This window comes from Nocardiopsis sp. L17-MgMaSL7 (assembly GCF_003182025.1).
Taxonomy (GTDB): domain Bacteria; phylum Actinomycetota; class Actinomycetes; order Streptosporangiales; family Streptosporangiaceae; genus Nocardiopsis; species Nocardiopsis prasina.
Genome location: NZ_QGTF01000009.1, coordinates 171,860 through 285,455 on the forward strand (window position 1 = coordinate 171,860; position 113,596 = coordinate 285,455).

A 113,596-nucleotide genomic window follows, 5' to 3' on the forward strand; every position below is an offset into this window, starting at 1 on the left:
CGAGGAGCAACTCAGGAAGGTGATCCGCACCGCCCGCCTCACGGACCTGGTCGAACGCCTGCCCGACGGACTGGAGAGCCCGATCGGCCACCGGGGCGTCACCATCTCCGGCGGCGAGCGCCAGCGCGTGGCGATCGCCCGTGCCCTGCTGCGCCGCCCCCGACTGCTCCTCATGGACGAGGCCACGTCCCAGCTGGACTCCGCCAACGAGGGCGCCCTCAAGGCGGTGATGCTGGCGGCGGCACGCGACACCAACGTGATCGTCGTCGCGCACCGCTTGTCGACGGTCACCAGCGCGGAGCGGATCGTGGTCCTGGAGACGGGGCGGGTCCGCGCGGTGGGCACCCACGCCGAACTGGTCGAACGCGACGCCCTCTACCGGGACCTGGCCGCGGGGCAGCTCATCGCCCCGGAACCGGAGGAGTACGCGGCCCCTGCCGACGCACCCTCCCCGTTGGCGCCCACCCGTGAACTCACCTGATCACGGAGCCCGTCCCGGAGGTCTCAGCCGCCGAGGGTGAGGAAGGAGGAGGCGAAGCGGTCCACGTTGAGGCGCAGGCGCTGGATGCGCTCCTCACGGGTGATGCTCTCCGCTGGCTGGATCAGCGCGGACTCCCGCTTGCCGCGCACGTAGAGCGGGCAGGCGAGGTCCGCGCACATGTACAGACCGACCGTGTCCCCCTGCCGACCGGCCTTGCCGGGTTTGGGCGCGCTGAACAGCCGAACCCCACCGGCGGGGTGGACGGTCAGGCAGAACGAGCAGGTCATCGACTTGAAGAAGTTGGTCCTGCGGCTCCCGGTCGGCAGTCGCAGGGCGATCCCGAGGGGTTTCTCGCCGGAGTCGACCACCAGGTAGGCCCGGCCCGGTGCCTTGGGATCGGTCCAACCGAGGAAGTCCGTGTCCTCCCAGTCCAGGACCGGCAGGGTCGCGGGAAAGCTCAACCGCTTGGTCTCGCCCTTGGGGCAGTTGACGAACGAGGAACGGATCTCCTCGTGGCTCAGTTCGCGCATGGCTCTCTCCGGTGGGGCTGACGACTGACGGATCATGTCAGCGCGGGCGGATGGACGCGAATGGTTTTCGCACGTGGAGGCTCCTTCCCCCGCGGCCGGTGCGCACACCCGGGCACGGGAAGGGGCCGGGAACCCCCCATGGAGTTCCCGGCCCCGGTGAGCGTCGGGTGTGTCGCTCGGGTCAGAGCAGCGCGTTGGCCTCGCGGTGGCGGCCGGCGGCGTTGTAGGCGCCCGCCAGGTCGCGACGAAGTCTCATGGTCAACCGTCTGACCTCCGGGTCGCCCGAGGAGTTGAGCGCCACCCTGTAGGCCTCGCGCAGCACCTCGACCGCCTCGTCCGCCCGGCCCGCCTGCGTGTAGGCGCGGCCCAGCCGGTGGTGCACCGCGAGGGTGTCCAGGTGGCCCTTGCCCAGGCGACGGCGGCGTCCGGCCAGCACCATGCGCAGCTGCGAGACGGCCTCCTCGTACCGGCCGGCCATGCTCTGTGCCGCGCTCATGCCCAGCCGCAGCTCCTCACGTCGTTCGGTGGAGGCGACGTCCTCGATGGCCCGCGCGTAGTGGGCCACCGCGGCGTCCACCCGGCCGCTGCGTCGGTAACACACGGCCAGGCGCATACGCGCCTCCACCGTGTCCTCGTCGGCCGGGCCGAACTGGCTCTCCCGCTGGCCGAGCAGGATCTCCCACTGCGCGGCGGCGTCGGCGGGGCAGCCCACGTCCTCCAGCGCCCAGGCGAGGTTCTCCCGGATGATCTCGGTCCGGGGGTGGTCCTCGCCGTAGACGGCGACGGCCTCGCCCAGAGCCAGCTCGAACTGCTGCACGGCGGCCTGGCGCCGACCCATCTGGGCGTACTTGGTGGCCAGGTTGTTCCGGGCGGTGATGGTGTCGGGGTGCTCGGTGCCCAGACGCTCCACCAGGGACTGGAGGGTGCGCTCCAGCGAAGCCGCCCGTGTCCCGGCCGTGGGGGCCTTGGCCACCGTCGCGGACGCGGCCGTCCGCTGGGGCAGCGGCCGCTGCCCGGCCACCCCGCCCGCCGAGGCCGGCACCTGCTCGGGTACGGCGGCGGATTCCTCGAACTGATCGTCAGAAGCGGGCATGGCGGCCTCGGTCGACTCGACCTCGGCAGAACGCGTCAACCCCGCCTCGCGTAGCAGCGCACGCCAGAACGACAAGCAGACTCACCACATTTCCCTGATCACACGAGCCGTGAGCCTTGTGAGCCCACGATTCGGTACACACCCGTTGACGAAACGGCCCTGAGTTTTCAGAGCACGTTTCTATAACTTAATCGGACAGCGGGCTATGGAACAGGCGTGAACCACCCTCGTGTTGGGGTGAGTTCAGTCACGTCTGGGTTCAAAGCGGCTGAAGAGGGTACTGATCAGCCTTTTTCAGCACCCAGGAGCGCCGTGGCGAGGGGACCCGCAGTGAGCCCGATCTGCCAGTTCCGGGCGCCGCGCGTGCGCAGGAACTCGCCCACGGAGTCCGGGTCCACGGGCTCCGGCGGAGCCCATGCCAACCTTCGGACGGTGTCCGGCAGCAGAAGGTTCTCGGTGGGCATCACGACGTCCTCCGCGATCCCCGTCACGGTCGCCCGCGCCGCCTCCAGCCTGCGCGCCGCCTCGGGGGCGCGGTCGGCCCAGCGGTTAACCGGGGGCGGGCCGTCACCGGGGGCGTTGGGGCGCGGCAGCTCCGCCTGGGGCATCTCCCGGGCCCGGTTCACCGCCTTCATCCACGTGGTCACGTACCGGCGGGCCAGCTTGATACCGAACTGGCGGATCTTCGTCAGGTCCGTCGCGGCGCGCGGCATCGCCGTCGCCGCCTCGACGATCGCCGCGTCCGGCAGCACCCGACCCGGGGAGATGTCGCGCTCCTGCGCGATGCGGTCGCGTTCGTACCAGAGCTCGCGCACGGCGGCCAGGGCACGCTGGTTGCGGACCTTGTGGATACCGGAGGTGCGCCGCCAGGGATCGGTGCGGGGCTCCTTGGGGGGAGCGGCCAGCACGGAGTCGAACTCCTCGCGGGCCCACTCCAGCTTCCCGGTCTCCTCCAGCTCCGTCTCCAGGGCGTTGCGCAGCTCGATGAGGATCTCCACGTCCAGGGCCGCGTAGCGCAGCCAGTCCTCGGGCAGCGGACGCTGTGACCAGTCCACCGCCGAGTGCTCCTTGGCCAGACGCACGTTGAGCAGTCGCTCCACCATGAACCCGAGCCCGACCCGCTGGTAGCCCAGCAGCCGCCCGGCCAGTTCGGTGTCGAACAGCCGGTTCGGGCGCAGGTTGATCTCGGTCAGGCACGGCAGGTCCTGGTGCGCGGCGTGCAGCACCACCTCGGCGCCGTCCATCGCGGAGTTGAGCTCGCTCAGGTCCGGGCACGCGATGGGGTCGATCAGCGCCGACCCCGAGCCCTCCCGGCGCAGCTGCACCAGGTAGGCGCGCTGCCCGTACCGGTACCCCGAGGCGCGCTCGGCGTCCACGGCGACGGGCCCCGAACCCGAGGTCAGAGCGGCTATGACTCCGGCGAGAGAAGCCGCGTCGGAGGTGACCTCGGGCAGGCCCTCGCGCGGCTCCCGCAGTAGGGGCGCCCTCTCCGCGTCGTCGTCGGGTTCGCGGGGGTCTGTCTTGGAGTTCAACGCGTTCGCCACACCACTACGGTATGCGCTGTCGCCACCGAACGCAGATACGGGCCGTTTCGGGATCGGCGGGCGATACCGGCCCGCCGGGTTCCGCGCCGGGGTCGGGGGCGCGTCCGGGGGCCGCTCAGGGACGGGATCGCTGGCGTGCGATGTCGGTGACGTCCAGCGGCGGGAGACCCGACGCCGACGCCAGCAAAGCCAGCCAGGCGTTCATGTGCCCGGACAGGTCCTCGGACTCCGGGGTCCACGAGGCGCGCATCTCGACCTCCGTGGTGGCACCCTCGTGGGCCTTGGTCCCGAACCCCTCGGTGGTGGCGCGGGTGACCGTACCGCTCAGGGTGTGGTGGGTGGCGCCGTGGGCCTCCAGCGCGTCGGTGAGCCAGCTCCAGGCCACCGGGCCCAGCAGGGGGTCGGTCGCGATCTCCGACTCCAGTTCGGAGTTGGCCTGGCAGACCACCCGGAAGGGACCGGGCCAGTCGCGGGTGCCCTCGGGGTCGTACAGGACGATCAGCCGTCCCCAGGCGATCTCCTCGCCCTGGACCGAGACCTCGGCCGACACGGCGGCGGAGTGTGGCGCCAGCCGTTGGGGCGAGGGGATCTCCCGAACGGCGATCTCGGGGCGGATGAGGGGAGAGCGCAGGGCCTCGACCGCTCGCCGGAACGTCTCTTGAGCGTTCTCGGCGCTACCGACATCGGGCATGGTGGAAACGTCAGCCTTCATTTGGTGGTGATCACGCGTCCTGGCGGGGGTCGTCGGGACGTGCCCCGCCGATGGTGTGATGGTGGGCACGGAGTCGACCGTGGCACGACAGACCCGCGCCGAGTCGCAGTTCCCCCGGCGTGTCGGTCTTTTGTGATGATCTTGGGACCGCCCGGAAGCCCGTCCGACCCGGTTCGCCCCCGCCCGGACCGGATCGTTCCCCCGACGGTGACCACCGACTACACCGATCCGAGTGAGACCACCGGGGCGGGCATGGCACGATTCAAGGGTGACGCTTCAAGAATCTCCCTTCCTCCGCGCCTGCCGGCGCCTCCCGGTGTCCCACACACCGGTGTGGTTCATGCGCCAGGCCGGGCGCTCCCTGCCCGAGTACCGACGGCTCCGCGCCGACGTGCCGATGCTTGAGGCGTGTGCGCGGCCCGACATGATCACCGAGATCACGATGCAGCCGGTCCGCCGCTACGACGTGGACGCCGCGATCTTCTTCAGCGACATCGTGGTTCCGCTCAAGGCCATCGGGATCGACCTGGACATCAAGCCGGGCGTGGGCCCGGTGGTCGACGAGCCGATCCGCGACGCCAGCGGGATCAAGCGCCTGCGCGAGCTCGAACCCGGTGACGTCCCGTACGTCACCGAGGCGGTCGGCCAGCTCCTGGGTGAGCTCGGCGACAAGCCGCTCATCGGGTTCGCCGGTGCCCCGTTCACGCTGGCCTCCTACCTCATCGAGGGCGGGCCGTCGAAGAACCATGAGCGCACCAAGGCACTGATGTACGGCGAGCCCGAGCTGTGGGACGAGCTCATGCGGCGCCTGGCGACCATCACCCTGGCCTTCCTGCGGACCCAGATCGAGGCGGGCGCCAGCGCGGTCCAGCTCTTCGACTCCTGGGTGGGGGCGCTCAGTGCCGAGGACTACCGTGCCTCGGTGCTGCCCTACACCTCGTGGATCTTCGGTCAGCTGAGCGAGTACGAGGTGCCGCGCATCCACTTCGGCGTGGGCACCGGCGAGCTGCTGAGCCTGCTCAGCGAGGCCGGGGCCGACGTGGTGGGCGTGGACTGGCGGGTGCCCCTGGACAAGGCCGTCCAGCGGGTCCAGCCGGGCACGGCGCTCCAGGGCAACCTGGACCCGGCCACCCTGTTCGCTCCCTGGGAGGTCGTCGCGGACCGTACGCGCGACATCCTGGCGCGGGGCCGCGCCGCCGACGGCCACATCTTCAACCTCGGCCACGGCGTGCTGCCCAGCACCGACCCGAGCATGCTCGAACGCCTCACCGCCTTCGTGCACGAGGAGACCGCCAGCTAGGGCGTGTCTTCTGGATCCTCAACGGACGCCCGCGGCGCGGTGTCCCCGCGTTTCCACCAGGCGCCTCTGGCTGCGCCGACGGAGCTCGGACAGCCACCATCGGGCGGGCCCCCGCTGTGCGACTCCGCGGAGCTTGCCCAGCAGGTGCAGAGGTGGGGGCGATGGCGGATCGCCTCGGTGGCGGCTCCGCTGCCACGGGCGAAAGCATCCAAAGAACACGCCCCGGGCGCACCTTCGCGCACACACGTGCCGAGGCCCGGCCCCCGCGAGGGGAGCCGGGCCTCGGCACGTTCCCGGGGGCTTCGTCCGGGTCAGCTGCGGAGCCCGCCGTCGTCCCTCGTGCCGGGACCCGTCTCCGTGTCCCGATCCGGCTCCGGTTCGGCGGCCGACACGTCGTCGTTTCCGCCCGGGGCCCCGGCTCCCAAGCCGGCGGCCTTCTCGGAGTCGCGCTCCCGACGTGCCCGGCGACGCCCGCGCCACGCCCACAGCGGCCAGGCCCCGACCACCGCGACCACCACGGCGAAGGGCAGCAGCCAGCCCACGAGCACGGCCAGCCCCTGGCCCAGGTCCACCAGCGCGCGCCACCCGCGTTCGAGGCCGCCCAGGAACCCGACGGAGTCCCGGACCGGCTCCTCCAGGTAGGTCGTCGGCGGCTGGAGGGTCAGGTGCACCGTGGAGTAGGAGGTCTGGTTGTCCAGCACCTTCAGCCGGGCCTGGAGCGCCTCCAGGTCCTCCTGACGCCGCTGGATCTCGCCCTCCACCCGCAGGAGGTCGTCGACGTCCCGGGCCTCCTCCAAGTAGCCGCGCAGGGTCTCCAGGGCGGTCTCGGAGGACTCGATCCGGCTCTCGACGTCGGCCACCTCCTCGGTGACGTCCTGTACGGACCGCTCCAGCATGGAGCGGTCGCCCAGTTCGGCCAGGTCCTCCAGCACGCCCTCGTAGTCCTCGTCCGGGACGCGGAGGGTCAGGTATCCCGCGGGGTGGTCGTCCCGGGGCGTGGAGAGGCTCTCGGACTCCACGTAGCCGTCGGTGTCCAGGGTGAGCCGCTTGGCCCGTTCGGCCGCCGCCGCCACGTCCTCGACGCGCACGGTCATGTCGGCGGTGTGGACCAGGCGCCGGTCGGCGACCTCTACATCCGTGTCCCCGCCGCTCTCGGCTCCGTCCTCCGCCTCCAAGGCGCCCTCCGCGGAGAACTCCGCTCCGGCCTCGTCCCCGGACCCGGAGTCTGCCTGCCGCTCCGGAGCGGTCAGGTTCGCGGGTTCGGCTGCGCCGCTGTCGGAGGAGGCCCCACAGGAGGCGAGCAGGAGGACGGCCAGGCCTGAGGCGACGGTCAGTCCCGCGGCACGGCCCGCACGGGGCGGCGTCAACGCTGAAGTGTCCATGCCGCTTCGACGCGACCCCGGCGGGCATCGTTTCCCCCGCGCCATAACGGGACGGCAACGGCCGTCTTCGGGGACGTCGGATCACTGTGACCCGCGGCATCTGGGAAGCTGGTGACATGCCTGAAGCACCGCATGTCGTCGTGATCGGCGGCGGGGTCTCCGGACTCACCGCCGCGCACCGCCTGAACGGTCGGGGGGTCGCCACCACGGTGGTCGAGGCCGCCGACGTCCCGGGGGGCAAGCTCCGCGCCTCGCCCGTGGCCGGTGTGTCCGTCGACGCCGGTGCCGAGGCGGTGCTCGCGCGCCGACCCGAGGCCCTCGACCTCTTCGGCGAGCTCGGTCTGGACGACCAGGTGGTGCACCCAGGGTCCGGTGGCGCGGCCATCTACAGCCGCGGCCGCGTCCGCTCCCTGCCCAAGGGCCAGCTCATGGGCGTGCCCGGGGACCTTCGGGCCCTGGCCCGCAGCGGGGTCCTCTCCCCGGCCGGAACCCTGCGCGCCGCCCTCGACCTGGTGTGGCCCCGCACCCCGGTGCGCTCCGACGTGCCCGTGGCCGCCTACGTCGGCGCGCGCATGGGCCGACAGGTGGTGGACCGGCTGGTCGAACCTCTCCTTGGAGGCGTCTACGCCGGGCGGGCCGACGAACTCTCCCTGGAATCCACCCTCCCGCAGATCGCCCCGATGGCCCGCCGGGACCGCTCCCTGATGAGCGCGGTGCACACGAGCCTGAGCGGGCGAGGCGCCGCCCCCACCAAGTCCGGACCGGTCTTCGCCTCCCTGCGCGGCGGCGTCGCCTCACTCGTGGACGCGCTCGCGTCGCGACAGAAGGACCTGCGGACCGGCACCCGGGCCCACTCCCTGGAGCGGGTCCCTGGAGGCTGGAGGGTGCGTCTGGCGGGCGCGGGCGGGGTGACCGGAGGGGAGCACGTCGACTGCGACGCCGTCCTGCTCGCCTGCCCCGCTCCCGAGGCCGCCCGTCTGCTCGCCGACACCGAACCCGAGTCCGCGCGGGAGCTGCGCCGGATCGAGTACGCGAGCATGGCGCTGGTGACCTTCGCCCTGCCCGCCGCAGCCTTCCCGCGCCCGCTCACCGGTACCGGCTTCCTGGTCCCGGCGGGTGAGGGCCTGACCATCAAGGCGGCCACGTTCTCCAGCAACAAGTGGCCCTGGCTGGCCCAGGAGCTGGATAGGGTCAACCCGGGGGAGGACCTGCTGGTCCTGCGCTGCTCCATCGGCCGGTTCGGCGACGGGGGCGCACTGCGCCGTTCCGACGGGGAACTGGCTCGGGCCGCTCTCTCGGACCTCGCGCATGTGACCGGTCTGCGCGGGACCCCGGTGGAGACCCGGGTGACCCGGTGGACGGACGGACTGCCGCAGTACGCCGTCGGCCACGCCGACCGGGTGGAACGCGTCCGGTCCGGCGTGCGACACCACCCGGGACTGGGTGTGTGCGGCGCCGCCTACGGGGGAGTGGGCATCCCCGCCTGTGTCGCCGACGCGAGCCGTGAGGCCGCGCGCCTGGCCGACACCCTCACCGACCACAGCCGCACCAGCGGCGCCGACCAGAGCGCCGCCGGACCGAACCAGCAAGGAGTCAACCCGTGACGGGGCAGCAGAACGAGGCCGTCGCCCAGGACGGCACCGACCTCAACAAACTCATCCGCTACACCATGTGGTCGGTCTTCCGTGTCGACGGCCTGGAGGGCGTGGACCGCGCCGCCGCCGCAGAGGAGCTCCAGGGCCTCCTCGACAAGGCCGCCGAGCAGGGCGTGACCACGCGCGGCAGCTACGACGTCCAGGGCTTCCGCGCCGACGCCGACATCATGTTCTGGTGGATCGCCGACACCCCCGAGCAGCTCCAGGGCGTCTACTCCGAGTTCCGCCGCACCCGGATCGGCCGCGCCGGCACCGCGGTGTGGTCGGTCATGGGCCTGCACCGCCCCGCCGAGTTCAACCGGGGCCACGTTCCCGCCTTCATGGCCGGGGAGGAGCCGCGCGACAACATCTGCGTGTACCCGTTCGTGCGCTCCTACGAGTGGTACCTGCTGCCCGACGACGAGCGCCGCGCCATGCTCGCCGAGCACGGCCGTATGGCCGCCCCGTACCCGGACGTGCGGGCCAACACGGTCTCCTCGTTCGGTCTGAACGACTACGAGTGGCTGCTGGCCTTCGAGGCCGACGAGCTGTACCGCATCGTGGACCTCATGCGCCACCTGCGCGGCGCCAAGGCCCGCCTGCACACCCGCGAGGAGCTGCCCTTCTACACCGGGCGCCGCAAGAGCGTGGCCGAGCTGGTCGACTCCCTGCCGTAACCGGCCCCCGTACGACAAGGACGGCCCCCGCACCGTTGGGCGCGGGGGCCGTCCTTCGTCGTCACGCCGGACCGGCGTCCGTGGACGCTACTCGACGTGCGGGCCGACGTGCGGCGTCGCGCGACGGGTGGCGATCACGTAGAAGGGGAGCGAGACGATCGTGAGCAGCACCAGGGCGCTCATGAGGTAGATCAGCGCCTCACCGGCGGGCAGCCCCAGCCCCCAGGCGGCGATGAAGGCCACGCCCGTGGCGAGCATGCCCAGCACCACGTAGATCCGCTTCCCACGCGGTTTGGGGTACTCCATCCGGCTGACCATCAGCCACGAGACGAGCAGCACCGCCGCGACCCCGGCCAGCAGAGGCGGGTCCAGCAGCACGATCGTCACCACGGCCATCGCCCCGAACGGGCACGGGAGCCCGGTGAAGTAGTTCGCGTCGGGGGCCTGGCAGGAGAACCTGGCCAGTCGGACGATCACCGCGAGCAGCACGGCGCCGCCCGCCAGCACGGGCAGTACTCCGGCGCCACCCGTGATGGTGCCCCACACCACGAAGAAGAACGCCGGGGCGAACCCGAAGCTGATCACGTCGGCGAGGTTGTCCAGCTCCGCGCCCATGCCGCTGCCGCCCAGCTTGCGGGCGACCCGGCCGTCGAGCACGTCGAGGGTGGCGGCGACCATCATCAGACCCACGGCCGTGGCCATCGCCGACTTCGGCAGCGGTCCGGCCGCGCCCCCGGCCAGGTGCGCGGCCTGGGCCGTGGCCAGCGCCCACACCGCGAGGAAACCGCACAGGGCGTTGCCCAGCGTCAGGTAGTCAGCCACGCCCAAGCGGAGCCGGGGCGCCTCCCCGGAGAGGTCGGAGGCGGCCCTTGCTGCGGGGACGGTCTCAGTCGGCGTCAAGACGGGTTTCTCCGGCGCGGACCTTCTGGCCGACCTCCACCGCCGGGGCGACCCCGGTCGGAAGGTAGACGTCGACGCGTGACCCGAACCGGATGAGGCCGATCCTCTCGCCTTGCTCGACCTTCTGCCCCGCAGCGAGATACGGGACGATACGCCGGACCAACGCGCCGGCGATTTGAACGACCGTGATCTCACCGATCTCGGTTTCAAGGGTCCAGATGACGCGCTCATTACGCTCGCTGTCCTTGTCGAAGGCGGGGCGGAAACCCCCGGGGCGGTGCTCGACGCCGGTCACGACTCCGGCGAGGGGCGCACGGTTGACGTGCACGTTGAGGGGATTCATGAACACCGCGACCCTGATCCGCCCGTCGGGCTGGGGGTCGAGGCTCTGTACGACGCCGTCGGCCGCGGACAGGACCCGCCCGGTCGCCGGACCCCTGTTGGGGTCCCGGAAGAACCAGGTCATCCCCGCCGCCAGGGCGATCACCGGGGCGGCGGCCACGGCCCCGGCCCGGGAACGCCGGGCGAGCAGGGCGGCGGCGCCGGCCGCGCCGAGCGCCGGCACCAGCCACGGGGCGGAACCCTGGGCCATGCCGAAGCGCGGTCTGGCCGGGGGGCGCGGGGAGACGGAGGAGGAAGGTGAGTCGTCGGTCATCGAGCGCTTTCGTCGCGGGTCGGTCGGTCGCCCGCACATCGGTTACCGCTGTGAGGGGTGAACCCGGCGGTGGCCGGGTTCGCGTGTGCGCGGTCACCGGGTGGGGTCCCGCCGCGCGCGCCCTCCGGTCGACTTCTGGCCGAACGTCGGTGCGCTGGTGAGATTATCGCCGATCCGGAGGGAGCGGGGATCGGGCTGGCATCCGGGACGGTCCCGTTCGGGTGTCCGGGCGGTCCCCGACCCAGGATGCCATGCCCCCTACTCCGTGGGCTCCAGGGTGAGGGCGACGGAGTTGATGCAGTACCGAAGGTCCGTGGGGGTGTCGTACCCCTCGCCCTCGAAGACGTGACCCAGGTGGGAGCCGCAGGTGGCGCATCGCACCTCGGTGCGCACCGTCCCGAGCGAGGCGTCCCTGTGCAGGGTCACGGCGTCGGTGTCGGCCGGGTCGAAGAAGCTCGGCCATCCGCAGTGGGAGTCGAACTTCTCGCCGGAGCGGAAGAGTTCGCTTCCGCACCCCCGGCAACGGTAGACACCCGTGGTCTTGGTGTCCACGTACTTCCCGGTCCAGGCGCGTTCGGTGCCCGAGAGACGGAGCACGGCGTACTCCTGCTCGTTGAGGCGCTCGCGCCACTCCTGGTCGCTCTTGGGAAGGTCCCTGGGTGCCCCGCCGTTGGTGTCCGGGGCCTGGTCCGCTGCGTCAGCCATGGTGACGACGCTACCCGGAAACGCGCTCCGGTGCCGACAGGGGACACGGTGTGTAGAAAACGGGCTTAAGCCCAGTCTCTAGGTAAATCATCTTTAAAGGCCACATACGCCTAACTTCACCTTCGATGACGTTCGGTGGTCGAACGTGCGGGTAGGGCTCTTGCAGGGGTCAGTGATCGAGGTGCACTGAGGCAGGTGGCATGGCTGTTACAGCTCAACAGGCACTCGGAGTGAGCAAGCGGCCTCTGCGCGTGGGCAGGATCCGGTACGGAGTGTGGTGGTTGGACCAGACCACCGCTGGACCCCGGTCACGGGTGCGGGGCGTCGGGGACGTCGCCGCACGCGTGGGCCGGAGAGTGGGACGGGAGCTGCGCTGGGCCGCTGAGCTCAGCCTGCGTTCCACCGTCGCCGGAATCGAGTACGCGCGGCCGGAGCCCTGGGGGGACCGCAAGCTGTTCGGGCTGGTGACGGCGATCGCCGTCGGAGCCCTGGTGGTGGCGGTCGTGCTGGGGATGGGCATGGCGCAGTGGGCGATGACCTCGTCCAGCGCCATGTTCTTCGCGGCGGCCGGGGCCGTGGCGGTGGGACTCACCCTCCTGCCGCTCTCGTACCTGGTCTTCGTCTCCCGTCGCGGTCGAGCCCCGAGCGCGGAGACGGAGAGCCCGAGCGAGGGGACGCCTCACAGCGAGGTCCCGAGCGAGGTGGTCGCGGTCGTGGTGCGTCCGCGCGTGGGCGACCACCTCACGGGGACCCCGAGCGGGGAGTCCGTGACCGCGGAGAGTCCGAGTGCGAGCGTCACAAGGTAGCGACGGACGGCGGGCCGTGTCCGGTCCGCCACGAGAGAGGGAGGGGCGCCCCAGACGGGGCGCCCCTCCCGTCTTCCCCAAGCGGGGAGGGCGCACGATCAGCGGGCGCGGGGGCGCGTGTGACCCGAGGCGGGGCGGGGACGTCTCCGGGGAGGGTTCAGGCGTCGAAGTCGTACTGCAACACGTACGCCGAGCCGTCCATGGTGATCTCGTTGAACTCCACGGGCCGGTGGTCGGCGGTCAGCGCGGTCCGCGCCACCTCCAGCACGGGGGTGCCCGGGGCCAGGTGCAGCTCCTCCGCCTCTTCGGGGGTGGGCATGCGCACCCGGATCTCCTCGGTGAAGTGCGCGGGGGCGTTCCCGAGTTCCGCGAGCCGCGCGTAGATGCCCCCGGGGCCGCTGTCCTCGGCCCGGACCCGGCGCGCGGCGGGGGCCTCCTCCCGTCCCGCCCACAGGTGCGGGGGCAGGTGCGAGACGGCGCTCTGCACCGGTCGTCCGTCCACCAGGTAGCGCCGGGAGCGGCGCACCACGGTGGATCCCTCGTCCAGTTCCAGGGCCCGCAGGACGTGGTCGTGGGGGACGAGCTCGTCGACGACGAGCCCCGCCACCTCGTACCCGCGTGTGTCACCGTCGGTCTGCCAGATGGCCCGTCCGGCACCCCACAGGTCCTTCGAGAGGCGTCGGGCGCCGTGTCTTCGAAGGGGGCGGAAGGCGCGCACGTAGATACCGGACCCGCGTACCGCCACCGCCAGGCCCTCGTTGATGAGTACGGACAGGGCCTGCCGGGCGGTCGCCCGGGCGACGCCGTGGCGCTCCATGAGGGCGTTCTCCCCGGGGAGGCGGTCGCCGTCGGCGTACCGTCCGGAGCGGATCCGTCCTCGTAGTTCCTCGGCAATCTCCCGGTACACCGGAGGGGACCCGTTCTCGGACGTCGGCACCACGTTCATCCTCTCGCCCAGGGGCCGCACCGGTGAGCCCCGCCGGTGCGGTGTGTCCATTCGGAGTGCCTCCCTAGGGAGGCACACAACGGGTATGTCCGGTTGCGGGATGGTTCATGCGTCGTTGTGGGGTGGCCGAAACCGAGCGGTTATGGGGAGGACCCGCGCGGGCCCCTATTCCCTCAGGTAACGCGTGAACAGGTGGCCCTGCGCCTCCAGCAGGTGCGCCATCCGCACGGGTGTGCTCTTCGCGGAGGTGTGCTCCAGGGTGCCGGGCGTCCCCGGGCCGCCGGTGACGATGCGGGGCGATCCCGCGCCCAGCAGGTGCGGGCTCACCGTCAGGCAGAGCTCGTCCAGCAGCCCCGCCGCCACGAACTCCGCGAGCAGGTGCGGGCCGCCCTCGGTCAGCACCCGGTACAGGCCTCGCTCGGCCAGGGCGTTCACGATGTGCTCGGGTCCCACCGAGACGCCGTCGACCACCACGAGATCGGCGTGCTCGGCCACGAACTCCCGGAGTTCGGCGGGGGCGTCCGCGACGGTGAACACGATCGTGCGGGCGTCGTCGGGTGCCGTGGTGAGCAGCTCCGCGTCGATTTCGAGTGAGCGCGAGACCACCGCGACGCGAGGCGTGGCCGGACGGCCCTCACGCAGCCGGTCCCACACCTCGCGCGGCCGCACCGGCCGGTAGCCCTCCTTGCGCGCGGTGGCGGCGCCGACCAGGACGACGTCGCACAGCCCGCGCAGCAGCCCCATGACCCTGCGGTCGGGGTCCGAGGACAGGTCGCGGCTGCGCCCCGAGGGGCCGATCGCCCCGCCGTCGGCGCTGGCGACCATGTTGGCGCGCAGCCAGGGCCGGTCCAGGGCCAGAGGATAGGCGTAGGCCTGGGCCAGGTCCACGTCGGTGTTGCCGGGGACGGGCAGGAGTTCGCGGAAGCGGGCGGGCTCCGGGGCGGCACCCGCGCTGTGTGTGCTCGACATGGTCACCCAGGTTAGGGGTGTGGGCCGGGTGTACGGCGTAGGGCCGGGTCCCGTCGAGGGACCCGGCCCCTCCGGCCCGGGGAGCCGCTCCGGACGCGCGCCCGGTCAGCCGTGGCGGTGTGAGACGCGCCTCAGCAGTGTCAGGGCGCGGTCGATCACCCGGACGGGTCCCCCCGCCGTGACGAACGGACGCCCCTCCACGTCCGGATCGGCGGTGTCCAGCACGGTCTCCCAGGCCATGCCGTACTCGGTGCCCGGAAGCTTGAACTCCACCGTCTCGGGGCCGCTGTTGAGCAGCAGCACGAAGGAGCTGTCGCGGATGCGGCGCCCGCGCGAGTCGGGTTCGGTGATGGCGTCCCCGTTGAGGAACACCCCCAGCGCCCGCTCGCCGGTGTCCCAGTCGTCGCCCTCCATGGTCGAGCCGTCCGGGCGCAGCCACGAGATGTCCGGCAGCCCGTCCGACCCCGCCCTGGTGCCCTCAACCGGGCTGCCCTGGAAGAACCGGCGGCGCCGGAAGACCGGGTGTTCGCGACGCAGCCGCGCCAGGTCGCGAACGTAGGCCAGGAGGTCGTTGCCGGGGTAGTCGCCGGTCATCCCCGCCCCCTCCCAGTCGATCCAGGCGATCTCGTTGTCCTGGCAGTACGCGTTGTTGTTGCCGCCCTGGGTACGCCCGATCTCGTCACCGTGCGAGATCATCACCACGCCCTGCGACAGGTACAGGGTGGTGAGGTAGTTGCGGACCTGCCTGCGGCGCAGCGTGAGGATCGCGGGATCCTCGGTGGGGCCCTCCACCCCGTGGTTCCAGGAGCGGTTGTCGTCGGTGCCGTCCCGGTTGTTCTCGCCGTTGGCCTCGTTGTGCTTGTCGTTGTAGGAGACGAGGTCGGCCATGGTGAAGCCGTCGTGGCAGGTGATGAAGTTGATCGAGGCCACCGGTCGGCGCCCGTCGTCCTGGTACAGGTCGCTCGATCCGGCGAGGCGCGAGGCCAGTTCGCCCTTGACCGGCTCGCCGCGCCAGAAGTCGCGGACGGTGTCGCGGTACTTGCCGTTCCACTCGGTCCACAGCGGCGGGAAGTTCCCCACCTGGTAGCCGCCCGGTCCCACGTCCCAGGGTTCGGCGATCAGCTTGACCTGGGAGATCACCGGGTCCTGCTGGACGATGTCGAAGAACGTGCTCAGCCGGTCCACGTCGTGGAACTCACGGGCCAGGGCCGAGGCGAGGTCGAAGCGGAACCCGTCCACGTGCATCTCCAGGACCCAGTAGCGGAGCGAGTCCATGATGAGCTGCAACGAGTGCGGGTGGCGCACGTTCAGGCTGTTGCCGCAGCCCGTGTAGTCCAGGTAGTAGCGCTGGTCCTCGTCGCTGACCCGGTAGTAGCCGAGGTTGTCGATGCCCCGCCAGGACAGTGTGGGACCCATGTGGTCGCCCTCGGCGGTGTGGTTGTAGACCACGTCGAGCAGCACTTCGATGCCCGCCTCGTGCAGCGACTTCACCATGGCCTTGAACTCCTGCACCTGCTGGCCGCGCGAACCGCGCGCGGCGTATCCGCTGTGCGGGGCCAGGAAGGCCAGGGTGTTGTAGCCCCAGTAGTTGGTCAGCCCCCGGGCCACCATCGCGTGCTCGGGCACGAAGTGGTGGACGGGCATCAGCTCGACGGCGGTCACCCCCAGCGAGGTGAGGTAGTCGATGACCTCCGGGTGGGCCAGGCCCGAGTAGGTGCCCCTCTGGTGTTCGGGGATGGCCGGATGGCGCATCGTCAGTCCGCGCAGGTGCGCCTCGTAGATCACCGTCTGGTGGTACGGGGTGTTGGGGCGCGTCTCGTTGCCCCAGTCGAAGAACGGACTGACCACCACGCACTTGGGCACGTATCTCGCGCTGTCGGCCGTGTTCTTTCGGTCCGGGTCGGCGAAGTGGTAGCTGAAGAGCGATTCGTGCCAGGTGAGGTCGCCGTTGAGCGCCTTCGCGTAGGGATCGGTGAGCAGCTTGTTCGGGTTGCACCGCAACCCCTGGTCGGGCGCGTAGGGGCCGTGGACGCGGTACCCGTACTGCTGTCCCGGACCGACGCCGGGCAGGTACCCGTGCCAGACGAAGCCGTCGTATTCGGTCAGGGGTATGCGGGTCTCCTCGCCGTCGTCGTCGAACAGGCACAGGTCCACCTGTTCGGCCGCCTCGGAGAAGAGCGAGAAATTGGTGCCGGAACCGTCGTAGGTCGCACCGAGCGGATAGGAACTACCTGGCCACACTTCCACCATAGGCGTCGTCAGTCTCTAGGTTTCAGGGCCCGTAAGGGCGTTTTTGATGGTGACGACTTCTTTCTTCCGCTTCGGCCGCGGAAGTATGCCGAACTGGGCCGATGTTCGTTCTCGGATGCCCGTTCTGTGCTTTCTGTGGCTTATGTGCACGGCGGTGAAAGGGGCGGGAAAGGTGTTCGGGGGAATTCGGCCCGCGAACCGACGGTGCCGACCGCCCCACCAGGGAGCGGTCGGCACACGGGTCACGGTGTCGGCGTACGGGGGCTGAGCCCGACGATCAGCGCCGGGGCCGAGCCCGGTCCAGAATCAGCTCCGTGTCCACGCCCCTGGGCAGCGTCCCGAACACGTGCCCCCACTCGCCGCCCAGGCGGGACACGGTGAACGCCTCGGCCACCGGGGTGGGCGCGTAGCGCAGCAGCACCGACGCCTGGAGGGTCAGCGCCATCAGTTCCACCACCGCGCGGGCCCGGTACTGGACCTCCTCCGGATCGCCCAGGGCCTGGCCCAGCCGCTTCAGGGCGGCGTCGTAGTGGTCGTCCGAGCCCGCGGCGGTGCCGAGTTCGGCCATGAAGGCCTCCACCGCCTCCGGCGCCTTCGCCATCGCCCGCAGCACGTCCAGCGCGGCCACGTTGCCCGAGCCCTCCCAGATGGAGTTGAGCGGCGAGTCCCGGAACAGGCGGGGCATGCCCGACTCCTCCACGTACCCGTTGCCACCCAGGCACTCCAGGGCCTCCGCGGCGTGCACCGGCTGGCGCTTGGTCACCCAGAACTTGCCCACGGCCACGCCCAGACGGCGGAAGGCCGCCTCGCCCTCGTCACCGCGCACCGCGCGGTCCACCGAACCGGCCAGGCGGGTCATGAGCGCGGTGGCTGCCTCCGACTCCAGGGCGAGGTCGGCCAGGACGTTGCGCATGAGCGGCTGGTCCACGAGCGGGGTGCCGAAGGCGCTCCGGGTCTCGGCGTGGTGCAGGGCCTGCACCACAGCGGCGCGCATGCCCGAGGCGGAACCGATCACGCAGTCCAGCCGGGTGCTGTTGACCATCTCGATGATGGTGGGCACGCCCCGGCCCGGTTCGCCGACCGCGTGGGCCACGGCACCGTCGTACTCCAGCTCGGCGGAAGCGTTCGACCTGTTGCCCAGCTTGTCCTTGAGCCGCTGGACGAACATCCGGTTCCGGGAGCCGTCGGGCAGGACCCGCGGCACCAGGAAGCAGGTCAGTCCCTCGGGAGCCTGCGCGAGGGTCAGGAACACGTCGCTCATGGGCGCGGAGGTGAACCACTTGTGACCCGTGAGCAGGTGGTGTCCCTCAGACGTGGGCACGGCCCGCGTGGTGTTGGCGCGCACGTCCGAGCCGCCCTGCTTCTCGGTCATCGACATACCCGCGAGGAGGCCCCGCTTGGTCAGCGGCGACCGCAGCCCGAAGTCGTAGGAGCGCGCGGTGAGCAGCGGCTCGTACCGCGCGGCCAGCTCGGGGGAGTGGCGCAGCGCCGGGACGGAGGCGTAGGTCATGGAGATCGGACAGCCGTGACCGCTCTCCGCCTGCGACCACAGGAAGAACTTGGCCGCGCGGGCCACGTGGGCGCCCTCGCGCCCGTCCGCCCAGGGCGCGGCGTGCAGACCGTGCTCCACGGCCTGGTCCATGAGCACGTGGTAGGCGGGCTGGTAGTCGACCTCGTCCACGCGGTGGCCGTAGCGGTCGTGGGTGCGCAGGACCGGGGGGTAGGCGTTGGCGGACTCTCCCCACGCGCGCACGCGCTCGGATCCCGCCGCGTCGCCGATCTCGCGGACGTCGGCCTCCGCCCAGCCCGCGCCCTCGCGGCGCAGGCCCTCCAGGAGGGCGGGGTCGTCGGCGGCGCTGTAGTCACCGAGCGGAGTGGCCTGGTTGAACACTTCGTGTGTGTCGGGCATTCCGGCTCCGATCCTGGTTCGGGGGTGGACGGGTGCGGGAATCCTATCCCTGCCCGGAACCCCTGTCCGAAGCCGGTTTGGTGACGTCCGCGCGACCCCCTTCCCCGGTCCGCTCCTGCTCAGGCGTACGCGCGCGGGGTGCCCGGTTCAGGGCCACAGGAGTCCGCGCTCCCATGGGGCCGAGACGTCCTCGCGCCGGTACCGCAGACGGGTGTGGCGCCGCTCGGGGTCCGCCTGCCAGAACTCGATCTCGGTGGGTGCGAGCCGGTACAGGCCCCAGTGGTCGGGCACCAGCCCGGGGTCGGCCTCCAACCGGGCGCGGCTCTCCTCGGCGGTCGTGTGGATGGTCTCCAGGCTGTCCAGGGGCTGGCTCTGGCGTCCGTGCAGGCCCGCCACCCGGCCCTCCAGCGAGCGGGCGGTGAAGTCGGCCGCTCGCTCCTCGGGTCCGGCCAGTTCCACGGGGCCGCGCAGCCGTATCTGACGCCCCTGGAGCCCCCAGAAGAAGAGGAGCGCGGCCTTCGGGTTCCGCGCGAGTTCCCGCCCCTTGACGGAGGTCGTGGTGGTCGCGAACGACCACCCCTCGGCGGTGAGGTCCTTCAGGATGAGGACGCGCGCCGAGGGCGCCCCGTCGGCGTCGGCGGTGGCCACCGTCATCGCGTGCGGCTCGGGCACGCCCGCCTCGATGGCCTCGCCCAGCCACTCCACGAACAGGTCCGCCGGGTCGTCCGGGGCGGCGGAGGGGTCGAAGGCCGCCATGGGCCCAGCGAAGACCCGCAGTCCGCGCAGCATGTCCCGGATTTCGTCCCGCCCGGCCATCGCCTACTCCGTCCGCTCGGTTCCAGTACCCCGAACCTACTCAACCGGCGCCGGGAACGGGCGCCGACCGCCCGACCGCCGGCTGCTTCCGACCGGCGCCACCGCCCCGCACACGGCTTCGCACGTGGACCCCCAACCCGCAGCCACCCGGGAGGCGAACCCGGGACCCCCGGCACGCCTCCCTGACCGGCTCCTTCGATACGATGCCCGACGCCGTACGACACCCCGCTCGTGCCATCATCCCGTCACGGGACGAATCCGCGAGGTGTCCACACAGGACACGCCGCGAGGGGGACCATGACGGACTCGGGACCGACGGAACGCTCCCGGTGGCTCTGGGGACTGCTGGGCAGCGTGGTGCTCACCCACACCGCGCTCAACCTCGTCCGCCCCCTCATCTCCTACCGCACCATCGCCGTAGGCGGGGAGGCCGTCGAGGTCGGGCTGGTCACCGCCGCCTACGCCCTGCTTCCCCTGGTGATCGCGGTGTCCCTGGGCCGCTTCACCGACCGCGCGGCGCGCATCGCATGGATCGCGGGCCTGGGCTCGGTCATCCTGGCCGTGGGAAGCCTGTTCCTGGCCGGTTCCGGTGGGCTGCTCGGCCTGGCCCTGGCCAGCACGGTCGTGGGCGTCGGCCACCTGTTGTGCATGGTCTCCGCCCAGGCCCTCATCGCCCGCTACTCGCGCCCCGAACACCTGGACCGCGACTTCGGCTGGTTCACCGCCGCGGCCTCTCTGGGCCAGCTCGCCGGACCACTGATCTCCGGGGCCATCCTCGCCGACGCCTCGGGAGCGGAACTGCTCTCCGCGACCTCCACCGCGCTGGTCGTGGCCGGGGTCGTCGCCGCCCTCGGAGTCCTGCCGCTGATCCCCCTGGCGCGGCTGCGCCCGATGAGGCGCACCGCCGAGCAGAGGGCCGCGCCCCCGGTCCCCACCCGGGACCTCCTGCGCCGCCGCCGCATGCCCTCGGCCCTGTTCACCAGCCTGGCGCTGCTGACCGCCGTGGACATCCTCACGGCCTACCTGCCGCTCATCGCCGAGAGCCGGGGCCTGTCCCCCATGCTCGTCGGCGTCCTGTTGAGCATGCGCGCCGGTGCCTCGCTGCTCTCACGCCTCACACTGCCGTGGATGCGGCGCCGGTGGTCGCGCAAGGCGTTGGTCGTCACCAGCACCGCGGTCGCCGCCGTCTCGCTCACCCTGGTGGCGCTGCCCCTGGGCGGGTTCGCCGTCCTGGCGGCGGTGCTGGTCGTGGGCGGCTTCCTGCTCGGTCTGGGACAGCCCCTGACCATGGCCCAGGTCACCACCCTGGCCCCGGAGGGCGCCCGAGGGGCCGCCCTGGCCCTGCGCATCTGGGGCAACCGCGTGGGCCAGGTCGCCGTACCCGCCGCGGCCGCCGGCGTCGCGGGCGCGGTGGGAGCCCCGGGCGCGCTGCTGTTCTCCGCCGCGATCCTGCTCGCGGCGGCGGTCACCGCCGCTGCCTGACCCGGCCGCCGACGCTCCGCTTGGCGGGCACCCGCCGGTCGGGAACAGGTGAGGGCGGGCGGCACCGTGGGCCGCCCGCCCTCGACCCCTCACGGTCGTGCGGCCGACTCCCGCACGGGGGAGTGCCGGGCCGCGACCGCCGCGTCGTAGCGCTCCAGCGCCACACGGGCGAGCTCGGGCACGTCTCCGAGGGAGTCGGCGACCACCGACGCCCCCGCCGTCGTCGACTGCTCACGCACCCGGTCGGAGAAGAAACCGGGAGCCAGCAGGTAGCCGCTCACCGCCACGCGCCGGTGGCCGCGCTCCAGCAACTCCCGCACCGCCCGGCCCGGGCTCGGCTCGGACGCCGAGGCGTAGGCGGCCACCACCTCGCCCCACGGGCCCCGCTCCGCGAGCTCGTCCGCCATCGCCCGGATCACCGCGTTGGCCCCGGCGTCACTCGACCCGGCCGAGGCCAGCACCAGCGCCGTCTCCGGCTCGGCGCGGGCCCCCGCCTCTGCCAGACGCCGCTCCACCGCGTCCAACAGCAGCGGGTGCGGGCCCAGCGTGTCGGCGTAGTGCAGCCGCAGCCACGGGCCGCGCTCACGCGCCCGGTCGAGCACCGACGGCAGGTCCACCTTGCTGTGGAAGGCCGCCGTCAGCAGGGCGGGCAGGACCACGACCTCACCGGCGCCGCCGGAGGCCAGCTCGTCCAGGGCCTCCTCCGCGCCGGGGGCCACGTGGTCCAGGTACGACAGGCGCACGTCCAGCCCGGGCCGCAGCGCACGCACCCGGTCGAAGACGGCCGAGACCGCCTCGGCCGACCTCGGGTCCCGGCTCCCGTGCGCCACCGCCAGCAGCGGGACCGAGGTGCCCGGTCCGGACCCCGCACCGGCACTCATACGTGGATTCCGCACTCGGTCTTGCCGGTCCCGGCCCAGCGGCCGCTACGGGGGTCCTCGCCCGGCTCCACACGACGGGTGCACGGCTCGCAGCCGATCGAGGGGAACCCGTCGTACTGGAGCGGGTTCACCATGACCCCGTGCTCGGACATGTAGGCGTCCACCTCCTCCTGGGTCCACCGGGCGATCGGGTTGACCTTGGTCATCCGCCGACGCCGGTCCCACTGCACCACCGGGGTGTCCCGGCGGGTTACCGAGTCCTCCCGGCGCAGCCCCGTCAGCCACGCCGAGTACGGTTCCAACGCCCGCTGGAGGGGTTCCACCTTGCGCAGGTGGCAGCAGATGCCGGGGTCGCGCCCGTGCAGCCGGGGGCCCAGGGCCAGGTCCTGCTCGGCCACGGTCCGCAGCGGCTCCACGGTGATCAGGTTGACGTCGTACACGGAGGCCACGGCGTCACGGGTGCCGATGGTCTCGGGGAAGTGGTAGCCGGTGTCCAGGAAGATCACGTCGATCCCCGGAGCGGCCCTGGACGCCAGATCCACCATGAGCGCGTCCGCCATGGAGGAGGTCATGCAGAGTTCGGAGCCGAAGGTCTCGGCCGCCCAGGCGATGATCTCCGGGGCCGAGGCCTCCTCCAGCTCACGGGCGGCCCGCGCGGCCGACTCCGGTCCGCCGGTCTTGGCGATGGTGGCGTTCATTCGTTGCCTTCCGTCGGTCTGGAGGGGGCTCCGCCCGCGGAGAACGAGGCGGAGCGCAGGCCCACGTACTTGACTCGGAACACCCGGGCGCACGACAGGCAGGCCCAGGGGTAGCCCTCACCCTTGACGGCGGCGCCCTCCTCGGGCATCAGGTCCTCGTCGCCGCAGTAGGGGCAGTAGTAAGGCGCGGCCCTTTCGGACACGGCGCACCTCTTCCTTCCGGTGGACCCGGCCCGGGTCAGGGGGTCGGGCGGGCCCGGGCGCTCCGCCCGGGCCTCTGGGTGTCAGGTGGTCACTTCAGGTCCGCGTCGTCGGCGCGGCCCGCCCAGGCGGCGAAGTTCTCGCCGTCCTCGCGCTGCTCCTGGAAGCGCCGGAGCACCCGCTCGACGTAGTCGGGGAGATCGTCGGCGGTCGTCTTCAGCCCGCGGATCTTCTTGCCGAAGGCCTGGGTCAGCCCCATGCCGCCGCCCAGGTGGATCTGGTAGCCCTCCACCTGCTCACCCCGGTCGTTCATGACCAGCTGGCCCTTGAGACCGATGTCGGCGACCTGGATGCGCGCGCAGGAGTTCGGGCAGCCGTTGACGTTGATGGTCACCGGCTCCTCGAAGTCCGGAAGCCGCTTCTCCAGCTCGTCGATGAGGGTGGCCGCGCGGCCCTTGGTCTCCACGATCGCCAGCTTGCAGAACTCGATGCCGGTGCAGGCCATGGTCTGACGGCGGAACACGCTCGGGTTGACCTGGAAGTCCTCGGCCTCCAGCGCGGCCGTGATCGACGGGACCCGCTCCTCCTCGATGTCGAGGATGACCAGCTTCTGGTCGGCGGTGGTGCGGATGCGGTCCGACCCGTGCTCCTCGGCGATCTCGGCGACCCGCAGCAGCGAGGCGCCCGAGACCCGGCCCACCTTGGGCGCGAAGCCCACGTAGAACCGTCCGTCGCGCTGGCGGTGCACGCCCACGTGGTCGCGGCGCACCCCCGGGTCCAGCACGGGACCGGGGCCGTCGGGGAGTGCGTAGCCGAGGTACTCCTGCTCCAGGACCTCCCGGAACCTCTCCGCGCCCCACTCCTTGATGAGGAACTTGATCCGGGCACGGGTGCGCAGACGCCGGAAGCCGTAGTCGCGGAAGATCCCGCAGACCCCGGCCCACACCTCGCTCACCTGGTCCGGGCGCACGAAGGCGCCCAGCCGCTGCGCGAACATCGGGTTGGTGGACAGGCCGCCGCCGACGAACAGGTCGTACCCGGCCTCGCCCGCCTCGTCGCGCACGCCCACGAAGGCGATGTCGTTGATCTCGTGGTTCACGCAGTGCACGGTGCACCCGGACAGAGACGACTTGAACTTGCGGGGCAGGTTCGAGTACAGCGGGCTGCCGATGTGCTCGTCGTAGATCTGCTCGATCTGCGCGGTGGGGTCCAGGACCTCGTCCTCGGCCACTCCGGCCAGCGGGCAGCCCAGGATCACGCGCGGGGTGTCCCCGCAGGCCTCCGTCGTGGACAGCCCCACGGACTCCAGCTTCTCCCAGATCGCGGGGACGTCCTCCACGCGGATCCAGTGGTACTGCACGTTCTGCCGGTCGGTGATGTCGGCGGTGTCGCGCCCGTAGTCACGGGAGACCTCCGCGACCGCGCGCAGCTGGGCCGCCGACAACTGGCCGCCGTCAATGCGCACGCGCAGCATGAAGTAGCGGTCGTCGAGTTCCTCGGGCTCCAGCACGGCCGTCTTGCCGCCGTCGATGCCCGGGGCACGCTGCGTGTAGAGGCCGAACCAGCGAAAGCGCCCACGGAGGTCGGCCGGGTCGATGGAGTCGAACCCGCCCTTCGCGTAGACGTTGATGATCCGATCGCGGACGTTGAGCCCGTCGTCGTTCTTCTTGTTCTCCTCGTTCTTGTTCAGCGGTTCGCGGTAGCCGAGGGCCCACTGGCCCTCACCACGGCGGCGCTTGGGTTTGGCTGCCGTGGGTGGCTTGCCGGGCTGCGCGGAAGAGGGAGGCATCGCGGGTGTCTCCGTTGGGGTCGCGGGGTGCTCACGATCCCGGCGCCCGCACCACTGGCCCGTGGACACCGCACGTCGTCGTGGCTGGTGTCACGGGTGAAGCCCGTGTGGGAGTTGAAGGAAGAGGGGGAGCGCCGGGGCCGCGCGCACCCCTGAGGGTGCGTCAAAAGGCGGCGAGAAGTTATCCGACGCTGCAACAGATGGCGCTGCTGACCCGCAGGAAGTCCACGTGGCGGCGCACGCGGAGCATGGGGTCGAGAACAGCGTTCATGTTTCGAGAATGGCACGGGCGTCCGGCGCTTGTCCAGGCGTGCCGATCGGGCCCGAATGTGAGTCACGTCATGCCGCGATGGTGCCGACCGTCCTGAGGAGCGCTAACGTTCTCCCTGTGGTGGGATTCTGGGAAAGCCTGTGGCGCATGGTCGACGCCTGGCTCAGACGCCATCCCGCCTTCCACAGCGGCACGCTGCTCGTGCTGCGCACCATCCGGGCCTTCTCCCGTGACCGGGTCGTCGGCCTGGCCGCCGAGTCGGCCTTCTTCGCGCTGATCTCCCTCCCCGCGCTGTTGCTCTGTCTCCTGGGCGCCCTGGGGCCACTGGCCATGGTGTTCGGGGAGGACCTCGTGGTGGAGATCCGCGAGTGGATGCTGGACCTGGCGGCGCGCATCCTCACTCCCGCCACCGTCGAGAGCGTGGTGGAGCCGCTTGTCGACGACTTCCTCGGCGGCGTCCCGGGCGGCGTCCTCTCCGTCACCTTCCTGGTGTCCCTGTGGTCGGGTTCGCGGGCGATGAACGTCTTCATCCGCTCCATCACCATCTCCTACGGCCTGGACGAACTGCGCGGCTGGCTGTGGCAGCGGGTGCTCGCCTTCTTCGCCTACCTGGGAGGCTTGTTGTTCGCGGTCCTGGTGCTGCCGGTGCTGGTGGCCGGACCCGACATCGTCCACGATCTGCTGCCGCTCACCGTCGGTCACCTCAACCTCTTCTACTGGCCGCTGGTGGCCCTGCTCGTCACCGCCGCCGTCACGTTGCTCTACGCGCTCAGCGTCCCCGTCCGCACCCCGCTGTGGCGGCACCTGCCCGGGGCGCTCCTGGCCACTCTCGTGCTCCTGGCCGGTTCGGCCGGCCTGCGCGCCTACCTGGACGCCTCCTTCGGACAGGTGAGCATCTACGGCTCGCTGTCCGCCCCCATCGCGATCCTGGCGTGGCTGTACGTCATGGCGATCGCCGTGCTGGTGGGGTCCTCGCTCAACTCCGAGATCGACGCCCTGTGGCCCACGGTGCGCACCGCCTCCGCCCGCGCGGAACTCGCCAACCGCCACTTCGAGCGGGCCGACCGGCTCGCCCAGCGGCGGGAGCAGGCGGTCATCGACACCCTCAACGGGCGCTGACCAGAAACGGCCAAAGGGACCGTTAAGCCAGGAATGTCAGTATTTTGACTGTGTCCGGCGGGAGGCCGCGAACCCGCCGCCCCGAGCCTGGACAGTCCCCTGAAAGGCCCCCAGTGCCCTCCCCTTCCGGGCCCCCGATCCACGCGTCCTCGCGCCTCGGAATCGGTTCGATCATGGCCGCGATTCTCTGCGTCACCCTGTGGTTCACCCTCACCACGGGTCACCCCCTCCACCACGGCTCCACCAGCCTCCTCGCTCTGGCCTTCTCCAGCCTGTGCGTCCTGTACCTGGCGGCTCTGCCCCAGCGCCCCGGAGCTCCCTCGGCGCGACCGGAACAGGCCGTCGCCTTCGTCTGGATGCCGTGGCTGGTGGCGGTGATCCCCCTGTCCCTGGTGTTCTCCGAAACGGGGCTCCTGCCGTGGCTCTGGCCGCTCCTCCTGCTTCCGCTCACGGCTCTGTTCCCGGCCTTCCTCGCCGTCGCTGTCTGGAGCCTGTTCTGGTACCAGACCTGGGACCCGGTCCCGGTGCTGGTGGTCTGCCTCGTCTCCTACGCGCTGTCCTTCGTGCTCCGTGTCCGCGAGAACCGCGCCATCGCCGCCCTGGGGCAGAACGGGCTCCGGGCTTCTGCATCGCTGGGGGAGGGCCGATGAGACTCTCCGCCGTGTTCCTCGTGGGCAGCGTCCTCTCCCTGGCGACAGCCTTCTTCCTGGGCTTCTGGGGCGCTCCGTTCGTCGTCGTGCAGATCGTCGGTTGGGTCCTCGGCGCCATGTGCGTGTTCCTGGTCCGAATGGCGTTCCTGGTCTCGCCCGCCGAGGACGAGCGGGAGCGGCGCGCGGCTGGTGACCTCCACCGACTGCTGTTGGGCATCGGGTCACACCTCCTGTGCGGGCCGCTCCTGCTCGCCACTGTGGCCACCGTCGTCTGGCGCGGCTCCTGGGAGGTGTGCTTCCTCCTGGCGTTCACCGTCCCCCTGTACGCCCTGGCGATCGTCTGCCAGGTGCGGGAGTCCGGGGCGGCGCCCCCGCCCGGGCCGGGGCCGATGATCGTCGGCTGGGGCGCGCACGTGACGCCGACTCCGGGGTGGGCCGTTCTCTACCTGGGCGTTCCCCTCCAGCGCCCGGGGGGACTGAACACGCTGAACCCGCGGTTCCAGGTGGACGGCGAGAACGTCGTCAGTCTGGCGGCGGGCCAGTGGGCGACGGTCGTGGTGGCTCCGGGGCGGCGCCGGGTCCGCGCTCTCCTCGCCCTGCAACGCTCGGCGCCACTGGAGGTCGACCTGCGTCCCGGGGAGGAGGCGCACGTCGAGCTGCGTTACCGGCCCAACCCGGTGACGAGCGGAGGGCGTCGGACACTGGACCTGCACAGGGTCGGCCCACGCGACCCCCGTCCGTCCACGCGACCTGCGTGAGCGGTGGGAGTCCGGTTCAACCGAGGACCCCCTGGCCAGATCCGGCCAATTTCGGCGTGAACCTGATCGCCTTTTGGGGTGTCCTCTCCAGCGTGAGCAAGTCGCGCCGGGCGGGTCCCGTGACCTCCTTCGCAAGTCACAGCAGGTCACCGGTCCCGTGGGGCGAACTCGAACAGGTGAGGCGGGACTGGTGCCCGGTTCCTTCTCGATGAAACGGAGTGAACATCCTCTGAGACGGTCAGTATCATCACGTGCAGCATTGACTACTCGTGTGCCGTTTGACCCCCGCTTGCGGATCCCGTCGCGCCGCGACCGACCGTCATCGCTGATCGTCCCCCTGCTCCCGTACACGAACAGGTTCACGTTCCCCATGCCTTCGGAGGCACCATGAGCCGGGCGTCCCGTCCGGAGCACCCCCGGCCAACCGCGGTCATCGTCATCGCGCCCGACGAACTCAGCGCCGAGATCGTCATCGAGGGACACCGCCAGGTCGTGAGCGGCCTGGCTCCCAAGGAGACGCGGCGCGCGGCGCTGGACGTCGCCACGGGCTACGCCGCCCGGATCGGGCAGCCGGTACTGGTCGACGCGCGTGACGCCAACGGTTACTGGCGTCTGGTCGCGACCCCCTCGGGGGTCGTGCAGGCGGCGGACCAGGCCCTCTCGGACCGTCCGCAGCCGCCTATCCCGGGCACGCCCCAGGGCGGTCAGACGCCTCCGGGACACCCTCCGGCGGCCGGGAAGGAGAGAGGCGGCGGCAGGAAGGTCCTCATCGGGGGAGCGGCGGTGCTCGCTCTGCTGCTCGTCGTCGGTGGCGGAGTGGTCGTCACCCGATTCCTGCCCGGTGTCTCCACGGCGACGGAGGACGACGGGGCCGACGACCCCGCGGTCGCCCTGGAGTTCGAGGCCCCGCCGGGGTACGCGCCCACGGTCGACTTCTCCGAGGAGCTCGCTCCGGAGACCCAGCCCGGGATCAGCCGCGACGGTCTCTTCCTCGCCTACATCGACCCCGGAGAGCAACTCAACCTCCTCGCCGAGGACGGCTCGCGCGAGTGGTCGGTGGAACTGCCCTTCGAAGCGGGTGCCGGGCTCGGCGCACCCCGGTTCGTGGAGTACGGCGGCGAGGACGCCATCGCGATGGAGACCGCCGACACCCTGTGGTTCTGGCCCGTCTCCGGCGCCGGCCCCACCAGCATCACGCTCCCCGAGTCCGGCTCCGCCCGGTACGCGGGTGACTCCGTCCTGGTCCGCACCGACGAGACCTCCTACCTGCCCATCGACGGAGAGCTGGAGGAGTTCGAGTCTCCGGGCAGCTCGGAGCCGATGCTCGCGGCCGACGACCGCGCCCTGACCGCCGTGGTGAACGGCCCCTGGCAGTGGGTCGAGCCCGGCGGCGGGGAGCAGGAGGTCCACGCCGACCGTCCCGACGGCGCCGGTGACATGGAGGGCGTGGTCACCGCCCTGCGCGAGTACGTGATCGTCCGCTGGGAAGCGCAGCGGGGCGAAGGTTCGCTCCTGGCCTTCCACGACCGCGAGGACGGCGCCGTCCTCGGCGCGGCGGAGATCGAGGAGGACGCCCTGGAGGGCGTCAGCCACCTCTCCGCGCCGATCGGAGTCGACCTGGTCGCCTACGGCCCGGTGCTGTTCTCACCGGCCACTGGTGAGACCGCCGTGGTTCCGGGCTTCACACCCGAGGCGACGGTCGGTGCCCAGGTCTTCGGTGAACTGGACGGCGAACGGGTGGCGCTGGACGCCGCCGGTGAGCCCTCCGAGGTTCCCGAGGACACCCAGACTCCGCGCGGCCTTCTCGGCGACCGCGCGGTGGTGGTCCACGAGGGCCACCTGTATGCCATTCCCCCTGAGTAGTTCATTTCGCAAGCGAAAGAAAGGAGTGGGATGTCCCTTAAGAAGCGGGTCTTCACGGTCACTGCGGCCGGCCTTTTCATGGCTGGTTTCTCGGTGACTCCGGCCTTCGCGGCCGAGACCGCGGACGAGACCGTCCCCGATGTCACGCCCGAGGCCGCCCCGGTGACGCTTCAGGAGTCGGCTCCGGCCCCTGCGGCTGACCCCGTGGTCGAGGTCGCTCCCATCGTGGAGCAGGCCTTCGAAGAGGTCACCACGTTCCCGGCGTTCGACCTGCCGCCGCTCTTCCCCGACCCGGGTGACGGCGGGGAGGACCCGGGCAACCCTGACCCGGGCCCGATCGATCCCCCGGACCCGGGTGACGGCGGCGACCCCGGTGACGACGACGGCGACGACGGCGGCGACCCCGGTGACGACGACGGCGACGGTGACGACGGCGGCACTCCGCCCGGCGACGGTGACGACGGTGACGACGGCGGTACCCCGCCCGGCGACGGTGACGACGGCGGCACTCCGCCCGGCGACGGTGACGGCGGCGACGACGGCGGTACCCCGCCCGGCGACGGTGACGGCGGCGACGACGGTGGCACCCCGCCCGGTAACGGGGACGGTGGAATCACCGACCCCGACCTGGGCACCGGCCCCGGTGACAACGGGCAGCCGCCCAACGCCAACGCCCCCGGCGCCAAGTCCCCGAGCGGTCCGGCTCCTGTCACCGGTGACACCACCGGTGGCGAGCTCGCCGCCACGGGCGTCGACATGTCGGGCTTCGTGCTCGGCGGCGCGGTCGTGGCCGGTATCGGTGCTCTGGCCCTGTGGGCCGGCAGCCGCCGTCCGGGCATGGCTGAGTAACACCGCGTCCGTTCCCGCGTCCGCGTGGGTCTGACGCGTGGAAGGGCCCCGTCCGCCGGAGGAATCCGGTGAACGGGGCCCTTTCGTGTCCCTCAGGTCCGCGGACGCAGTGCCGAGGCGAGCAGGAAGGCAGCCACCCCCGCCGCAGCGATGGCCCAGAGCGCGCTGCCGAGTGTGAGCGAGTCGGCGAGGAGGCCCACCATGGGAGGGAAGGCCAGGAACCCGGCCCGGCCCAGCCAACCCACCACGGTCACCCCGTCGCCGGTGCGCACCCCGGGGATGTTCCCGGCGGCGGCCAGCGTCAGCGGGAACAGCGTGGACACGCCCAACCCCATGACACCGAAGCCGATGATGGTGGTCACCGGGTGCGGAAGGAGGAGGGCGATGGCCAGCCCGCCAGCGGCGAGCAGACCGCAGGCGTGCCCCACCGCCGCCGCTCCGAACCGGTCGGTCACCCGGTCGCCGACCAGGCGGCCCACCGTCATCATCGCCTGGCAGGCCACGAACGGCATCGCGGCCAGGAACAGCGGCGCGCCCAGTTCCGTGCTCATGTACACCGCCCCCCACGAGGCCGCGGAGTCCTCAATGCCCCCGGCCATCATCAGCAGCACACCCAGCATCACCAGTAGCAGGATGCCCTGGGCCGGGATGCGGGCCCGGCTCCCGTCGTGGCCGTTCACCCCGTCCTCCCGCTCGCTGTTCTCGGGCCCGGGCAGCAGCATGCGGCTGATGGCGAGGTTCACGACCACGAGCACGACCGTCACCCCGGTCAGGTGCCAGAGGATCGGCACCCCGGAACCGGCCATGGTCGCGCCGAGCAGACCGCCGGCGACCGCCGCCAGGCTCCACACGGCGTGGAAGGTGTTGATGATGCTCCGCCGGTAGCGGCGCTGCACGCGAAGACCGTGGGAGTTCTGCGCCGAGTCGGTCCAGGCGTCGGCGGAGCCCATGACGAAGAGCGCTGCGGCGAGCATCCACCAGTTCTGCGCGAGAGCGATGAATGGAAGCGCTCCCAGCGAGACAAGGCTGGTCCCCACGGCAGTGCGTCCGCTGCCGAACCAGTGGATCAGCGGCCCCGCGAGCATCCCGGTCAGGATCGCCCCGAACGGCATCGCCGCGATCGCCAGCCCCAGCTCGGCGTTGGTCAGACCCAGGTCGTCCTTGATCACCGGCAGCCACGGAACGGCGTTCGTGTACGTGAACCCGTTGACGAAGAACAGGGTGGACACCGCGACCCGAGCGCGCCTGGCCTCGGGAGGGGGTCCGGTGGACTTGTCGGTCTGCGCGTTCAAGGAGGGCTCCAGGGTTCGTTTCGATGCGTGCGGATGTTATCCGGCGAGCAGTTCCGATGGACAGGCTTTTTCACGGGTGGGAGGGCGACCGGGCTTGCCATGCGACCCCGAGCCGTTTTACATAGGGGGTCCGCCCTCGTCAACGTGGAATCCCGGAGGTCACACCAGCCCCCGGCCCCTTCCCTCCCACTTCGGACCAGTTCCGCCCCCGTCCCGACCAGCGGCCCCTGACACCGGCCAGCCCCCGCGGCCCGCTCCCGCGTAGGCGCCCCCTGCCCGCCGACTCCCTCACACCGGGACGCGCCGTGCCCCGACGGTCCCGGTCGGAACCGGAAGATCACATGATCAGAACGAGCGCGCTGCGAGAAACGCCCACGCTGACCGGGAAGAGCGTACGACTGGTCCCCCTGGGCCCCGAACACACGGACGCCTACTTCGCGGCGGGACTCGACGAGGAGGTCCGACGGCTCACCGGAACGCACGGCCACATCACCTACGCGCAGGCGCGCGAGTGGTGCGAGAGCCGCGCGGGCCGCACCGACCGGCTGGACCTGGCCATCATCGCGCCCGGCGACGGCCGCTATCTGGGCGAGCTGTCCGTCTACGCGGTCTCCCCGGAGAACGAGACCGCCGGGTACCGCATCGCCCTGTCGGCGATCGAGTTCACCGGGCAGGGGCTGGGCCGGGAAGCGACCCAGCTGGTCCTGGAGTACGCCTTCGAGCAGATCGGTCTGCACCGGGTCTGGTTGTACGTCTACGCCTTCAACATGCGCGCCATCGCCGTGTACCGGTCCTGCGGCTTCGACGTCGAGGGCCGACTCCGTGACGCCCTGCTCTGGGAGGGGCGCCGCCACGACGCCCTGTTGATGGCGGTGCTGCGCGGCGGATCCCGGGGCCGCTGACCGTTCCCGGGGCACCGGCCCCGGGGCGGTTTTTGCCCCAGTGCGGGGTTGCGACACGTATGAGGCGGGGGATGCCGCTACCACTGTTCCCGCGGCTCACTCCACACTCTGCCGGAAGGAGCGGCGCCGGGCTCCGCGGCCCTGGCGCCGGTGAGGACATGAACCCGGTACCCGTCTCACTGCCCTTCGCCGACCGTTCCGAGGCGGGGCGACGCCTCGCGGAGCGGGTGCGCCCCCACGCCGTCAACGACCCGATCGTGCTCGCCCTGCCCCGTGGCGGTGTTCCCGTCGGAGCGGAACTCGCCGACCGCCTCGACGCCGACTTCGACGTACTGATGGTCCGCAAGATCGGCATGCCCGGGCACCCGGAGACCGGTGTGGGCGCGATCGCCGAGGACGGACAGGTCATCTACGACGACCGCGCCCTGGCCCGGATGCGGGTGCCACGTCAGGCGCTGTCCGACACCGTGGCCTCGGAACGGGACGAACTCGACCGCAGGCGTCGCGTCTACCGAGGGGAACGACCGTCTCCGAGGATCGCCGGTCGCGACTGCGTGGTGGTCGACGACGGCGTCGCCACCGGCGGCACCGCCCGCGCCGCGCTGCGGATGCTGCGCCAGGCGGGTCCCTCGCGCCTGGTCCTGGCCGTGCCCGTGGGCGCCCCGGAGGCACTGGAGACGCTCCGGGAGGAGGCCGACGAACTGGTGGTGTTGACCGCACCGGAGAACTTCCAGGCGGTGGGGGAGTGGTACCGGGACTTCGACCAGCTGTCCGACGGCAGCGTCGTCGCGATCCTCTCCGAACACGAACGCCTCCACCGGTCACCCGACGTCTCCCGGGGGGTGCGGATCCGCGCGGGACAGGTGTACCTGGACGGTGACCTCACGATGCCGACGGCGCTGCGAGGCGCCGTGGTGATGGCCTTCGGCGAAGGTCAGGCCGACCCCCGGTGGCGGGCGAACGCCTCGGCCCTGCGCCGCGCGGGGTACGCGACCCTGTTGCTCGACCTGCTCACCGAGGAGGAACGGGCCTCCCAGGACACGGAGGGCGGGCAGGAGACCGACACCGGTGTGCTGGGAGAGCGGCTCAGCGCGGCGGTGACCTGGCTGCGGCGCGCGACCGACGCGGCCAGCGAACCCCTGGGCCTGCTGGGTTCCGGGCCCGCCGCGCCCGCCGCCCTGGTGACGGCGGCGCAGCGACCGGAGGACGTGGGGGCGGTGGTGGTGCACGGCGGACGCGTCGACCGCGCCGAACCGCACCTGTCGTCGGTGCGGGCACCGACCCTGTTCCTGTTGGAGAGCGGTGACTCGTTCGTGCGCGAGCTGGGCGAGTGGACCCGCGGCAGGTTGGGCGGCCCTTCCGAACTGAAGGTGGTGTCCGGGGCCGAACGGCTGCTGCGGGGCGACCTCGGATGGCGCGAGGTGGCGGTGGAGACGCTGGACTGGTTCGACCGGCACCTGTCACCCGGGCCGGGGTGAGTCCACCCGGCTCGGGGAGGGCGCTCGGCCGGGTCAGGGCCCGGGACCGGGAATCGACCGCGAAAAACGCGGAAACAGGAAAACCCGCGGCGCCCTCGACGAACTACGTCGGGGCGCCGCGGGTTATCGGGGCCGGGGCCAGCGGGAGAGAGATCCGCTCGGCGGGAATCGCTAGGCGGCGTTGGCGCGGCGCATGCGGCGACGGCGCTCGGAGGCGCGCTCGTCCTCGTTCAGTCCGCCCCAGGTGCCGTACTTCTCCGGACGCGAGATCGCATAGTCCAGGCAGTCGGTCCGAACTGGGCAGGCCGCACAGATCTCCTTGGCCTTGCGCTCACGAATCTCCCGCTCCGGCTGGCGTTCGCCATCGGGGCCGAAGAAGAGCACAAGGTCCTCGCCCCGGCACGCGGCGGCATCCTGCCACCCCCAGCTCGGGCGGGGGCGCAGCGCGGCCTGCCGACGTACCTGAGACATGCTTGAACCACCTCTACTGAAATCACTAGTAAGCTGTCTGAAAAAGCTTCAGTCACCAAAAGTTGGTCATGCGGCGTGAGGCACCCCGCACGACGCAAACGTCGAGCGGTGTTGACGTTGTTCCCCGGTGTGGCTGAGACCACGAGAAGCGCCATCACGGAGGCGATGCCTGCCGTTGAAGGGGTGCTCTCACGCGAACGGCCGCGGAGGCGGTGACAGTCTCCGTCTGTGCCGGTACGTAATCATGCCATCCCCGCTCCCGATCCTGCACGGGGGGTGGGGAAATTACTCATCCAACCGTTACCGAAACCTGATGCTTGGCGTCCGGTCTCTGGTTGTCTGTCAGATTTTGTCGCAAATCGCCAGAACTACCGTCTTGCGAAGGACACAGCACATCGTATGGGGCGATGTCCCTCCTGCCTAGGGGGTCCTCCTGATGCGCCCATCACATTGTGGTCCGCCCATGCTCGCGAGATTGGGTGTGACCGTATGTCCTCACGCAGCGCGACGGGGTCCGGAAGCCGATCCGCCTTGCCAGTAGGGTCGTCGTATCGCGTGGCGCCTCGCGGCGCACCGCCCCCCCCACGCCCTCTCCTGAAACCGCGTGCGAGCCCGTGGCGCTCCCCCGGCCGCCGCGCCGCCCCTCCGCGGGCCGATTCCCACCGGTCCACACCGTCCCTTAGGGGAAGGATCAGGGGAACAGGGAGGAACAGGTCATGGTGCGTCCGCGTCCCAGACGATAGAAAACAGGGTGCGCTCGTTCTCCGTCCTTTCCGGAGGGAACGCGCACCACCCGCTCACGGGACCGGACAAGCACGGGACCGAACCAAGGAGACGAACACCGTGGCCCTCTTGAGGCTCATCCTGAACATCATCTGGCTCTTCGTCGCCGGATTCTGGCTGGCGGTCGGCTACGTCATCGCCGGACTCATCTGCTGCCTCCTCATCGTCACGATCCCCTTCGGCATCGCGTCCTTCCGGATGGCCAGCTACGCGATCTGGCCCTTCGGCCGCGACCTCGTGCGCAGGCCCGGCTCCGGTGGCGGCGCCACGTTCATGAACGTCATCTGGCTGATCGTCGCGGGCTGGTGGCTGACCATCGGTCACATCACCACCGCACTGGCCCTGGCCGTCACCATCATCGGCATCCCGATGGCGTGGGCCTCGCTCAAGATGATCCCGGTGGCGCTGGCCCCGTTCGGCAACGAGATCGTGCGCGCCGGCCACCCCCGTGAGCCCTGGCAGTTCTGAGACGACCGGCCCACACCGGAACGGGCGGACCCGTGAGGGCCGCCCCGTTCCGCCGGGCCACCCCACCTTCCTCGTCGTCCGGCGGAACCAGAACCCCCGCCGGCGCATCTCCCTGACATCCCCTCCCACATCCCCCGGAACAGTGTCACCACGTGGCCGTCGCCGCCGGAGCGGCCGCCCCGCAGCAATCCAGAGATCGGAGTCCATGTGCAAGCCCAGCGGCCGGGAGTGTGGGCGCTCCTGAACAAGTGGCTCGTCGCCCGCAGAGCCCGAGCCGAGCGCCTCGCCCAACTCGAGGCGCAGGACAAGGCCGCCAGAGCCGAGCCCGAGGTGGTCGAGGAACCCGCCCCCGAACCCGAGGACGTGGGCGCGGGCGACCTGCTGAGGGTGGTCAGCGACGTCGCCTGGCGGATGCTCCTCATCGGCGTCGTGGCGGGTCTGCTCGTCTACGCCATCATCTACCTTTCCCTCGTCACCCTCCCGGTCATCATCGCGGTGTTCATCACCGCGCTGCTGATGCCGCTGGCCAAATGGCTCCGGACCAAGGGGCTGGGACGCGGTTCCTCCACCGCCGTCGCCGTCCTCACCGGCCTGGTCGTCCTCGGCGGTGTGATCACGATGATTATCCAGCCCGCCATACAGGGCTTCGACGGGATGATCGCCAGCGTCTCCAGCGCGCTCACCGGTCTCCAGGAAATCCAGATCGAACTCCCCTTCGGGCTGGAGGCGGACCCGGCCTTCCTCACCAACGCGTTCACCAACGCGTGGGACCAGGTCCAGGGGATGATCACCGACAACACCCAGGAACTGGTCAACGGAGCCTGGACCGCCGGTGCGGCCGTCCTCCAGATCCTGATCAGCCTGGTGCTGGTCATCGCCCTCACCGTGTACTTCGTGCATTCGGGCGACAAGCTGATCGACTGGTTCGTGACGCTGCTGCCGCCCAAGTCCCGTCCGGGCCTGCGTCACGCGAGCGGCGTCGCCTACGGCGTGATGGGCCGCTACGTGCGGGGTGTGGCGATGGTCGGTGTCATCGACGCCGTCGGTATCGGCATCTTCCTTCTCATCTTCCTCGACGTGAACCTCGCGATCCCGCTGATCGTGCTCACCTTCGTCGGCGCCTTCCTCCCGGTCATCGGGGCCTTCCTCACCGGACTCCTGGCCGCGCTGGTGGCCCTGGTCGCCGAGGGCTGGGTGGTCGCGCTGGTCATCGTCGCGGCGGTCGTGGTGGTCCAGCAGGCGGAGAGCAGCATCTTCGCTCCCCGCATCTACGGCCAGGCCCTGGAGCTCCCCTCGCCCATCGTCCTGATCTCCATCACGGCCGGCGGCATCCTGGGCGGCATCCCGGGCATGTTCCTGGCCACTCCGGTGGCGGCCGTGCTCGCCGCGCTGCTGCGCAACCGGCCGCCCGCTCACCCGGACGACGGCGACGCCACGGAGGGGCCGGGAGGGTCCTCCGCGGCCCTGCCGGAGAAGGACGTGGCTGTCTTGGTCGCCTCCCCGCCCTCCGAGGAGACCTCGGACGGGCCGGAGTCAACGGACACCCCCACCAGGGAGTGACGTCGTCCCGCGAACCCTTGCGGGAATGACTCGCGCCCCCGGCCCCGTTGTGTGGGTCGGGGGCGCACCCGTGTCCGGGTCGCGCCGTGAGGAAAACCCCTCGCCCCGCCCCCGCTCCTTGCCGTTAGGCTGGGTCGGCCGGTCCCGAGGACACGTCCGCCGCCGCCCCGTCGCGGCGCCACCGCCGAACCAGCCCCCACGGGGGCCGGTGCCGCGCGTGTCCCGACCGCCCCGAACCGCCAGACCACCTTTGAGGATGCCCCACCCATGTTGATCGCCACCGACCTCGAACTGCGCGTCGGACCTCGACTCCTGCTGGAGCCGACGACCTTCCGTGTCGCCGCGGGGGACCGGATCGGACTGGTGGGCCGCAACGGTGCGGGCAAGACCACCATGACCAAGGTGCTCGCGGGGGAGGGGCTGCCCACCGGTGGAACGGTCACCAGCTCCGGCAGCATCGGCTACCTGCCGCAGGACCCGCGCACCGGCGACCTCGACGTGATCGCCAAGGACCGGGTCCTGTCCGCGCGCGGGATCGACGAGGCCCTCAACGGTCTGCGCGAGGCCGAGAAGAAGATGGCCAGCGACCACGAGAAGACCCGCAACAAGGGCGTGCGCCAGTACGCCCGCTGGGAGGAGCGCCTCCACGTGTTGGGCGGGTACGCCGCCGAGTCCGAGGCCGCCGCCATCGCCTCCAGCCTGGGCCTGCCGGACAAGGTGCTGTCCCAGCCGCTGCACACGCTCTCCGGTGGTCAGCGCCGCAGGGTGGAGCTGGCCCGCATCCTGTTCAGCGGCGCGGACACGCTGCTGCTGGACGAGCCCACCAACCACCTGGACGCCGACTCCATCGTCTGGCTGCGTGACTTCCTCAAGCACCACCAGGGCGGGCTCATCGTGATCAGCCACGACGTGGAACTGGTCGAGCACGTGGTCAACAAGGTGTTCTACCTGGACGCCAACCGCAGCACCATCGACATCTACAACATGGGCTGGAAGCTGTACCTGTCCCAGCGGGAGGCCGACGAGCGCCGTCGCCGCCGGGAGCTGGCCAACGCGGAGAAGCAGGCCGACACCCTGCGCAAGCAGGCGGACCGGTTCCGCGCGAAGGCCTCCAAGGCGCGCGCGGCGCAGCAGATGCTCAACCGCGCCGACAAGCTGCTGGACGGGGTCGCGGGGGTGCGCCAGTCCGACAAGGTCGCCAAGCTGCGCTTCCCGGACCCGGCGCCCAGCGGCCGCACGCCACTGATGGCCGAGGGGCTGTCCAAGTCCTACGGATCGCTGGAGATCTTCGCGGGTGTGGACCTGGCCATCGACCGGGGCAGCCGCGTGGTCATCCTGGGGCTGAACGGCGCGGGCAAGACGACCCTGCTCCGGCTGCTCGGCGGGGTCGAGCAGCCCGACACCGGTGAGGTCATCCCCGGTCACGGGCTCAAGCTCGGCTACTACGCGCAGGAGCACGAGACCCTGGACGTGGACCGCAGCGTGCTGGAGAACATGATGAGCGCGGCCCCGGACCTGCCCGAGGTCGAGGCGCGCAAGACCCTGGGGTCGTTCCTGTTCACCGGTGACGACGTGAGCAAGCCCGCCGGTGTGCTCTCCGGTGGTGAGAAGACCCGGCTGGCCCTGGCCACCCTGGTCGTCTCCAGCGCCAACGTGCTGCTGCTCGACGAGCCCACGAACAACCTCGACCCGGCCAGCCGCGAGGAGATCCTGGCGGCGCTGCGCAACTACAAGGGCGCGATCGTCCTGGTGACACACGACGAGGGCGCCGTGGGGGCCCTGCAACCCGAGCGCGTCATCATGCTTCCCGACGGTGTCGAGGACGTGTGGAACGCCGACTTCGAGGACCTCATCGCGCTGGCCTGACCGACCGGGCACGCGTACGGAGGACCCCGACCCCACGCGGGCCGGGGTCCTCCGTGTGTCCGGGGAAGCCGTGCTCGCGGGCACGAGCGAGCGCGTGCGGGACGCGGTGGACGCCCAGAGCACCGCGAGGTTCACCCCGTCACATTTCGGGCCCGGTTAGTGGTCTTCCGAAACTCGCCCCCACCGGCGTGGCGCCAGGCGAATGTGGCGGTGTGAGAACGGGATGTCCGATCATGGCAGTGGTTCCGGACGGTGGGAGACCCCACCACCGTGGAAGGGAAGAGATCTGTGAGTGAAGCGTTGAGGAAGGGCACCCGGGTGTCGGGAGCGGACCGTTCCGAGCTGGCCGCACAGCTCAGGCGCCGCTACGACGAGGGTGAGAGCATCCGCAGTCTGGCGGCGGCGACCGGCCGCTCCTACGGTTTCGTCCACCGGCTGCTGAGCGAGGCCGGGGTGGAGCTGCGGGGACGTGGTGGTGCGACACGGAAGGCCTGATCCCGGCGCCCGGGTCTGGGTTACTGGCGAGTAGGGTCGGTGGGTAGCCAACCGACGCGACGGAGGAAGCCATGGCACAGGACCCGCGGGAGTCCGGGAAACAGGATCTGCCCACCGAGGAGGAACTGACCCGGGCCGGACTGGGGCTCGTGGTTGAGGGCGCGGTCGCGCGCATCACCATCAGCCGCCCCGAGCGCCGCAACGCGATGACCGGACGCACCTGGACCACCCTGGCCCACATCGGCCAGGCACTCCCGGGCGATGTCCGAATTGTCGTCATCGCGGGAGAGGGCGACATCTTCTCCGCCGGGATCGACCTCAACATGTTCACCCCGGAGGGGGTCGACGGCGAGCGCTCGATCGTCGCCGGGCTCGCCGACGGCTCCGCCGACGAGGCCGACCTGGACGCCTACATCTCCGAGCTCCAGCAGGGCTTCCTCTGGCTGCGCCGACCGGAGCTCGTCACCATCGCGGCGGTGCGCGGACACGCCATCGGCGCCGGATTCCAGCTGGCGCTCTCCTGCGACCTGCGCATCCTCGCCGACGACGCCCGGTTCTGCATGAAGGAGCCCGCCCTGGGGCTGGTGCCGGACCTCACCGGCACCAAGCCCCTGGTGGACATCGTCGGCGTGCACCGCGCCACCGAGATCTGCCTGACCGCCCGCAAGGTCGGTGCCGAGGAGGCCCGCGAGCTCGGCCTGGCCACCCTGGTCGTCGGCGTCGACGAGCTCGACGGCGCCGTGGACGACGCCGTCGCCGCCCTGCTGGCCACCGACCCCGAGGCGGCCGTCGCCACCAAGGCCCTCCTCCAGGAGGCCGGGGACAACACGCTCGAGGAGCAGTGTGCCGCCGAGCGCCGCGCCCAGGTGGGACGCCTGACCGCCCTGGCCAGGGCCATGGCCCCGGGGGTCTGACCGCACACGGGGACGGGAGGGGGGAGACCGGTATCACCGGTGAAAATCCCCCATCCCGTCCCCGCTTCCAAACGATCTCTAGTACGCTGCTGCAAGCGGTCGATGAATGCCGCGCGCATCCGAGCGCGCCGGGCCGCCCAGACGCGGAGAGCGTGTCGGCGTCGGTCGACATCACTCTTGACCCGAAGAGCACACGAGCCCACACAGCCAGGGCCGCTTCCGCGTGTGATCAGGCGCGTTTGTGTGATTTCTTCGCTGGGTCCGCTGTGGCCGTGTGGAGCCTTCCTCGAAACGCCGCCAAACGATGAGGAAGGTACACGTCACTTGACGACGGACACTGCCGTAATGCCCGCTTTCGACAGCCTGGGGCTTCCCAAGGACATTGTCGACGAGCTGGCCAAGAACGGTGTGACCAACCCGTTCCCGATCCAGGCCGCGACCATTCCCGACGCCATCGAGGGCCGTGACGTCCTCGGGTGCGGGCGCACCGGATCGGGCAAGACCCTGGCCTTCGGCCTGCCGGTCCTGATGCGCTGCGCCGAGCGCCGCGCCGCCGCCAACCGTCCCCGGGCCCTGATCCTGGTCCCCACCCGCGAGCTCGCGCACCAGGTGCGCGACGCCCTGCGTATCTACGCCCGCATCCTGGGCGTCAAGGTCGGCGACGTCGTCGGCGGCAGCTCCTACACCCGCCAGATCAACGAGCTCCGGCGCGGCGTCGACCTGCTGGTCGCCACCCCGGGCCGTCTCACCGACCTCATCGACCAGGGCGCCTGCGACCTGGGCGACGTCGAGATCTCGGTGCTGGACGAGGCCGACCAGATGTGCGACATGGGCTTCATGCCGCAGGTCAGCGAGCTTCTCGACCAGGTGCGCCCCGACGGTCAGACCCTGCTGTTCTCCGCCACCCTCGACGGTGACGTGGACAAGCTGGTCCGCCGCTACATGAACGACCCGCGCACCCACTCCGTGGACCCGCCGGTCTCCCAGGTCACCACCATGGAGCACCACCTGCTCAAGGTGCTGCCCCGCGACAAGAACAAGATCGTCGCGCAGATCGCCGCGCGTGACGGCCGCACCATCCTGTTCGTGCGCAGCAAGTACCGCGCCGACACCATCAGCGAGCAGCTGATCGAGGCCGGGGTGCCCTGCGCCTCTCTGCACGGCGGCAAGACCCAGAGCGTGCGCACGCGCACCCTGGCCAAGTTCCGTGAGGGCAAGATCCAGGCCCTGGTCGCCACCGACGTCGCCGCTCGCGGCATCCACGTCGACGGCATCGACCTGGTCGTCAACATCGACCTGCCCACCGGGCACAAGGACTACCTGCACCGTGGCGGTCGTACCGCGCGGGCCGGTTCCTCGGGCGCCGTGGTCTCCCTGGTCGCTCCGAACCAGCGCCGCATGGCCCGCCGTCTGCTCAGCGACGCCGGCGTCGACGCCAAGCAGCACCTGGTCAACCCCGGGGACGAACTGCTCTCCGAGGTGACCGGAGCCAAGGAGCCCAGCTGGGAGCCGTGGATCGAGCCGCCGGAGCCCGTCCGTGAGCGTCGCGGCCGTGGCGGCCCCCGTCGCGGTGGTTACCGTGGCGGCGGCGGCGGTGGCGGCTACCGCGGCGGCGGTGGCGGTGGTTACCGTGGCGGCGGTGGCGGCGGCTACCGCGGTGGCGACTCGCGCGGCGAGGGCGGCTACCGCGGCGGCGAGGGCCGCAACGACCGCGGCGAGGGCGGCGGCTACCGTGACCGCGACTCCCGCGGCGAGGGCGGCTACCGTGGCGACGGCGGCGGCTACCGCGGCGGCGAACGCCGTGGCGAGGGCGGCGGCTACCGCGGTGGCGGTGGCGGCGGTTACCGTGGCGGAGACTCCCGTGGGGGCTACCGTGGCGGCCCGCGTCGCAACGACCGCTACGACTCCGCTCCGCAGCGCTAGCACCGAGCGGTACTGAAGCACCCGAGGCGGGTCCGACCACAGGTCGGACCCGCCTCGTCATGGTTTACGGTCCTTTACCGCCCCTTCGCGTGTCCCAGGCCGCCGAAACCACCCCCGAAGTGGACAGTTGGCCGGAAAACCCCGAACCGAACGCGGGGCCGCACACCGCTCGAAGGGGAACGAGTGACCGTCCTCAACAACGCTCTGGTCGCCCTCAACGACTTCTTCTGGACCTTCTTCCTCATCCCGCTGCTGGTCATCCTGGCCGTCTACTTCACCGTGCGGTCCGGTTTCGTCCAGATCCGCCTCCTCCCGGAGATGTTCCGGGTCATGCGCAGCAGCCCGGGGACGGCACCCGACGGCGGCCGCGAGATCTCGGCGTTCCAGGCCTTCGCCCTCTCGGCGGCCTCGCGGGTGGGGACCGGCAACATCGTCGGCGTGACGCTGGCGATCATGTTGGGCGGTCCCGGGGCGGTGTTCTGGATGTGGCTGATGGCCGGGGTCCTGGGCGCCGCGTCGTTCGTGGAGTCCACCCTCGCCCAGCTGTACAAGGTGCGGACCAGCACCGGCTTCCGCGGCGGTCCGGCGTACTACATGCTCTACGGGCTCGAACGCCGCTGGATGGGCGTCCTGTTCGCGGTCATCATCACCATCACGTTCAGCCTGGTGTTCAACTCGGTGCAGGCCAACGGCATCACGGGGGCGATCGGCACCTCGGTGGGGGAGTTCGGCGTCCCCACCGGTCTGTGGTTCGACGCGGTGATCGGCATCGGGCTCGCCGCGCTGACCGGTGCGGTGATCTTCGGTGGGGTGCGGCGCATCGCCACGGTCGCCCAGGGGCTGGTTCCCCTGATGGCGATCCTCTACATCCTCCTCGGCGTGGCCGTGGTCATCGTCAACATCGACGAGGTCCCCGGGGTCATCGGGAGCATCTTCGCGCACGCCTTCGGTCTGCGCGAGGCGGCCGCGGGCGGTGTGGGCACGGCGATCCTGTGGGGGATGCGGCGCGGCATGTTCTCCAATGAGGCGGGCCTGGGCTCGGCGCCCAACGCCGGTGCCACCGCTTCGGTCTCCCACCCCGCGAAACAGGGCCTGGTCCAGACCCTGGGCGTCTACTTCGACACCTGGCTGGTCTGCTCGGTGACCGCGTTCATCGTGCTCCTGTTCAGCACCGAGTTCGCCCCCGGGCAGGAGCCGATCGTGGTCGCCCAGATGGCGCTCCAGAGTTCGCTCGGAGGCTGGGCGATCCACGCCCTCACCGTCATCCTGTTCCTCCTGGCCTGGACCTCGCTGCTGGGCAACTACTACTACGGTGAGTCCAACCTCCGGTTCCTGGACGCCAACGACAAGCACCTGAGCTACTTCCGGGCCGCCGTCCTGGCCTCCATCTTCATCGGCTGCGTCGCCCCTCTGACCCTGGTGTGGAACCTGGCGGACATCGCCATGGGGGTCATGGCCACCGTGAACCTGCTGGCCATCGCCCCGCTGTCCACGATCGCCTTCCGACTGCTGGGCGACTACAGCCGTCAGCTGCGCAACGGACTGGACCCGCAGTTCACCCTGGCCAAGATGCCGGACCTGAGGAACGTGCACTGTTGGGGCGACGCCGGCGGACCTCTGCCCGAGGAGGTGGAGCGGTCCGGAGGCGCCGCGCCGAGCGACGCCGCGCCACAGGGGGAGCCGGGCGCCGTCGACGGCGGTGAGGGCATGCACGGCCCCGACTGGGAGCACGACGGCGAGCACGCGGCCGAGGGCGGGCACCCGGACGAGCGCCAGGACCCGGACGGTGGCGAGGCCCCCGGGGACGGCCGCGGTCCGGACCGGGACGACTAGGTCTCCTGGGCTGCGGCGCCGCTCCGGCGCAGGGAACGCGACCCCGAGCACGAGTAGGTGTGGGATCCCCCCATCCCCGAGCCGCCGAGGGCCGACCCGACCACGGGTCGGCCCTCGGCCGTGCGCTGGAGCGGGGGCAGGGGACTCGGACGGTCAGGCGCGCGGTCCGCCCGGCACGGAGGCGAGGTCGGAGCCCCGTGTCTCCCGGGCGAAGACCACCGCGACCACGGTGACGACCCCCACTCCGGCCACGTACGCCGAGATCGGCAGGCTGGTTCCGAAGGTCGCCAGGAGCGCCGTGGCGATGAGCGGGGCCAGCCCGCCCGCCACGATCGACGCCAGCTGGTATCCGATGGAGGCTCCCGAGTAGCGGACCCGGGTGCTGAACAGTTCGGAGAAGAAGGCCGCCTGCGGGCCGTACATGGCGCCGTGCAGGAAGAGTCCCACGGTGGCGGCCAGGGTCACCGACCAGAAGGTACCGACGTCGATGAGCGGGAAGAACGCGAAGCTCCACGCGGAGACCCCCAGAGCGCCGAAGGCGATCACGGGTCGGCGGCCGACGACGTCGGACAGGGCGCCCCACATGGGGATCGTCACGAGGTGGACGGCCGAGGCTATGAGCACGGCGTTCAGGACCGCGTCGTTGCCCAGCCCGGCCTGCTGGGTGGCGTAGACCAGGATGAACGCGGTGACCACGTAGTACGACACGTTCTCGGCCATGCGCACGCCCATGGCCACGAGGGTCTCGCGCCAGTGGTGGCGGAGCACGTCCAGGATGGGTGCGCGCTCGGTGGTCCGGTCGGTGGCGGCCTTGCGGGAGGCCTCCTGGAAGACCTGGGACTCGGTCACCGCCAGCCGGATCCACAGGCCGATGAACACCAGGACCCCCGACAGCAGGAACGGCACGCGCCAGCCCCAGTCGAGGAAGGTCTGGTCGGTCATCACCACGGCGAGGACCGCCAGCACGGCGGTGGCCAGGAGGTTGCCGCAGGGCACCCCGGCCTGGGGCCATGAGGTCCAAAAGCCCCGGTTGCGGGCCCTGCCGTGTTCGGCGACGAGCAGCACGGCCCCGCCCCACTCGCCGCCCAGCGCGAACCCCTGCACCACGCGCAGGAGGGTGAGCAGCAGGGGAGCGGCCACCCCGACGGCGGCGTAGGTGGGCAGCAGGCCGATGGCGAAGGTGGCGCCGCCCATGAGGAGCAGACTCAGGACGAGCAGTTGTTTGCGGCCGACCCGGTCGCCGAAGTGGCCGAAGACCAGCCCGCCCAAGGGCCGGGCGACGAAGCCGACCGCGTAGGTGGTGAAGGCCAGCATGGTGCCGACCAGGGGGTCGGACTCGGGAAAGAAGACGTGGTTGAACACCAGGGCGGCGGCGGCCCCGTAGAGGAAGAAGTCGTACCACTCGATGGTGGTGCCGATGAGGCTGGCCGTGACGACGCGGTGGAAGGGCGTCTTCGGAGCGTCTCCGCCCCCGGGGGACGATGTCGTTCTCGGTTCCATGCCCGCACACGCTAGGGACCTGGGCGACCGCTGCCTATGGGGGTTGTCCGCACACTTGAGCGCCCCGCCATGTGTGGACCCACCCTGGTCGTCCACAGGCCGATCGGCGGATGTACAAACGAAAATCGTTTTCGGTTACCATTCGGGGAGTTCCCAATCGAACCCCACGGAGTGCCCCCGTGTCCGAACGGACCACATCGGAGCGCGACGCCACGCCCGATCCCACCAGCTCACTCGGCGACTCCATCGCCCGCGACTGGAGCGACCACGGCGACGAACTGCCCCCCGCCGACTGGGGGAGGCGCACCGGCTCGCGCCGCACCGGAACGGTCTGGCTGTTCGCCCTCTTCATCACCGCCATGGCGATGGCCCACGCCTGGATCACGGACGAACTGACCAGCCAGGCCTTCCTGGCCTGGGCGACCATCTTCACGGCCATCAGCTTCCAGGCCCTGCCCTTCCTGGTCTTCGGGGTGGCCCTGTCGGCGGCGCTCATCGCCTTCGTGCCCACCTCGGCCTACCAGAGGTTCATCCCGAGCAAGCCTGGGCGGGCGGTCCCCGTGGCCGGAGCCTCCGGTGCGCTCCTGCCCGGGTGCGAGTGCGCCTCCGTGCCCATCGCCGGGAGCCTCATCAAGCGCGGGGTCGCTCCGGCGGCGGCGCTGACCTTCCTGCTCGCGGCGCCGTCCATCAACCCCATCGTCATGATCGCCACCGCCGTGGCCTTCGCCGGGCAACCGGAGATGATCCTGGCCCGCTTCGTGGCCTCGCTGCTGGCCTCGGTGGTCATCGGCTGGATCTGGGTGCGCTTCGGCAAGGCCGACTGGCTGCGCCTGCCCTCGCGGACCCACGCCCCCGGTGCCTCCAAGTGGCAGGTCTTCCGGGAGTCGATGCTGCATGACATGATGCACGCGGGCGGCTACCTGGTGGTCGGCGCGCTCGCGGCCGCCACACTCAACGTCATGGTGCCGCGGGAGTGGCTGCTGGCCGTGGCCGAGGCGCCGATCATCTCGGTGCTGGTGCTCGCCCTGCTGGCCATCCTGCTCTCGATCTGCTCGGAGGCCGACGCCTTCGTGGCGGTCAGCCTCACCGACTTCTCGCCCACCGCAAAGCTCGCGTTCATGGTCATCGGGCCGATCGTGGACCTCAAACTGATCGCGATGCAGGCCGGGGTGTTCGGCTGGCGCTTCGTCGCCCGGTTCGCCCCCATCTGCCTGGTGGTCGGCCTGCTCAGTACCTTCCTGATCGGAGCCATCCTCCTGTGAACCGGATCGCCCAGGGGCTCACGCTCGTCCTGCTCGGTGCCGCCGCGCTGACCAGCACCGTCCCCACCAACCTGTACCTGAACTGGGTCAAGGCGGGTTTCGGCCCGTTCCTGATCGCCGCCGGAGTGGTCATGGTGCTGCTCGGCGTCCTGATCATCGTCGCCGAACTGCGCGGCGAGAGCCACGCTCTGGACGAGGAGGACGCGGTTCCTGAGGACGCCGTGACGACCGCGTCCTCAGACGGCTCCGCGCCCCGCTCGGAACTCGACCACGCCACGGCCGAGTACGGCAACGGCGGCGGGGACGGCCACGGGCACGACCACTCCGTCGCCCCCCGCGTGGCCTGGCTGCTCCTGCTTCCCGTGATCGCGGTGTTCGTCATCGCTCCGCCCGCACTCGGTTCCTACACCGTGGAGAGCACCGGCGGTTCCAGCGGCCCGCCTCCGCGCGACGAGCGCGCCCCCTCCCGGTTCACCGACGAACTGAGCCAGGCCGCCCCCGAGGACGTGGTCCCGCTCGACATCCAGCAGTTCGTCATGCGGGCGTGGATCGACGAGGAGCGCGAGCTGTCCGGCCGCGAGGTCGAGCTCACCGGGTTCGCCGTACCCGCGCAGGACGGTGACGGCTGGTACCTGGCCCGACTCCAGATGGCCTGCTGCGCCGCCGACGCGGTGGTCAACAAGATCCTCATCACCGACCATCCCGCGCCGGAGGCCGACACCTGGTGGACGGTGCGCGGTACCTGGGTGGAACCGGAGGGGGACCTGTACGACGTCTCCGAGCACGAGATCACGACCACCTCGGTCGATGAGGTCACCAACCCGCCGGACCCCTACGAGTAGTCTGCCCGGCCGCCCCGCGAGCGCATCGGCTCGCGGGGCGACGCGCTGTCGGGGACGAAACCGCCCGAATCGGGATCTCGTGCCCGTTCGTGCGTTTCGGTCGCCACACCGGAGATCATTCAAGGGTTTCCTATTGCGCTGAGTCACAATGGGTGGGTGGCAGATCGGTACGAGCGACCCTGGAGGCCCTGGGGCGCACTACGTCCGCGAAGCATCCGAGCCCGGGTCACGCTCGGTGCCGTCGTCATCCTCTCCCTGGTCATCTGCATTCTGCTCAGCGCCTCCATCCTGCTGATCCGGGAAGTCACCCTGAACGAGCTCCGGGACCGGGCCGCCGAGGGCGCCCGTCACGTGGCCGACCACATCATGACGGAGCGTTACGACGGGCCGATTCCGGCGTCCGAACCCATCCTGCGCTTCCAGGTGATCGATTGGGAGACCGACGAGGTCCTGGCCTCCAGCGTGGCCCTGAGCGGGCTACCGCCCCTGAACGAGCACGACCCCGACCCCGGCGACTTCAGGGTGGACGACTACGTCTGTGACGTCATCCCCGAGGACCCGACGGGTGACTGCTTCCAGGTGGTCGCGTACGTGGTCGACGGCTCCGCCTACGGCGACAACGTCATGGCCCTCGCCGCCACCCGCACCCCGCTGATCCTGGGCGACAGGGTCCTGGAACTCGTGCTGCTGGGCGCCTCGGCCCTGCTGATCTTCGGATCGGGCTTTGTCATCTGGTACGGAGTCGGACGGGCCCTGCGCCCGGTCTCGCTGATCAGCGACGAGATGGAACTCATCTCCGTCGGCGACCTGCACCGCAGGCTCCCCCTGCCCAAGAGCGACGACGAGATCGCCCACCTGGCGCGAACCGCCAACTCCAGCCTCGCCCGGTTGGAGGAGGCGGTCACCCGACAGCGCCGGTTCGTCTCCGACGCCTCCCACGAACTGCGCAACCCCATCGCGGGCATGCGCACCAAACTGGAGGTCGAACTCTCCGACCCCGATCCTGACCAACGCGCCCGGGAGCGTCTGCTGACCGGACTGCTCTCCGACACGGAACGGCTGGAGAACATCGTCGGGGACCTCCTGGAGATGGCCCGTCTGGACACCGACCTGGAGATGGCGCACGAGCGGATCGACCTCTCCGAGACGGTGAGACAGGAGTTCTCCGACCAACCCGGCCCGCCCCAGCTGTACGTGCACGCCTCGGAACCCGTGTACGCGCGGGTCAACCGGCTGCGCGTCGTCCGGGTGCTGACCAACCTCGTCGCCAACGCCGCACGCCACGCCAACAGCCGCATCGACGTCATCGTGCAGCACCACGAGGGAGCCGCCGTGGTCGAGGTGCACGACGACGGCTCGGGCATCCCGGTCAAGGACCGCGAGCGCGTCTTCGAACGCTTCGCCCGGCTCTCGGAGTCGAAGGAACGCGATCCGGGCGGCAGCGGCCTGGGGCTGGCCATCTCACGGGAGATCGCGCGCGCCCACGGCGGCACCCTGACCGCGGGCCACAGCGACCTCCTCGGCGGGGCCCTGTTCACCCTGCGTCTCCCCGACCCACCGGAGCGGAGCAAGTGAGATCCAGGAAGCGCGCACCCGAGAAGCGGCCCGAGGCACCGGCGCGGCGACCGGTGGTCGAGGAGACACACCGCCCCAACTACTTCCTGCTCGGCTTCATCGGAGCCCTGGGGGTGCTCAGCGCCTGGTTGCTCGTGCAGGCCCTGACCAGTGCCCGGGCGGTGTTCGTCTACATCCTGGTCGCGCTCTTCCTGGCGATCGGCCTCAACCCCGCCATCGAGTCCCTGCGGCGGCTGCGGATGCCGCGCTGGGCCGCGATCCTCTCGGTGTGCCTGGCGCTGGTGGCCTTCCTCGTCGTGTTCGTCTGGGCGATCGTGCCACCCCTGACCACGCAGGTCAGCGGCTTCGCCACGTCCCTGCCGTCGTCCCTGGACCAGCTCCAGCACTCGGCGTTCTTCCGTGACCTGGACCGGCGCTACGACGTGATCGGCCGGATCGAGGGCGTCGTCACGGCCGGCGACTTCGGCCAGCAGGTCTTCGGTGGACTGGTGGGAGTGGGACAGGTGGTGTTCAACTCGCTGTTCGCCACCTTCACCGTCCTCATCCTCACGCTCTTCTTCATGGCCTCGCTGCCCGGGATCCTGGACGTCTCGTACCGGTTCGTGCCCCGCTCGCGCCGGGCCGGTGTCAAGGAGATCGGTGACGAGATCGTTCAACGTATCGGCGCGTTCATCGCCGGACAGTTGGTGGTCGCGGCCCTCGGCGGGGTGGTGGCCTTCCTGTTCCTGTGGCTGACCGGCTCCGCGTACGCGCTCACCCTGGCCCTGGTGGTCGCGGTGACGGCGCTGATCCCGCTGATCGGGACCACCATCGGCGCGGTGGTGGCGTCGCTGGCCGTAGCCGTCGGCGACCCGTGGATGGGTCTGGTGACGCTGGTGTTCTTCCTCATCTACCAGCAGATCGAGAGCTACGTCATCGCCCCGAGGGTCATGCGGCACGCGGTGGACGTGGTGCCCACGGTCAACATCACGGCCGCGCTGCTCGGCGGCGCCCTGCTCGGACTGGTGGGCGCTCTGTTGGCCATCCCGACGGCGGCGGCGCTCACCCTGGTGCTGAAGAAGGTGGTCTTCCCCCGCCTGGAAGAGCGCTGAGCAGCCCCGAACCAGCGCCTAACCTGGGACGAATGGGGCACAGGTGGGGTCGGGTGTGGCGCGTGGCGCTGCTCGCGGGGTGGGTCGCGCTGCTGGTGTGGGCGGTCCTGCGCGGACCCGACCTCGGGGCGGTGCGGGCGTGGACCGCCGACGCCGGGCTCCGGGGCGCCGTGGTCTACCTGGCCGCCTATGTCCTGGCCGTGCAGGCGCTGGTGCCGCGCCCGGCGCTGAACATCGCCGGGGGACTGCTGTTCGGCCTGGCGGCGGGGGTGGTGTTGGCCCTGGCCGGGGGAGTGCTGGCAGCGGTCATCCAGTTCGCGGTGGCCCGCCACGTGGCCGGGGACGCGCTCTCCCGTCGACTCCCCGAAAGGGTCCGAAACCGGCTGGAGGGCCTGGTCGGGTGGCGGGCGCTCCTGGCCGTCGTGCAGCTACGGCTCATTCCGGTGATCCCGTACCAGATGGTCAACTACGGATTCGGGGTGACCGGGCTGCGGGCCGGCCCCTTCGCCGTGGGGACCGCCCTGGGGTCCCTGCCGGCCACGGCCGCGATGGTGCTGGTCGGCACAGGCGGGACCGACCTCGGGTTCCCGGTGGCGGTGGCCACGGGTGTGGCCGCCGCGCTCCTCGCGCTGGCCTGGTGGTGGCGTTCGCGCCGTCGCCGAGCGCGGGAACCGGAGCGGCGGGCGCGGACGTGATCCGGTGTGTCCGCGCCCGCCGTCCACGGACTCAGCCGAACAGGGGCACCTCGTCCGGTGCGGGACGGTCCAGCTCGAAGGGGAGGATCTCCCCGCCGTCGCTGTCGGTGACCCGTGGTTCCTGGAGGATCTCGGGTTCCTCCCCGGCACGGTTGCGCACCACCATCACCCCCGAGTAGCCGCTGTGGTCGTCCTCGGTGGCGACGAAGGGGACCAGGCCGGGGCCGGTCCACTCCCGTGAGTTGAGGGTCCCCAGCAGCCGCTCGCGGTCCAGGTCCGGGCCGACCTCCATGAGGAGCTGGGCGAACAGGGTCGCCTGCACCATGCCGTACACGGTGGTGTCGGTGAAGGGGGCGCCCTCGTTGTACTCCTCGTGGATCTCGCGGTAGAACGCGGTCCAGGGATCGTCCTCCTGGGCGGCCATCGGAAGGAACGCGGTGATGATGAGGCCGTCGGTGAAGGTCTCGGGCGGGACGTCCTCGGCGGGGGTCCCCTCGGCGTACTCCTCGATGAGCTGGGAGATGGTCTCCACGTCGCCGCCGAAGCTGGGCGCCACCCACTGTGGTTCGTAGCCGATCTCCTGGGCCTCGAGGATGGCCAGGCCGAGGAAGGCGGGGATGCAGTAGCAGACCGCCACCTCGGCGTCGGCCGCCTTGAGTTCGGTGACCTGGCCGTCGAGTTCCGGGACACCCGGGTCGTAGGACTCCCAGGCGACGATGTCGTCGATGAGGTACTGCTCGATCCCCGAGTGGGAGGCGGGCCCGACGTCGTCGTTCTGGTAGAGCAGACCGACGTCGTCACCGGGGAAGTTCTCGGCGAGGTAGGCGCCCTGGACCTTGGCCTCCTTGGAGTAGTCCACCTGGAAGCCGTAGCTGTGCGGGTACTCCTCGGGCTGGTCCCAGGCGAGCGCGCCGGAGGAGACGAAGAGGTCCGGGACGCCCTCGTCGTTCAGCTCCTCGATGACCGACTCGTGGGTGGGGGTGCCCAGTCCGCCGAGCATCGCGAAGATCCCGTCGTCGTCGACCAGGGAGCGCGTGACGTCCATGGTCCGCGCCGGGTCGAAGCCGTCGTCCTCCACCCGGTAGTCGATCTTCCGCCCGTGGATGCCGCCGTTGTCGTTGATGTGGTCGAAGACCGCGCTCGCCCCGGTGGAGACGTGCGCGAACCCCGGCGAGGCCGGTCCGGTCAGCGGCTGGTGGGTCCCGATGACGACGCTGTCGTCGGTGACCCCCGTCGTGGTGGCGTCGGGGGAGGTCTCCTGGTCGGCCGACTCGGGGCCCGCGCAGGAGGCGGCGAGTACCGCGACGGCGAGGGCCGCCGCGGCTGTTCCCAGTGTTCGCATGGTGGTTTCCTGAACTCGGTTGTGCCTTCGCTGCTGGGCCTGGCGGCCCGTGGGGGAAAGCGGCTTCGTGCTCGGGAGAAGGAGAGGAGGCGACGGTGCCTACTCGCCAGTACGTTACCGGCTGGTAAACATCATACGAACGGGCCTCACGCCCGCGGCCACCGGTAGCCCCAAGGGGGTCGGCGCACGGATCGGAACGGATCGCCGCTGGTCACAGTGGGGCGGCGGTGTCCGGTGGAAATGTCGGTGCGCGGGGTGCGTGTGTGCTTCGGTCAGGGGCGGACGGGTCGCGCGGCCGGGCGGCCGCCTTCGGAGGGGGTCCGGTCCAGCAGCTCGCGGGCGAGCCTGGCGACACGGTCCGAGGCCTGGTCCACCGGGCTGTCGCGGCGCCAGACCAGCAGGTGCCGCAGCTGTATCGGAGCGCCCTCCAGTTGGCGCACCACCACGCCGCGCCCGGACTCGAAGTCCGCCTGGCACGGAGCGATCGCCCGGCGGTCGGCGATGAGGTCGCGGATCTCCGACCTCTCGTAGAGCCGGTACGGGACCTGGGGGCTGAACCCCGCCCGCTGGCAGGCCAGGTAGAAGCACTCCGGCCAACCGGTGCCGTCCGGCGGCGTCAGCGCCCAAGGACACTCGGCCAGGTCCTCCAGTCGGATGTACGTCTCCCGCGCCAACGGGTGCTCCGACCACAGCGCCACGTGCAGAGGATCCACCGCGAGCATCGCCCAGGCCAGGGGGCCGTCGGTCGGAAGGTCGCGGTCCACGTAGTCGATGGTGGTCCCCAGGTCCAGTCGCCCGGCCCGCACCAGGTCCGTGACCAGCTTGGGCGAGTACTCGGTGCGCACGTGCACCGGAACATTGGGGAACACCTCCGGCAGCCGCGCCGACAGCTCCACGGTGAGCGGACCGACCCCGCCCACGCGCAACGTGCTCGGCGAGGCGCCGCGCGCCGTGATGTCGTGCAGCAGGTCGTCCATCGACAACAGCACCGCACGCGCCCGGACCAGGACGAACTCGCCGAGTTCGGTCGGCCGTACCCCCGAACGTCCCCGGTGGAACAGGGGGCCGCCCACTTCGCGCTCGATCCTCTGCAACTGGGTCGTCAGCGCGGGCTGCGACGTGGACAGCGCGGCGGCCGCCCGCGTCACGCTGCCGGTGTCGGCCAGGAGGCAGATCGTTCGCAGATGGCGGAGTTCGAGGTCCATGCGTGGAATCTAAGGCGCCGGGGGCCTCCGTGTACAGGCGTCGCGGGCAGAACGGACGAGTCGCACATCCTGTGCGGTGTTCCGGCCCCTTCGGGCCCTTCCGTCCAGGGTCCACCGGTCCGGTGGCACCTCGGTTCCGTCCGGCGTGGTTCGTTGGGATAAGGTGCCCTGCGTCACCATATAGTTGGATGACCTACTACTTCGTGGGGAACCCGCGAAGCCGGTCGGTCCGAGGCGCGCCTGGGGCGCCCAACCGTGGGAGAGTTCATGGCGGTCGAACGCACGCTGCACACACCCGAGGCCGAACAGCTCATGGAGCTGACCGGGGAGATCGTGGACAAGGAGATCGCCCCCCGCGCGGCCGAGGACGAGGAGGGCTCCGTCTTCCCGCGCGACGTCTTCACCACCCTGGGGCGGGCCGGACTGCTCGGGCTCCCGTACCCGGGCGAGTACGGCGGCGGCGACCAGCCCTACGAGGTCTACCTCCAGGTGGTGGAGGAACTCGCCCGGGGCTGGCTCGCGGTCGGTCTCGGAGTCAGCGTCCACACGCTCTCCTGCTACCCGCTCGCCACCTTCGGCACCGCCGAGCAGAAGTCCGCTCACCTGCCCGCCATGGTCGGCGGCGAACTCCTGGGCGCCTACTGCCTGTCGGAGACCTCCTCCGGCTCCGACGCCGCCGCCCTCACCACCCGCGCCGAGCGCGCCCCGGACGGCTACCGGGTCAACGGCGCCAAGGCGTGGATCACCCACGGCGGCCAGGCCGACTACTACGCGCTCTTCGCCCGCACCGGCGCGCCGGACTCGGGCGCGCGGGGGATCAGCTGCTTCCACGTCCCGGCGGACACGCCCGGCCTCGGTTCGGCCACCCCCGAGCACAAGATGGGCATGCGCTCCTCTCCCACCGCCGGGGTGACCTTCGACGGCGTCGAGCTCGGCGCCGACGCGCTGGTGGGGGAGGAGGACCGCGGCTTCGGGATCGCCCTGTCCGCCCTCGACTCCGGCCGTCTGGGCATCGCCGCGTGCGCCGTGGGAGTGGCCCAGGCCGCGCTGGACGCCGCGGTCACCTACTCCCGGGAGCGCCGCCAGTTCGGCGGTGCCATCGGCGACTTCCAGGGGATCGGCTTCATGCTGGCCGACATGGCCACACAGATCGCCGCCTCCCGCGAGCTCTACCTGTCCGCCGCCCGCCTGCGCGACGCCGGACGCCCGTTCGGCAAACAGGCCGCCATGGCCAAGCTCATGGCCACGGACACCGCCATGAGGGTCACCACCGACGCCGTCCAGGTCTTCGGTGGCTACGGCTACACCCGCGACTTCCCGGTCGAGCGCTACATGCGCGAGGCCAAGGTCCTCCAGATCGTGGAGGGCACCAACCAGGTGCAGCGCCTGGTCATCAGCCGCCACCTCGCCAAGGAGGGGTAGGGGCCGCAGGGCCCGGCGGTGTCCGGGCCCCGGTCTACCCGCGCAGGAGTTCGGCGGTGCGCTCGGGAGGGTGCACCGTCAGCCTCACCGCGCGGTCGGTCAGCACGGCCAGCGCCGACCGGTACTCGGGCCCCCGGTCCAGGTCCGAGAGCCAGGCGGACTCGGGGCAGCCGCCGCCCTCCCAGGACAGCAGACGCGCCTCCGCCTCCGGCGGGCTGACCGTCACCCTGCGCAGCCCGCCCGACAGCCCCAGTCCGGTCGCCTTGAGCAGGGCCTCCTTGCGCGCCCAGTAGCCGAAGAACGCCCCCGTCCTGTCCTCCTCCGGCAGCGCGTCCCACGCCAGGCGTTCGCCGTCGGAAAGCGAGTACCCGGCCAGCCCGGCCAGGTCACGGCTCTCGGAGATCCGCTCCACGTCCACGCCGAGCGGCACCTCCCGGGCCAGCGCCAGGGCCACCCACTCACCGGAGTGGCTGACGGAGATCTCCCACCCACGCGCCGCTCCCGAGGGCACGGGCTTGCCGTGCGGGGCCCGCTCACCGTCCCGGCCCTCCTCCGCGCCGGTCCGGGACTTGTCCTCGCAGGAGCGGCAGCGCAGGTCGAAGGTCACCGTCTCCGGCGCGCAGCCCGCCCTGTCCGCCAGCACCAGGCGGGACAGGGCACGACCCAGCAGGTGGCGGTCGCGGTCCGCCTGGAGCCGGAACCGCGCCTGGCGTTCGAGTTCGGATCTGTCCAACAGACGCAGCAGGCGGTCACTCGCGGCGGAGGTGTGGGCCCACCACACCGTGGAGTCGAGGGGCGCGGAGCTGAGGGTCATATCTCCCATTGTCGCTGATCTTCCGGGTGATCTGTGGTGTGAGCCGAACCCAAACGGGGCATTCGGTAAGTGGCAGGTCAGCCCGCCCCCTTGGAGGCTCAGATGTCTGTCGTCATGCTGCTCGGCGCCGGAGCGCTCGTCGGCCTCGTCACGCTCACCGTGCTCTTCATGGTGACCCTGCTGTCCGACAGGCCGGAGAGCGAGGCACACCCCACCAGGGACCGGTCCGTACTCTAGGGAGGCGCGGTCCCCCGCCGTGCGCCACGACCAGCACGGAAGGATGGGCCCGTACCCATGACCGAGGAGAGCCGACCGGCCTTCGCCGCCGAGCGCCGGGAGCGCATCCTGGAACTGGTGCGGGCCAACGGCAGCATGTCCCTGCGCGACATCGCGGCCAAGGTGCGCGCCTCGGAGGTCACGGTCCGCCGTGACGTGCGCGCCATGGAGGCCGAGGGCCTGCTGGACCGCCGCAGGGGCGGCGCCGCGCTGCCCGGCAGGATCGGACATGAACAGAGCTACACCGGTAAGAGCGGCCAGTGCGCGGCCGAGAAGGCCGCCATCGCCACGGTCGCCGCGCGCCTGGTCCGGCCCGGCGACGCCATCACCATCGGCCCCGGCAGTACCGCCGAGGCCTTCGCCCGGGCCCTCCTGGGGCACGGGGACCTCACCGTGGTCACCAACTCCCTCCGGGTCGCCGACGTCCTGGCCGGTGCCGCCGGGGTCGAGGTCGTGATGACCGGGGGCACCCTCCACGCGCCCATGCGGGCCCTGGTCGGGGCGGCGGCCGAGGAGTCCCTGGCGGGACTTCGGGTCAACCGCGCGTTCCTGTCCGGCAACGGGGTCAGCGCCGACCGTGGACTGAGCACCCCCAACCCCGCCGTGGCCAGTGTCGACCGCGCCCTGTCCGCCTGCGCGGAGGAGACCATCGTCCTGGCCGACCACACCAAGGTCGGCGCGGACACCATGGTGACCACCGTCGCCCCCGAGGAGATCGCCCACCTCGTCACCGACAGCAGCGCTGACCCCGAGGTACTGATGACCCTGGAGGAGACCGGCGCCCTGGTCCACGTCACCGTGGTGGCCGACGAACGCGGCCAGTGACCTTCACGGGAGTCTGTGCGCCCCCTTCGGGACGAATGGAGCGCGTACCGTAGCGTCCGCACCTATTGTGTGGTGGACGTCCAGTGCGTGATCCTGGACGCTCCCCGCCCCCGTCAGCAACGACGTCCGCCCTCCCAGGAGCCGCCGCGCATGTCCACCCATCCGTCGCACCCGGAGCCCGTCCCGACCGCGTCGGCGCGGATCACCCCCGAGCCGGTGGCGCTGCCCGAACCCTGGCGCAGCTCCGCCCTGACGGTGGTCGTGCCCACCTACGACGAGGCCGGGAACCTGCCGGTCCTGGTGGCGCAGCTCATGGCGTTGGACCTGCCTCGGCTGCGGGTCGTCGTCGTGGACGACAACTCGCCGGACGGGACCGGAGAGGTCGCCGACAAGCTCGCGCTGGAGCTCGGCGGCCGGCTGTCCGTGGTGCACCGCACCCGCAAGGACGGCCTCGGCCGCGCCTACGTGGAGGGCATGACCCGCGCGCTGGCGGACGGCGCCGACTACGTCGTGCAGATGGACGCCGACCTCAGCCACCCGGTGGGCTACGTCCCCCAACTCCTGGGCACCCTGCACTCCACCAACGCCGGGGTGGTCATCGGCAGCCGCTACGTGCCCGGCGGGAGCCTCTCCGAGGCGTGGGGGCTGCGCCGCCGCCTGCTCAGCGGCTGGGCCAACTCCTACGTCAGGCGGGTGCTGTCCATCCCCGTCCAGGACGTCACCGCCGGTTTCAAGGTCTGGCGGGCCTCCGCCCTGGAGGTCCTGGACCTGGCCAGCATCGAGAGCACCGGCTACGCATTCCAGGTCGAGATGCACTACCGGGCCTTCCGGCGCGGCCAGAAGATCATGGAGATCCCCATCCACTTCGAGGACCGGGTGGTCGGGCAGAGCAAACTCGACGGCGCGGTCGCCCTGGAGGCGGCGCTGCGGCCGTTGAGGCTGCGCCGCGCGGAGAACGCCCGGCGCTGACGCCGGCCGTGTCCCCCTTCACCGATCAGCGCCGAACTGCGATCATGCGGGTGACTGGACGGTGAGCAAGGGGGACCACATGTCCGAACAGCCCTACGACGTGGACGCCGACATGGGGGAGGACCCCCAGGAGAGCGAGATCGCCGAGGCCGAGAGCCGCCAGAACCCGGACGCACCCGTGTACGGGTACACGTTCGAGGACGAGAGCGAGGCCACCGAGCGCGGCATCGACGAGGGTGTCCGGGAGGAACGCGACGACGTCATCCCGAGGGAGGACTTCGACCTCGATGAACCCGGTGCGGAGTCCGAGGCCGTCCGCGAGGTGGACGAGCCCGACGAGGCCTGAACCCGAACGGGGCCCCGGGAAGCCGACGGTGCTTCCCGGGGCCCTCGCGCGTGCTGGAGAGCCGTCCGCAGGGGAAGCGTCGACGTCCGATCTGCGCGACCCGGCCCCGACCGCTGCCCGCCCTCACCAGGGGATCCGGTGTCGTCGCCGCCACGCCGCGAAGGGAGTTGTCCACAGGGTCGCGGGGGACGTGTGATCTTCGAGGTCAATACGGGGAAGAACTTTGGTAAGGAGGCGGACACCGTGACCGAACAGCCCTACGAAGTGGACCTGGACCTGGGAGACGACCCGCAGGCGACCGAGGTCGCCCAACGAGAACGGGTCCTCGATCCCGACTACAACATCCTCAGCTACGACTTCGAGGACGACGACAGCCGAGGCAGCCTCGGGATCACCGAGGGTGTGCGGGCCGAACACCTGGGCGCCATCCCCAGACAGCGCTGGGGCGAGGGCCGCAGCGCCGAGGAAGCGGCGCTGAGCGTGGTCTCGGACCCCAACGCCGTCAACGACCTGCCCCTGGAGGGATACGAGCGCTGACCGCGCTCAGCCGCGCCCGTGCTCGGATCGGTCCCCCGCGGTCGACCCCGGGCAGGAGCGCATCGGAGGACCGGACACACCGCAGAAACGCAGCGGTTGGTCCTCGCCGAGCGCCTCCACCGCGGTGCTCTCCTCGGGGAGCGACCCCCGGTCGGCGGCCTCGGAGGCCTCGGGCATCCGCCCGCGCGGCAGCACCAGGGCGCACAGCGAAGCCAGAACGCACAGGCCGGCCAGGATCAGCATGGCCGTGCCGAACCCCGCCGCGAGCGCCGTCGAGTCCCCGTGCGCCTCCGAACCCTCACCGCCCGAACCGCCGATCCCCGCCAGGACCGGCACCGCCGCCACACCGATCAGCTGCGCGCCCCTCGCGAACGTGTTGTTCACCCCCGACGCCAGCCCCGCGTGCCGTTCCGTCACGGAGGCGAGGACCGTCGCGGTCAGCGGTGCCACGGTCGTGGACAGACCCAGCGCCACCAGCAGGACCCCCGGCAGCACCCCGGTCAGGTAGGGGGCCTCCTCCTGGAGCCGGGACAACACCACGAAACCGGCGGCCAGCAGCAGCGGACCGACCACCAGCTGGATCCGGGGCCCGATCCGGGCGGCGAGCTTGCCCGAGCGCGCCGACAACAACAGCATCAGCACGGTGATCGGCAACGACGCGGCTCCGGCGGCGACCGGGGAGTACCCCGCCACCTCCTGGAGGTAGATCACCATCAGGAAGAGCAGGGGCCCCAGCGAACCGTAGATCAGCACCGTGGCCCCGTTGGTCACGCTGAACGGCAACGACCGGAAGATGCCCAGCGGCAGCATGGGGAAGGACTTGCGCGCCTCCGTGAACAGGAACGCGGCCAACGCCGCCACACCCACGGCCGCACCCGTCCACACCGCCGGGGTGGAGCCCACCGCACCCCACTGGATCAGCGTGTACGTGATCCCGGCCAGCGCCACCACCCCCAGTAGCGCACCGCTGTAGTCCAGACGTCCCGTGGCGGCGGAGTCCCGGGACTCCGGCACGCGGAACCAGGCGATCAGCAGCACCACGGCGGCGATCGGCAGGTTGATGAGGAAGATCAGCCGCCAGTCGCCGATCTGCACCAGCCAGCCGCCCACGAAGGGACCCACGGCCGCGGCCACACCCGTCAGCCCCGACCACGCGCCGATCGCCCGCGCCCGGTCGTTCTCACGGAACCCCGCCTGGAGGATGGCCAGGCTCCCCGGGGTCAGCAGCGCACCGCCCACCCCCTGGATCACGCGCCCGGCGACCAGCCACTCCAGGGACGGCGCGAACGTGCACAGCGCCGAGGCCAGAGCGAAGACCGCCACCCCCACCATGAACAGCCGCACCCGGCCGAACCGGTCCGAGAGCGAGCCGCTGAGCAGGATCAGCGCGGACAGCGTGACCATGTAGCCGTTCACGATCCACTGGAGTCCCGCCAGCCCCGTGTCCAGGTCGCCCTGGATGGCGGGCAGCGCCACCGTCACCACCGTGGAGTCCAGGAACGCCATCCCCGAACCCAGGACCGTGGCGGTCAGCATCCACCGTGCCGCGGGTGTTCCCCACGCGACCCGCCCGGCGACCGGTACCGAGGCCGAACCACTCATACGACACCCCTCCCGAGGACTACCGACACCATAGGAGCGGACCCCCGCCCGTGGGTGGGGGTCCGCGCCGACTTTCCGTCGTCCTGTTCGGTTTTGACCAGTGGCTACTCGCTGGCGAGCGCCCCGGTGATCGAGGTCCCGGCCGCCCGACGGGCGGGCAGCACCGCGGCCAGCAGGCCGGCGAGCACCGCGATCGCGATGAACACCGCGATCTGGGCACCCGGGATGCTGAACACCAGGCCCGGGAGCACCGCCGCACCGGCCGCCCAGCCGAACAGCACGCCCAGGGCGATACCGATCCCCGCGCCGATCAGGCACAGCAGCACGGCCTCGACGCTCAGCATCCGGCGCAGCTGCGCCTTGGCCAGACCCAGCGCCCGCAGCAGAGCGGACTCCCGGGTGCGCTCCAGGACCGACAGCGCCATCGTGTTGGAGATACCGAACACCGCGATGACGATCGCCAGACCCAGCATCGCCGCGATCGTGTAGAACGCGATGTCCATCATCTCGGTGAACTGGTTCTTCATCTCCGCGACCGACATCACCTGGACCATCGGGTATTCGTCGACCGCCGCGTAGACGGCCTCGCGCACTTCGGCGGAGTCGGCGCCGTCAGCGGCACGAAGGTGCAGGTAGCGGCTCTCCGCGATCTCGGGGAAGGCCGCCGAGAAGTCGTCGGGGGTGATGATCGCTCCCCAGAAGGTGGCGTCGTCCTCGACGATCGCGGTCACCTCCAGGTTGAGGTCCCCACTCGGCGCGGGAACGGTGTAGGCGTCACCGACACCCATGCCCTCCGCGAAGTTCTGGGACAGGACCACACCACCCGACTCCAGGTCGGCCAGGTCGCCCTCGACCACCTCGCCCTTGACGTCGGAGCCCACCTCGGCGCCGTAGAACGCGGTCACCGGCAGGGGAATCGACTCAGGGGAGGAGTCGTCCTCCAGGTGCGTGGACCGCTGGGACATGACCCTGTCCAGCATCGGGCTCGCGGCCAGCTTCTCCTGGACCTCGATCGGAACGAGGGGGTCACCGCTCGCCTCGTCGACGGGCGCTTCCCCGTCGGTCACGCCCTCCTCCGAAGCACCCTCAGCGCCCTCCTCAGTGGAGGCTTCCTCGGCACCCTCCTCCGGCTCGGTGGCGCCCTGGATCCCGGGCGGGTGCTGGGCGCTGATCTGGTAGTCGACCGGGAACTGCTCCTCCAGCTGCGCGGTCAGCGTGGTCTCGAACGACGCGCTGATCACCGAGTAGCCGGTGATGAGCGTGGCACCCACCGTGAGCGCGATCATCGCGGTCGCGGCACGGCGCGGGCTCCGGGTGGAGTTGTCCACCGCCAGCATGCTGGGCACACCCAGGCGGCGCAGCGGCACGCCGACGACCCGCACGATCCCGCGCACCAGCAGCGGGCCGAGGACGACCACGCCCACGAAGGCGATCAGGGCCGCGCCGGTCACGACGAACAGGCTGTTCGGGTCCGTGTCCATCGACCGGCTCAGCATCACCAGAGCGGCGGACACGGCGAAGGCCAGCACGCCGAACACCACGCGCACCCAGCCGGTCCCCTTCTCCAGACCGGAGGCGGTGGCGCTGGTACGCAGCGCCGCCAGCGGGGCCACGCGGGTGGCGCGCGCGGCCGGAATCAGAGCGGAGAACACGGTCATGAGCGTGCCGACCAGCAGACCCACGATCACCGCGGTGGGGGTGACGACCAACGAGGCCGTGACGTCGGAGTCCACCAGCTGGCCGCCGAACCGCGCACCGGCCGCGCCCACACCCACACCGGCGAGCACGCCGAGGGCGGAGGCGAACAGACCGACCACGAACGACTCGGCCAGCACGGAGCGGAAGACCTGACCGCGCTTGGCACCCACGCAGCGCAGCAGAGCGAGTTCACGCTGGCGCTGGGCGATGAGGATCGCGAAGGTGTTGTAGATGACGATCCCGGCGACGAACATCGCGATGACACCGAACAGCAGCAGTGCGACACGCATCATCTCGGTCTGCGCGCCCGCGCTCGCGGCCATCTCCTCGCCGTACTCGGCTCCGGTCTGGACGTCGGTACCGGTCACCGTGGCGACGGCCGTGGCAGCGTCCTCGGCCGACGTTCCGTCGGCGGCCCGCACGTTGACCTCGGAGTAGCCGGACGCGCCGGTCATCTCCTGGATGGTGTCCGGGGAGAGGACCACCGCGCCGCCGAAGCTGTAACCGGCGTCGACACCGAAGTTGACCAGCCCGGTGACGGTGAACTCACGCTGTTCCTGGTCGGGGTCGAGCACCGTGACGGTGTCGCCGACCTCGAAACCGGTCTGGTCGGAGGTGGACGTGGCCAGGGCGATCTCGTCGTCCGCGGCGGGCAGCTCGCCCTCGCTGGCGGAGAAGCGGCTCGTCTCACCGAACGCCACGGCGGCGGGCGGAGTGAAACCGAACGCGCGGCCCTCGGCGTCCAGGAGCACGGCCTGGCCCCGGATCAGACCGTCGGCCGCGGCGACCTCCGGCAGGGCGCGGATGCCGTCCAGCACGGCGTCGTCGAAGGGGACCGGCTCCAGACGGTAGCCCTCCTCGTCCACGCCGTCCTCCGCCTCGGGGACGGCGATGGCGTCGACACTGGTCGCCGACCCCATCACGGACTTCTCGTAGCTGGCCTTGAGGGTATCGGCGAAGACCAGGGTCCCCGAGACGAACATGACACCCAGCAGGATGGCCAGCACGGTGGTGACGTACCGGGACTTGTGGAGTCTGAGCCCGGCGAGTGTGGTGCGCAGCATGGAGCTCAGGCCTCCAGCTTCAGCAGTCGGTCGGAGACGACCTCGGCGGTCGGGTCGTGGACCTCGTCCACCAGGCTGCCGTCACGCAGGAACACCACGCGGTCGGCGTAGGAGGCCGCGACGGGGTCGTGCGTCACCATGACGATGGTCTGGTTCAGGTCCTTGGCCGAGTCGCGCAGGAACGCCAGGACCTCGGCCCCCGAGCGGGAGTCCAGGTTACCGGTGGGCTCGTCGGCGTAGACCACCTCGGGGGCGTTGAGCAGGGCGCGGGCCACCGCGACGCGCTGCTGCTGGCCGCCGGAGAGCTTGGTGGGGAGGTGGTTCAGCCGGTCGCGCAGGCCCACCACGTCGACGATGTGGTCGAAGCGGGCCTGGTCCACCTTGCGCTTGGCGATCTGGGAGGGGAGCAGGATGTTCTGCTCCGCGGTCAGCATCGGCAGCAGGTTGAACGACTGGAAGATGAAGCCGATCCGGTCGCGGCGCAGGAGGGTGAGGTCACCGTCGCGCATGCCGGTGATCTGGGTGCGACCCAGGTGCACGGTGCCGGAGGTGGGCACGTCGAGCCCGGCCAGGCAGTGCATCAGGGTCGACTTGCCCGAGCCGGAGGGGCCCATGATGGCGGTGAACGCGCCCCGGCGGAACTCCACGTCCACACCGTCCAGGGCGTGCACCTGGTTGCCGCCGGTGTCGTAGATCTTGGTGAGCCCCCGAGCCACCACCACCGGCGGGGCTTGGACCGGGGACGTGGGCTTCACAGCGGACTCGGTCACGACAGAACAACTCCAGAACTCGGGAAGGGGACGGTGCCGGTTGTACGGGATGCCCCGTGCTCCTCGGCGTGTGTCTCCACGCTAGGTCCGTGACCGCCCCCGCCACCTCGGTCTGGGGGCTGATCCTCACCCCGGCCAAAGGCATGACGCGGAGCGGGTTCGGGACTCCTTTGTCAGGTGCCACCCCCGACTTTCGTAGGGGGTGTGACCAGCGAGCGAACCGGTCATCCGCACATGAAACCGCTTTGACATGCGCAAACGCTCGCAGAACTACTATCGGAGGCCCGGCGCTCCGGGTCGGTCGAACGGACGACCCCCACCTGGGACGCCGCCGTAGACTCTGGCGGATGACAACGTGGTTGCGAGATCGCCTGGGGGACCTCAGCGCGCTGCTGGGTCACAACTGGGACTGGTGGTGGCAGCGCCGACTGCGCTTCGCCGACTGGTTCTACGCCATCTTCACCCTGCCCTTCACCGGCATGGGGATGCTGGTCGGTGTCGGCAGCAACCTGGGACTCCTCACCTTCCTGCTTTCCCTGGGGACCGGCCTCATCTCCAACCAGTGGATGATCCTCGGCTGGGGGGTCCTCATCTTCGTGCTGCCGGGGCTGCTGGCCTCGGCGACGATGCTGTGGCGCCGCACCGCGCCGAAGTGGCTGATGCTGGTCGGTCTGGCACTCCTCTTCCTGTACGGGAATCCGGTTCCGCTGATGGTGGGCCTGTACTCCTACCCGGCGCACTTCAGCGAGCGCCGCCTCCTCACCGCCTGGTTCCTGCTGGGCCTGCTGGGCGTCGCCATCAACCTCGGCCAGTCGGTGCTCGGCTTCGTCATGAGCGCGATCCTCGTCCTGGTCGTCCCCACCATCGCCGGGCTCTGGATCGGGACGAGGCGCCAGCTCATCGACCGCCTCCACGAACGGGCCGAGCGCCTGGAACGCGAACAGCACATGATGGCCGAGCAGGCCATCGGCGCCGAACGCACCCGCATCGCCCGGGAGATGCACGACGTCGTCGCCCACAGGGTCAGCCTCATGGTCCTGCACGCGGGCGGCCTGGAGGTCTCGGCCACGGACGGACGCACCGCCGAGGCCGCCGGACTCATCCGCACCACCGGGCGCGAGGCCCTGTCCGAGCTGCGCGGCATCCTCGGGGTGCTGCGGGACGAGGGCACCGACACCGCGCCCACCGCGCCCCAACCCGTCCTCGACGACCTCGACCGCCTGATCACCGAGTGGCGCGGGGCGGGTATGGAGGTGGGGTGGGAGACCTCCGGCCGGGTGCGCCCCCTCCCCGCGGCGATCCAGCGCACCGCGTTCCGGATCGTCCAGGAGGGGTTGACCAACGCCGCCAAACACGCCACCGGAGCCCGGGTGGAGGTGTGGCTGCACCACGGTGAGAGCCAGCTGGAGGTGGAGGTGGCCAACGACCCGGTCCGGTCACCCGGCCAGGCCCCGCCGCGCAGCGGATTCGGTCTGACGGGTCTGCGTGAGCGCGTGGTCTTGGCCGGGGGAGAGCTGACTTCGGGAGTCTGCCCGGACGGAGGATGGCGATTGCGCGCTATCTTGCCGGTGGGGGAGGAGACCTCCCCCGAACCGAACAGCTCCGAAGTCGAGGAAGAGGCCACCAACGGTGATCCGCACGCTCCTGGTCGATGACGAACTCCTGGTCAGGTCCGGCCTGCGGATGATCCTGGAGGCCGACCCCGGGATCGAGGTGGTCGGAGAGGGGAGCGACGGCGAGGAGGCGGTGCGCCTGGCCGAGGAACTCGGCCCGGACGTCGTGCTGTTGGACATCCGCATGCCCGGCACCGACGGGCTGGCCGCCGCCGCGCGGCTGAGCGCGATGCCCCACCCGCCAAGGGTCGTCCTGCTCACCACCTTCGACCTCGACGAGTACGTGCACGCCGCGCTCCGTGCCGGGGCGGTCGGGTTCCTCCTCAAGGACACCCCGCCCCGCGAGCTCATCAACGCCGTGCACACCGTGCACGAGGGCCACGCGATGCTCGCGCCCAGCGTCACCAAACGCATGCTCGAACGCTTCGCCTCACCCGCCCCCGCCGACTCCGCCGCCGGGCGCACCGAGGCCCTGCGCAGGCTCTCGGTGCTCAGCGAACGCGAACGCCAGGTCCTCGTGGCGGTCGCCGAGGGCAAGTCCAACGCCGAGGTCGGCCGGGCCCTGGACATGCGGGAGACCACGGTCAAGGCGCACGTGAGCCGCATCCTCGCCAAGCTGGACATGTCCAACCGGGTGCAGGCCGCCATCCTCGCCCACGACGCTGGCTGGGCCTGAGCGGACGTGACCGGGTTCACCCCCGGGCCGAAGACCCCCGTCACCGGGCGCTCCGCGCCGGCCACGATCGCCCGGATCGTCCCGAGTGGCCCCCATCCCCGACTCGGTTGCGTCTACCCGCCGGTAGCTCGGTAACCTGCAAGGCGATCCGCACCCGGAACAACACGTCGTGGTCGTTCGACGGCCGCAGAGAAGAGGAACCCCTATGTCGCGCTCGGTACTGGTCACCGGTGGCAACCGAGGGATCGGTCTGGCCATCGCCCGTGAGCTCGCGGCTGGTGGGGACAACGTGGCGGTCACCTACCGTTCCGGCGAGCCCCCGGAGGGCCTGCTCGGCGTCCGCTGCGACATCACCGACTCCGCCCAGGTCGACGCCGCCTTCAAGGAGGTCGAGGACGTCCAGGGCCCCGTGGAGGTGCTCGTCGCCAACGCCGGTGTCACCAAGGACCAGCTCCTCGCCCTCATGAGCGAGGACGACTTCTCCTCCGTCCTGGACACCAACCTCACCGGTTCCTTCCGGGTGGCCAAGCGCGCCGTGCGCGGCATGATGCGCAAGCGCTTCGGCCGCATCGTCCTCATCTCCTCCGTCGTGGGCCTGCTCGGCTCCGGCGGCCAGGCCAACTACGCCGCCTCCAAGGCCGGGCTGGTCGGCTTCGGACGCTCCCTCGCCCGTGAGCTGGGTTCGCGCAACATCACCGTGAACGTGGTCGCCCCCGGCTTCATCGAGACCGACATGACCGCGGCCCTCAGCGACGAGCGCCAGGCCGAGATCAAGAAGAACGTCCCCCTGGGCCGCCTCGGCTCCACTGAGGACATCGCCAAGACCGTCGGTTTCCTCGCCGGGCCCGGCGGCTACATCACCGGCGCCGTGATCCCCGTCGACGGCGGCCTGGGCATGGGGCACTGAGCCGACTCGACCAGACCCACCACACACAGGACGGACCATCATGGGAATCCTCGAAGGCAAGCGCATCCTCGTCACCGGTGTGCTGACCGACTCCTCCATCGGCTTCCACGTCGCCCGGCTCGCCCAGGAACAGGGCGCCACGGTCGTGCTCACCGGCTACGGACGCCTCGGTCTGGTGCAGCGCATCGCCAAGCGCCTGCCCGAGACGCCGCCCGTCCTCGAACTGGACGTCACCGACGACGAGCACCTGTCGAGCCTGGCCGAACGCGTGGGGGAGCACGTCGACGGCCTCGACGGCATCGTGCACTCCATCGGCTTCACCCCGCAGGACGCCCTGGGCGGCAACTTCCTCAACACCGAGTGGAGCGACGTCGCCCAGGCGATGCACACCTCCACCTTCTCCCTGAAGTCGCTCACCACCGCGCTCCTGCCGCTCATGGACAAGGGCGGCTCGGTGGTGGCCCTGGACTTCGACAACAGCGTCTCCTACCCCATCTACGACTGGATGGGCGTGGCCAAGTCCGCGCTGACCTCCACCGCGCGCTACCTGGCCCGCTACGTGGGAGACCGGAACGTCCGGGTCAACCTGGTCTCCGCGGGGCCGCTCAGCACCATGGCGGCCCGCAGCATCCCCGGGTTCGAGGAGCTGGCCAAGCACTGGCCCGAGCGGGCGCCCCTGGGCTGGGACGTCAGCGACCCCGAGCCCGCCGCCAAGGCGGTCGTGGCCCTGCTGTCGGACTGGTTCCCCGCGACCACCGGCGAGATCGTGCACGTCGACGGCGGGTTCCACTCCACCGGAGCCTGATCCCCGTGTGGGCGGCCCCCGACCGGGGCGCCGCCCACACGTGTGTTCGCGGCACCGGTAGCATCTGCCCCGCGGCACGGTGTCGTTTCGGAAGGCGGACGGTATGGATCTGGGACTGTCGGGGGCGCGGGTCGTGGTGACCGGCGCCAGCAGGGGGATCGGCCGCGCCATCGCCCAGGTGTTCGCCGAGGAGGGCGCCGACCTCGCCATCTGCGCCCGCGGGTCCGACGCCCTGGGGCAGACCGCGCGGGAGCTCTCCGACGCGGGCGCGAAGGTCTTCACCCGGGCCCTGGACGTCACCGACCACATCGCGCTGCCGTCCTTCGTGAACGACGCCGCCTCCGAGCTCGGCGGCCTCGACGTCCTGGTCTCCAACGTCTCCGGAGGCAGCGCGCCCACCCCGGACCAGTGGGAGCGCGGGTTCAACGCGGACCTCATGCCGTTCGTGCGCCTCACCGAGGCGGCGCGGCCCTACCTCATCGGCTCCGAGCGCGGCGCCGTCGTCCTGGTCTCCACCACCTCGGCGCTGCACGTCACGACCCCCGCCGGAGCCCGCTCCTACGGAGCCGTCAAGGCGGCCCTGAACCACCACGCGTCCTCGCTGGCCCGCGAGTGGGCGCCCGACGGCGTGCGCATCAACACCGTCTCGCCCGGACCCACCGAGTTCCCCGGCGGCGGCTGGGAGCGCCGCCGCGACAGCGACCCGGACTTCTACGAGAGCGTCCGCGAGCGCGTTCCCTACGGCCGCCTGGGTCGCCCGGAGGAGGTGGCCCGCTCGGTCGCCTTCCTGGCCAGCCCCGCCGCCACCTACGTCACCGGCCAGAACCTGGTCGTCGACGGAGGCTTCCTCGACCAGGTCTGACCCGAGGGGCACCGCGACGGTTGTGCCTAGGCCGCCATATTCGCCGCCCATTCACACAAACATCATATTCCCCCCGATATCACTCGGCTGTGTTTGTGTCCCGGCGAGACACGGGTATTTCCCTCAATGCCAGAATGGCGACCGAACGAACAGGATGGCAACAATGGGTATCCGAACGTGGGACTCAGTCGGCGGCGGCCCTCACAACCGTCTGACGGACCTGGAGGAGCAGGAACTCCAGCAGATCGAACAGACCCAGTCGACTCAGGAAACTGACGCGCACAACTAGTCCACGTCCGGGGCGGCACCATCTTTCGACGGAACGCCCCGGACCCCAGTGCCCGACCCGACCAGAAAGGCACTGCCCCCGGGCCGCTCGATGACCACGACCTCCACCCCGGCACACCGCGCCCATCAAGCCGGAGAGCGCGCCTTCTCCCTGGACCGGGCCCGCAAGCTCGCCGAGCAGACCCTTGCCCAGGCCGGACTGCACGCCCGCCTCCACGACCTGGACGGAGCCTGGCGCTGCCACCTGCACCGCTTGGATGACACCCTCGCCCCGGCCGGTGTCGGGGCGGGCAAGGGCGAGAGCGAGCAAGCCCGCGTGGGCGCGCTCTTCGAAGCCCTGGAACACCACCACAGCGACGCCCACGCCATCACCGCCGAACAACTGGTGCTGCGCTCCTCCCAGGAACTCGCGTCCGAGGAGCTGGCCACCGACCCCGCGATACGCCCCCTGGCGCTGGCCCCGCCCACACCCCTGGCCTGCCGCACCCACACCGCGCTGGACGGCTCCGGCGCCGGTATGGACGTGCCGGTGTACCTGCACACCCCCTCCTACCTCTCCGCGACCCCCCACCAGCGCCGTGCCCTGGGCGACACCTTCGACTACTCGACCGTGGCGCGCTACAGCACCAACAACGGGACCGCCATCGGCGCCACCGACACCGAAGCCTTCGTGCACGCCCTGGCCGAGACCGTCGAACGTGACGCCCTCTCGATGCTGCTCTCCTCCACCTTCCTGGACCCACACCCAGAGCCCCTGCGCGTGGTGGACCCGACGAGCCTGCCCGAGGACCTGCGTCAGCTCCACACCCGAGCCCAGGACCGCTCCGGCACCGCGGTGTGGCTGCTGGAGATGACCACCGACCTCGGCATACCGGCGTTCCACGCCTACGCTCCCGCCCGCCAGGGCCACCACATGGTCGGGTACGGCGCCTCCCTGTGCGCCACGCACGCCGCCCGTCGTGCTCTGGAGGAGTTCGTGCAGGTCCTCGCGATCTTCGAACACGAGGACCACCCGCCCCCCGACCTCGCCGCGCTGTCCCGGCACCCCGCTCTCCTGCGCGCTGGCCGGGCCGATCTCACCCCCCACCTGGCCTCCGCGAGAGTGCTCGCCTTCACCGCCACCACCGCGCCCGTGTCCCCGGCCGGACACCTGGCCGCGTTGGTGCGCGTGCTCACCGCCCACGGGCATCGCCCCTACGGGCGCGTCCTCCACGAGGCCGCCAACGGGGTGAGCACGGTCTCGGTGTGCGTACCCGGTCTGGAACGCTTCTTCGCCGTCACCAGCGGCCAGTGCGTGGTCCCTGGTCCGCGTGGCCGCGCGCACATGACCCGGGCGAACTGAGGCTCGCGCACCCCCGGCCCCGACCCCAACGACATCGTCGCGATCCGCCCCACACTCATGACGTTCACCCGGGGCCCCTGCATGGCAAACGGCCCCACGAGGGGGCGTGGGGCCGCTTGCTGATCGGTCAGCTCACGACACTGCCGTGACGGTCAACTCGATCCCGGTATCCCGGGCAGGAACGATGTCACCCGGGTTCTCGACCACAGAGCCACACGGTGATCACGGGTAGTACCCGGTCACTCGCCAATAGCGTGCCTGACCGCTCGCACCCTGACCGATGCTGTTGTCGAACGCTTCGATCACCCGCGCCTCGACCTCGGCCTGGGCTGCCCGGTTCCCCACGTACTCCTCCAGGTTCCGGTCGATCAGCACGGCGGCCAAGCTGTCGCCTTGGCGCTGGACGTGCAGCCGGACCCCCGGTGGGTTGGTGTTGGGCCCCTGGCGGTCGATGCGGAAGGTGCCACCGGTGACGATGGTCGTGGAACCCCCTGTGCGCCAGAAGTCCGCGTAGCGGCCTTCCAGTTCAGCACACAAGTCCCGAGCTTGGTTGGCCCTGAACTGGGGCCTGCGGAACGGCTCCTTCTCTTCCCACAGGACAACGCGTACAGGCACCGTTGATCCCCTCTGCCGGTGGAGCTCTCACTCGTTCGGGGGCACGGTCCAGGAGGAGGTCATGCCCAGGATGACCGGCCAGTTCGCGGTCGAGGTCAGGGTGAGGGTGGCGCCGTTCTGCTCGACCTTGGCCGAGGTGCTCTCCCCGCTCTCCTCCGTGCCGAAGACCAGCGGCCCGAAGTCGAGCCCGCCCTCGTCACGCCAGGCCGAGTACAGATAGCTGCTGTAGGACTCCCAGGTGGTGAGAGTGACCTTGGGCCGGTAGGCCACGACCATGCCGGTGTAGATCCTGCTCAAAGACCCGCCAGGACCGAAGAAGTAGTTGTTGGCGCCGCTCTTGTACTTGGAGAAACGGGTGTGGATGAACGCGCTCGCGGTCGGCAACCTCGAACACGACGACCACTACAAGAGCCTCCAGGCATCGGCGAACGCAGCCCGACGCAAGTACACGACCGACTACCAGAGCGCCCAGGCGCAATGGAAGAACAACGTCCCCTCAGGATCCCCCGACTTCCACACCTGGCTCAACGACCCCGCGCAGTTCGCGCTGCTCGACCAGATCAACAGCGACAAGGTGGAGGTCCTGAACAAGGACCAGCAGCTCCAGGACTACGTCAAGCAGATCGAAGCGCCCACCAAGGACATCCTGGACGCTTACGACAATCCCCAGTACCAGGGGATGTTCTCCAGCGCGTTCGGCAACGTGCAGGAACGCAAGTGGAACCTGGGCACCAACAGCCCGTAGGTAGGAGTGGTCGAACCCGGAGCTGCCCGCAGCGGCGTTGGTGTTGGTCTGCTCCTGGGGGTTGGAGGGGACCACGTTCAGCTGTGCCCACAGGGAGTACGGCAGGCTTCCGGGCGGAGGCGTCTGCCCGCCCCAGTCCCACGGTTTGCTCGGGGTGGTGACCTGGACCGCCTCTCCTGCCGGAGTGTGGATCATCTCTGAGAGCTTCTGTGCGTAGCGGAGCCACAGGCTCACGCTCTCTTCGGTGGCCACAGCGATCTCCCCTTTCAGGGTCGGTTACGGGTGGTGTAGACGACACCCTGCCCTTTGGAGAGGCCGAGGCTTTCCACCTGGTCACCAGGTTGGCTCTGTCGCGGTGACCTTCGTGCTCTTTTGAAGGGACATATCGATCGACTCGGTAGGGTTATCTCACCCGAAGGTAAGCAGGCGATGCGTGGCCAGGACGCCCTCGGAGTGCCGCCTGACCTCCAGGGGATGGTCGGCGAACGCATGCGCCGTTGCGTGCTCCGTGCGCGCCCAGCAGTTTGGATCGCGAAGCGGCCTTCTCGTCCGGCCCCGCTTGCTGGCCTGCGCGTGCGCCACCATCTCCGGCGCCAAGAGCATCGACGAGCTCGCGGAACGGGGCCAACGCACTCACGAGAGTCTCCTGGCCGCGATCGGGGATGGACAGGGCGCCGACGACGGGAGCTTCTCGTGGGAAGGGGCCAGTACCTATGCCATAGCTATGTCAGCGCTGTCAGGTCGAAGGTGCGCGGAGGGCCCGAGAGGGTTGCCTTCGCTTCGGCTCCGAAGCGGTCAAGGATCTCGACCTCCCCTGCCTCGATTCCGTCCAGTGCCAGTCGAACGAGGTAGTCCGGTTCGATCCTCGGATCCTCAGGGAGAGCGAATCCGGAATCCTTCATGGCTTCTTTCAGGGTTTCGCTGGCCACGAGCCCGGGGACGAAGGCAGCCACCAGAGTTCCCTGGTCCGCCAACTCCACCCGCACACCGTTGGTCAGTCCCCACTGCGCGGATTTGGCGGCGGCGAGGGCGGTGTTGCTCTCGACGGTGGTCCAAGCCACCGCTGACAGGACGTTGAGGATGGCACCGCCACCATTGCTGGCCAGCACGGGGGCAAACGCTCGGATCATGGCAAGTGTGCCGAAGTAGTGCGATTCCATGAGCTGCCGGACCACATTGAGGTCTCCGCTGACAAGGTTTCCAATTCCCATGTAGGCGCCATTGTTGATCAGCAGGTCGACGTCGGTGGCGACCTCCGCGGCGGCTTCGATGGACGTGTGGTCGGTGATGTCGGTGTAGAGCACCTCGGCGCCAGGGATATCGACAAGCTCCGGGCGGCGAGCCGTGGCATAGACCTTCGCTCCGCGACGCAGGAGTTCGATGGCGAAATGGCGACCCAGCCCGCTGTTGGTGCCGGTGACGAGGGCTGTGGATCCTTGTAGCTGCATGGGGTCCTGTCCGATCTGGGCCTGCGGGCTGCCCCCGCGGGGCAGATAATGACCGATGGGTCATCTTAAGCCGACAGTGGATCACAAGATGACCGGCTGGTCAACTTGATAGGATGGTCCGCATGACCCTGTCTGCCCGTTCACTGCGCTCAGACGCGGCGCGAAACCGAGAACTGCTCCTCGCCGCCGCAGAGGAGGAGTTCGCCAAGCGGGGCATGGATGCCTCGATCGCGGACATCGCTCGCCGTGCGGGCGTGGCGAAGGGGACCGTCTTTCGACACTTCGCCACGAAGGAGGAACTGGTCGCCGTGGTCGTCGGCGGTCATTTCGTCTCGCTCAGCGCCGTCGCGGGAGAGCTGCTGGAATCCGCTGATCCCACGGGTGCGTTGCTGGAGTTCCTGACTGTGGCGGCAGAACAGTTGCAGCACCAGGATCTTGTGTTCTTGCAGGAGGTCACGGAAGGAGATTCGACAGTGACCGAGTGCCGGAATCAGCTGCATGCGAGAACCAATGCGTTGGTCGACCGTGCCCAGGAAGCCGGTGGAATCCGTTCTGACGTCACTGGGTCCGATATTCTTCTGATTCTCTGCGCTCTCGTCCACACGGTCGGTCTCCGGACGGAACAAACCCCAGATTCATGGCGGCGTCACCTCATCATCCTCTTCGACGGGTTGCGGCCCCAGGGTGCTTCTCCGTTGCCGGGCCCGGTGCCGGAACGGCTCTGATGATCCGGTGGGAAGCGGCACGGACGCGAGGAGGGCCGACACGGTCTTGAGAATCTCGTGGACCTGACCTGAGTAGCTCACGGTTCTCGCATTCGAGGTCACCACATACGGGCGGTGTTCTCTCGCGTAGTGGTGACCGCTTCACGCCTACTTCCCCGCCACACAGGACCGTGCCCCGGCCAGGGCTCGTTCAAGTTCCCGAGAGGTCGGGTCCGTAGCTGATCGCGAGGACGGCAGAGCGTGTTCGGGTAGGTCCCGGATCGCGCGGGTTGTCTCGGCGATATTGTCCCGATCGGAGCCCGAACGGCCGTTGACGACCTCCGATGGCACCTCGCAGGGTTCTCATTATCGAGGATGCTCCTTGGCCCCGGGCGGCCGGTTCGCCCGAATGCCGGAAAATCCTTCTGCAAGGGGGCGAGAACGTTATGAACGGGATCATTCCGTTGGGTGCCCTCCGCAGCGCACCACGCGTTACGGTGGTGTTGTCCAGGCCCCGGGTTCTGGGCATTCCAGCACTACTCGCCGCGCCCTCCCGCTCGGGTCGCCCTCCTGAGGGAGTCCCTGTCCGTGAACCCCTACCGGGACGACAACCCCCCGTATCGTTTCCAGACCCCGCCAAACTGGCCTCCGGTCCCGCCTGGCTGGACGCCGCCCCCGGGGTGGCACCCGGACCCGGCCTGGGGTCCGGCCCCGCCTGACTGGGCCTTCTGGGTGCCGTCCACCCCGGCGCACAGCCACTCCGGTCGGCCGCCCTCGACCTTTCCAGCGCCGCCGGCCCCGATGACGGCGCATCCGGCCCAGCCGCACGTGGACACCCAGATCGGTGTGTTCGGCGCGCGTGCCAAAGCCCGTGAACTCGCGTCCAAGGTCAACCAGCTCACCGACGAGAACACTCACCTCAGGAGCAGCCTGGAACGGTTGGGGCTCCTGGAGATCAACGAGATCGAGGGTGTCAGGGACCGGCTCCGTGAGGAGACCGTCGCACTGGAAGGAGCGAAGGAACGCAGGCGCGTGGAGATCGAGGAGGAGCTCCGGACATCCGCGGAACAGACCACACAACGGCTGGAGCGATCCCGGAAGACCCTGCAGAAGAAGGTCGACCAGCTCGAAGCCGAGGAGAGGCGCCAACGAGCACGTGCCACTGCCGACACAAGGCGGCACGAACTCCGCTTGGACGAGCTCCGTGAGCAGATCGTCGTGTCCGAGGACATGGCCGCCCTCCAAGAGGCCGGTATCTACGAGTACTCCCACCCTCTGGACGACTCGGTCGCCTACAAGGCCGCGCTGGCCGAGCTCAAGGACCGTACGAGGTCGATGAACCGCAAGGACGGTGGGGCCGTCGAAGCCACCACGTCCTTCACCATGAACGGTTCCGTCACCGAGGGTCGCACGATGGTCAGAGAGTTCTCCAAACTGCTGTTGCGCGCCTACAACAACGAGGCCGACAACCTGGTGCGCGGGATGAAGGCCTACAAGCTTCCCACCTCACGTGACCGGCTCACCAAGAGCAGAGCCACCATCGAGAAGCTGGGCCGGTCGATGGACATTCGCATCTCCGACGCCTACCACCGGCTCCGACTGCGCGAACTCGAACTGACCGCCGACCACCTGAACAAGGTGGCGCAGGAGAAGGAACGCGAACGCGAGGAGAAGGCCCGGCTCCGGGAGGAGCGCCAGGCCCAAGCCGAACTGGACCGGGAGAAGTCCAGGCTGGAGAAGGAACGACGACACTACGAGAACGCCCTTTCCGCGCTGCACGACCAAGGGGATGACGAGGGCGTCAAGCGCTTGCAGGAACAGATCGACGAGGTGGGGCTCGCCATGGAGAACGTCGCCGAACGGGCCGCCAACGTCAGGGCAGGCTACGTGTACGTCATCTCGAACCTGGGTTCCTTCGGGGAGCAGATGGTCAAGGTCGGTATGACCCGCCGACTCGATCCGATGGACCGGGTCCGAGAGTTGAGCGACGCGTCGGTGCCATTCAACTTCGACGTGCACGCCCTGCATTTCTCCGACGACGCGGTGGGTGTGGAGGCCGAGATGCACCGTCGACTCGCCGAGAAACGTGTCAACCGTGTCAATCTCCGCCGTGAGTTCTTCTACACCTCGCCCTCGGAGGTGCGGGACCTGCTGGGAAGTGTCGCGGGCGACCTCATTCAGTACGAGGAGGTCCCCGAAGCGGTCGAGTACCGGCAGAGCACGAGGACGGCCGAAGAAGGAGGGTGAGAGGGCTCGAACAGGCACTCCTGTCCTGTCGGCGACAAGCGGCCGATGGGTGTGGACCGGCTGACGGTGGTCGGATGGAACCACGGCGGCGTCGGGTCGGCGGTTGTGACGTCCCGTGTCGGTTGTGGGGTGAGGTCCCGGGGTGTGCCGGGGCCGCCTCCCGTCACTCGCCCACGCCTCCCGAGCGGTGTCAGCCTCCTGGCCAGCGGTCTGGTCAATACTCGCCAGCAGTTCGGCGCGGCCACGGGTCTGGCGGTCATGACCGGGGTCTCGCTGGGGCGCATCGGCCAGGACGCCGGAGCTCTGTGGGACAGGTGTCGGAAGGCCACTCAGCGGCCCGACCGGGCGGAGAGTCGTGGCGAGAGCACGCGTCCGACCGCGCGGAGCAGGGAGCGCAACTCCGCCCCGTTCGGGCGAACACCCAGGGCGGCGTACATGAGCGCGTTGCCGTACTCGGCCATGAGGACGATCCGGTCGTCCTCGATGTCGAACCGTGTCACATAGGTGTTGCGGTAGGGCTGGCCGGTGCGTGCGACGACCATGTCGCCGACGCCGTGGAAGTAGAGCTCGCTCCCGTCCGGGGAGAGGAGCCACGCGTGGTCGCGCCAGAGCAGCGGGTCGAACTTGTCGAACAGGGCGCCCGTGTAGGCGAGAACCTCGCCCTTGCCCTTCACGTCCGCTACACAGAGACCCCGTCTGCGACCCGCGATGACGTCCGCGACTCCCTCGGGGGTCGTGGCGGTTCGGCCGACGTGCATGAACAGTTGCCGGGCGTCGTCGGCCAGGGTGCGGGCCACGGCCTCGATGTCCTTGGCCTCGACAGCGCGAATGAACTCCTGGGCGACGTCGAACCGGACCCGGGGCGCGGGTGTCGGTTTCTGGTCATTCATGAGGTTTCCCTTCGTTGTGTCCTGCGGGTGGGGTTCCGGTTCAGGCGTCCCACGACAGCAGGGGCTCGCCGACAGCTCGGGGGAGCCCGAAAGAGGAGAAGCGGGGCGTCCACCAGCGCGTGAACTCGGACTCGTGGGCCAGGAGCCGCTCGGGGAAGGTGACCATGTCGACGCCTTCGTCGAGTTCGAGGTAGACGATGAGCCGCGCGCTGCCGTCGACATCGGGCTGAAGCCACATCCGCTCCCGGTGGTAGCCGACCTTCCGGGCCCTGGCGTCGAGGCCGGGGAGGTGGTTCCTGTTCAGGTCGGCGAGGAGGGCTCGGAACTCCTGAACGCGGTTCTGGGGGATGGAGAGGGTCCACGCTGTACTGGTCATACCGACTCCTGGGTCCTGGGTGGTCCGTGTGGCTTCGGGGCGGTCCGGTGAACCGGGGTGTCCTCGATGATCCGGGAGGTTGGGTGGGGGAGGAAGGCCGTGTCGAGGGTGGTATCGGCAGGGCCAGGCTCACCTGATGACAGGGGGAAGCGAGACAATGGGGGTATGTCGAGCAGCGATCGGACCGAGTTCGGGGAGTACCTGAGGCGGCGCAGGGCCGCGATGAGTCCTCCGGAGCGGCGGGGCGGTGTGCGGGCGTCCCACCGGAGGGTTCCGGGGCTTCGCCGCCAGGAGGCCGCCGATATCGCGGGGATCTCCGTGGAGTACTACACACGCCTCGAACAGGGCAGAGCCCCCCGCCCTTCGCGCGAGATCCTCACTTCGCTGGCACAGGCGTTCGGACTCTCGGACGCCGAACGCGACCACCTCTTCCGGCTGGGAGGCGAGTCCCCGCCAGCACCGATCTCTCCCGCCTCCGTCATCCGCCCGGGCCTGCTACGTCTGCTGCGGGGGCTGGACGACACGATGCCGGTCACCGTGCACGACGGGCGGCTCGACCTTCTCGCCCGCAACAAGCCCGCCGAGGAACTGCTCGGGACCTTGACCGGCGACGGCCGGTTCGAGCGCAACATCGCCTACCGGGCCTTCACGACCGACGTGCTGCCGTACCTGCTCGGAGGCGACGATTCCGAGCGGTTCCTGCGGGTCGCGGCAGCCGAACTGCGTATGGCGCTTGGCCGCTATCCCGGCGACGCCTACCTGCGCGAACTGGTCGCCGAGCTCACCGCGACCAGCCACAGCTTCCGCGAACACTGGGAGCAGGGAGAGGTCGGCGCTTCGAGGTCGGCGATCAAACGGATGCGCCACCCGGGCCACGGGTGGGCCCGCTTCGAGATCGAGGTCCTCCACGACCCCGAGCGGGACCACTGGATCATGCTCTACACGCCTCGGGACAACGACGAGTAGTCATCCGCGCGGAACCGGTCGTCGAGGCCCAGCCGTCCGCCTTCGAGGCCCGGTCCGGTCGGCCAGGCGCGAGGACAACCGGAGAAGACCTGGTGGTTCGACATGTTGCGCCCGCCGTCGACAGCGATGGTCTGCCCAGGTACGAAGGCCGCCGCGTCACGGGAGCACAGCGACAGCGAGTCCGTTCGGGAACCCATGCGCACTCTGGGTCAGGCCGTGTGGGGCGGCGGCCCCATGGCCTCCGTGGTACCCGTGCGGAGCGCCGACGCACCGGCCCGCGGCCCGATGCCGGGGTCCACTCCGTCCAGCCAGGACACCGGCCCAGTGGTGACATAGACGGCCAAGCGAGAGGAGAACACGGGTCCCGAGAGCGTCAGGCGGTGGTGATCCGGTGTCCCTCACGCGGTGCTCGGGTTCCAGAGGTCTCCCGAGGTCGGGTCAGTCGTCCGGTGGCGGCGGTCGCCTGTCTGCACTCTCGGGGCCGCTGGTCAGCTTTCCGGGGTCTCCTCCGGCCGTAGCTTCTCGATCGCCTGCCGACCGAGACTGCGGGAGATGTGCTGGCGCATGACGTCCTCAGCCGCCGATGGCTCGCCGTCGATCACGGCGTCGGCGAGCGCCTGGTGCTCGGCTCGCACCCGCTCGATCTCCGGCTCGGTGTCGGTTCGGTACTTCAGTGTGAACTGGCGGTACCGGTCGGCCTTGTCCCACAGGCTGTCGAGGATCTCGATCATGGGCTGGTTGTGTGAGGCCCGGTAGACGGCGCGGTGGAACTCGCGGTGGGCGATGAGGGCCGGAAGTTCGGCGGTGCCGGTCAGCGGGTGCAGAGCGCTGACGGCCGCGCGGATGGCCGCGATGTCGCCCTCGGTGCGTCGTTCGGCGGCCCAACGTGCGGCGAGGGGGTCGATGTTGAGGCGGAGCTCGTACAGGCTCCGGGCCTCGACGAAGGTCAGTTCGGTGACCCGCGCGTCCTTGTGGGTCGCCAGAACCATCAGCCCTTCACTGGCCAGGCGTTTGAACGCCTCCCGCACCGGAGTGGTCGAGATGCCCAGCTCCGCCGCGATGCCCTCCTGGTTCACGGCCGCTCCGGGGCGCAGGTCATCCGCGAGGATGCGCTGCTTGATCTCTCCGTACGCGTACTCGCTCTTACTGAAGACCTGCTTCTGTGCCACGTGTCCCCGTCCTCTCTGAGGGACAGAATACCGGCCGATGCTGAGTACTTACATCGTGTAGCCTATAGGCTAGGAGGTTCGATGTCGATCGATTCACACCGCAGCCGCCGTAGGCTGCGCACCGCTGGAAGCAACCTCGAGTTCTTCCATCTCGAAGCCGTCCCCGGGGTCGAGGACCTGCCCTTCGCGCACAAGGTCATGGTGGAGAACCTGTTGCGCCACGAGGACGGTGACCTCGTCTCGACCGCCGACGTCAAAGCGGTCGTCGAGGGACGGACCGGTTCACACGAGATCGCCTTCCACCCCTCGCGGGTCTTCCTCCACGACACCAACGGCGTACCGGTGCTCACCGATCTCGCCGCGCTGCGGGACGCGGTGGCCGAACGCGGTGAGGACCCGGGTCTGATCGACGGCGTGGTCCCCGCCGAGCTCACGGTCGACCACTCGGTCTCCACCGACTTCTTCGCCCGGCCCGACGCCCCCCGGCTCAACGTCCGGCGTGAGTACGAGCGCAACGGCGAGCGCTACCGGTTCCTCAAGTGGGGTCAGCGGGCGCTGAGCACGTTGAGGGTCGTCCCGCCGGGCGCGGGGATCATGCACCAGATCAACGTCGAACACCTCGCCCGGGTGGTGGAGGTCCGTGACGGTCTGGCCTTTCCCGACACCGTCGCCGGAACCGACTCCCACACCACCATGGTCAACGGGCTGTCGGTCCTGGCCTGGGGCGTCGGCGGTATCGAGGCCGAGGCGGCCGTTCTGGGCCAGCCCGTCTCCCTGCTGATCCCTCCCGTGGTCGGGGTCGAACTGGTGGGTGAGCTGCGGCCGGGGGTGACCGCCACCGACCTGGTGCTCACCGTGACCGAACGCATGCGACGCCTGGGCGTCGTCGGGTCCATCGTGGAGTTCTTCGGTCCCGGTGTGGCGGCGACCAGCCTGGCAACCCGGTGCACCCTGGCCAACATGAGCCCGGAGTTCGGGTCGACCGCCGCGGTCTTCCCTGTGGACCAGCGCACCCTGGACTTCCTGAGGCTCACTGGCCGGGGCGAGGAACGGGTCCTTCTGGTGGAGGCCTATGCCAAGGAACAGGGCCTGTGGCACGACCCGGCCCACCGTCCGCGCTTCGATCGGACGGTGACGGTGGACCTGGGGGAGATCGTGCCCAGCCTGGCCGGTCCCCGCCGCCCGCAGGACCGGGTCAACTTGGGGGACACGGCGCACGCGCTGCACCGTTCCCTGGCCGAGCTGGATCGAGCACCGGTTCCCGGAGACGTTCCCGCCGACCCCGGCTCGAACGCCGCCAGCGGATCACGGGACGGTGCGGTCGCCATCGCGGCGATCACCTCCTGCACCAACACCTCCAACCCGGCGGTGATGGTGGCCGCCGGACTCCTGGCCCGCAACGCGGTGCGGCGCGGACTGCGTCCCCGGCCCTGGGTCAAGACCAGCCTGGCCCCCGGGTCCCGTGTGGTGGTGGACTACCTGGAACGCGCCGACCTGATGGGGGACCTGGAACGGCTGGGGTTCGGGCTGGTCGGGTTCGGTTGTATGACCTGTATCGGCAACTCCGGATCCCTCCTACCCGAGGTGGAGTCCGCGGTCAGGGACCGGGGGCTGGTGGTCGCGTCGGTGACCTCCGGTAACCGCAACTTCGACGGACGCATCAACAACGACGTCGCCCTGAACTTCCTCGCCTCACCGCCCCTGGTGGTGGCCTTCGCCCTGGCGGGCACAGTGGACATCGACCTGACCACGGAACCGCTCGGCACCGGCACGGACGGCGAGCCGGTCATGCTGTCCGACCTGTGGCCGACCGAAGCCGAAGTGGACGCGGTGGCCTCGGCCTCCATCGAGCCCTCCATGTACACCGAGGTGTACCGCACCCTGTTCGACGGAGACGAGAACTGGCGGGGCCTCGCCGTTCCGGAGGGCAGCGTGTTCACCTGGGAGTCCGCATCCACCTACCTCCAGCGCCCCCCGTTCCTGGAGCTGGGCGGAAGGCACTCCGATTCCTCGCACCGTGACATCTCCGGTGCGCGGGTTCTCCAGCTGCTCGGCGATTCCGTGACCACGGACCACATCTGTCCCGCCGGTCGCGTTCCCACCACGAGCGCCGCCGGGACCTTCCTGACCGGTCAGGGCGTGGCGGTGCGGGAGCTCAACACCTACGCCTCCCGCAGGGGCAACTGGAAGGTGATGAAGCTGGGCGGGTTCGCCAACCCCCGGCTGGAGAACCGGATGACGCCGGGGCTGCCGGGTGGAAATGCCGTCGACTTCGGCGCGGACGGGCGGGAGCGCGTGGTCGACGACGTGCACGTGGTCGCGGACCGGCACCGGGACCGGGGACAGGCACTGATCGTGATCGGTGGCAGGGAGTACGGGACGGGCTCCTCCCGCGACTGGGCGGCCAAGGTCACCGCTCTGTTGGGCGTGCGGGCCGTGATCGCGGAGTCCTTCGAGCGCATCCACCGCTCCAACCTGGTGGGGATGGGCGTGCTTCCGCTCCAGTTCGAGGACGGACAGGGCGCCCGGGCCCTGGGGTTGTCCGGCGAGGAGGAGTACACCTTCACGGGTATGGAGGGTCGGGAGGAGGTCCCGGCCCGACTCGGTGTCACCGCCCGTCACCTGGCCACCGGCGATGTCGTGGAGTTCGCCGTGCGGACACGGCTGGACACCTCGCGCGAGCAGCTCTACTACCGCCACGGGGGTCTCCTGCCCTACATCCTGGAGCGAACTCTCAAAGCGGTGGGGGACCGCTGACCTCCCCGGACCCCAAGGTGTCAGGGCCGCCCGGAGAACTCCGGGCGGCCCTGACGCGTGACACAGGGGCGTCCTAGACCCTGCCGCGCTCCTCGACCTCCTCCTCGATCGCGGGCCTGGAGGGACGGGCGGGGCGCAACCGCCGCCAGATCGTCCACACCATTCCGAGCAGCAGCAGGCTGTACAGGGCGATGGTGATGGGGCTGCTGACCAGGGTGAGCGGGTTGTTGCCGGAGTTGGCCATCGCGTCGCGCAGGGAGTACTCCGCCAGAGGGCCCAGGATCACCGCGATGAGGATCGGGGCCAGCGGAACGCCGGTGCGCCGCATGACGAAGGCCAGCGCCCCCAGTACACACATGATGGCCAGGTCGGTCCGGCTGGCCCCGGTGGCGTAGACGCCGAGGCTCGCGAAGACGGTGATGCCCGCGTAGAGGTACGACTGCGGCAACAACAGCAGCTTCGCCCACAGGGGTGCGAAGGGCAGGTTGATGATCAGCAGGACCACCGTGGCCAGCAGGAGGCCGGCCAGCAGCGCCCAGACGATGTCGCCGTTGCGTTCGAACAGCAGCGGTCCCGGCTGCATCCCGTACTGCTGGAAGGCCGCCAGAAGGACCGCGGCGGTCGCCGAAGTCGGTAGCCCCAGCGACAGCAGGGCCCCCATCGCGCTCCCGGCGGTGGCGTTGCCCGCCGCCTCCGGAGCCGCCACACCCTGGATCGCGCCGGTGCCGAACAGCGGCTTTTCGCGGCGCTTGTCCAGTTGGCGCTCGGTGCTGTAGGCAAGGAAGGTGGGGACCTCGGCCCCGCCCGCGGGGATGATTCCGAACGGCACACCGATGCTCGCGCCCCGCAGCCAGGCGGGCAGCGCGGCACGGAACTCTCGACGCGACAGCCAGGGACGCCCCGCCGAGGGTACGAGCTCGTTCGCTCCCCGGTGGCCCACCCGACCGGCCGCGTGGAGCACCTCGCCCACCGCGAGCACGGCCACCGTGATCACCACGATGCTGATCCCGTCGAAGAGCGCCGGGACCTCGAAGGTGAATCGCGCCGTGCCGGTGGACTGGTCCGTGCCCACCAGTGCGAGCCCCAGGCCGATCGCCAGTGCCGCGAGGCCCTTGAGGGGGGATTCGGAGACGATGGCCGAGATGGCGACGAAGGCGAACAGCGCCAGGGCGAAGTACTCACCGGGACCGAACTTGGTCGCCATGTCGGCCATGGTGGGCGCGAAGAACACCACCAGGACCGTGGCCAGGATGCCTCCCAGGAACGCGCCGATCGCCGAGGTGGCCAGCGCCTGCGGAGCCCGCCCGTTCCGGGCCATCGTGTGGCCCTCGAAGGTGGTCGCGATCGCGGTGCTGTTTCCCGGGGTGTTCATCAGGATGCCCGCCGTGGAGTCCCCGAAGAGCCCTCCGAAGTAGACGCCGCTGAACAGGATGAGCGCGGCCAACGGGTCGAGCGTGAAGGTCATCGGCAGCAGCAGGGCCACGGCCATGGCCGACCCCAGGCCCGGCATCACGCCCACGGCAGTGCCCAGGAAGGCGCCGAGGGTGATCCAGACCAGGTTCATCGGTGTGAGAACGTCGCCGAACCCGCCGAGGAGATGCGTCAGCTGGTCCATGTCACCACCCCCCGAGGAGACCGGAGGGCAGGTTGAGGTCGAGCATGCCGCTGAAGACGATCTGGATGACCGAGGCCATGACGAAGCCGACGGTGAGGTTGCGCAACAGGTTGCGGTTGCCCAGCCCCGTGGCCACGGCCGCGAACATCAGGGTGGCCATGATGAGCCAACCCACGGTGTCGATCAGCGCACTGAAGGCGATGATCCCGAGCATCACCAGGCCGACGGCCCGCCAGTTGGTGCGCTCCTGAGCAGCCAGGGACCGGCGGCGTTCGGGGGTGCGCCGGAGCGCCGAGACGACGAGCAGGACGCCGATGACCGCCGCGAGCGCGGCCACGAACCAGCCGAAGCCCTGCGGTCCGAGCAGCCCCCCGTCGCCGATGACGTCCATTCCGAGGTTGCCCAGCGCCAGAGCCGCGGCCATGAGCAGCAGGACCGCGCCGATGACGAGTTCTCCGCGTCCCTCCCAGAAGGAGAGCGGACGTGCGGGTTCGCTCTCGCAGGGAGGGCCGGGGGCGGGGGATTGATCAGTTGTTGTGTCGGACATGTTCTCCTCCGTGGGGTCCTGGGACTCAGGCCTCGTCGATGAGGCCGAGGTCGACCATGAGCGTGCGGATCCGGGTCTCCTCTTCGCTGAGGAACCCGGCGAACTCCTCCGGCCCGGCCCAGCTGGGTTCCCACCGGTTGCGTTCGATCGCGTCCTGCCAGGTCTGTGCCTGGTACATCTCCTCGGTGATCTCCAGCAGCTCCGCCTGTTCCTCGTCGGAGACACCGGGTGCGGCGACGACGCCGCGCCAGTTGACCAGGTCCACTGAGGGGTAGCCGAGCTCGGAGGTGGTCGGGACGTCCACGCCCTCCAGCCGTTCGGGGGCCACCACGGCCAGGGCGCGCAGACGGTCACCTTCGATGAGGTCACGGAAGTCGTTGAAACCGCTGACCCCGATCTGGACCGTGCCGTGGGCGTCGGAAAGCAGGGAGAGGGTGAGTTCGCCCCCGCCGGCGTGCGGTGTGTAGTGCAGTTCGGACGGATCGAGTTCGGCCGCCTCAGCCAGCTGTCCGGCGACCAGGTGGTCCGGTGAGCCCGCCGAGCCTCCGCCGACGGGGATGTCGGGGTTCTCCCGCCAGTCGTCGAGGAAGTCGTCGAGTGTCTCCCAGGGTGAGTGGGCGGGGACCGCGATGACCTCGTAGTCGTCGGTCAGCCGAGCGATGGGGGTGACGTCGCTCAGCCGAGCCGAGGAACCGCCCATCTCCACGCCGCCGACCATCGCTGCGCCGGTGATCATCACGGTGGTGGGATCGGCCTCCAGCTGTTGCAGCTGGCCCAGGCCGATGGTGCCGCCCGCCCCGGGGACGTTCACGACCTGGACACTGTTGACGATCGACTCGGTCCTGGTCGCCTGCTGGAACTCGCGGGCCGCCAGATCCCATCCGCCCCCGGCGGCCGCCGGGGCGATCACGGTCAGAGCCGAGCGTGCGAGCGAACCCTCGTCCCGGCCCACCGCGTCCTGGACCGCGAAGAAGCCGGTCGTCAGGACCAGGACCAGGCCTGCCGCGGGCGCGAAGAGTCCCCTGTTGCCAATCACGAGGAACCCTGCTCCCGTCCTGCCTGTGGGGCCTTCACCGCGAGGACCGGGCACTTCACCTCAAGGATCAGACGCTGTGCCGTGCTGCCCAGGAGCAGCTGGCCGATCGCCGACCGGTGACGCACCCCGATGACGAGGAGGTCCGCGGTCACGCTCTCGACCAGGTCCAGCAGCGCGGCCGCGGCATCGGCGTCGGCCAGGCGCACCACACGTGCGCGGGCCCCCGCCTGCCGGGCACGCTCGGCCAGGTCCCGCAGGGCGGGGTCGCCCACCGCTCGGGAATCGGCTGGGGCGTCGTGCGAGGCCGCGTTGGCGATCACCAGCTCCCACCCCTGGAGGGTGGCTTGTCGCACCGCCACCTCGAATGCGGCCTCGGCGGAATCCACCGGGGCGTGGGCGAGTACAACCGTCATCCTGATCCTCCTCGAACACCGCCGTGACCAGCGTCACAGCCTGTAGTGTATAGGCTGTATCATTCTTCGAGTCCCGTCAACTCCCCGGAAACAGTGAGGAAACGGTCGCCGAACGTCACGGAGTGGGGTGCCTGTCTGTGGAGAGGGGATCTGCGGCGTCCGCGGTTGAAGGATCGTCGGCGGCTTCGCATTCGATCTCACGGGCGGCGCCAGCTGCGCCACACCACGCTCACCCGCCGCGATCCGACGGCACTGTCACCGCGGTCGCCGCCTACCTGGGGGCCAGTTCACGGGCCGCTTCCCAGACCGATTCGAAGAGAGTGCGGAGCGCTGCCAGGACGCCGGGCGACCTGATCAGCACCGAGCCCTTGGCCGTGTCCTCGTCATCCAGCGCGACCAGCGCGGCGGCGCGATCGAAGATGGTCATGCGGGTGGGCAGTGTCGCCGTCGTATGCACCTGCGCGCCCAGGTCGATGAGATCCGGGTCGTTGGTGAGGCCGTCCGGGTGACCTCCGGGTGGTGGTCGGCGATCCGCCTCGCCACTGTCCATTGGTCCTGACCCCGCGTAGGTGGCGGACCCACGTCGCCGTGATCCCGCCGACGGCCGCCGCGGACCCCGCGAGGAGCACCGAGGACAGTATCCATTCGCGTGAGCCGTCCGGACCGTAGACCCGGTTCTCGGCGCCCACGTCGACAGCCGGGATCTCCTCGCCCTCCTGACAGGTCTCGCGCCCGGCGGCGTGAAGGTAGACGCCTCGCGCCTCGCCGTCGGAGTCCGCGGTGTAGGTGCCGTTGCAGGTGCACGACTCGTGCCCGGGGTGTTGGACGCAGGTGAGACTCGACATGGTGAACACCCCCGGGGCGCCTTCCCCACGCGCCGCTCGCAGACTCTGGTCGAGCCCGGCGAAGCCCACGTAGGCCACGCCGGCGACCAGGAGCAGCAGAACGAGGGAGAAGGGGAGCGAGGGGGCTCGATGTGGCTTCCCCTCACTGGGGGAACCCTCCCCGGGGAACGCCGCCGTTCCCTCGAGACGCGTCGGGTCGCCCTTCGCGTCGTGGCCGAAACCGTTCTGGTTCATGGTGCTCACACCCTGGCCTGTTCGTCGTCGTTGTCCGGGTTCGCTGTCCGCGTTCCGGGCGCGGGGTCGTTCTCCGTGCCCGCGTCACCGCGGGCGATCCGTAGGGCGAGCACCGCCGCGATCGCGCACAGCCCGGCGGCCATGAACCACACCGGGCCGTAGCTCCCGGTCACGTCGCGCGTGAATCCGCCGAAGACCGCCATGGCTCCCGCGCCGACCTGGTGGATGGCGTTCACCCACCCGAAGACGATCGCGCCGTCCGCCCCGAACACCCGGCGGCACAGCAGGATGGTCGGGGGCACGGTCGCCACGTCCAGCAGGCCGAAGACGACAACGAAGGCGATGAGCGCGGCGCCGGCGTTCGGGCCGAACAGTGCGGGCAGCACGGCCAGGAGCACGGCCCGGCCGAGGTAGTAGGCGACCAGCAGGCCACGCGGGTCGACGCGGTCGGTGAGCCAGCCGGAGGCGATGGTGCCCACCAGGGAGAAGACACCGATGGCCGAGACCAGCGCCGCCGCGACGGTCACGGCCATTCCGTGGTCCTGCGCGGCCGGGACGAAGTGGGTCCACATGATGCCGTTGGTGGTGGCGCCGCACACTGCGAACGTTCCGGCGAGGAGCCAGAACTGTCGGCTGCGCAGGGAGTCGCGCAGGACCCGGACCGTTCGGCGGGCCGCGCCCTGCTCCGTCCGCGGTTTGCTGACGAAGGACGTGGCTCCGTAGGGCCGCTGGCCCACGTCGGCGGGATGGTCACGCAGGATCAGGGCGACGAGGATCATCATCACGAACGCGGTGAGGGCCAGCGTCACGATGGCCGGACGCCACCCCTGGTGGTCGATGATCCACGCGAGTGCGGGAAGGAACACCAGCTGTCCGAACGCACTGGCTCCGGTCAGTGCGCCGATCACCAGACCTCGGCGCTCAACGAACCAGTTGTTGGCGATGGTGGCAGCGAAGGTCATCGCGAGTGATCCGGTGCCCGCGCCGACGAGGAATCCCCAGTAGAGGGTCAACTGCCAGGAGTCCGTGATCACCGTGGTCAGCCCGGCTCCCGAGATGACGGTCGTCAGGGCGACCAGCGCGATGCGTCGGATGCCGAACCGGTCCATCAGCGCCGCCGCGAAGGGGGCGATGAGGCCGTAGACGATCATGTTGACCGAGGCGGCGACACCGATCGAGCCGCGCGACCAGTCGTACTCGGTGTGCAGAGGGTCCACGAGGAGCCCCGGCATCGCCGCGAAGGCCGCCGCGGCGACGATGGTCGCGCCCGCGACGAGCGCGATCAGCCAGGCTCGGTGGACCAGTGCGGGCGCTCGCCCGTTGTTGACGGCGGTCTCTCCGCTGCTCTTGGAGTGGTCTGTCGAAGTCATGTGTCCAGACTCCTGTGCGGGGCCCGATCCGGACAGTGTCTCGAAAGCCAATGTGTGAAAGAATCCGGCCATGACCGTTTTCGCGGATCCAGATCGCCACCGTGTGGCCGTGCTCGCCCGTCACGGCCTGCTGCCCATCGAGACGGGGATCGTCCACAGGCTTTTCGGGCGGGCGTGTGGGCCCGACGGCCAACCTCTCTACGAGGTCGTGACCTGTGCCGTGGAACCGGGCGTGATCACCACTGACACCGACTTCACCCTGAACGTCCGCCACGGGCCCGAGGCCCTCGACGAGGCGCAGACGGTGATCCTGCCTGCGGCGCAGGAGGATTACCTGGAACGCCCGCACGACCCGATCTCCCCGGCCCTGGCGGCTGTCGTCAACCGCATCCCCGAGCACGCGCGGGTGGCCTCCATCTGCACGGGCGCCTTCGTGCTCGCTGCCCTCGGGCTCTTGGAGGGTTGCCGCGTCACCACGCACTGGAAGTCAGCCGGGTACTTCCGCGCGATGTATCCGCACATCGACCTCGACCCCGATGTGCTGTACACCGACAACGGGCGCGTGCTGACCGCTGCCGGGGTCGCCTCCGGGATCGATCTCAGCCTCCACATGATCCGTACGGACCACGGCGCCTCCATCGCCAACGAGGTGGCCCGGAACACGGTGGTACCGCCGCACCGCGACGGTGGGCAGGCCCAGTACATCCGCAGCCCCGTGCCCGACCCTGAACGGTCCGCGACCTCCCGGGCCCGGGCCTGGGCGCTGGACCACCTCCACCTCCAGCCGAGCCTCAGTGACATGGCCGACCAGGAGGCGATGAGCGTGCGTACGTTCACGCGTCGTTTCCGGGACGAGGTGGGCCACTCACCGGGTCAGTGGCTCGCCCAGCAGCGGCTCGACCGGGCCAGGCAGCTCCTGGAGGAGTCGGACCTGCCAGTGGACCGGATCGCGCACGTGGCCGGGTTCGGTACCTCGGCGTCGCTGCGTCAGCACATGCACGCGGGGCTCGGGGTGTCTCCCAGCGCCTACCGCCGCACCTTCCAGGGGGTGGGGCGCACCGCGTCCTGACCCCCGCCGGGAGCCGGTCCCCGCCGGTCCCCGCCGGTCCGGGACCGGGTCCTTCCAGAGGGGAAGGGCCCCGCGTCACCGGGTGGAACGGAGCCGAGGGGGAGGCGACGGACCGGTGGCCGACCTCGGGCTGTCGCGGTCCCACACGGAGCCGTTCTGCCCGGAGAAGGCTCACCTCCCCCGTGAGGGGGGTGTCGCCCGGGGGGTGTCCTTCGCACTCGGGGACGATCGGGGACGATCTGAGCCAAGGGTGCCGTGGGCAGGCTCAGGAGCCGAAGCCGCGAATTCGGTGGTGCATGACCCGGTAGGGCCAGTCGTGGTCGGTGTTCCACTGGCTGACGGTCAGGTGCAGATCGTCCAGCGTGGAACCGGGGATGATGTAGCCGCCATAGAGCTGGGCGACGTGCGAGTCGTCCTCTTCGCCCCACGCCCCACCGTGGATGAGCGTGCGGCGGTGGGCCGTGTGCAGGTTCGCTGTGGGGGTGTCCGCGATGATGCCGTCGATGCGGTAGTCGCCAGCGTTGAACCAGGTCAGTACCCATTTCCCTTCGAGGGGGCGCAGGCACAGCTCCCCGAAGGAACCCTCGAGGACGGGGGTGGGCGGCAGCCCCCATTCCCAGACACCGTCACGGTACCCCCAGGGTTCGTAGGCGCCGGGGTCGGCGATGGCGGACGACGGGACCCGGTGCAGGATGATCGGTCGACTGCGGGTGAAGGCGGTGGAGTACACGTACACGAATCCGTCGTCACCCTCGGCCCAGGTGAGCAGCTGGAACAGGCCGTCGTGCAGGTCGGCGTCGAAGTGCGCGCCGGTGTGCACCCAGGTGGCTCCGGAGTCGTCCGAACGCCAGACCTCCGTCCAGACCACGTTGCCCAGCCCCTTGTTGACCATCGCGTGCAGGTACATGGTGTCGCCGATGGTGATCACGTCCGAGGGCAGGACGGTGGTGAAGACCGGGTTGTCGTGGTCGTAGTCCCACAGCTGCTCAGCGGACTCCCCTCCCACCGCTCCGGACCATTCCACCCCGGCGCCGAGTTCGGAGGTCGTGGAGTACAGGGCGGTGGGGGAGCGCCACCACCCGCCGCCGACCACGGCTTCCTCGAAGCTGTCGCCGAAGACGAACAGCATGCGTCCGTCGGGGGTGCGGACCGGTATGCCCAGGTCGGTGGCCTCCATGCGAAAGCGTGTGGTCAGGCCGGGGCCGGTGAGGTCGCCGACCTTGGTGACCTCGAGGTTCTGTCGGGCCGAGGGGTCGGCCGCGGCCGTGGAGGATGACGCACCGAGCAGGAACCCGGAGCCCAGCAGTACCCCCGCGGAGCCGCGCAGGAACGTGGACCGATCGATTCGTGGGGAAGGGTCGGCGTGGGACGAGTGGGGGAGCCGGGGGGAGTGGGGGTCGATCACGATCGCTCCTACGTGGTCGTCGGAGGGTCAGGATCAACAGGCCGGACCCGGTTGTCAACCACCCCTGAGAGGCGGGCCCGGCCCGGGCCACATGCCCATGTAGGAAACGAACTCAGTTCCAGCTCTGAGTGACGAAAATTGTCGGATCCGTTATGACAACCCCCCGTGCGCCCACCAACGCGCTCTGTTTCACTGAGGCGGCGGTCACGAAGGTGGCCGTCTCGCAAGAGCCGTGGTCCCGGTGTACCCCTGCGAATCCGGCACTCGGGACAGGACGGCTCGCACGAGCGCCCCCGTCTTCCCCCTGGAGTCGACTTGAGTCCGAACCCCCCGAGCCGACGCAGCCTCCTCAAGAGCGTCGGCGGTCTTTCCCTCGGTCTGGCCGTGACCTCCGGAGGCGTCCTCGCGGCGACCTCCTCGGCCCACGCGGACCCGGTCGCCCAGAACCTGCCCGCGCCTGACCACGCCGGGCTCCGCCTCGTCGCACACAACGAGGACGACCCCCGCATGTGGTACTACCGCTTCGAGACCGACGAGATCGGGTGGAACCCCGCCGTCAACGTCCTCGTGCCGCACGGCTACCGCGACAACGGACGCACTTACCCGGTGCTGTACCTGTTCCACGGCGGTGGCCCCGGCCAGGACTTCATCAGCTGGGACAGGGCAGGCATCCGCCAGCTCTCCGAGGACAAGCAGATCATCATCGTGATGCCCGACGGCGGGCCCTGCGGGTGGTACAGCAACCCCGTCACCACCAACGTCGGTCCCCGCAACTGGGAGACCTTCCACATCGACCAGGTCCTGCCATGGATCGACGCGAACTTCCGCACGCACGCCGAGTTCGACGGCCGCGCCGTCGCGGGCTTCTCGATGGGCGGTTTCGGCGCGCTGAAGTACGCGGCCAAGTACTACGGCCACTTCGCCTCGGTGAGCTCCTACTCGGGGCCCGCCAGCATGCGACGCGATCTCGGGCTGGTCACCCACTGGGCGAACTTCACCTCCGGAGCCTTCGAGCTCGGCGGCGGCACGGTCTACGGCGTGCCGTGGAACGAGGCCAGGGTGAGCGCCGACAACGCCGTGGAGAACGTCGAGCGCTACCGCGGCAAGCGTGTCTTCATGGTCGCCGGAGACAGCCCTGACCCCTTCGACCTCTTCGACCGGATGAACGAGGAGCAGGTGCTGGCCGGTCAGCGCGAGTTCCGCGCCCTGCTGGACGGCGCCGGAATCCCGCACGAGTCGCACGAGGCCGGGGGCGGCCACTTCATCCGCCCGGACCTGGTGCGCGCCGACCTCGACGGCATGATCGGACGCCTGCGCTCGGCCGGATAGCCGGCCCGCGAGGAGCGGTCGCCCCGGTCGGAGCCACACAGCGGCTCCGACCGGGGCGACCGTGCTGGCGGTCCTGCCCCGCGACAGGCGTCAGGCTTCGAACAGGGTCTGCCCCACGAAGCCCCCCTCCGAGCAGCCGGGCGGGATCGCGAAGACCGTGGAGCCGATGTGGGTGATCCACTCGTTGAGCAGGTCCAGTTCGTCGAGGCGGCGCTGGATGGGCACGAACTGCCGGTGCGGGTCCTGTTGGTGGCAGACGAACAACAGCCCCGCGTCGTCCCCGGACTCGTAGTTGTAGCCGCGCCGGAAGATCCTCTCGTCCGGGTCCTCCGAGCGGGCGCGGCGGATGTGCGCGTACTCGGCGATCACCGGGAACCCGAGCGGTGTCAGGGCGTCGAGGTCCGGGTCGTCGTGCTCCGCCTGCCCGGTGAGGGGAGCACCGTTGTCCAGGCGGCGCCCCACCGAGTCCTCCCGGCCGGGGCGATCGAGCCGGTCCCATTCGCTCAGGTCCATGGAGACGCGCCGCAGCACCAGGGCCGTGCCGCCCCGGAGCCAGGCCGGAGCGCCCTCCCCGCACCAGACCAGGGGACCGAAGTCCTCGTCGTCCGGTTCGGGGTTGACCGTGCCGTCGACCTGCCCGAAGAGGTTGCGCATGGTCGTTCCCTCGGGCTCGGCCCCGTAGGAGCGGCGGAAGCCGTCCTGCGTCCAGCGCACCGAACCGAAGGCACGGGTGTCCTTCAGGAGCATGCGTGCGGCGTGCGAGAGCGTCAGCGGGTCGTCGCAGCACACCTGGAGGAGCAGGTCGCCGTGGGACCAGCCGTCCTCCAACCGGTCGGTGTCGAATTCCGGCAACGGTCCCAACCACTGGGGGACCAGGGCCGGGTCGACCCGCTCCACCAGACCGGGGCCGAAGCCCAGGGTCACGGTCAGGCCCGCAGGCGAGAGGGCGAGCTCGGGTTCGGTGTCGGCCAGTGCGGACCTGCCCTGGGTGAGCCGCGCCGCGTCGTCGGAGAGCAGCGTGAGCAGCCGTCGTACCCCGTCGGCGTCGACGTCCTCGTGCAGGTCGACGCCGACGAACCTGGCGTGGGCCTGCGGTGGAGTCGCGATCCCCGCCTGGTGGGCGCCGTGGAAGGGGTGGGTGCGTTCACCGTGCACCTGCCCGGCTGCCGAGGGGGACTCCGCGGGTGAGCGGAGCGAGCGGACCAGGGCGTCACCACCGCTGAGGGTCACCGCGCCCACTCCAGCGGCAGCGGCACCGCCCAACAGGACACTTCTGCGGGAGGGTCGAGCACCCTCCTCCGTGGGGTGCTCCATCAGTGGCCCTCGTGGTCGTCGTCGGAGTCCCCGTGGTCCCCGTCGTAGTTCTCGTTCGCGCCCTCGAAGTCCTTCACCGGGGCGGTGAACTCGTGGGTGGAGCCGTCCTCGAACTCGAGCGTGACGGTGACCTCGGCGCCGGGCTCCAGGTCCTGGGCCAGGCCCATGATCATGATGTGGTCGGCACCCGGGGAGAGTTCGTGTTCGGATCCGGCCGGAACGGGGAAGCCGCTGTCCTTCTCCCGCATGACCATGTTGCCGTCGTCCCCGCTGACGACCTCGTGCAGTTCGACCATGTCGGAGACGTCGTCGGCACTGGCGGCCACGATGAGGGCTTCGGCTTCGCCCTCGTTGGTCAGGATGCCGAAGGCGGCGGTCATGCCGTCGTCGGCCGCGGCCGCCTTGACCCACGGGTCGGAGACGGAGACCAGATCGGCCTGTGCGGCGGAACCCTCCTGGACTGCGGCGTCCTCCTCCGCCGGGGAGGTCGAGGCGCAGGCACTCAGGATCAGGGCGGCGCTCACGGCGGTCGGGATCAGGAGCGAGCGGGCGGCGAGGGTCATCGGGTTTCCTGTTCGACTGGAGTGTGCTGGGTCATGGGGCGTCGCGGGTCGGTGGGGCGCCGAAGGCGCAGGGCGGCGGCGTAGACGAGAAGCCCGGTCAGGGCTCCGGCCAGGGCCAGGACGGCCTCGCGGGGAAGGGCGGCGTTCGGGGAGGGGCCTGCGGCCGCGTCCTCGCCGTCGGTCTCGTTGGCCGGGGCGGCTTCCAGGTCGGGAGGGGGTGGCCCGCCCTCGCCCACCTGGAAGGTCAGGGCGCCGCTGATGGGGTGGCCGTCGCTGGAGACCACGCGCCAGCGGACCGCGTACCCGCCGTCGGCCAGGTCCGGGGGCAGTTCGACGCTGACCTCGTGGCCGTCCACGAGTGGCTCCGTGGTGGCCACCGGTTCGGCTTCGGAGTCCAGCACCAGCACGGCGGTGGAGACGTCCATCGGCTCCCCGCTGAAAGTGAGCCTGACCTCCTCGGGAGCGGACGGGAGCGCCTGTTCGTCCCCTGGGACCGAGGAGAGCAGAGTGTCGTGGGCGAGCGCCGGGGCCGGTGTGAGCACCAGGACGGTGGTGACGGCGCAGAGTAGGCCGGGGATGCCCCGCATGGATCCTCCTCGTCGTGTGCGACACGTGGTCGGCACTACGAGAAGTCGTCCCTCGGCCGCGAGGAGTTCCCCGGGATCCATGGATTCTTTCGAGCCGGGCCGCTCCACCCTGGCGTCCGTCCCCCTCCGGTCGCCGGATCCGTCCTCAACGCGGACGCCCCGGGGCGGAACACGGACAGGCGCGTGGGCTTTCCACCCGGCGACGCGGCGCCGCGTGATGGGACGCGATCAGTCGGACTCCGTATGACGCACCGGCGGGGTTCAGATGAAATCTGGATACTCGTGCTCAACCCGGTGCCGTCAGCGGGCGTGTGTATGTGCCGGTCATGCCCTTGAAGAGGCGCGTTCCTCAGCGAAACGGACATACCACGACGACGTTCACCTCCTACACAAAGGATGGGGCAGATGGTAGGAAGTTGACGCACAGGGCTTCCTCGATCCCCCAGCCGCCCGGAGGCTTTCCATGAATCGCCGGTGGTCGATCCGCTCACGCACGAGTGCCCTCGTGGCAGCGGGTTCCGTCCTGGTCCTCACCTTCACACCGGTCGCGGCAGCGGCCGACCCCCGCGACGATCCCCGGGAGCACACCGGGTTCAGTGAGACCGTCGAGATCCCACCGGGTGGCTCGGCCACCAGGGTCGACGACCCCGCGCCACGGTTGGAGACGTTCGAGTCCGAGAGGCCGGTCGCCCCCGGGGTCACGTTGACCTCGTTCGACACCTACGGGCCGGACGGCTACACGGGAGATCCGAACTGGCTCCAGGGCGACCTGCTGACCACGGACCTCACCGGGGACGTCAGCGTCGACTACCTGTTTCCCGGCCAGGTGACCGAACGGGAGCCCCTGAGCACCCAGGCCGACCGGGCCGGTGCGGTCGCGGCGGTGAACGGCGACTTCTTCGACATCAACGCCTCCGGAGCTCCGCAGGGCGTGGGCGTGCGGAGCGGTGAGCTCATCCAGTCGCCGATGACCGACGACTACCGCGAGTCCTCCGCCGTCTTCACCCCCGACGGGCTCGGTTCGATCGGTGAGGTGTTCTTCGAGGGGACCATCGAACTGCCCGAGGGAACCCCGTCGCTGGACGCGATCAACAAGCCCTCTCTGGGGCCCGGCGAGATCGCCGCGTTCACCCCGCTGTGGGGGTCCTACTGCCGCTGCCGGGTGGTGGAGGGCACCTCGGAGACGCTGGAGGTCGTCGTCACCGACGGCGTGGTCACCGAAATCGTGGAGGATCCGCGTGAGGGAACGATCGCCGACGACAGCTTCGTGTTGGTCGGGCGTGAGGACGGTGCCGAGGCACTGTCCTCGCTGGAGGTGGGCGACCCGGTCGGTATCGACTACGACGCGCGCACCAGCGCGGATCAGGAGATCCACGCGGCGCTGAACGGCCGACAGATGCTCGTCGTCGACGGCCGGGTGCAGCGGGCTTCGGAGGGCAACAACGTCCCCGGTGCCCCGCGCATGGCCATCGGCTTCTCCCAGGACGGCTCGCGGATGTACCTGCTGAGTGTGGACGGGCGCCAGCCCGCGTTCTCGGCGGGGGTCGGTCTGGACGAGCTCGGCCAGATGATGGTCGAGGCCGGTGCGCACACCGCGGTCAACCTGGACGGCGGCGGCTCGGCCACGATGGTGGCGCGTACTCCCGGCGCGGAGGAGGTGTGGGTGGAGAACCGGCCCTCGGACGGGGAGGAGCGCCTCGTCCCCAACGGGCTGGGGCTGTTCGCCCCCGAGGGCAGTGGCCGGATCGACGGTTTCTGGGTGGAGACCGTGATCGCCCCCGAACGTGTCGACGGCTCCGGGTACGTCGCGCCCAGTCGGACGGATCGGGTCTTCCCCGGACTGACGCGAAGGTTGACGGCGGCCGGGCACGACGAGACCTACGGTCCGGCCGAGGCCGTGCCGAACTGGCGGTCCGACGACAGCGGAGTCGGGGTGGCGGACCGCGAGGGCGTGTTCACCGCTCGGTCAGCCGGGACCGCCACGGTCACGGCCAGCAAGCTCCGTGCGCGGGGCGAGATCGAACTGACCGTCCTGGGCGATCTGGCCCGGATCGGGACCACACCCGAACGGGTGGGACTCTCCGACGCGGACGCCTCCGCCGTCGTGCAGGTGACCGGCTACGACGCGGACGGGTTCGCCGCACCGATCGAGCCGGACGACGTGGAGTTGACCGTCGACGAGAGCGTCGCCCGGGTCTCGGTGACCGAGGACGGTCGCTTCGAGGTCCGGGCCGCCACCGAGAGCGGTTCCACGCTCGCCACCGTGCGGGTCGGTGACGTCGAGACGACCATGGCGGTCACCGTCGGGCTGGACGAGGTCGTCGTCGCCGACTTCGAGGACGCCGCTGACTGGTCCTACTTCGGTGAGCGGGCCGAGGGGGAGGTCGCGGTGGCCGAGGGCCGCGACGGCAAGGGCGTGAACCTGACCTACGACTTCACCGCCTCGACCGGGACCCGTACCGGCGGTGTCCTGCCGCCGGGCGGGGAGCGGGAGATCCCCGGACAGCCGCAGGAGCTGCGCGCCTGGGTCCGTTCGGAGGGCAACGGCGAGTGGGCCAGCCTCCAGGTCTGGGACGGTGCCGGGCAGCTGGTGCCCGCGATGCGCGCCGGCTACCTCGACGAACCGGGCTGGCAGCAACTGGTCTTCAGGGTTCCGCCGGGCACGCAGTATCCGCTGTCGCTGCGACGTGTCTACTTCGCGGAGACCGAGCCCGGGGCCGGCTACCAGGGCGAGGTGGTCATCGACGAGGTGACCGCCATGGTGCCGCCGCCGGTCGACGTGCCGCCCACCGAACCGGTCGCCGACCCGGTGGTGGCCTCCGGCGCGGCCGTGGCCCAACAGGACTGGCGGTTCGCCGTCCTGTCGGACGCCCAGTTCGTCGCACGTGATCCGGACAGCGAGATCGTCGCCTACACGCGGCGGGCGCTCCGGGAGATCCGCGCCAGCGACGCGGAGTTCCTGATCATCAACGGTGACTTCGTCGACGAGGCCGCGCCCGAGGACCTCGCCTTGGCCCAGCGCATCCTCGACGAGGAACTCGAGGGCGAGCTGCCCTACTACTACGTGCCGGGCAACCACGAGGTGTCCGGGGGCACGCTCGACAACTTCCGGGAGGCGTTCGGAGAGACCCGGCGGGTGGTCGACCACCACGGCACGAGGTTCGTGCTGCTGGACACGGCCCGCTTCTCCTACCAGGCCAGCGACTGGTCGCAGTTGCGGCTGTTGAGGGAGCAACTGGACGCGGCGGCCGATGATCCCACCGTGACGTCGGTGGTGGTCGCGCAGCACGTGCCCTTCCGCGACCCGCTGCCCTCCAAGGCGAGCGAGCTGGCGGACCGCAAGGAGGCGGCCACGGTCGAGGGCTGGCTGGGCGAGTTCCAGACCGAGACGGGCAAGGGGGCGGTCTTCATCGGGGCGCACGTGGGAGTGTTCCACGCCGAGCGGGTGGACGGGGTGCCCTACGTCGTCAACGGAAACGCCGGGAAGAACCCCTCCGCCGGACCCGCGGAGGGCGGGTTCACCGGTTGGTCGCTGTGGGGCGTGGACACCGGGGGACAGCCCGAGGAGGACTGGGTGGTGACGGAGCTGCGCCCCCATGTGGACGGGCTGGAGCTGGACGCGCCCGCCTCGGTCGCCGTCGGTGAGCAGGCCGAGGTCGTCGCGACGGTGGACAACGACGGCACCGCGGTGCCGGTCGCCTACCCGGTGAGCGCGGACTGGTCCGGCTCCGACGGTGTCCACATCGGTCCGGCCGACGACGCCGGGGCCGATCACGTCGCCGCGTTCGATCCGGCGACGGGCCGGTTCAGCGCCCTGGGGGAGGGGACCGTGGAGATCGGTGTCACCGTGAACGGAGTCACTGAGGAGGTCACCATCGAGCTGGGGTCCTGACCGACGACGGCGCCCTCCCAACCGGAGCGCGGATGACCCGGACAGGGGATGTCCGGGTCGTCCGGTTTCGGCGCCCGGCCTCAGCCCGCGCGGAGGATGAGGGCCAGGCGGGTGGTGCGGTCCGGGGCGAGGGTCTCGCGGACCCCGGTCTCCAGGGCGCCCTCGGTGGCGTCGACCACGGAAACGTGTCGGGTGGTCCTGGTCAGAGCCGTGTACACCTGTGGGCGGGACACCGGGACCTGGGGCGGGAAGACCGCCACCACGGCGGGCCAGCGGCTCCCGTGGGCGACGGCCACGCTCACGGCCCATCCAGGGCGCAGTGCGGACGGGTCGGTGACGGTGACGGTCGTACCGTCGGCAAGTTCGATCACCGCGCCCTCGGACACCGCACGCAGATAGCCGGTGTCGCCGGGGCCGTAGCCGGTGCCCTCGGCGGTGAGGACCACGCGGTCGCCGACGTCGAAGCCGCCGTGGGCTCCCGGTCCGGGGTTGAGGCGCTCCTTGCAGGCGGCGTTGAGCGCGCGGGCACCGGCCGGGCCGTCCTCGCGGCAGGTGACCACCTGGACCTGGTCGGAACCGATCCCCAGCGCCCGGGGGATGGAGTCGGTCACCAGCTGCGTCACCCGGTGGGCGGCCTCCTCGGAGGAGGCGGCGGGGACCCGGACGACCTCGCGGTCGGGCGCCTCCACCTCGGTCCAGTCGCCCTCGGCGACCGCGCGGGCCAGCTTGGCGACCGGGGAGGGCTCGGCGTCGTCGGCGACGACCGCGACGTGCGCGGTGCGTGAGGCGGCCACGTCGACCACCACCCGACCGGGGGTGGCGGAGGGGGCCTGGTCCGGGTCGGCCAGCAGCACCAGGTGCGCGTCGTCCACGCAGACCGACGTCAGGTCCGCCATCCGGGCCACACCCAGGGACATGGACTCGCACAGCACGACGATCCCCGCCGAGGCGGGTCCTCCCGCCAGCAGGGCGGCCAGGGACACCGCGCGCACGGGCGGTTCGCCCTCGGCAACCAGCAACCGGTCCAGGTCGGCGTTGACGGCGGCGGCGGTCTGCGCGGTGGGAGCCACGACCGCGATCCCCACCTGGCTCTCCCGGGCGATCCCGGTCAGGCAGAGCAGGGTCCGCGCGGCCTCGGCCTGGTCGCCGGGGCCGTGGTGCACCACCGTCACCGGGCGCATGGTGGCGGTGAGCACCGCCTCCCGGGTGGACTCGGAGATCGCGAGACCGTGCTCTGAGGTGGCGGCCTCCAGCGTCTCGGCGGCGGTCATCGGGTCCATGATCGGTTCGCTGCCGCCGATCAGGCGGAGGAGCTGTTCACCGAGGCGCTGTTCGGCGTGGCCGACGTCGTAGGGGGCGTAGTGGCGCTCGGGATCGGGCAGGTCCGGTACCTCCGGGACACCGCCCTCCTCGAAGTCGAAGTCGTCGTCGGCCTCGTCGCCGCTCTCGAACAGCGCGATCTCGTCCGCCGCGACGGCGGCCTCCAGCGCGGCTCGGGGATCGGCCACGCCGAGCTGGCCGACCACCGTGGTCAGCCTCTTCTCCTCGATCGCGGTGTGCCCCCGGCGGGCGGCGGTGCGCAGCGTGTGTCCGACCAGGGCGCCGAGGCGGCGGGGGTCGTCGGGACGGGCGGCTCCGCCCAGGTGCCTGCGTGCACAGTAGTCGGCCTGCTCGATGGTCACTTCGGGCAGGCGCAGCAGCAGCCAGGGGTTGGCGTCCAGCTCGGCGGCGGGTTGGGGGCCCAGCGCGGACACCAGGCGCGGCGCCAGGGCGTGCGGGGCGCCCATCCGGTCAAGGACGGCTAGGACCTTCTCGACAGCCTCGGACACCGGTTCCCCTCGTCAGGTGGTTCGTGGACTCGGTGGGAGCCTACCGACTCGCGGCGACACGCGGTGTTCGTCGTCCACAGGGTCACCCGGTGGGGCCTGCTCCGTCCCGGGTCACCTGGAGGACGGCGGCGCAGGGGTCGGTGTCGGGGGAGGCCTCCTGGACGGCGGTGGCGGCCCGTCCGGCGGCCGCGCGGAAGAGCGCCCGGGTGTCGGCGTCCAGTGCGCCCAGCAGCCGCTCCTCGACGTGCTCGACCAGTTCGTTGGCGCCGGCCAGGACCTCGGAGCCGTGGTCGGTGGCGCACACCCTGCGTACTCGGCGGTCGGCCGGGTCGGCGCGGCGCCGGACCAGGTCGGCGGCTTCCAGGTCGTCGATGAGGTAGGTCATCACGCTGCGGTCGATGAGCAACCGCTCGGCCAGTGCGGCCTGCGTGGGGGCGTCACCCCGCGAGGCCGCCGCCAGAACGTGGTAGCCGCGGCTCCCGTGCGGGAGGTCGGCGAGCGCCGCCTCCACGTGTTCGTGCCAGCGGCGCAGCAGCACGGCCAGGGACCAGCCCAGGTTGTGTTCCCCGGGGCCCGGCTCCGGCGTGGTGGGTGTCATGGTCCGAGATTACCAGGAATAGGTGTGAGGGAAGATAAGTTGTGTTGAGCATCATTTGCCCGACAAACGATCCCCTCCCAGGAGGTCAGGCCATGCCCGACTACGGACACTCCCTGGAGTTCGGCACCTTCCTCACGCCGACCGCCCAGGACCCCGACCGCGTGGTCGGGCTGGCGGAGCTCACCGAGGCCGCCGGGCTCGACCTGGCCACCTTCCAGGACCACCCCTACAACCCGGACTTCCTCGACACCTGGACCCTGCTCAGCTGGGTCGCCGCCCGCACCGAACGCCTCCGCGTCTCCGGCAACGTGATCAACCTGCCCCTGCGCCCGCCCGCCGTCCTGGCCCGCGCCGCCGCCAGCCTCGACCGCCTCTCCAAGGGCCGCTTCGAGCTCGGGCTCGGCGCCGGGGGCTTCTGGGACGCCATCAACTCCATGGGCGGCGGACGCCGCACCCCCGGCCAGTCCGTGGACGCCCTCTCCGAGGCCATCGACCTCATCCGCGCCGTATGGGACACCGACGCCAGGGGAGGGGTGCGACTCCAGGGCGAGCACTACTCCGTCCACGGCATGAAGCGCGGCCCCGAACCCGCTCACGACATCGGGATCTGGCTGGGCGCCTACAAACCCCGCATGCTCAGGCTCATCGGTGCCAAGGCCGACGGCTGGCTGCCCAGCCTCGGCTACGCCAAGCTCGACGACCTGCCCGGACTCAACGCGACCATCGACGAATCCGCGCTCGAACACGGCCGCGACCCACGGCAGATCCGCCGCCTCCTCAACCTGACGGGCGCAGCGTTCTCCCCGAGCGACGCCGGTTTCCTCCAGGGCCCGCCCGAACAGTGGGTCGAGCAGCTGCTGCCCCTGGCCCTGGAACTGGGGTTCGCCACGTTCGTCATGCCCACCGACGACCCCCGCGCCATCGACACCTTCGGCCAGGAGGTGGCCCCCGCCCTGCGCCGGGCGGTGGAGGCCGAACGCACCAGCACCGGGACCCCGACCGGGCCGGTCCGTCCCGTCGCCGCCCTGACCGCACGCCGCCCCGGCATCGACTACGACGCCGTCCCGCACGGCCTGCGCGACACGGCGGTCGAACCCGGGGACAAGGGCTTCGCCAAGCTCCGGCACGGGTACATGCAGCGGGGCCGTCCCGGGCTGGTCCTGCGTCCCACCGGTCCCGACCAGGTCGCCGAGGCCCTCGCCTACGCCCTCGACCAGGACGCGCCGCTCAACGTGCGCAGCGGCGGACACGGCATCAGCGGCCGCTCCACCAACGACGGCGGTGTCGTCCTCGACCTCGGCCGCATGAACGGGGTCGAGGTCCTGGACGCCGCGACCGGCCGCGTCCGTCTCGGCGCCGGTGCCCGCTGGGGGGAGGTCGGCGCGGTGCTGCACCAGCACGGGCTGGCGATCAGCTCGGGCGACCACGGGGGAGTGGGGGTCGGCGGGATCGCCACCACCGGGGGCCTGGGATACATGTCCCGCGCCCACGGGCTGACCATCGACCGCCTCACCGCGGTCGAACTGGTCACGGCCGCTGGTGAACACCTGAGGGTGGACGCAGAACACCACCCCGACCTCTTCTGGGCGGTACGCGGCGCCGGGGCCAACTTCGGGGTGATCACCTCCGTGGAGGCCGTGGCGGCCCCGGTCCGGGACGTCGTCCTCGCCCAGATCGCCTACGACGCCGCCGACACCGCGGCCTTCCTCCGAACCTGGGGCGAGGTCGCCGAGTCCGCCCCGCGCGAGGTCACCGCCTTCCTGGCCCTGGGACAGGGCCGAGCAGGACAGGGGCCCGTGGCGCAGGCCATGGTGGTGTTCGCGGGGGACGACACGGACGCCGCCGTCCAGGCCCTGGAGCCCTTCCTCAAGGTCGGACCGGTCCTGGACCAGCGCGCGCAGGTCGCCCCCTACCCGGCGATCCTGGTGGGGCACGCCGGTCCGCACGAGGGCGGCCAGACCCCGGTCGCCCGCTCGGCCCTGCTGGAGCACATCACCGACGAGTCCGCTGAGGCTGTGGCCCGGGCGCTCGCCACGGGCGACGCCTACTTCGCGCAGCTGCGCCAGGTCGGTGGGGCGGTCAACGACGTCGCCGCCGACGCCACCGCCTACCCTCACCGCTCGGCCAACTTCTCCCTGGCCGCCATGGGGCGCCGGGCTGACGTCCTGGACCGTCGCTGGGCGGAGCTGGACGCGACGGCTCGGGGGCTCTACCTGAGTTTCGACACGCGCACCGGGCCCGAGGTCCTCGCCGAGGCCTTCCCCGAACCCGCGCTCGGTCGTCTGCGCGCGCTCAAGGCCGCGTACGACCCGGACCAGGTGTTCGACCAGAACTTCCCGATCCCGCCCAGCGAGTGAGCCCTCGGCGCGCGGCCGGTCAGCGTTCGGGACCGGCCGTGGCGTCGTCCAGGGCGTCGCGGATCTTGGGGGGAAGCCGCACGCTCTCCACGGACAGGATCTCCTCCAGCTGGGAGAGCGTGCGCGGACCCACCACGGCGGAGGCCACACCCTCCTGGTCCCGCGCCCAGCTCAGCGCCACGGCGAGCGGAGAGACCCCCAACCCCTCGGCCGCCGTGCACACCGACTCGACCACGCGGCGGCTGCGGTCGTCCAGGTAGGGCTCCACGTAGGGGGCCATGTGCGGGAACGCGGCGCGGGAGTCCGCGGGGACCCCGTTGCGGTACTTGGCGCTGAGCACGCCCCGCCCCAGGGGAGACCACGCGATCACGTGCGCCTCGCTGGCCGCGGCGGCCGGACGCAGCGCGTGGTCGGCGCCCCGGTTGAGCAGCGAGTACTCGGTGCCCGCGCTCACCAGCGGCACCCGCCCCGGCTGGGCGCGCTGCCAGGTGGCCAAGGTGGCGAACTGCCAGGCCTTGAGGTCACCGGTGCCCACGTAGCGGGCCTTGCCCGACGCGACCGCCGTCTCCATCGCGGACAGCGTCTCCTCCGGCGGCGTGTGGGGGTCGTACACGTGCAGCTGCCACAGGTCCACGTAGTCCGTCTGGAGGCGCCGCAGCGACGCGTCCAGCGACGCCAGGAGGTGGCGGCGGGAACCGTCCACCGGCCGGTACGCCTCGGGCGTGTGCCCGCTCTTGGTGGCCACCACCACGTCCTCGCGGCGCACCACCCCGCGCAGGAGCCGTCCCAGAATCCGCTCGCTCTGGCCGCCCGTGTAGATGTCCGCCGTGTCCACGAGCGTGCCCCCCGCGTTGACGAACGCGGTGAGCTGCTGCCCGGCCTCCTCCTCGGAGGTGTCGTTTCCCCAGCTCATCGTGCCGAGGGCGGTACGAGACACCCAGAGCCCTGATCTGCCCACCTGTCGCTGTTCCATGCGGCGGAGATTACCGTGTTCATCGGAAGTAGGCCCTGGGTACACCTTGGCTGCGTACTGTCGGCAGGGGCCGGACCAGCGCCGACGCGCGACCTCTCGTCGCGCGGGCCGTCCGGGCCGTCACCCCATCTGGTTCGTGTCCGTGCCCCCGGTGGGCTCGGACCCGTCACGAAAGTCCGTACCGAGTGTCCATCTTCGAGGCGGTCGTTCTCGGCCTCATCCAAGGGCTCACCGAGTTCCTGCCAGTATCCTCAAGCGCCCACCTGCGCGTCTTCGCGGCCTTCTTCGGTTGGTCCGACCCTGGAGCGGCCTTCACCGCCGTCAGCCAGATCGGCACCGAACTCGCGGTGGTCGTGTACTTCCGCAGACGGGTGTGGGCGATCATCTCCGTGTGGTGCCGCTCCCTGGTCAACCGGGACCTTCGCGCCGACGTCAACGCCCGCATGGGCTGGTACATCATCCTCGCCACCATCCCCATCGGTGTCCTGGGCCTGCTCTTCGAGGACCAGATCGAGGGCGTCTTCCGGGACCTGCGCCTCATCGCCCTGACCCTCATCGTCTTCGGCCTCCTCCTGGGCGCCGTCGACCACTTCGCCCGCAAACAGAACGAGCTGGAGGACCTCACGCTCGGCCGGGGCCTGACCTTCGGCCTGTTCCAGACGCTCGCGCTGATCCCCGGGGTCTCCCGCTCGGGCGCCACCATCACCGGTGGCCGTCTGCTCGGCTTCTCCCGACCGGCCGCCGCCGAGTTCGCGTTCCTGCTCGCCATGCCCGCCGTGTTCGCCTCGGGCCTGTACAAGATGCTCGACATCGGCGGCAACGAGTACGCGGGCTGGGGCGCCACCATCGTCGGGACCCTCGTCGCCTTCGTGATCGGTTACGTGGTCATCGCGTGGCTGATGAAGTTCATCACCACGCACAGCTTCATGCCGTTCGTCTACTACCGCATCGCCCTGGGCGTGCTCATCATCGTGCTGGTCTCCACGGGCGTCCTCGCCCCGGAGGGCGGAGCCGGAGTCGGCTAGCCGACCCGCCCCGTTCCAGTCCCGCTCTCGGACACCCCAGGACGTTCCGACCCTCGGGGCGGGCCACCGGTCGCGGTGGCCCGCCCCGAGGCCGTGGCCGACCTACCCTGGTGCCATGGCCACACCTGCTGACACCCCAGCCGACACCCCCGCCGGGCACCGGGACGCACCAGGCGGAGCGTCCGCGCCCGAGGCGATCACCCTCCTGCTCGTCCGCCACGGAATGACCGACGCCACCGGGCCGCGCCTGGCCGGTCGCGCCCCCGGCATCCACCTCAACGACGTGGGTCGTGACCAGGCCTCCCGCCTGGCCGGACGGCTGGCGGGGCTCACCCCCGCCGCGCTCGTGTCCAGCCCGCTCGAACGCTGCCAGGAGACGGCCGAGGCCGTCGCCGAGCGGCTGGGCACCACCGTCACCACCGACGACAGGTTCGTCGAGTGCGACTACGGCAGCTGGACCGGCCGGACCCTCACCGACCTGTCCGCCGAACCCCTGTGGCGGGTGGTCCAGGACCATCCGAGCGCGGCCCGCTTCCCCGGCGGCGAGGCCCTGGCCACAACCTCCGCCCGGGCCGTGGAGGCCGTCCGCGACTGGAACGGCCGACTGCTCGAACAGGCTTCGCCCGGCTCCGCCCCACCCGTGTACGTGGTGTGCGGCCACGGCGACGTGATCAAGGCGATCATCGCGGACGCCCTAGGTATGCACCTCGACCTCTTCCAGCGCCTGCGCGTGGACCCGTGTTCGGTCACCTCCATCACCTACACCCGGACCCGGCCCTTCCTGAACAAGCTCAACGACACGGGCGAACCGCTGGCCGGGGCCCTGCCCACGGCGGCGGAGACCCGGGGGGACGCGGCGGTCGGCGGCGGGGCGGGCCGGGTACCCGGAGACGACTGACCGGCGTGCGCCCCGCGGACCCCGTGCGGGGAGGGGAGGACGCGGGACGCCGCCGGCGTCGTCGGCCCGGGCCCGACCAGGACACGACCCCGGAACGCGGCCGTATCGCACCGTGTCACCGTCATCCCTTAGGGTGCTGTTCATGCCCGTCTTTCAGTTCAATCCGCCGGAACGGTTCGTCGTCGGAACCGTGGGTCAGCCTGGGGAACGCACCTTCTTCCTCCAGGCCGTCGGTGAGGGTCGTATCACCAGCGTCGTGTTGGAGAAGGCCCAGGTGGAGGCCCTGGCCACCCGAATCGAGGAGCTGCTGGAAGAGGTGCACCGCCGTTTCGGGGCGCCACCGGACGACGCGGCCCCGCCCGAGGACGACGGTCCGCTGGAACAGCCCATCGAGCAGGACTTCCGGGTGGGCACCCTCGCGCTGGCCTGGGACGCCGAGGCGGCCCGCGTCATCATCGAGGCGCAGGAGATCGACGAGACCGCCACCGAGGAGCTGGTCGAGGACGACGACGAGGAGGAGCTGGAGGTCTTCGCCGAGGAGGCCCCCGCCCACCGCGACGTCCTGCGCGTCTACCTCAGCCCCGGCGAGGCGCGCGCCTTCGCCGACCGCGCGCTGAAGGTCGTCTCCGCCGGTCGCCCCGACTGCCCGCTCTGCGGACGCCCCCTGGACCCGAACGGCCACATCTGCGCGCGCCAGAACGGCTACCGCCCGGACCGTCTCGTCTGAGGGACCTCGTGGACGACGACACCACCGGCTGCCCCACCGCCGCGGACCCGCCCCCCACGGTGGCCACGGCGGCCTTCGGCGGGCTCACCCCCGCCGAGGGACTGGATCTGCTGCGCCGGGGCGAGATCACCGTCAAGGGCCGTCTGACCGCCGCCTCCAACGCCACCCTCTACTGCACGGTCTCCGACGGCACCCGGTCGGCCGTGTGCGTGTACAAGCCGGTGGCGGGGGAGCGGCCGCTGTGGGACTTCCCGGACGGCACGCTCGCCGGTCGGGAGGTGTCGGCCCACGCGGTCTCCGAGGCGCTCGGGTGGTCCGTCGTGCCGCCCACCGTCCACCGGGACGGCCCCTACGGGGAGGGCATGGCGCAGCTGTGGGTGCACGGGGACACCACCGTCGACCTCGTCGCGCTCTCCCGGGAGACCGAGCACCCGGGTCTGCGCCGGATGGCCGTCCTGGACGCGGTGATCAACAACTCGGACCGCAAGATCGGCCACCTGCTGCCCACGCCCGAGGGGCACCTGTACGGCTGCGACCACGGGGTGTCCTTCGCCGAGGACTACAAGCTGCGCACCGTCCTGTGGCAGTGGCAGGGGCTGCCCCTGACAGACGAGGCGCTGATCGCACTGGCCTCGCTGCGGACCCGCCTCCGCGACCCGGACGACCCCCTGGGCGTCGCGCTGGCCAGCCACCTGACCGGCCCCGAGGTCTACGCTGTGCGGACCCGTGTGGACCTTCTCATCCACCACGGCATCCACCCCTACCCCGCTCCCGACTGGCCCTCCGTCCCCTGGCCCCCGGTGTGACCGGTGTGAGCAGTCTCAAGCGCCCAACACGCGGATACCGGCCGGTAGGAATGGCGCCTTAGTGGTCCGTACCTGCACAATGGGCACGTGAGCAACGAGTGGAACTACCTTTTCGACATGGACGGCGTGCTCGTACGCGAGGAGCACCTGATCCCCGGAGCGGACACGCTCATCGCGGAGCTGCGCGAGCAGGGGACCCCGTTCATGGTGTTGACGAACAACTCCATCTACACCCCGCGCGACCTGCGGGCGCGACTGCTCAACACCGGGCTGGACATCCCCGAGGAGTCCATCTGGACCTCCGCGCTGGCCACGGCCCAGTTCCTCCAGACCCAGCGCCCCGGTGGCTCGGCCTACGTGGTCGGTGAGTCGGGTCTGACCACCGCCCTGCACAACGTGGGCTACGTGATGACCGAACGCGACCCGGACTACGTGGTGCTGGGCGAGACCCGCACGTACAGCTTCGAGGCCATCACCCGCGCCATCCGCCTGGTGCGCAACGGCGCGCGGTTCATCGCCACCAACCCCGACGAGACCGGGCCCAGCGCCGAGGGTCCGCTGCCCGCGACCGGCGCGGTCGCCGCGCTGATCGAGAAGGCCACCGGCCGCCGCCCCTACTTCGTGGGCAAGCCGAACCCCCTCATGATGCGGTCGGCTCTGCGCAGGATCGGGGCGCACTCGGAGAACACCCTGATGGTCGGCGACCGCATGGACACCGACGTGCTCAGCGGCCTGGAGGCCGGTCTCCAGACCGTCCTGGTGCTCTCGGGCATCTCCGGACGCGACACCGCCGACCAGTTCCCGTACCGGCCCACCCGCGTGATCGGGTCGGTCAAGGAGCTCGTGGGCCACACCCAGGACCCCTTCGGTACCGGGGCCTGACCGGGCCTCTCCCGAAATTCGATTCCCGGACACGACGACGGGGGCGGTGGACCATGTCCACCGCCCCCGTATCCGTCGTGGGGCAGGCCGTCGGGGCCGTCCCAGGGTCAGGCGCTCTGCCGCTGCTTGGCGATCTCCTCGACCTTCGCCGCCTCTTCACGGCGACGGGCGCGGAGCAGTTCCAGCCGCTCGGCGAGAACCTCTTCCAGGTCCTCCATGCTGCGGCGTTCCAACAGCATGTCCCAGTGGGTACGGACCGGTTTGGTGTTCTTGGGCTCCTCGCCGCCGCCGTCACGACGCAGTGCGCGGTCGCCGCAGAAACGGCATTCCCATTCGGCGGGGATTTCGGCCTCGGTCGCGAAGGTGACCGAGAAGCGGTGACCCCGGGTACAGTCGTAGGTGACTTCCTGCCGGGGAGCCAGGTCGGTGTTGCGGTCGTTCTCGTAGCTCGTCGCCCCGAGCCGTGTGCCGCGAAGTGCTCGCTCGGCCATCGTGTGGGTGCCTCCAGGCGCTTGTGCGGTCTCGCGGGGTGTAACGCGTCGGTCCACGTCAAGATTCCCCACTGACCTGAGGTCGAACCTCCTCGGCGGACGCGGGAGCCCGCCCGAGCCGTGAGGCCCCGCCCCGCCGGGCCCGTCCGGTGGTGGTGACCTGCACCACTCCGAACGTGCGGCCTTCGAAGTCCCCGCCTCCACTCCGACTCACCCGATCCCGGGTTCCACACCGCCAGCCCGTCATGCCGTCGCGGGGTACCCGGTTCACCGCTGTTGCCAGTCGCGGTGGTTGGCGGCGGCGGGTTTTCGGACAGTTCCGTATTCGCGCGTTCGCGCAGTTCAGGAAAGGTTCTTCGGTTTCGTCCGGTGTTCTGTGCCGATTCCCCGGATGGCCGCTTCCCGGTCCGGTGTGGAGTTGTATGGACCCCCGGGCGGTATCACTGACTTTGTCGGTTAACTCAGGTATTCGTCATTGTTCTGGCATGGGAGCCGGTTGGGGCAGGTGGTATCTTTGCTCGCTGTGTGAACAAAGGGCAGGTTGAAGACCTTAACGCCGCCTATGTAACACAACAGTGCACGTGGGCTGAGGATGCCCGATCGGCGTGCTCTTAGGCGTGTGTAAATAGTGAGGACGTGTCCGGACATGGAGCGCCATGACTGACCAAACCCCCCGTCCCGACGGAGCGCCGCCAGTGGGCGCGACCGCCCCGCGCTGGCTGCTCGTCCTGGTACCGGCCCTGCCAGCCTGGGGGTGGGCGCTCTGGGCCACCCGACCCGACGCATGGGTCCCGGTCCTGGCTGCTGGAGGGGTCGCGCTCGCGCTGATCCTCGTCCTCGCCCTCCTCCTGGCACGCAGGGACCGTCAGGTCGCCGAGCTCCGCGCCCGGGTGGACACGGCCCGCTCCCAGACCGCCGCGCTCTCCGTAGAGCTCCTGCCCCGCATGGTCGAGCAGCTGCGGTCCGGCGACTCCGCAGACACCGTCCTGCACCGGATGCCCGACGTCGCGGACCCCGCGATCTCCGCCGTCCTGCGGAGCGTGGCCGCCGAGGTCTCCGCCTCCGAGCGCCGCCGCTCCGCCGCCATGGCCGCCTGCGCCACCGCCGCGGGACGGGTCCAGGCGCTGTCCACCACCATGCTCGCCGACCTGCGCCGCATGCAGGAACGCCACGGCGACGGCGACGCCGGGACCGACGTCCTCGGCGACCTCATGCAACTGGACCACACCACCGCGCAGACCGGCCGGGTCGCCGACAGCATCGCGATCCTCACCGGTGCGCGGTCGGGGCGTCGCTGGGGCCGCGCCATCCCCATGGAGAGCGTCCTGCGCGGAGCCATGGGCCGAATCGGCGCCTACCAGCGGGTGCGCACCCACAGTGTCACCAACCTGGCGGTCGCCGGGTTCGCAGCCGAGGGCGTCATCCACGCCCTCGCCGAGATCCTCGACAACGCGGCCAAGTTCTCCCCGCCCACCGCCGAGGTCCACGTGCACGTGGAGGAGGTGCAGGCAGGCATCGCCGTCATGGTCGAGGACGGCGGCCTCGTCATGGGTGAGGAAGCGCTGCGCCGGGCCCGCGCTGCGGTCCGCGACGGCCTCGACATCACCACCATCTCCGGGACCCGCCTGGGACTGTCGGTCGTCGGCCGTATCGCCCAGCGCTACGGTCTCGAGGTCTCCTTCCGCTCCTCCTCCAGGGGAGGCACAGCCGTGGTCCTGCTCCTGCCGCAGCGCATCGTCAAACCGCTGCCCGCCAGCGTCCCCGCACAGCCGATCACCGTTCCCGAGCCCTCCTCCCGCGAGACGGCGGCCCCTCCCGCCGACACGGCCCCCGCCCCCAGAGCGGACAGCGGGCTGCCGATGCGTCGCCGGGGGCAGTCCCTCGCGGCGGCGGAACGCAACCGGCCCGCCCCCAAGGAGGCCGGGCCCCGTACTCCCTCCACGGGGTTCGGCGCGTTCCGCTCCGCCGTGCGCGGCCAGGAGACGACCGACTCACCGAAGGAAGCATGATGGACCTCAAGACGCTGACCTGGCTGCTCGAAGGCCTGCTGGAACGCACCCCCGGCACCCGCCACGCGCTGGTGCTCTCCCGGGACGGCCTCAAGCTGTGCCACACCTCAGGATTGGGCAACGACAGCGCCGACCACCTGGCCGCGATCGCCGCGGGGGTGCAGAGCCTGGCGCACAGCGCCTCGGTGGAGTTCGGCGACGGCCGGGGCGGGGTCCGACAGGCCATGGCCGAGTTCTACGGCGGTCTCCTCTTCATCGTCGAGGCGGGGCACGGCACACACCTGGCGGTCATCACCAACGGGGAGGCCGAACCGGGTCTGGTCGGCCACAACATGAACGAACTGGTCGAGCAGATGGGTGAGCACCTGACCACGCCGTCCCGAGCCGGGGCCGAAGCCGAGTGAGCCCGTACCGACGGGAGAGCCCGGACCGGCTCTACATCATCACCTCGGGCCGCAGCCGAGGCGGCGACGAGTCCCTGGACGCCGTCACCCTCATCGTCACGGAGAGCGCGCCCGTCCCCGGGATGCAGTCCGAGCACGCAGCCATCCTGCGCCTGTGCGTGAGCCCCATGGCGGTGGTGGAGGTCGCCGCGCACCTGCGCCTGCCCGTGGCGGTCACACGCATCCTGCTCACCGACCTCCTCGACACCGGCCGGGTGAGCGCCCGCCACCCGGCCCCGGCGCCCTCACCGGCGCACCCCCTGGCCTCCCCGGACGTGTTGGAGAAGGTGCTCGTTGCACTCCACAACCTCTGAACCCGCTCACACCGACCAGCAGGTGACCCCGCTGGCGGACAGTACCGAACAGGCCCTGAAGATCGCCGTGGTCGGCGGTTTCGGGGTCGGCAAGACCACCATGGTCAGCTCCGTCAGCGAGATCCGCCCGCTGACCACCGAGGAGACCATGACCCGGGCCGGGACGGGCATCGACGACCTGGAGGGGGTCGAGGGCAAGCGCACCACCACCGTCGCCTTCGACTTCGGCCGCATCACCCTCGACGCCACCTCGGTCCTCTACCTGTTCGGCGCTCCCGGACAGGAACGCTTCTGGTTCCTGTGGGACCGACTGTTCACCGGCGCGCTGGGAGCGGTCGTCCTGGTCGACACACGGCGTCTGGAGGACTGCTTCTACGCCATCGACCGCCTGGAGGACCAGGGCACGCCCTTCGTCGTGGCGCACAACGACTTCGGCGAGTCCGAGCACTCCCTCGAGGACGTCCGCACCGCCCTGGACCTGGACCCGGGCATCCCCCTGCTGCGCTGTGACGCCCGAGAGCGCGGCTCGGCCAAGAAGGTGCTCATCGCCCTGGTGGAGCACGTGCGTTCCCTGATCACGGAAGGTCCCCGATGACCGGCTGCCCCGTCCGGATGTACGGACCCGAGTTCCAGTCCGACCCGGGCGGTCTCTACGAGAGGATGCGGTCCGAACACGGGCCGGTCGTGCCCGTGCGGATGGAGGGCGACATCCCCGCGTGGCTGGTCGTCGGCTACCGGGAACTGCACCAGGTGATGAACGACACCACCGTGTTCGCGCGCAGTTCCAGCCGCTGGAACGCGTGGCACCTGGTCCCCGCCGACTGGCCGATGCTGCCCATGGTGATCCAGCTGCCGTCGGTGCTCTACACCGAGGGGGCCGAGCACCGCCGCCGCACCGGTGCGCTCACCGACGCCCTGTCCGGCACCGACCTGCACGAGCTGCGCACCACCACCGCGCGCATGGCCGACCGGCTCATCGACGCCTTCTGCGCCACCGAGGGCACGGACCTGCGCACCTCGTACACGGCACGGCTGCCCGCGCTCGTGCTCAGCTGGATGTACGGGCTGGACGACGTGCGAGGCGACCACCTCGCCGACAACATGAACACCATGATCGACGGCGGCCCCGACGCCATGGTCGCCCAGCAGACACTGATGGCCGCCATGAGTGAACTGGTGGCGGACCGCCGTGTCAGGCCCGGGCCCGACGTGGTCTCCCGGCTGCTCGCCCACCCCGCCGGGTACAGCGACGAGGAGGCGGTCCCGGAGCTCATCGTCCTGCTGGGCGGCGGCAACCAGCCGACCGCCGAGTGGCTGGGCAACGCGCTGCGGCTGATGTTCACCGACGACCGGTTCGGCGCGTCCATCGCCGGCGCCCGCAACAGCGTGCAGGAGGCCCTCAACGAGGTCCTGTGGGAGGACACCCCCACCCAGATCCACGCCGGTCGCTTCGCCGCGCACGACGTCGAGCTGGGAGGCCAGCTCATCCGCCAGGGAGACCTCGTGCTCCTCGGGATATCCGGCGCCAACCGGGACCCGCTCGTGCGCTCCACGGCGGGCCGGATCGGTGACCGGGGCAGCCAGGCCCATCTGTCGTTCTCGCACGGGCCCCACCAGTGCCCCTACCCGGCCCGGGAGATCGCCGAGATCATCGCCGTCACCGGTGTCGAGGTGCTGGTCGACCGGCTCCCCGACATCGAACTCGCCGTTCCCGCCGGGGAACTGCGCTGGCGCCCCTCCCCATGGGTGCGAGGGGTCGCCTCCCTCCCCGTGACCTTCACACCGACCGACCCGTACGGGGGCCTCTGACCGCAACGGCCCCCGAGTGCCCCCGATCCCCGCGTACCCCACCATCCCCCGTACCGACCCGAGGAGTGCACCGATGTCCTGTCCCGTTGAGCACGGATCCGGCGGAATCGTCACGC

The 113,596-nt window shown here is 70.6% G+C and carries 103 protein-coding genes and 1 pseudogene (2 of these 104 cut by a window edge); 57 read left to right on the forward strand and 47 right to left on the reverse strand.

Going from position 1 to position 113,596, the window contains the following annotated elements; genetic code table 11:
• Window positions 1-481: the 3' portion of an ABC transporter ATP-binding protein gene (locus BDW27_RS17660; RefSeq protein ID WP_110050347.1), read on the forward strand. It extends 1,337 nt beyond the left edge of the window; the window shows 481 of its 1,818 coding nt (coding positions 1,338-1,818); its start codon lies off the left edge, out of view; its stop codon occupies window positions 479-481.
• Window positions 482-504: 23 nt separating this feature from the next.
• Here the strand turns inward: BDW27_RS17660 and BDW27_RS17665 are convergent, their stop codons facing one another.
• The 4 genes from BDW27_RS17665 to BDW27_RS17680 form a co-directional block, all read right to left on the reverse strand.
• Entirely contained in the window at window positions 505-1,011 is a 507-nt protein-coding gene (locus BDW27_RS17665; protein ID WP_110050349.1) for an FBP domain-containing protein, read from the reverse strand.
• Window positions 1,012-1,192: 181 nt separating this feature from the next.
• A complete protein-coding gene (locus BDW27_RS17670; RefSeq protein ID WP_110050350.1) occupies window positions 1,193-2,179 on the reverse strand; it encodes a tetratricopeptide repeat protein in 987 nt (328 codons plus the stop codon).
• Window positions 2,180-2,388: 209 nt separating this feature from the next.
• Window positions 2,389-3,636 (reverse strand): ribonuclease D, encoded by a 1,248-nt coding sequence (locus BDW27_RS17675; RefSeq protein ID WP_110050352.1) that lies wholly within the window; start codon window positions 3,634-3,636, stop codon window positions 2,389-2,391.
• Window positions 3,637-3,763: 127 nt separating this feature from the next.
• Complete coding sequence (locus BDW27_RS17680) at window positions 3,764-4,339, reverse strand: DUF3000 domain-containing protein (RefSeq protein ID WP_026129726.1); 576 nt, start codon at window positions 4,337-4,339, stop codon at window positions 3,764-3,766.
• A 352-nt stretch (window positions 4,340-4,691) separates the two neighbouring features.
• Between BDW27_RS17680 and hemE the strand changes: the two genes are divergently transcribed.
• Window positions 4,692-5,660, forward strand: coding sequence for a uroporphyrinogen decarboxylase (gene hemE / locus BDW27_RS17685; RefSeq protein ID WP_233515801.1), 969 nt, complete (start codon window positions 4,692-4,694; stop codon window positions 5,658-5,660).
• A 311-nt stretch (window positions 5,661-5,971) separates the two neighbouring features.
• Here the strand turns inward: hemE and BDW27_RS17690 are convergent, their stop codons facing one another.
• Window positions 5,972-7,027, reverse strand: a complete 1,056-nt coding sequence (locus BDW27_RS17690; protein WP_110050354.1) for a DUF4349 domain-containing protein — start codon at window positions 7,025-7,027, stop codon at window positions 5,972-5,974.
• Window positions 7,028-7,158: 131 nt separating this feature from the next.
• On the opposite strand from BDW27_RS17690, the gene hemG reads away from it, so the two are divergent.
• On the forward strand, window positions 7,159-8,646 hold the full coding sequence (gene hemG, locus BDW27_RS17695) for a protoporphyrinogen oxidase (protein ID WP_199560689.1): 1,488 nt from the start codon (window positions 7,159-7,161) through the stop codon (window positions 8,644-8,646).
• Entirely contained in the window at window positions 8,643-9,353 is a 711-nt protein-coding gene (gene hemQ, locus BDW27_RS17700) for a hydrogen peroxide-dependent heme synthase (protein ID WP_049566256.1), read from the forward strand. Before hemG ends, hemQ begins: the two co-directional genes overlap by 4 nt.
• Before the next feature lie 87 nt (window positions 9,354-9,440).
• Here the strand turns inward: hemQ and BDW27_RS17705 are convergent, their stop codons facing one another.
• The 3 genes from BDW27_RS17705 to msrB form a co-directional block, all read right to left on the reverse strand.
• On the reverse strand, window positions 9,441-10,253 hold the full coding sequence (locus tag BDW27_RS17705; protein WP_110050358.1) for a phosphatidylcholine/phosphatidylserine synthase: 813 nt from the start codon (window positions 10,251-10,253) through the stop codon (window positions 9,441-9,443).
• Window positions 10,240-10,908, reverse strand: coding sequence for a phosphatidylserine decarboxylase (locus BDW27_RS17710; RefSeq protein WP_017547290.1), 669 nt, complete (start codon window positions 10,906-10,908; stop codon window positions 10,240-10,242). The genes BDW27_RS17705 and BDW27_RS17710 overlap by 14 nt, the downstream gene beginning before the upstream one ends.
• A gap of 258 nt (window positions 10,909-11,166) precedes the next feature.
• Window positions 11,167-11,613: a peptide-methionine (R)-S-oxide reductase MsrB gene (gene msrB / locus BDW27_RS17715; protein WP_017547289.1), complete on the reverse strand. Its 447-nt coding sequence runs from the start codon at window positions 11,611-11,613 to the stop codon at window positions 11,167-11,169.
• Between the two features lie 251 nt (window positions 11,614-11,864).
• Between msrB and BDW27_RS17720 the strand changes: the two are divergent.
• Window positions 11,865-12,251, forward strand: a pseudogene (locus BDW27_RS17720) (hypothetical protein); the annotation flags it as partial.
• A 325-nt stretch (window positions 12,252-12,576) separates the two neighbouring features.
• Here BDW27_RS17720 and BDW27_RS17725 read toward each other — a convergent pair.
• From BDW27_RS17725 to BDW27_RS17745, 5 genes are all read right to left on the reverse strand, one after another.
• Window positions 12,577-13,365 (reverse strand): GntR family transcriptional regulator, encoded by a 789-nt coding sequence (locus BDW27_RS17725; protein WP_110050498.1) that lies wholly within the window; start codon window positions 13,363-13,365, stop codon window positions 12,577-12,579.
• Between the two features lie 165 nt (window positions 13,366-13,530).
• Window positions 13,531-14,334: a pyrimidine reductase family protein gene (locus tag BDW27_RS17730; RefSeq protein ID WP_110050359.1), complete on the reverse strand. Its 804-nt coding sequence runs from the start codon at window positions 14,332-14,334 to the stop codon at window positions 13,531-13,533.
• A gap of 105 nt (window positions 14,335-14,439) precedes the next feature.
• Complete coding sequence (gene glgX, locus BDW27_RS17735) at window positions 14,440-16,584, reverse strand: glycogen debranching protein GlgX (RefSeq protein ID WP_110050360.1); 2,145 nt, start codon at window positions 16,582-16,584, stop codon at window positions 14,440-14,442.
• Window positions 16,585-16,861: 277 nt separating this feature from the next.
• Window positions 16,862-18,493 carry an acyl-CoA dehydrogenase family protein gene (locus BDW27_RS17740; protein ID WP_110050361.1) on the reverse strand — a complete coding sequence of 544 codons (1,632 nt, stop codon included), beginning with the start codon at window positions 18,491-18,493 and terminating at the stop codon, window positions 16,862-16,864.
• Between the two features lie 147 nt (window positions 18,494-18,640).
• Window positions 18,641-19,309 (reverse strand): pyridoxal 5'-phosphate synthase, encoded by a 669-nt coding sequence (locus BDW27_RS17745; RefSeq protein ID WP_110050362.1) that lies wholly within the window; start codon window positions 19,307-19,309, stop codon window positions 18,641-18,643.
• Between the two features lie 297 nt (window positions 19,310-19,606).
• On the opposite strand from BDW27_RS17745, the gene BDW27_RS17750 reads away from it, so the two are divergent.
• Window positions 19,607-20,791, forward strand: coding sequence for an MFS transporter (locus BDW27_RS17750; protein ID WP_110050363.1), 1,185 nt, complete (start codon window positions 19,607-19,609; stop codon window positions 20,789-20,791).
• Between the two features lie 89 nt (window positions 20,792-20,880).
• On the opposite strand, the gene BDW27_RS17755 is transcribed toward BDW27_RS17750, so the two are convergent.
• From BDW27_RS17755 to BDW27_RS28165, 5 genes are all read right to left on the reverse strand, one after another.
• Entirely contained in the window at window positions 20,881-21,672 is a 792-nt protein-coding gene (locus BDW27_RS17755; protein WP_199560690.1) for a sirohydrochlorin chelatase, read from the reverse strand.
• Window positions 21,669-22,370 carry a phosphoadenylyl-sulfate reductase gene (locus BDW27_RS17760; protein ID WP_017545530.1) on the reverse strand — a complete coding sequence of 234 codons (702 nt, stop codon included), beginning with the start codon at window positions 22,368-22,370 and terminating at the stop codon, window positions 21,669-21,671. Before BDW27_RS17760 ends, BDW27_RS17755 begins: the two co-directional genes overlap by 4 nt.
• Window positions 22,367-22,573, reverse strand: a complete 207-nt coding sequence (locus BDW27_RS17765; protein ID WP_017545529.1) for a hypothetical protein — start codon at window positions 22,571-22,573, stop codon at window positions 22,367-22,369. The genes BDW27_RS17760 and BDW27_RS17765 overlap by 4 nt, the downstream gene beginning before the upstream one ends.
• Window positions 22,574-22,662: 89 nt before the next feature.
• Window positions 22,663-24,360 carry a nitrite/sulfite reductase gene (locus BDW27_RS17770; protein ID WP_110050365.1) on the reverse strand — a complete coding sequence of 566 codons (1,698 nt, stop codon included), beginning with the start codon at window positions 24,358-24,360 and terminating at the stop codon, window positions 22,663-22,665.
• 181 nt (window positions 24,361-24,541) lie between these two features.
• Window positions 24,542-24,631, reverse strand: coding sequence for a putative leader peptide (locus BDW27_RS28165; RefSeq protein ID WP_338042027.1), 90 nt, complete (start codon window positions 24,629-24,631; stop codon window positions 24,542-24,544).
• Window positions 24,632-24,748: 117 nt separating this feature from the next.
• Here BDW27_RS28165 and BDW27_RS17775 point away from each other — a divergent pair, with 117 nt between their 5' ends.
• The 5 genes from BDW27_RS17775 to BDW27_RS17795 all read left to right on the forward strand — a co-directional run bounded on the left by BDW27_RS17775 (window position 24,749) and on the right by BDW27_RS17795 (window position 29,870).
• Window positions 24,749-25,750: a YihY/virulence factor BrkB family protein gene (locus BDW27_RS17775; RefSeq protein ID WP_110050367.1), complete on the forward strand. Its 1,002-nt coding sequence runs from the start codon at window positions 24,749-24,751 to the stop codon at window positions 25,748-25,750.
• A 173-nt stretch (window positions 25,751-25,923) separates the two neighbouring features.
• Window positions 25,924-26,400 carry a hypothetical protein gene (locus tag BDW27_RS17780; protein WP_146223272.1) on the forward strand — a complete coding sequence of 159 codons (477 nt, stop codon included), beginning with the start codon at window positions 25,924-25,926 and terminating at the stop codon, window positions 26,398-26,400.
• Window positions 26,397-27,158: a hypothetical protein gene (locus BDW27_RS17785; RefSeq protein ID WP_110050370.1), complete on the forward strand. Its 762-nt coding sequence runs from the start codon at window positions 26,397-26,399 to the stop codon at window positions 27,156-27,158. Before BDW27_RS17780 ends, BDW27_RS17785 begins: the two co-directional genes overlap by 4 nt.
• 387 nt (window positions 27,159-27,545) lie before the next feature.
• Window positions 27,546-29,021: a hypothetical protein gene (locus tag BDW27_RS17790; RefSeq protein ID WP_110050372.1), complete on the forward strand. Its 1,476-nt coding sequence runs from the start codon at window positions 27,546-27,548 to the stop codon at window positions 29,019-29,021.
• A 30-nt stretch (window positions 29,022-29,051) separates the two neighbouring features.
• Window positions 29,052-29,870, forward strand: coding sequence for a hypothetical protein (locus BDW27_RS17795; protein WP_110050374.1), 819 nt, complete (start codon window positions 29,052-29,054; stop codon window positions 29,868-29,870).
• Between the two features lie 92 nt (window positions 29,871-29,962).
• Here BDW27_RS17795 and BDW27_RS17800 read toward each other — a convergent pair whose 3' ends face one another.
• Window positions 29,963-31,162 (reverse strand): MFS transporter, encoded by a 1,200-nt coding sequence (locus tag BDW27_RS17800; RefSeq protein ID WP_110050376.1) that lies wholly within the window; start codon window positions 31,160-31,162, stop codon window positions 29,963-29,965.
• Between the two features lie 341 nt (window positions 31,163-31,503).
• On the opposite strand from BDW27_RS17800, the gene BDW27_RS17805 reads away from it, so the two are divergent.
• Window positions 31,504-32,064, forward strand: a complete 561-nt coding sequence (locus tag BDW27_RS17805) for a GNAT family N-acetyltransferase (RefSeq protein ID WP_017545520.1) — start codon at window positions 31,504-31,506, stop codon at window positions 32,062-32,064.
• A gap of 158 nt (window positions 32,065-32,222) precedes the next feature.
• Window positions 32,223-33,542 carry a phosphoribosyltransferase gene (locus BDW27_RS17810; RefSeq protein WP_110050378.1) on the forward strand — a complete coding sequence of 440 codons (1,320 nt, stop codon included), beginning with the start codon at window positions 32,223-32,225 and terminating at the stop codon, window positions 33,540-33,542.
• Window positions 33,543-33,713: 171 nt separating this feature from the next.
• On the opposite strand, the gene BDW27_RS17815 is transcribed toward BDW27_RS17810, so the two are convergent.
• Complete coding sequence (locus BDW27_RS17815; protein WP_017588640.1) at window positions 33,714-34,013, reverse strand: WhiB family transcriptional regulator; 300 nt, start codon at window positions 34,011-34,013, stop codon at window positions 33,714-33,716.
• A gap of 843 nt (window positions 34,014-34,856) precedes the next feature.
• Between BDW27_RS17815 and BDW27_RS17820 the strand changes: the two genes are divergently transcribed.
• From BDW27_RS17820 to BDW27_RS17845, 7 genes are all read left to right on the forward strand, one after another.
• On the forward strand, window positions 34,857-35,264 hold the full coding sequence (locus BDW27_RS17820; RefSeq protein WP_110050380.1) for a YccF domain-containing protein: 408 nt from the start codon (window positions 34,857-34,859) through the stop codon (window positions 35,262-35,264).
• A gap of 228 nt (window positions 35,265-35,492) precedes the next feature.
• Window positions 35,493-36,824, forward strand: coding sequence for an AI-2E family transporter (locus tag BDW27_RS17825; protein WP_199560700.1), 1,332 nt, complete (start codon window positions 35,493-35,495; stop codon window positions 36,822-36,824).
• 267 nt (window positions 36,825-37,091) lie between these two features.
• Complete coding sequence (locus tag BDW27_RS17830) at window positions 37,092-38,690, forward strand: ABC-F family ATP-binding cassette domain-containing protein (RefSeq protein ID WP_110050383.1); 1,599 nt, start codon at window positions 37,092-37,094, stop codon at window positions 38,688-38,690.
• A 288-nt stretch (window positions 38,691-38,978) separates the two neighbouring features.
• Window positions 38,979-39,185: a helix-turn-helix domain-containing protein gene (locus tag BDW27_RS27115; RefSeq protein ID WP_026129429.1), complete on the forward strand. Its 207-nt coding sequence runs from the start codon at window positions 38,979-38,981 to the stop codon at window positions 39,183-39,185.
• A gap of 71 nt (window positions 39,186-39,256) precedes the next feature.
• Window positions 39,257-40,099: an enoyl-CoA hydratase/isomerase family protein gene (locus BDW27_RS17835; RefSeq protein WP_110050385.1), complete on the forward strand. Its 843-nt coding sequence runs from the start codon at window positions 39,257-39,259 to the stop codon at window positions 40,097-40,099.
• Between the two features lie 345 nt (window positions 40,100-40,444).
• Window positions 40,445-42,022, forward strand: coding sequence for a DEAD/DEAH box helicase (locus BDW27_RS17840; RefSeq protein ID WP_199560691.1), 1,578 nt, complete (start codon window positions 40,445-40,447; stop codon window positions 42,020-42,022).
• 183 nt (window positions 42,023-42,205) lie between these two features.
• A complete protein-coding gene (locus BDW27_RS17845) occupies window positions 42,206-43,855 on the forward strand; it encodes a sodium:alanine symporter family protein (protein ID WP_110050388.1) in 1,650 nt (549 codons plus the stop codon).
• A 153-nt stretch (window positions 43,856-44,008) separates the two neighbouring features.
• On the opposite strand, the gene BDW27_RS17850 is transcribed toward BDW27_RS17845, so the two are convergent.
• On the reverse strand, window positions 44,009-45,355 hold the full coding sequence (locus tag BDW27_RS17850) for an MFS transporter (RefSeq protein ID WP_158543590.1): 1,347 nt from the start codon (window positions 45,353-45,355) through the stop codon (window positions 44,009-44,011).
• Between the two features lie 179 nt (window positions 45,356-45,534).
• Here BDW27_RS17850 and BDW27_RS17855 point away from each other — a divergent pair, with 179 nt between their 5' ends.
• The 5 genes from BDW27_RS17855 (at window position 45,535) to BDW27_RS17875 (ending at window position 50,820) form a co-directional block, all read left to right on the forward strand.
• Entirely contained in the window at window positions 45,535-46,617 is a 1,083-nt protein-coding gene (locus BDW27_RS17855; RefSeq protein ID WP_110050390.1) for a permease, read from the forward strand.
• Window positions 46,614-47,459, forward strand: coding sequence for a TIGR03943 family putative permease subunit (locus tag BDW27_RS17860; RefSeq protein ID WP_110050392.1), 846 nt, complete (start codon window positions 46,614-46,616; stop codon window positions 47,457-47,459). Before BDW27_RS17855 ends, BDW27_RS17860 begins: the two co-directional genes overlap by 4 nt.
• A gap of 156 nt (window positions 47,460-47,615) precedes the next feature.
• The gene (locus tag BDW27_RS17865; protein ID WP_110050394.1) at window positions 47,616-49,034 is read left to right on the forward strand and encodes a cell wall metabolism sensor histidine kinase WalK; all 1,419 of its coding nucleotides are present in this window, start codon (window positions 47,616-47,618) and stop codon (window positions 49,032-49,034) included.
• Window positions 49,031-50,125, forward strand: a complete 1,095-nt coding sequence (locus BDW27_RS17870) for an AI-2E family transporter (protein ID WP_110050396.1) — start codon at window positions 49,031-49,033, stop codon at window positions 50,123-50,125. Before BDW27_RS17865 ends, BDW27_RS17870 begins: the two co-directional genes overlap by 4 nt.
• Window positions 50,126-50,157: 32 nt before the next feature.
• Window positions 50,158-50,820, forward strand: a complete 663-nt coding sequence (locus BDW27_RS17875) for a TVP38/TMEM64 family protein (RefSeq protein ID WP_026129434.1) — start codon at window positions 50,158-50,160, stop codon at window positions 50,818-50,820.
• Between the two features lie 31 nt (window positions 50,821-50,851).
• On the opposite strand, the gene BDW27_RS17880 is transcribed toward BDW27_RS17875, so the two are convergent.
• Both BDW27_RS17880 and BDW27_RS17885 read right to left on the reverse strand, forming a co-directional pair.
• Window positions 50,852-52,162, reverse strand: coding sequence for an ABC transporter substrate-binding protein (locus BDW27_RS17880; protein WP_110050397.1), 1,311 nt, complete (start codon window positions 52,160-52,162; stop codon window positions 50,852-50,854).
• A gap of 272 nt (window positions 52,163-52,434) precedes the next feature.
• Complete coding sequence (locus tag BDW27_RS17885; RefSeq protein WP_110050399.1) at window positions 52,435-53,367, reverse strand: LysR family transcriptional regulator; 933 nt, start codon at window positions 53,365-53,367, stop codon at window positions 52,435-52,437.
• A gap of 267 nt (window positions 53,368-53,634) precedes the next feature.
• Here BDW27_RS17885 and BDW27_RS17890 point away from each other — a divergent pair, with 267 nt between their 5' ends.
• Complete coding sequence (locus BDW27_RS17890) at window positions 53,635-54,789, forward strand: acyl-CoA dehydrogenase family protein (RefSeq protein WP_110050401.1); 1,155 nt, start codon at window positions 53,635-53,637, stop codon at window positions 54,787-54,789.
• Between the two features lie 34 nt (window positions 54,790-54,823).
• On the opposite strand, the gene BDW27_RS17895 is transcribed toward BDW27_RS17890, so the two are convergent.
• Complete coding sequence (locus BDW27_RS17895; protein ID WP_199560692.1) at window positions 54,824-55,603, reverse strand: 4'-phosphopantetheinyl transferase superfamily protein; 780 nt, start codon at window positions 55,601-55,603, stop codon at window positions 54,824-54,826.
• A gap of 102 nt (window positions 55,604-55,705) precedes the next feature.
• Between BDW27_RS17895 and BDW27_RS28030 the strand changes: the two genes are divergently transcribed.
• The 5 genes from BDW27_RS28030 (at window position 55,706) to BDW27_RS17915 (ending at window position 58,556) form a co-directional block, all read left to right on the forward strand.
• Window positions 55,706-55,840, forward strand: coding sequence for a hypothetical protein (locus BDW27_RS28030; RefSeq protein ID WP_017545546.1), 135 nt, complete (start codon window positions 55,706-55,708; stop codon window positions 55,838-55,840).
• A 57-nt stretch (window positions 55,841-55,897) separates the two neighbouring features.
• Window positions 55,898-56,704 carry a DeoR/GlpR family DNA-binding transcription regulator gene (locus BDW27_RS17900; protein ID WP_017545547.1) on the forward strand — a complete coding sequence of 269 codons (807 nt, stop codon included), beginning with the start codon at window positions 55,898-55,900 and terminating at the stop codon, window positions 56,702-56,704.
• A 150-nt stretch (window positions 56,705-56,854) separates the two neighbouring features.
• Window positions 56,855-57,673, forward strand: coding sequence for a polyprenol monophosphomannose synthase (locus BDW27_RS17905; protein WP_110050404.1), 819 nt, complete (start codon window positions 56,855-56,857; stop codon window positions 57,671-57,673).
• 79 nt (window positions 57,674-57,752) lie between these two features.
• Window positions 57,753-58,019: a hypothetical protein gene (locus BDW27_RS17910; RefSeq protein WP_017545549.1), complete on the forward strand. Its 267-nt coding sequence runs from the start codon at window positions 57,753-57,755 to the stop codon at window positions 58,017-58,019.
• Between the two features lie 243 nt (window positions 58,020-58,262).
• Window positions 58,263-58,556 carry a hypothetical protein gene (locus BDW27_RS17915; RefSeq protein ID WP_110050406.1) on the forward strand — a complete coding sequence of 98 codons (294 nt, stop codon included), beginning with the start codon at window positions 58,263-58,265 and terminating at the stop codon, window positions 58,554-58,556.
• 6 nt (window positions 58,557-58,562) lie between these two features.
• On the opposite strand, the gene BDW27_RS17920 is transcribed toward BDW27_RS17915, so the two are convergent.
• The 3 genes from BDW27_RS17920 to BDW27_RS17930 form a co-directional block, all read right to left on the reverse strand.
• On the reverse strand, window positions 58,563-60,158 hold the full coding sequence (locus BDW27_RS17920; protein ID WP_026129435.1) for an MFS transporter: 1,596 nt from the start codon (window positions 60,156-60,158) through the stop codon (window positions 58,563-58,565).
• Window positions 60,159-60,262: 104 nt separating this feature from the next.
• Window positions 60,263-62,920: an ABC transporter permease gene (locus BDW27_RS17925; RefSeq protein ID WP_110050408.1), complete on the reverse strand. Its 2,658-nt coding sequence runs from the start codon at window positions 62,918-62,920 to the stop codon at window positions 60,263-60,265.
• Between the two features lie 5 nt (window positions 62,921-62,925).
• Window positions 62,926-63,690, reverse strand: a complete 765-nt coding sequence (locus BDW27_RS17930; RefSeq protein WP_110050410.1) for an ABC transporter ATP-binding protein — start codon at window positions 63,688-63,690, stop codon at window positions 62,926-62,928.
• A 347-nt stretch (window positions 63,691-64,037) separates the two neighbouring features.
• Between BDW27_RS17930 and BDW27_RS17935 the strand changes: the two genes are divergently transcribed.
• From BDW27_RS17935 to BDW27_RS17960, 6 genes are all read left to right on the forward strand, one after another.
• The gene (locus BDW27_RS17935; protein WP_110050412.1) at window positions 64,038-65,345 is read left to right on the forward strand and encodes a sensor histidine kinase; all 1,308 of its coding nucleotides are present in this window, start codon (window positions 64,038-64,040) and stop codon (window positions 65,343-65,345) included.
• The gene (locus BDW27_RS17940; RefSeq protein WP_017545555.1) at window positions 65,320-65,979 is read left to right on the forward strand and encodes a response regulator transcription factor; all 660 of its coding nucleotides are present in this window, start codon (window positions 65,320-65,322) and stop codon (window positions 65,977-65,979) included. Before BDW27_RS17935 ends, BDW27_RS17940 begins: the two co-directional genes overlap by 26 nt.
• A gap of 205 nt (window positions 65,980-66,184) precedes the next feature.
• A complete protein-coding gene (gene fabG, locus BDW27_RS17945) occupies window positions 66,185-66,886 on the forward strand; it encodes a 3-oxoacyl-ACP reductase FabG (protein WP_110050413.1) in 702 nt (233 codons plus the stop codon).
• A gap of 40 nt (window positions 66,887-66,926) precedes the next feature.
• Entirely contained in the window at window positions 66,927-67,691 is a 765-nt protein-coding gene (fabI, locus tag BDW27_RS17950) for an enoyl-ACP reductase FabI (protein WP_110050415.1), read from the forward strand.
• Between the two features lie 103 nt (window positions 67,692-67,794).
• A complete protein-coding gene (locus BDW27_RS17955) occupies window positions 67,795-68,553 on the forward strand; it encodes an SDR family NAD(P)-dependent oxidoreductase (protein WP_110050417.1) in 759 nt (252 codons plus the stop codon).
• 379 nt (window positions 68,554-68,932) lie between these two features.
• Window positions 68,933-70,183, forward strand: a complete 1,251-nt coding sequence (locus BDW27_RS17960; protein WP_110050419.1) for a YcaO-like family protein — start codon at window positions 68,933-68,935, stop codon at window positions 70,181-70,183.
• Between the two features lie 222 nt (window positions 70,184-70,405).
• Here BDW27_RS17960 and BDW27_RS17965 read toward each other — a convergent pair whose 3' ends face one another.
• Window positions 70,406-70,720 carry a hypothetical protein gene (locus tag BDW27_RS17965; protein ID WP_146223273.1) on the reverse strand — a complete coding sequence of 105 codons (315 nt, stop codon included), beginning with the start codon at window positions 70,718-70,720 and terminating at the stop codon, window positions 70,406-70,408.
• Window positions 70,721-70,825: 105 nt separating this feature from the next.
• Complete coding sequence (locus BDW27_RS17970) at window positions 70,826-71,182, reverse strand: hypothetical protein (RefSeq protein WP_110050422.1); 357 nt, start codon at window positions 71,180-71,182, stop codon at window positions 70,826-70,828.
• Between BDW27_RS17970 and BDW27_RS17975 the strand changes: the two genes are divergently transcribed.
• Window positions 71,160-71,543, forward strand: coding sequence for a hypothetical protein (locus BDW27_RS17975; protein ID WP_110050424.1), 384 nt, complete (start codon window positions 71,160-71,162; stop codon window positions 71,541-71,543). The genes BDW27_RS17970 and BDW27_RS17975 overlap by 23 nt on opposite strands.
• A gap of 722 nt (window positions 71,544-72,265) precedes the next feature.
• Here the strand turns inward: BDW27_RS17975 and BDW27_RS17985 are convergent.
• Window positions 72,266-72,991, reverse strand: coding sequence for an SDR family NAD(P)-dependent oxidoreductase (locus tag BDW27_RS17985; RefSeq protein ID WP_110050427.1), 726 nt, complete (start codon window positions 72,989-72,991; stop codon window positions 72,266-72,268).
• A gap of 122 nt (window positions 72,992-73,113) precedes the next feature.
• Here BDW27_RS17985 and BDW27_RS17990 point away from each other — a divergent pair, with 122 nt between their 5' ends.
• Together BDW27_RS17990 and BDW27_RS17995 are read left to right on the forward strand one after the other, a co-directional pair.
• Entirely contained in the window at window positions 73,114-73,716 is a 603-nt protein-coding gene (locus tag BDW27_RS17990; RefSeq protein ID WP_110050429.1) for a TetR/AcrR family transcriptional regulator, read from the forward strand.
• 780 nt (window positions 73,717-74,496) lie between these two features.
• On the forward strand, window positions 74,497-75,942 hold the full coding sequence (locus tag BDW27_RS17995) for a DUF4041 domain-containing protein (RefSeq protein ID WP_110050431.1): 1,446 nt from the start codon (window positions 74,497-74,499) through the stop codon (window positions 75,940-75,942).
• A 329-nt stretch (window positions 75,943-76,271) separates the two neighbouring features.
• Here the strand turns inward: BDW27_RS17995 and BDW27_RS18000 are convergent, their stop codons facing one another.
• Both BDW27_RS18000 and BDW27_RS18005 read right to left on the reverse strand, forming a co-directional pair.
• Window positions 76,272-76,832 (reverse strand): nuclear transport factor 2 family protein, encoded by a 561-nt coding sequence (locus BDW27_RS18000; RefSeq protein ID WP_110050432.1) that lies wholly within the window; start codon window positions 76,830-76,832, stop codon window positions 76,272-76,274.
• Window positions 76,833-76,872: 40 nt separating this feature from the next.
• On the reverse strand, window positions 76,873-77,208 hold the full coding sequence (locus tag BDW27_RS18005) for a hypothetical protein (protein WP_110050434.1): 336 nt from the start codon (window positions 77,206-77,208) through the stop codon (window positions 76,873-76,875).
• Window positions 77,209-77,373: 165 nt separating this feature from the next.
• On the opposite strand from BDW27_RS18005, the gene BDW27_RS18010 reads away from it, so the two are divergent.
• Window positions 77,374-78,174, forward strand: coding sequence for a helix-turn-helix transcriptional regulator (locus BDW27_RS18010; RefSeq protein WP_110050435.1), 801 nt, complete (start codon window positions 77,374-77,376; stop codon window positions 78,172-78,174).
• Between the two features lie 488 nt (window positions 78,175-78,662).
• Here the strand turns inward: BDW27_RS18010 and BDW27_RS18015 are convergent, their stop codons facing one another.
• Window positions 78,663-79,343 (reverse strand): GntR family transcriptional regulator, encoded by a 681-nt coding sequence (locus BDW27_RS18015; RefSeq protein WP_110050437.1) that lies wholly within the window; start codon window positions 79,341-79,343, stop codon window positions 78,663-78,665.
• A gap of 81 nt (window positions 79,344-79,424) precedes the next feature.
• Here BDW27_RS18015 and acnA point away from each other — a divergent pair, with 81 nt between their 5' ends.
• Entirely contained in the window at window positions 79,425-82,100 is a 2,676-nt protein-coding gene (gene acnA, locus BDW27_RS18020) for an aconitate hydratase AcnA (RefSeq protein WP_110050439.1), read from the forward strand.
• Between the two features lie 73 nt (window positions 82,101-82,173).
• Here acnA and BDW27_RS18025 read toward each other — a convergent pair whose 3' ends face one another.
• The 6 genes from BDW27_RS18025 to BDW27_RS18050 form a co-directional block, all read right to left on the reverse strand.
• Window positions 82,174-83,715: a tripartite tricarboxylate transporter permease gene (locus BDW27_RS18025; protein ID WP_110050441.1), complete on the reverse strand. Its 1,542-nt coding sequence runs from the start codon at window positions 83,713-83,715 to the stop codon at window positions 82,174-82,176.
• Between the two features lies 1 nt (window position 83,716).
• Complete coding sequence (locus BDW27_RS18030) at window positions 83,717-84,262, reverse strand: tripartite tricarboxylate transporter TctB family protein (protein WP_110050442.1); 546 nt, start codon at window positions 84,260-84,262, stop codon at window positions 83,717-83,719.
• 25 nt (window positions 84,263-84,287) lie between these two features.
• The gene (locus BDW27_RS18035) at window positions 84,288-85,298 is read right to left on the reverse strand and encodes a tripartite tricarboxylate transporter substrate binding protein (protein ID WP_199560694.1); all 1,011 of its coding nucleotides are present in this window, start codon (window positions 85,296-85,298) and stop codon (window positions 84,288-84,290) included.
• Complete coding sequence (locus BDW27_RS18040; protein WP_110050444.1) at window positions 85,295-85,711, reverse strand: universal stress protein; 417 nt, start codon at window positions 85,709-85,711, stop codon at window positions 85,295-85,297. The genes BDW27_RS18035 and BDW27_RS18040 overlap by 4 nt, the downstream gene beginning before the upstream one ends.
• Window positions 85,712-85,982: 271 nt before the next feature.
• On the reverse strand, window positions 85,983-86,261 hold the full coding sequence (locus BDW27_RS27275) for a hypothetical protein (RefSeq protein WP_158543591.1): 279 nt from the start codon (window positions 86,259-86,261) through the stop codon (window positions 85,983-85,985).
• 534 nt (window positions 86,262-86,795) lie between these two features.
• Window positions 86,796-88,160 (reverse strand): MFS transporter, encoded by a 1,365-nt coding sequence (locus BDW27_RS18050; protein WP_110050446.1) that lies wholly within the window; start codon window positions 88,158-88,160, stop codon window positions 86,796-86,798.
• Between the two features lie 70 nt (window positions 88,161-88,230).
• On the opposite strand from BDW27_RS18050, the gene BDW27_RS18055 reads away from it, so the two are divergent.
• On the forward strand, window positions 88,231-89,229 hold the full coding sequence (locus tag BDW27_RS18055) for a GlxA family transcriptional regulator (RefSeq protein ID WP_026129439.1): 999 nt from the start codon (window positions 88,231-88,233) through the stop codon (window positions 89,227-89,229).
• Between the two features lie 265 nt (window positions 89,230-89,494).
• Here BDW27_RS18055 and BDW27_RS18060 read toward each other — a convergent pair whose 3' ends face one another.
• A complete protein-coding gene (locus BDW27_RS18060; RefSeq protein ID WP_199560695.1) occupies window positions 89,495-90,634 on the reverse strand; it encodes a DUF4185 domain-containing protein in 1,140 nt (379 codons plus the stop codon).
• Between the two features lie 315 nt (window positions 90,635-90,949).
• On the opposite strand from BDW27_RS18060, the gene BDW27_RS18065 reads away from it, so the two are divergent.
• A complete protein-coding gene (locus tag BDW27_RS18065) occupies window positions 90,950-91,963 on the forward strand; it encodes an alpha/beta hydrolase family protein (protein ID WP_110050448.1) in 1,014 nt (337 codons plus the stop codon).
• A 90-nt stretch (window positions 91,964-92,053) separates the two neighbouring features.
• Here BDW27_RS18065 and BDW27_RS18070 read toward each other — a convergent pair whose 3' ends face one another.
• Genes BDW27_RS18070 through BDW27_RS18080 form a run of 3 tightly spaced genes read right to left on the reverse strand, consistent with a single transcriptional unit; the run spans window position 92,054 to window position 94,427 of the window.
• Window positions 92,054-93,277 (reverse strand): Dyp-type peroxidase, encoded by a 1,224-nt coding sequence (locus BDW27_RS18070; protein ID WP_110050450.1) that lies wholly within the window; start codon window positions 93,275-93,277, stop codon window positions 92,054-92,056.
• Entirely contained in the window at window positions 93,277-93,840 is a 564-nt protein-coding gene (locus BDW27_RS18075) for a copper chaperone PCu(A)C (RefSeq protein WP_110050451.1), read from the reverse strand. Before BDW27_RS18075 ends, BDW27_RS18070 begins: the two co-directional genes overlap by 1 nt.
• Complete coding sequence (locus tag BDW27_RS18080) at window positions 93,837-94,427, reverse strand: copper resistance CopC family protein (protein WP_110050453.1); 591 nt, start codon at window positions 94,425-94,427, stop codon at window positions 93,837-93,839. Before BDW27_RS18080 ends, BDW27_RS18075 begins: the two co-directional genes overlap by 4 nt.
• A 463-nt stretch (window positions 94,428-94,890) precedes the next feature.
• Here BDW27_RS18080 and BDW27_RS18085 point away from each other — a divergent pair, with 463 nt between their 5' ends.
• Entirely contained in the window at window positions 94,891-98,319 is a 3,429-nt protein-coding gene (locus BDW27_RS18085) for a phosphodiester glycosidase family protein (RefSeq protein ID WP_110050455.1), read from the forward strand.
• 80 nt (window positions 98,320-98,399) lie between these two features.
• On the opposite strand, the gene BDW27_RS18090 is transcribed toward BDW27_RS18085, so the two are convergent.
• The gene (locus tag BDW27_RS18090) at window positions 98,400-100,148 is read right to left on the reverse strand and encodes a helix-hairpin-helix domain-containing protein (protein WP_110050456.1); all 1,749 of its coding nucleotides are present in this window, start codon (window positions 100,146-100,148) and stop codon (window positions 98,400-98,402) included.
• Window positions 100,149-100,230: 82 nt separating this feature from the next.
• The gene (locus BDW27_RS18095; protein WP_110050458.1) at window positions 100,231-100,746 is read right to left on the reverse strand and encodes a MarR family winged helix-turn-helix transcriptional regulator; all 516 of its coding nucleotides are present in this window, start codon (window positions 100,744-100,746) and stop codon (window positions 100,231-100,233) included.
• Between the two features lie 92 nt (window positions 100,747-100,838).
• On the opposite strand from BDW27_RS18095, the gene BDW27_RS18100 reads away from it, so the two are divergent.
• A complete protein-coding gene (locus BDW27_RS18100) occupies window positions 100,839-103,103 on the forward strand; it encodes an LLM class flavin-dependent oxidoreductase (RefSeq protein WP_110050460.1) in 2,265 nt (754 codons plus the stop codon).
• Between the two features lie 19 nt (window positions 103,104-103,122).
• On the opposite strand, the gene BDW27_RS18105 is transcribed toward BDW27_RS18100, so the two are convergent.
• On the reverse strand, window positions 103,123-104,076 hold the full coding sequence (locus BDW27_RS18105) for an aldo/keto reductase (RefSeq protein WP_193374248.1): 954 nt from the start codon (window positions 104,074-104,076) through the stop codon (window positions 103,123-103,125).
• 185 nt (window positions 104,077-104,261) lie between these two features.
• Here BDW27_RS18105 and BDW27_RS18110 point away from each other — a divergent pair, with 185 nt between their 5' ends.
• From BDW27_RS18110 to BDW27_RS18130, 5 genes are all read left to right on the forward strand, one after another.
• A complete protein-coding gene (locus tag BDW27_RS18110; protein WP_017545579.1) occupies window positions 104,262-105,101 on the forward strand; it encodes an undecaprenyl-diphosphate phosphatase in 840 nt (279 codons plus the stop codon).
• A 115-nt stretch (window positions 105,102-105,216) separates the two neighbouring features.
• Window positions 105,217-105,999 (forward strand): MSMEG_4193 family putative phosphomutase, encoded by a 783-nt coding sequence (locus BDW27_RS18115; protein WP_026129442.1) that lies wholly within the window; start codon window positions 105,217-105,219, stop codon window positions 105,997-105,999.
• Between the two features lie 142 nt (window positions 106,000-106,141).
• Window positions 106,142-106,726: a DUF3090 domain-containing protein gene (locus BDW27_RS18120; protein WP_026129443.1), complete on the forward strand. Its 585-nt coding sequence runs from the start codon at window positions 106,142-106,144 to the stop codon at window positions 106,724-106,726.
• A gap of 59 nt (window positions 106,727-106,785) precedes the next feature.
• A complete protein-coding gene (locus tag BDW27_RS18125) occupies window positions 106,786-107,532 on the forward strand; it encodes an SCO1664 family protein (RefSeq protein ID WP_051061326.1) in 747 nt (248 codons plus the stop codon).
• 117 nt (window positions 107,533-107,649) lie between these two features.
• A complete protein-coding gene (locus tag BDW27_RS18130; protein ID WP_017545583.1) occupies window positions 107,650-108,414 on the forward strand; it encodes an HAD-IIA family hydrolase in 765 nt (254 codons plus the stop codon).
• 107 nt (window positions 108,415-108,521) lie between these two features.
• Here the strand turns inward: BDW27_RS18130 and BDW27_RS18135 are convergent, their stop codons facing one another.
• A complete protein-coding gene (locus BDW27_RS18135) occupies window positions 108,522-108,905 on the reverse strand; it encodes an RNA polymerase-binding protein RbpA (RefSeq protein WP_017535724.1) in 384 nt (127 codons plus the stop codon).
• Between the two features lie 656 nt (window positions 108,906-109,561).
• On the opposite strand from BDW27_RS18135, the gene BDW27_RS18140 reads away from it, so the two are divergent.
• The 6 genes from BDW27_RS18140 to BDW27_RS18165 all read left to right on the forward strand — a co-directional run.
• Window positions 109,562-110,914 (forward strand): ATP-binding protein, encoded by a 1,353-nt coding sequence (locus BDW27_RS18140; protein ID WP_199560696.1) that lies wholly within the window; start codon window positions 109,562-109,564, stop codon window positions 110,912-110,914.
• On the forward strand, window positions 110,914-111,318 hold the full coding sequence (locus BDW27_RS18145; protein ID WP_017545585.1) for a roadblock/LC7 domain-containing protein: 405 nt from the start codon (window positions 110,914-110,916) through the stop codon (window positions 111,316-111,318). Before BDW27_RS18140 ends, BDW27_RS18145 begins: the two co-directional genes overlap by 1 nt.
• Window positions 111,315-111,671 carry a DUF742 domain-containing protein gene (locus BDW27_RS18150; RefSeq protein ID WP_049579794.1) on the forward strand — a complete coding sequence of 119 codons (357 nt, stop codon included), beginning with the start codon at window positions 111,315-111,317 and terminating at the stop codon, window positions 111,669-111,671. Before BDW27_RS18145 ends, BDW27_RS18150 begins: the two co-directional genes overlap by 4 nt.
• A complete protein-coding gene (locus BDW27_RS18155) occupies window positions 111,652-112,266 on the forward strand; it encodes an ATP/GTP-binding protein (protein ID WP_026129446.1) in 615 nt (204 codons plus the stop codon). Before BDW27_RS18150 ends, BDW27_RS18155 begins: the two co-directional genes overlap by 20 nt.
• Complete coding sequence (locus BDW27_RS18160; protein WP_110050463.1) at window positions 112,263-113,480, forward strand: cytochrome P450; 1,218 nt, start codon at window positions 112,263-112,265, stop codon at window positions 113,478-113,480. The genes BDW27_RS18155 and BDW27_RS18160 overlap by 4 nt, the downstream gene beginning before the upstream one ends.
• A 73-nt stretch (window positions 113,481-113,553) precedes the next feature.
• Window positions 113,554-113,596: the start of a cytochrome P450 gene (locus tag BDW27_RS18165; RefSeq protein WP_110050465.1), read on the forward strand. 1,202 nt of this gene lie beyond the right edge of the window; only the first 43 of its 1,245 coding nucleotides appear in the window; its start codon is at window positions 113,554-113,556; the stop codon falls past the right edge of the window.

Excerpts from the sequence above, each read along its gene's own strand:
- BDW27_RS17665 (WP_110050349.1), bottom strand. The coding sequence starts at position 1,011 with ATGCGCGAACTGAGCCACGAGGAGATCCGTTCCTCGTTCGTCAACTGC.
- BDW27_RS17680 (WP_026129726.1), bottom strand. The coding sequence starts at position 4,339 with ATGCCCGATGTCGGTAGCGCCGAGAACGCTCAAGAGACGTTCCGGCGA.
- hemG (WP_199560689.1), top strand. The coding sequence starts at position 7,159 with ATGCCTGAAGCACCGCATGTCGTCGTGATCGGCGGCGGGGTCTCCGGA.
- BDW27_RS17710 (WP_017547290.1), bottom strand. The coding sequence starts at position 10,908 with ATGACCGACGACTCACCTTCCTCCTCCGTCTCCCCGCGCCCCCCGGCC.
- msrB (WP_017547289.1), bottom strand. The coding sequence starts at position 11,613 with ATGGCTGACGCAGCGGACCAGGCCCCGGACACCAACGGCGGGGCACCC.
- BDW27_RS17725 (WP_110050498.1), bottom strand. The coding sequence starts at position 13,365 with ATGAACGTGGTGCCGACGTCCGAGAACGGGTCCCCTCCGGTGTACCGG.
- BDW27_RS17730 (WP_110050359.1), bottom strand. The coding sequence starts at position 14,334 with ATGTCGAGCACACACAGCGCGGGTGCCGCCCCGGAGCCCGCCCGCTTC.
- glgX (WP_110050360.1), bottom strand. The coding sequence starts at position 16,584 with ATGGTGGAAGTGTGGCCAGGTAGTTCCTATCCGCTCGGTGCGACCTAC.
- BDW27_RS17740 (WP_110050361.1), bottom strand. The coding sequence starts at position 18,493 with ATGCCCGACACACACGAAGTGTTCAACCAGGCCACTCCGCTCGGTGAC.
- BDW27_RS17745 (WP_110050362.1), bottom strand. The coding sequence starts at position 19,309 with ATGGCCGGGCGGGACGAAATCCGGGACATGCTGCGCGGACTGCGGGTC.
- BDW27_RS17750 (WP_110050363.1), top strand. The coding sequence starts at position 19,607 with ATGACGGACTCGGGACCGACGGAACGCTCCCGGTGGCTCTGGGGACTG.
- BDW27_RS17755 (WP_199560690.1), bottom strand. The coding sequence starts at position 21,672 with ATGAGTGCCGGTGCGGGGTCCGGACCGGGCACCTCGGTCCCGCTGCTG.
- BDW27_RS17760 (WP_017545530.1), bottom strand. The coding sequence starts at position 22,370 with ATGAACGCCACCATCGCCAAGACCGGCGGACCGGAGTCGGCCGCGCGG.
- BDW27_RS17770 (WP_110050365.1), bottom strand. The coding sequence starts at position 24,360 with ATGCCTCCCTCTTCCGCGCAGCCCGGCAAGCCACCCACGGCAGCCAAA.
- BDW27_RS28165 (WP_338042027.1), bottom strand. The coding sequence starts at position 24,631 with ATGAACGCTGTTCTCGACCCCATGCTCCGCGTGCGCCGCCACGTGGAC.
- BDW27_RS17780 (WP_146223272.1), top strand. The coding sequence starts at position 25,924 with ATGGCCGCGATTCTCTGCGTCACCCTGTGGTTCACCCTCACCACGGGT.
- BDW27_RS17785 (WP_110050370.1), top strand. The coding sequence starts at position 26,397 with ATGAGACTCTCCGCCGTGTTCCTCGTGGGCAGCGTCCTCTCCCTGGCG.
- BDW27_RS17790 (WP_110050372.1), top strand. The coding sequence starts at position 27,546 with ATGAGCCGGGCGTCCCGTCCGGAGCACCCCCGGCCAACCGCGGTCATC.
- BDW27_RS17795 (WP_110050374.1), top strand. The coding sequence starts at position 29,052 with ATGTCCCTTAAGAAGCGGGTCTTCACGGTCACTGCGGCCGGCCTTTTC.
- BDW27_RS17805 (WP_017545520.1), top strand. The coding sequence starts at position 31,504 with ATGATCAGAACGAGCGCGCTGCGAGAAACGCCCACGCTGACCGGGAAG.
- BDW27_RS17810 (WP_110050378.1), top strand. The coding sequence starts at position 32,223 with ATGAACCCGGTACCCGTCTCACTGCCCTTCGCCGACCGTTCCGAGGCG.
- BDW27_RS17815 (WP_017588640.1), bottom strand. The coding sequence starts at position 34,013 with ATGTCTCAGGTACGTCGGCAGGCCGCGCTGCGCCCCCGCCCGAGCTGG.
- BDW27_RS17830 (WP_110050383.1), top strand. The coding sequence starts at position 37,092 with ATGTTGATCGCCACCGACCTCGAACTGCGCGTCGGACCTCGACTCCTG.
- BDW27_RS17835 (WP_110050385.1), top strand. The coding sequence starts at position 39,257 with ATGGCACAGGACCCGCGGGAGTCCGGGAAACAGGATCTGCCCACCGAG.
- BDW27_RS17840 (WP_199560691.1), top strand. The coding sequence starts at position 40,445 with ATGCCCGCTTTCGACAGCCTGGGGCTTCCCAAGGACATTGTCGACGAG.
- BDW27_RS17850 (WP_158543590.1), bottom strand. The coding sequence starts at position 45,355 with ATGGAACCGAGAACGACATCGTCCCCCGGGGGCGGAGACGCTCCGAAG.
- BDW27_RS17875 (WP_026129434.1), top strand. The coding sequence starts at position 50,158 with ATGGGGCACAGGTGGGGTCGGGTGTGGCGCGTGGCGCTGCTCGCGGGG.
- BDW27_RS17880 (WP_110050397.1), bottom strand. The coding sequence starts at position 52,162 with ATGCGAACACTGGGAACAGCCGCGGCGGCCCTCGCCGTCGCGGTACTC.
- BDW27_RS17885 (WP_110050399.1), bottom strand. The coding sequence starts at position 53,367 with ATGGACCTCGAACTCCGCCATCTGCGAACGATCTGCCTCCTGGCCGAC.
- BDW27_RS17890 (WP_110050401.1), top strand. The coding sequence starts at position 53,635 with ATGGCGGTCGAACGCACGCTGCACACACCCGAGGCCGAACAGCTCATG.
- BDW27_RS17895 (WP_199560692.1), bottom strand. The coding sequence starts at position 55,603 with ATGACCCTCAGCTCCGCGCCCCTCGACTCCACGGTGTGGTGGGCCCAC.
- BDW27_RS28030 (WP_017545546.1), top strand. The coding sequence starts at position 55,706 with ATGTCTGTCGTCATGCTGCTCGGCGCCGGAGCGCTCGTCGGCCTCGTC.
- BDW27_RS17900 (WP_017545547.1), top strand. The coding sequence starts at position 55,898 with ATGACCGAGGAGAGCCGACCGGCCTTCGCCGCCGAGCGCCGGGAGCGC.
- BDW27_RS17905 (WP_110050404.1), top strand. The coding sequence starts at position 56,855 with ATGTCCACCCATCCGTCGCACCCGGAGCCCGTCCCGACCGCGTCGGCG.
- BDW27_RS17910 (WP_017545549.1), top strand. The coding sequence starts at position 57,753 with ATGTCCGAACAGCCCTACGACGTGGACGCCGACATGGGGGAGGACCCC.
- BDW27_RS17920 (WP_026129435.1), bottom strand. The coding sequence starts at position 60,158 with ATGAGTGGTTCGGCCTCGGTACCGGTCGCCGGGCGGGTCGCGTGGGGA.
- BDW27_RS17925 (WP_110050408.1), bottom strand. The coding sequence starts at position 62,920 with ATGCTGCGCACCACACTCGCCGGGCTCAGACTCCACAAGTCCCGGTAC.
- BDW27_RS17935 (WP_110050412.1), top strand. The coding sequence starts at position 64,038 with ATGACAACGTGGTTGCGAGATCGCCTGGGGGACCTCAGCGCGCTGCTG.
- fabG (WP_110050413.1), top strand. The coding sequence starts at position 66,185 with ATGTCGCGCTCGGTACTGGTCACCGGTGGCAACCGAGGGATCGGTCTG.
- fabI (WP_110050415.1), top strand. The coding sequence starts at position 66,927 with ATGGGAATCCTCGAAGGCAAGCGCATCCTCGTCACCGGTGTGCTGACC.
- BDW27_RS17955 (WP_110050417.1), top strand. The coding sequence starts at position 67,795 with ATGGATCTGGGACTGTCGGGGGCGCGGGTCGTGGTGACCGGCGCCAGC.
- BDW27_RS17960 (WP_110050419.1), top strand. The coding sequence starts at position 68,933 with ATGACCACGACCTCCACCCCGGCACACCGCGCCCATCAAGCCGGAGAG.
- BDW27_RS17975 (WP_110050424.1), top strand. The coding sequence starts at position 71,160 with ATGAACGCGCTCGCGGTCGGCAACCTCGAACACGACGACCACTACAAG.
- BDW27_RS17985 (WP_110050427.1), bottom strand. The coding sequence starts at position 72,991 with ATGCAGCTACAAGGATCCACAGCCCTCGTCACCGGCACCAACAGCGGG.
- BDW27_RS17990 (WP_110050429.1), top strand. The coding sequence starts at position 73,114 with ATGACCCTGTCTGCCCGTTCACTGCGCTCAGACGCGGCGCGAAACCGA.
- BDW27_RS17995 (WP_110050431.1), top strand. The coding sequence starts at position 74,497 with ATGACGGCGCATCCGGCCCAGCCGCACGTGGACACCCAGATCGGTGTG.
- BDW27_RS18000 (WP_110050432.1), bottom strand. The coding sequence starts at position 76,832 with ATGAATGACCAGAAACCGACACCCGCGCCCCGGGTCCGGTTCGACGTC.
- BDW27_RS18005 (WP_110050434.1), bottom strand. The coding sequence starts at position 77,208 with ATGACCAGTACAGCGTGGACCCTCTCCATCCCCCAGAACCGCGTTCAG.
- BDW27_RS18010 (WP_110050435.1), top strand. The coding sequence starts at position 77,374 with ATGTCGAGCAGCGATCGGACCGAGTTCGGGGAGTACCTGAGGCGGCGC.
- acnA (WP_110050439.1), top strand. The coding sequence starts at position 79,425 with ATGTCGATCGATTCACACCGCAGCCGCCGTAGGCTGCGCACCGCTGGA.
- BDW27_RS18025 (WP_110050441.1), bottom strand. The coding sequence starts at position 83,715 with ATGGACCAGCTGACGCATCTCCTCGGCGGGTTCGGCGACGTTCTCACA.
- BDW27_RS18030 (WP_110050442.1), bottom strand. The coding sequence starts at position 84,262 with ATGTCCGACACAACAACTGATCAATCCCCCGCCCCCGGCCCTCCCTGC.
- BDW27_RS18040 (WP_110050444.1), bottom strand. The coding sequence starts at position 85,711 with ATGACGGTTGTACTCGCCCACGCCCCGGTGGATTCCGCCGAGGCCGCA.
- BDW27_RS27275 (WP_158543591.1), bottom strand. The coding sequence starts at position 86,261 with ATGGACAGTGGCGAGGCGGATCGCCGACCACCACCCGGAGGTCACCCG.
- BDW27_RS18050 (WP_110050446.1), bottom strand. The coding sequence starts at position 88,160 with ATGACTTCGACAGACCACTCCAAGAGCAGCGGAGAGACCGCCGTCAAC.
- BDW27_RS18055 (WP_026129439.1), top strand. The coding sequence starts at position 88,231 with ATGACCGTTTTCGCGGATCCAGATCGCCACCGTGTGGCCGTGCTCGCC.
- BDW27_RS18070 (WP_110050450.1), bottom strand. The coding sequence starts at position 93,277 with ATGGAGCACCCCACGGAGGAGGGTGCTCGACCCTCCCGCAGAAGTGTC.
- BDW27_RS18075 (WP_110050451.1), bottom strand. The coding sequence starts at position 93,840 with ATGACCCTCGCCGCCCGCTCGCTCCTGATCCCGACCGCCGTGAGCGCC.
- BDW27_RS18080 (WP_110050453.1), bottom strand. The coding sequence starts at position 94,427 with ATGCGGGGCATCCCCGGCCTACTCTGCGCCGTCACCACCGTCCTGGTG.
- BDW27_RS18085 (WP_110050455.1), top strand. The coding sequence starts at position 94,891 with ATGAATCGCCGGTGGTCGATCCGCTCACGCACGAGTGCCCTCGTGGCA.
- BDW27_RS18095 (WP_110050458.1), bottom strand. The coding sequence starts at position 100,746 with ATGACACCCACCACGCCGGAGCCGGGCCCCGGGGAACACAACCTGGGC.
- BDW27_RS18100 (WP_110050460.1), top strand. The coding sequence starts at position 100,839 with ATGCCCGACTACGGACACTCCCTGGAGTTCGGCACCTTCCTCACGCCG.
- BDW27_RS18105 (WP_193374248.1), bottom strand. The coding sequence starts at position 104,076 with ATGGAACAGCGACAGGTGGGCAGATCAGGGCTCTGGGTGTCTCGTACC.
- BDW27_RS18115 (WP_026129442.1), top strand. The coding sequence starts at position 105,217 with ATGGCCACACCTGCTGACACCCCAGCCGACACCCCCGCCGGGCACCGG.
- BDW27_RS18120 (WP_026129443.1), top strand. The coding sequence starts at position 106,142 with ATGCCCGTCTTTCAGTTCAATCCGCCGGAACGGTTCGTCGTCGGAACC.
- BDW27_RS18130 (WP_017545583.1), top strand. The coding sequence starts at position 107,650 with ATGGACGGCGTGCTCGTACGCGAGGAGCACCTGATCCCCGGAGCGGAC.
- BDW27_RS18135 (WP_017535724.1), bottom strand. The coding sequence starts at position 108,905 with ATGGCCGAGCGAGCACTTCGCGGCACACGGCTCGGGGCGACGAGCTAC.
- BDW27_RS18140 (WP_199560696.1), top strand. The coding sequence starts at position 109,562 with ATGACTGACCAAACCCCCCGTCCCGACGGAGCGCCGCCAGTGGGCGCG.
- BDW27_RS18145 (WP_017545585.1), top strand. The coding sequence starts at position 110,914 with ATGGACCTCAAGACGCTGACCTGGCTGCTCGAAGGCCTGCTGGAACGC.
- BDW27_RS18160 (WP_110050463.1), top strand. The coding sequence starts at position 112,263 with ATGACCGGCTGCCCCGTCCGGATGTACGGACCCGAGTTCCAGTCCGAC.